82 protein-coding genes, 1 tRNA gene and 1 pseudogene are annotated in these 90,169 nt (G+C 67.8%); 57 read left to right on the forward strand and 27 right to left on the reverse strand.

The features are described from left to right. The first annotated feature begins 61 nt into the window (after positions 1-61). The 8 genes and pseudogenes from ACZ5ZX_RS02765 to ACZ5ZX_RS02800 all read left to right on the forward strand — a co-directional run. Positions 62-601, forward strand: coding sequence for a DUF2716 domain-containing protein (locus ACZ5ZX_RS02765; RefSeq protein WP_465500344.1), 540 nt, complete (start codon positions 62-64; stop codon positions 599-601). Between the two features lie 38 nt (positions 602-639). After that, a complete protein-coding gene (locus ACZ5ZX_RS02770) occupies positions 640-1,041 on the forward strand; it encodes an immunity 7 family protein (RefSeq protein WP_465500345.1) in 402 nt (133 codons plus the stop codon). 180 nt (positions 1,042-1,221) lie between these two features. Further along, the gene (locus ACZ5ZX_RS02775) at positions 1,222-5,355 is read left to right on the forward strand and encodes a LamG domain-containing protein (RefSeq protein WP_465500346.1); all 4,134 of its coding nucleotides are present in this window, start codon (positions 1,222-1,224) and stop codon (positions 5,353-5,355) included. A 55-nt stretch (positions 5,356-5,410) separates the two neighbouring features. Further along, positions 5,411-12,280: a TreTu family toxin gene (locus tag ACZ5ZX_RS02780; protein ID WP_465500347.1), complete on the forward strand. Its 6,870-nt coding sequence runs from the start codon at positions 5,411-5,413 to the stop codon at positions 12,278-12,280. Beyond that, positions 12,277-12,585, forward strand: coding sequence for a hypothetical protein (locus tag ACZ5ZX_RS02785; protein ID WP_465500348.1), 309 nt, complete (start codon positions 12,277-12,279; stop codon positions 12,583-12,585). Before ACZ5ZX_RS02780 ends, ACZ5ZX_RS02785 begins: the two co-directional genes overlap by 4 nt. A 123-nt stretch (positions 12,586-12,708) precedes the next feature. After that, positions 12,709-12,969 carry a DUF4262 domain-containing protein gene (locus ACZ5ZX_RS02790; protein ID WP_465500349.1) on the forward strand — a complete coding sequence of 87 codons (261 nt, stop codon included), beginning with the start codon at positions 12,709-12,711 and terminating at the stop codon, positions 12,967-12,969. Between the two features lie 85 nt (positions 12,970-13,054). Continuing rightward, positions 13,055-13,261 (forward strand): hypothetical protein, encoded by a 207-nt coding sequence (locus ACZ5ZX_RS02795; RefSeq protein WP_465501019.1) that lies wholly within the window; start codon positions 13,055-13,057, stop codon positions 13,259-13,261. A gap of 74 nt (positions 13,262-13,335) precedes the next feature. After that, positions 13,336-13,626, forward strand: a pseudogene (locus ACZ5ZX_RS02800) (YiaA/YiaB family inner membrane protein); the annotation flags it as partial. On the opposite strand, the gene ACZ5ZX_RS02805 reads toward ACZ5ZX_RS02800, so the two are convergent. Both ACZ5ZX_RS02805 and ACZ5ZX_RS02810 read right to left on the reverse strand, forming a co-directional pair. Beyond that, positions 13,623-15,380, reverse strand: coding sequence for a hypothetical protein (locus ACZ5ZX_RS02805; protein ID WP_465500350.1), 1,758 nt, complete (start codon positions 15,378-15,380; stop codon positions 13,623-13,625). The pseudogene ACZ5ZX_RS02800 and the gene ACZ5ZX_RS02805 sit on opposite strands and share 4 nt — an antisense overlap. Positions 15,381-15,690: 310 nt before the next feature. Then, positions 15,691-15,763: transfer RNA gene (locus ACZ5ZX_RS02810), tRNA-Gly, on the reverse strand. Between the two features lie 197 nt (positions 15,764-15,960). Between ACZ5ZX_RS02810 and ACZ5ZX_RS02815 the strand changes: the two genes are divergently transcribed. The 13 genes from ACZ5ZX_RS02815 to ACZ5ZX_RS02875 all read left to right on the forward strand — a co-directional run bounded on the left by ACZ5ZX_RS02815 (position 15,961) and on the right by ACZ5ZX_RS02875 (position 29,649). Beyond that, positions 15,961-17,532, forward strand: a complete 1,572-nt coding sequence (locus ACZ5ZX_RS02815) for a sigma-70 family RNA polymerase sigma factor (RefSeq protein ID WP_465500351.1) — start codon at positions 15,961-15,963, stop codon at positions 17,530-17,532. A gap of 106 nt (positions 17,533-17,638) precedes the next feature. Further along, positions 17,639-18,079 carry a DUF983 domain-containing protein gene (locus ACZ5ZX_RS02820; protein WP_465500352.1) on the forward strand — a complete coding sequence of 147 codons (441 nt, stop codon included), beginning with the start codon at positions 17,639-17,641 and terminating at the stop codon, positions 18,077-18,079. A gap of 32 nt (positions 18,080-18,111) precedes the next feature. Then, positions 18,112-18,975, forward strand: a complete 864-nt coding sequence (locus ACZ5ZX_RS02825) for an Fpg/Nei family DNA glycosylase (protein WP_465459544.1) — start codon at positions 18,112-18,114, stop codon at positions 18,973-18,975. Between the two features lie 97 nt (positions 18,976-19,072). Beyond that, a complete protein-coding gene (locus tag ACZ5ZX_RS02830; protein ID WP_465500353.1) occupies positions 19,073-20,368 on the forward strand; it encodes a histidine kinase in 1,296 nt (431 codons plus the stop codon). A gap of 19 nt (positions 20,369-20,387) precedes the next feature. Then, complete coding sequence (locus ACZ5ZX_RS02835; RefSeq protein ID WP_465500354.1) at positions 20,388-21,233, forward strand: S49 family peptidase; 846 nt, start codon at positions 20,388-20,390, stop codon at positions 21,231-21,233. Between the two features lie 197 nt (positions 21,234-21,430). Next, positions 21,431-22,831 carry a carbohydrate-binding protein gene (locus ACZ5ZX_RS02840; RefSeq protein ID WP_465500355.1) on the forward strand — a complete coding sequence of 467 codons (1,401 nt, stop codon included), beginning with the start codon at positions 21,431-21,433 and terminating at the stop codon, positions 22,829-22,831. A gap of 144 nt (positions 22,832-22,975) precedes the next feature. Then, positions 22,976-23,809, forward strand: coding sequence for a LytR/AlgR family response regulator transcription factor (locus ACZ5ZX_RS02845; protein WP_465500356.1), 834 nt, complete (start codon positions 22,976-22,978; stop codon positions 23,807-23,809). Between the two features lie 9 nt (positions 23,810-23,818). Continuing rightward, on the forward strand, positions 23,819-24,343 hold the full coding sequence (locus ACZ5ZX_RS02850) for a hypothetical protein (RefSeq protein WP_465500357.1): 525 nt from the start codon (positions 23,819-23,821) through the stop codon (positions 24,341-24,343). 31 nt (positions 24,344-24,374) lie between these two features. Then, complete coding sequence (locus ACZ5ZX_RS02855) at positions 24,375-26,165, forward strand: sodium/solute symporter (protein ID WP_465500358.1); 1,791 nt, start codon at positions 24,375-24,377, stop codon at positions 26,163-26,165. Positions 26,166-26,304: 139 nt separating this feature from the next. Further along, positions 26,305-26,649, forward strand: a complete 345-nt coding sequence (locus ACZ5ZX_RS02860; RefSeq protein ID WP_465500359.1) for a DUF485 domain-containing protein — start codon at positions 26,305-26,307, stop codon at positions 26,647-26,649. Beyond that, complete coding sequence (locus ACZ5ZX_RS02865; RefSeq protein WP_465500360.1) at positions 26,646-28,277, forward strand: solute symporter family protein; 1,632 nt, start codon at positions 26,646-26,648, stop codon at positions 28,275-28,277. Before ACZ5ZX_RS02860 ends, ACZ5ZX_RS02865 begins: the two co-directional genes overlap by 4 nt. A 47-nt stretch (positions 28,278-28,324) precedes the next feature. After that, positions 28,325-28,675, forward strand: coding sequence for a rhodanese-like domain-containing protein (locus ACZ5ZX_RS02870; RefSeq protein ID WP_465500361.1), 351 nt, complete (start codon positions 28,325-28,327; stop codon positions 28,673-28,675). 35 nt (positions 28,676-28,710) lie between these two features. Then, positions 28,711-29,649, forward strand: coding sequence for a DUF4328 domain-containing protein (locus ACZ5ZX_RS02875; RefSeq protein WP_465501020.1), 939 nt, complete (start codon positions 28,711-28,713; stop codon positions 29,647-29,649). Between the two features lie 166 nt (positions 29,650-29,815). On the opposite strand, the gene ACZ5ZX_RS02880 is transcribed toward ACZ5ZX_RS02875, so the two are convergent. Both ACZ5ZX_RS02880 and ACZ5ZX_RS02885 read right to left on the reverse strand, forming a co-directional pair. After that, positions 29,816-30,985: a cytochrome P450 gene (locus tag ACZ5ZX_RS02880; protein WP_465500362.1), complete on the reverse strand. Its 1,170-nt coding sequence runs from the start codon at positions 30,983-30,985 to the stop codon at positions 29,816-29,818. Positions 30,986-31,040: 55 nt separating this feature from the next. Beyond that, positions 31,041-31,256, reverse strand: coding sequence for a hypothetical protein (locus ACZ5ZX_RS02885; RefSeq protein WP_465500363.1), 216 nt, complete (start codon positions 31,254-31,256; stop codon positions 31,041-31,043). Positions 31,257-31,618: 362 nt separating this feature from the next. On the opposite strand from ACZ5ZX_RS02885, the gene ACZ5ZX_RS02890 reads away from it, so the two are divergent. From ACZ5ZX_RS02890 to ACZ5ZX_RS02910, 5 genes are all read left to right on the forward strand, one after another. After that, a complete protein-coding gene (locus ACZ5ZX_RS02890) occupies positions 31,619-32,188 on the forward strand; it encodes a hypothetical protein (RefSeq protein ID WP_465500364.1) in 570 nt (189 codons plus the stop codon). 82 nt (positions 32,189-32,270) lie between these two features. Further along, complete coding sequence (locus ACZ5ZX_RS02895) at positions 32,271-33,155, forward strand: DUF5926 family protein (protein ID WP_465500365.1); 885 nt, start codon at positions 32,271-32,273, stop codon at positions 33,153-33,155. Between the two features lie 77 nt (positions 33,156-33,232). Then, a complete protein-coding gene (locus ACZ5ZX_RS02900) occupies positions 33,233-33,586 on the forward strand; it encodes a DUF952 domain-containing protein (RefSeq protein ID WP_465500366.1) in 354 nt (117 codons plus the stop codon). Positions 33,587-33,791: 205 nt separating this feature from the next. Then, entirely contained in the window at positions 33,792-34,304 is a 513-nt protein-coding gene (locus tag ACZ5ZX_RS02905; protein WP_465501021.1) for a SigE family RNA polymerase sigma factor, read from the forward strand. Positions 34,305-34,306: 2 nt separating this feature from the next. Then, the gene (locus ACZ5ZX_RS02910) at positions 34,307-35,140 is read left to right on the forward strand and encodes a hypothetical protein (protein ID WP_465500367.1); all 834 of its coding nucleotides are present in this window, start codon (positions 34,307-34,309) and stop codon (positions 35,138-35,140) included. A gap of 81 nt (positions 35,141-35,221) precedes the next feature. On the opposite strand, the gene ACZ5ZX_RS02915 is transcribed toward ACZ5ZX_RS02910, so the two are convergent. The 3 genes from ACZ5ZX_RS02915 to ACZ5ZX_RS02925 all read right to left on the reverse strand — a co-directional run bounded on the left by ACZ5ZX_RS02915 (position 35,222) and on the right by ACZ5ZX_RS02925 (position 37,952). Continuing rightward, positions 35,222-35,773 carry a ferritin gene (locus ACZ5ZX_RS02915; RefSeq protein ID WP_465500368.1) on the reverse strand — a complete coding sequence of 184 codons (552 nt, stop codon included), beginning with the start codon at positions 35,771-35,773 and terminating at the stop codon, positions 35,222-35,224. 156 nt (positions 35,774-35,929) lie between these two features. Further along, positions 35,930-37,141: an arginine deiminase gene (locus ACZ5ZX_RS02920; RefSeq protein ID WP_465500369.1), complete on the reverse strand. Its 1,212-nt coding sequence runs from the start codon at positions 37,139-37,141 to the stop codon at positions 35,930-35,932. A gap of 13 nt (positions 37,142-37,154) precedes the next feature. Then, a complete protein-coding gene (locus ACZ5ZX_RS02925) occupies positions 37,155-37,952 on the reverse strand; it encodes a CPBP family intramembrane glutamic endopeptidase (RefSeq protein WP_465500370.1) in 798 nt (265 codons plus the stop codon). A 147-nt stretch (positions 37,953-38,099) separates the two neighbouring features. Between ACZ5ZX_RS02925 and ACZ5ZX_RS02930 the strand changes: the two genes are divergently transcribed. After that, complete coding sequence (locus ACZ5ZX_RS02930) at positions 38,100-38,561, forward strand: PPOX class F420-dependent oxidoreductase (RefSeq protein ID WP_465500371.1); 462 nt, start codon at positions 38,100-38,102, stop codon at positions 38,559-38,561. Here the strand turns inward: ACZ5ZX_RS02930 and ACZ5ZX_RS02935 are convergent. After that, the gene (locus ACZ5ZX_RS02935) at positions 38,558-39,349 is read right to left on the reverse strand and encodes a DUF2470 domain-containing protein (protein WP_465500372.1); all 792 of its coding nucleotides are present in this window, start codon (positions 39,347-39,349) and stop codon (positions 38,558-38,560) included. The two genes, ACZ5ZX_RS02930 and ACZ5ZX_RS02935, sit on opposite strands and share 4 nt — an antisense overlap. A 95-nt stretch (positions 39,350-39,444) precedes the next feature. Here ACZ5ZX_RS02935 and ACZ5ZX_RS02940 point away from each other — a divergent pair, with 95 nt between their 5' ends. Further along, positions 39,445-40,452, forward strand: coding sequence for a hypothetical protein (locus tag ACZ5ZX_RS02940; protein ID WP_465500373.1), 1,008 nt, complete (start codon positions 39,445-39,447; stop codon positions 40,450-40,452). A 34-nt stretch (positions 40,453-40,486) separates the two neighbouring features. Here the strand turns inward: ACZ5ZX_RS02940 and ACZ5ZX_RS02945 are convergent, their stop codons facing one another. From ACZ5ZX_RS02945 to ACZ5ZX_RS02955, 3 genes are all read right to left on the reverse strand, one after another. Then, a complete protein-coding gene (locus ACZ5ZX_RS02945; protein ID WP_465500374.1) occupies positions 40,487-41,227 on the reverse strand; it encodes a hypothetical protein in 741 nt (246 codons plus the stop codon). 11 nt (positions 41,228-41,238) lie between these two features. Next, on the reverse strand, positions 41,239-43,056 hold the full coding sequence (locus ACZ5ZX_RS02950) for a substrate-binding and vWA domain-containing protein (protein ID WP_465500375.1): 1,818 nt from the start codon (positions 43,054-43,056) through the stop codon (positions 41,239-41,241). Positions 43,057-43,175: 119 nt separating this feature from the next. Further along, positions 43,176-44,348: a homogentisate 1,2-dioxygenase gene (locus ACZ5ZX_RS02955; protein WP_465500376.1), complete on the reverse strand. Its 1,173-nt coding sequence runs from the start codon at positions 44,346-44,348 to the stop codon at positions 43,176-43,178. Between the two features lie 85 nt (positions 44,349-44,433). Between ACZ5ZX_RS02955 and ACZ5ZX_RS02960 the strand changes: the two genes are divergently transcribed. Together ACZ5ZX_RS02960 and ACZ5ZX_RS02965 are read left to right on the forward strand one after the other, a co-directional pair. Beyond that, positions 44,434-45,288 (forward strand): hypothetical protein, encoded by an 855-nt coding sequence (locus ACZ5ZX_RS02960; RefSeq protein ID WP_074038226.1) that lies wholly within the window; start codon positions 44,434-44,436, stop codon positions 45,286-45,288. Beyond that, on the forward strand, positions 45,285-45,923 hold the full coding sequence (locus ACZ5ZX_RS02965; RefSeq protein WP_465500377.1) for an IclR family transcriptional regulator: 639 nt from the start codon (positions 45,285-45,287) through the stop codon (positions 45,921-45,923). Before ACZ5ZX_RS02960 ends, ACZ5ZX_RS02965 begins: the two co-directional genes overlap by 4 nt. Positions 45,924-45,927: 4 nt before the next feature. Here ACZ5ZX_RS02965 and ACZ5ZX_RS02970 read toward each other — a convergent pair whose 3' ends face one another. Further along, positions 45,928-46,599: a DUF998 domain-containing protein gene (locus tag ACZ5ZX_RS02970; protein WP_465500378.1), complete on the reverse strand. Its 672-nt coding sequence runs from the start codon at positions 46,597-46,599 to the stop codon at positions 45,928-45,930. Positions 46,600-46,687: 88 nt separating this feature from the next. After that, positions 46,688-47,275: a TMEM165/GDT1 family protein gene (locus ACZ5ZX_RS02975; protein ID WP_465501022.1), complete on the reverse strand. Its 588-nt coding sequence runs from the start codon at positions 47,273-47,275 to the stop codon at positions 46,688-46,690. A gap of 185 nt (positions 47,276-47,460) precedes the next feature. On the opposite strand from ACZ5ZX_RS02975, the gene ACZ5ZX_RS02980 reads away from it, so the two are divergent. From ACZ5ZX_RS02980 to ACZ5ZX_RS03030, 11 genes are all read left to right on the forward strand, one after another. Then, positions 47,461-48,414 (forward strand): S41 family peptidase, encoded by a 954-nt coding sequence (locus tag ACZ5ZX_RS02980; RefSeq protein ID WP_465500379.1) that lies wholly within the window; start codon positions 47,461-47,463, stop codon positions 48,412-48,414. Between the two features lie 81 nt (positions 48,415-48,495). Next, on the forward strand, positions 48,496-50,007 hold the full coding sequence (locus tag ACZ5ZX_RS02985) for a cytochrome ubiquinol oxidase subunit I (RefSeq protein ID WP_465500380.1): 1,512 nt from the start codon (positions 48,496-48,498) through the stop codon (positions 50,005-50,007). A gap of 399 nt (positions 50,008-50,406) precedes the next feature. Next, the gene (gene cydB, locus ACZ5ZX_RS02990; RefSeq protein ID WP_465500381.1) at positions 50,407-51,414 is read left to right on the forward strand and encodes a cytochrome d ubiquinol oxidase subunit II; all 1,008 of its coding nucleotides are present in this window, start codon (positions 50,407-50,409) and stop codon (positions 51,412-51,414) included. After that, on the forward strand, positions 51,411-54,662 hold the full coding sequence (gene cydD / locus ACZ5ZX_RS02995; RefSeq protein ID WP_465500382.1) for a thiol reductant ABC exporter subunit CydD: 3,252 nt from the start codon (positions 51,411-51,413) through the stop codon (positions 54,660-54,662). Before cydB ends, cydD begins: the two co-directional genes overlap by 4 nt. Positions 54,663-54,676: 14 nt before the next feature. Beyond that, positions 54,677-55,813: a GAF domain-containing sensor histidine kinase gene (locus tag ACZ5ZX_RS03000; RefSeq protein WP_465500383.1), complete on the forward strand. Its 1,137-nt coding sequence runs from the start codon at positions 54,677-54,679 to the stop codon at positions 55,811-55,813. A 143-nt stretch (positions 55,814-55,956) separates the two neighbouring features. Next, positions 55,957-56,586, forward strand: a complete 630-nt coding sequence (locus tag ACZ5ZX_RS03005) for an excalibur calcium-binding domain-containing protein (protein WP_465500384.1) — start codon at positions 55,957-55,959, stop codon at positions 56,584-56,586. Next, positions 56,583-57,218, forward strand: coding sequence for a class F sortase (locus ACZ5ZX_RS03010; RefSeq protein WP_465500385.1), 636 nt, complete (start codon positions 56,583-56,585; stop codon positions 57,216-57,218). The genes ACZ5ZX_RS03005 and ACZ5ZX_RS03010 overlap by 4 nt, the downstream gene beginning before the upstream one ends. 9 nt (positions 57,219-57,227) lie before the next feature. Continuing rightward, a complete protein-coding gene (locus ACZ5ZX_RS03015) occupies positions 57,228-57,494 on the forward strand; it encodes a histidine phosphatase family protein (RefSeq protein ID WP_465500386.1) in 267 nt (88 codons plus the stop codon). Then, positions 57,488-57,655 (forward strand): hypothetical protein, encoded by a 168-nt coding sequence (locus tag ACZ5ZX_RS03020; protein WP_465500387.1) that lies wholly within the window; start codon positions 57,488-57,490, stop codon positions 57,653-57,655. Before ACZ5ZX_RS03015 ends, ACZ5ZX_RS03020 begins: the two co-directional genes overlap by 7 nt. 42 nt (positions 57,656-57,697) lie before the next feature. Further along, positions 57,698-58,963, forward strand: a complete 1,266-nt coding sequence (locus ACZ5ZX_RS03025; RefSeq protein ID WP_465500388.1) for an HAD family hydrolase — start codon at positions 57,698-57,700, stop codon at positions 58,961-58,963. 73 nt (positions 58,964-59,036) lie between these two features. Continuing rightward, positions 59,037-61,235, forward strand: a complete 2,199-nt coding sequence (locus ACZ5ZX_RS03030) for an AAA family ATPase (RefSeq protein ID WP_465500389.1) — start codon at positions 59,037-59,039, stop codon at positions 61,233-61,235. On the opposite strand, the gene ACZ5ZX_RS03035 is transcribed toward ACZ5ZX_RS03030, so the two are convergent. The 5 genes from ACZ5ZX_RS03035 to ACZ5ZX_RS03055 all read right to left on the reverse strand — a co-directional run bounded on the left by ACZ5ZX_RS03035 (position 61,195) and on the right by ACZ5ZX_RS03055 (position 67,534). Continuing rightward, entirely contained in the window at positions 61,195-62,841 is a 1,647-nt protein-coding gene (locus ACZ5ZX_RS03035) for a hypothetical protein (RefSeq protein WP_465500390.1), read from the reverse strand. The two genes, ACZ5ZX_RS03030 and ACZ5ZX_RS03035, sit on opposite strands and share 41 nt — an antisense overlap. Next, positions 62,841-63,467, reverse strand: coding sequence for a response regulator (locus ACZ5ZX_RS03040; protein ID WP_016330621.1), 627 nt, complete (start codon positions 63,465-63,467; stop codon positions 62,841-62,843). The genes ACZ5ZX_RS03035 and ACZ5ZX_RS03040 overlap by 1 nt, the downstream gene beginning before the upstream one ends. 9 nt (positions 63,468-63,476) lie before the next feature. Continuing rightward, entirely contained in the window at positions 63,477-64,616 is a 1,140-nt protein-coding gene (locus ACZ5ZX_RS03045) for a hypothetical protein (RefSeq protein WP_465500391.1), read from the reverse strand. A 9-nt stretch (positions 64,617-64,625) separates the two neighbouring features. Next, the gene (locus ACZ5ZX_RS03050) at positions 64,626-67,127 is read right to left on the reverse strand and encodes a M14 family zinc carboxypeptidase (RefSeq protein WP_465500392.1); all 2,502 of its coding nucleotides are present in this window, start codon (positions 67,125-67,127) and stop codon (positions 64,626-64,628) included. Positions 67,128-67,216: 89 nt separating this feature from the next. Further along, on the reverse strand, positions 67,217-67,534 hold the full coding sequence (locus ACZ5ZX_RS03055; RefSeq protein ID WP_061980383.1) for a nucleotide pyrophosphohydrolase: 318 nt from the start codon (positions 67,532-67,534) through the stop codon (positions 67,217-67,219). Positions 67,535-67,685: 151 nt separating this feature from the next. Between ACZ5ZX_RS03055 and ACZ5ZX_RS03060 the strand changes: the two genes are divergently transcribed. From ACZ5ZX_RS03060 to ACZ5ZX_RS03080, 5 genes are all read left to right on the forward strand, one after another. Beyond that, entirely contained in the window at positions 67,686-68,588 is a 903-nt protein-coding gene (locus tag ACZ5ZX_RS03060; protein WP_465500393.1) for a nitrate- and nitrite sensing domain-containing protein, read from the forward strand. Beyond that, the gene (locus ACZ5ZX_RS03065; protein ID WP_465500394.1) at positions 68,585-69,898 is read left to right on the forward strand and encodes a DUF6880 family protein; all 1,314 of its coding nucleotides are present in this window, start codon (positions 68,585-68,587) and stop codon (positions 69,896-69,898) included. Before ACZ5ZX_RS03060 ends, ACZ5ZX_RS03065 begins: the two co-directional genes overlap by 4 nt. A gap of 197 nt (positions 69,899-70,095) precedes the next feature. After that, complete coding sequence (locus ACZ5ZX_RS03070) at positions 70,096-71,652, forward strand: DUF1841 family protein (protein ID WP_465500395.1); 1,557 nt, start codon at positions 70,096-70,098, stop codon at positions 71,650-71,652. 70 nt (positions 71,653-71,722) lie between these two features. Continuing rightward, on the forward strand, positions 71,723-72,022 hold the full coding sequence (locus ACZ5ZX_RS03075; protein WP_465500396.1) for a type II toxin-antitoxin system Phd/YefM family antitoxin: 300 nt from the start codon (positions 71,723-71,725) through the stop codon (positions 72,020-72,022). Next, the gene (locus ACZ5ZX_RS03080) at positions 72,019-72,435 is read left to right on the forward strand and encodes a PIN domain-containing protein (protein ID WP_465500397.1); all 417 of its coding nucleotides are present in this window, start codon (positions 72,019-72,021) and stop codon (positions 72,433-72,435) included. Before ACZ5ZX_RS03075 ends, ACZ5ZX_RS03080 begins: the two co-directional genes overlap by 4 nt. Positions 72,436-72,469: 34 nt before the next feature. On the opposite strand, the gene ACZ5ZX_RS03085 is transcribed toward ACZ5ZX_RS03080, so the two are convergent. The 3 genes from ACZ5ZX_RS03085 to ACZ5ZX_RS03095 all read right to left on the reverse strand — a co-directional run bounded on the left by ACZ5ZX_RS03085 (position 72,470) and on the right by ACZ5ZX_RS03095 (position 74,720). Further along, the gene (locus tag ACZ5ZX_RS03085; RefSeq protein ID WP_465501064.1) at positions 72,470-72,643 is read right to left on the reverse strand and encodes a hypothetical protein; all 174 of its coding nucleotides are present in this window, start codon (positions 72,641-72,643) and stop codon (positions 72,470-72,472) included. A 346-nt stretch (positions 72,644-72,989) separates the two neighbouring features. Continuing rightward, on the reverse strand, positions 72,990-73,922 hold the full coding sequence (gene coaA, locus ACZ5ZX_RS03090; protein ID WP_465500398.1) for a type I pantothenate kinase: 933 nt from the start codon (positions 73,920-73,922) through the stop codon (positions 72,990-72,992). Between the two features lie 156 nt (positions 73,923-74,078). After that, entirely contained in the window at positions 74,079-74,720 is a 642-nt protein-coding gene (locus ACZ5ZX_RS03095; protein ID WP_465500399.1) for a macro domain-containing protein, read from the reverse strand. A 97-nt stretch (positions 74,721-74,817) separates the two neighbouring features. Here ACZ5ZX_RS03095 and pheA point away from each other — a divergent pair, with 97 nt between their 5' ends. From pheA to ACZ5ZX_RS03110, 3 genes are all read left to right on the forward strand, one after another. After that, the gene (gene pheA, locus ACZ5ZX_RS03100; RefSeq protein WP_465500400.1) at positions 74,818-75,726 is read left to right on the forward strand and encodes a prephenate dehydratase; all 909 of its coding nucleotides are present in this window, start codon (positions 74,818-74,820) and stop codon (positions 75,724-75,726) included. Then, a complete protein-coding gene (locus ACZ5ZX_RS03105) occupies positions 75,723-76,343 on the forward strand; it encodes a histidine phosphatase family protein (protein WP_465500401.1) in 621 nt (206 codons plus the stop codon). The genes pheA and ACZ5ZX_RS03105 overlap by 4 nt, the downstream gene beginning before the upstream one ends. 160 nt (positions 76,344-76,503) lie before the next feature. Then, positions 76,504-77,157: a DUF4232 domain-containing protein gene (locus tag ACZ5ZX_RS03110; protein WP_465500402.1), complete on the forward strand. Its 654-nt coding sequence runs from the start codon at positions 76,504-76,506 to the stop codon at positions 77,155-77,157. Positions 77,158-77,161: 4 nt separating this feature from the next. Here the strand turns inward: ACZ5ZX_RS03110 and ACZ5ZX_RS03115 are convergent, their stop codons facing one another. From ACZ5ZX_RS03115 to ACZ5ZX_RS03130, 4 genes are all read right to left on the reverse strand, one after another. Continuing rightward, positions 77,162-77,599, reverse strand: a complete 438-nt coding sequence (locus ACZ5ZX_RS03115; RefSeq protein ID WP_465500403.1) for a hypothetical protein — start codon at positions 77,597-77,599, stop codon at positions 77,162-77,164. Positions 77,600-77,659: 60 nt separating this feature from the next. Further along, entirely contained in the window at positions 77,660-78,931 is a 1,272-nt protein-coding gene (locus ACZ5ZX_RS03120) for an MFS transporter (protein ID WP_465500404.1), read from the reverse strand. Positions 78,932-79,145: 214 nt separating this feature from the next. Beyond that, on the reverse strand, positions 79,146-79,496 hold the full coding sequence (locus tag ACZ5ZX_RS03125; RefSeq protein ID WP_061980372.1) for a metallopeptidase family protein: 351 nt from the start codon (positions 79,494-79,496) through the stop codon (positions 79,146-79,148). A gap of 4 nt (positions 79,497-79,500) precedes the next feature. Beyond that, complete coding sequence (locus ACZ5ZX_RS03130; protein ID WP_465500405.1) at positions 79,501-80,505, reverse strand: septum formation family protein; 1,005 nt, start codon at positions 80,503-80,505, stop codon at positions 79,501-79,503. Between the two features lie 94 nt (positions 80,506-80,599). Here ACZ5ZX_RS03130 and ACZ5ZX_RS03135 point away from each other — a divergent pair, with 94 nt between their 5' ends. The 4 genes from ACZ5ZX_RS03135 to ACZ5ZX_RS03150 are packed head-to-tail and all read left to right on the forward strand — an operon-like array spanning position 80,600 to position 83,847. Beyond that, the gene (locus ACZ5ZX_RS03135) at positions 80,600-81,208 is read left to right on the forward strand and encodes a hypothetical protein (RefSeq protein ID WP_465500406.1); all 609 of its coding nucleotides are present in this window, start codon (positions 80,600-80,602) and stop codon (positions 81,206-81,208) included. Then, complete coding sequence (locus ACZ5ZX_RS03140; protein ID WP_465500407.1) at positions 81,209-82,375, forward strand: glutathionylspermidine synthase family protein; 1,167 nt, start codon at positions 81,209-81,211, stop codon at positions 82,373-82,375. A gap of 58 nt (positions 82,376-82,433) precedes the next feature. Continuing rightward, positions 82,434-82,886 (forward strand): DUF350 domain-containing protein, encoded by a 453-nt coding sequence (locus ACZ5ZX_RS03145; RefSeq protein ID WP_061980368.1) that lies wholly within the window; start codon positions 82,434-82,436, stop codon positions 82,884-82,886. A 55-nt stretch (positions 82,887-82,941) separates the two neighbouring features. Further along, positions 82,942-83,847 carry a haloalkane dehalogenase gene (locus ACZ5ZX_RS03150; RefSeq protein WP_465500408.1) on the forward strand — a complete coding sequence of 302 codons (906 nt, stop codon included), beginning with the start codon at positions 82,942-82,944 and terminating at the stop codon, positions 83,845-83,847. A gap of 87 nt (positions 83,848-83,934) precedes the next feature. Here the strand turns inward: ACZ5ZX_RS03150 and ACZ5ZX_RS03155 are convergent, their stop codons facing one another. Further along, positions 83,935-85,218: an aspartate aminotransferase family protein gene (locus ACZ5ZX_RS03155; protein ID WP_465500409.1), complete on the reverse strand. Its 1,284-nt coding sequence runs from the start codon at positions 85,216-85,218 to the stop codon at positions 83,935-83,937. Positions 85,219-85,374: 156 nt separating this feature from the next. On the opposite strand from ACZ5ZX_RS03155, the gene serS reads away from it, so the two are divergent. Further along, entirely contained in the window at positions 85,375-86,643 is a 1,269-nt protein-coding gene (gene serS / locus ACZ5ZX_RS03160) for a serine--tRNA ligase (RefSeq protein ID WP_465500410.1), read from the forward strand. 26 nt (positions 86,644-86,669) lie between these two features. Next, positions 86,670-87,674: a DUF3558 family protein gene (locus ACZ5ZX_RS03165; RefSeq protein WP_465500411.1), complete on the forward strand. Its 1,005-nt coding sequence runs from the start codon at positions 86,670-86,672 to the stop codon at positions 87,672-87,674. Here ACZ5ZX_RS03165 and lhgO read toward each other — a convergent pair. Beyond that, complete coding sequence (lhgO, locus tag ACZ5ZX_RS03170; protein ID WP_465500412.1) at positions 87,671-88,855, reverse strand: L-2-hydroxyglutarate oxidase; 1,185 nt, start codon at positions 88,853-88,855, stop codon at positions 87,671-87,673. The two genes, ACZ5ZX_RS03165 and lhgO, sit on opposite strands and share 4 nt — an antisense overlap. 80 nt (positions 88,856-88,935) lie before the next feature. Here lhgO and ACZ5ZX_RS03175 point away from each other — a divergent pair, with 80 nt between their 5' ends. Beyond that, positions 88,936-89,532, forward strand: coding sequence for a TetR/AcrR family transcriptional regulator (locus tag ACZ5ZX_RS03175; RefSeq protein ID WP_465500413.1), 597 nt, complete (start codon positions 88,936-88,938; stop codon positions 89,530-89,532). Further along, complete coding sequence (locus tag ACZ5ZX_RS03180) at positions 89,529-90,020, forward strand: nuclear transport factor 2 family protein (RefSeq protein ID WP_465500414.1); 492 nt, start codon at positions 89,529-89,531, stop codon at positions 90,018-90,020. The genes ACZ5ZX_RS03175 and ACZ5ZX_RS03180 overlap by 4 nt, the downstream gene beginning before the upstream one ends. The last annotated feature ends 149 nt before the right edge of the window (positions 90,021-90,169 follow it).

Raw genomic sequence — 90,169 nt, forward strand, 5'->3', positions numbered from 1 at the left:
ACTTGGGTCCCGAACACGAAGCTTTCCCAGTCTTAATCGGCCGAACCACCGAGGGTCGCTCGTGAACAACGCTTGGGAAGCCATCTCCAGGGTCGCAGATGAGCCCGCTTGGTACTGGGTCTACGACAAGCTCGCGTTCTGGCCGAGCACCTACTCGCACGCCTGGCCGGGTTTCCGTGAACCCGCCCCTTCCGTCGCGTGGGACCTCGCACCCGGCGGGCTCGACAGGTCGTCCGCCGAGTTCCGGCTCGGCCCGTACGCCGTCGAGCAGAACGACGTCGCCCGCGTCGCGCTCTCGGCGTTGAAGGAGTGCGTCGCCGAGGACGAGTGGGTGTGGGTACTGCACTGGCAGCATCAGTCGTACCGCTTCTACCCGCATCGCCACGCCGCCCTCGACCCGTGGCCGGTCCCGGTGTTCCCGCGCACGGACTACCACCTGTTCCTGGCGAACGACTTCCGCTTCGGCACGCTCGGGCATCCGTGGGAGCGCACACTGTGCGTCTACGGCGAGAAGCTCGTGCCCGCCTTCGAACGGCACGGCGAGCGAGTCTTCAAGAACGCGCTCCGGCGCAACGGGTCGCCGGTCGCGATGGCGGGCTGACCACCGTCCGGTGGGCGGACCTGCCTAAACTCAGGCCGGTGTTCGAATATCACGGGTGGGTGACCATCCAAGCGAGCCCTTCCGGCGACGATGACGCGGCGCTGCTCGAACGGATCGTCGAGCGGGTGCACCGCGCCGTCCGCGACTTCGACGACGGCGACCTGGTGGACCTCCGCTGGTCCGCCGGAGCACCGGTGCTGCACCTGGGCGGCATGGACAAGCACGGCACCACGATCGGACCCGAGCTGGTGGACCTGTTCACCCGCGTCGGCGACCTCGCGCCCGGCTCGTACGGCCTCCTGCACGTCTGGGACGACCAAGACCCCGAGCACGACAACGAATTCAAGGTGTACCGGATGGCCCGCGGCCTGGTCACCGAACGCGGCGACGACCACCTGTCCCCGGTCGCGCCGACGGTGCTGGACGGCTACGAGATCTGAGCCGCCTGCCTGCGGTTTCGTCGATGATCGAATTAGGCTGTTCGGCTGCTTCCCCCACTCGTCCGAATAGGACAGAGTTCTTTGGGGCGCGGGTGGCACATCCCCGCGGAACGAGGGGGAATCGCCGTGAGATCGTCGTGCCTGAGACCGCGTCTCGGTGTCGTCGTGGTGGTGTTGGCCGTGGCTTTCGGGGTATTCCCGGCCACGGCTTTCGCATATCCGGGGGATGCTGCGATCCCGGCGCCGCCGGTGTTGCCGAATTCCGCTCCGGACACCGCAACGGCGACGAAATTCGCCAAACAGGGCCAGAAGAAGGTCCGGGTCGATGACCTGACCTCCGAGCGTTCGGAAACCTTCGCGAACCCGGACGGCTCCATGACGTTGACCCAGAACACCCGCCCGGTTCGGGTTCCTCGTGACGGTGGCTGGGTTCCCGCGGACTCCACCCTGAGCCCTGCGGCGAACGGCGCGCTGTCGCCGAAGGCCGCGATGGCCGACATCTCGCTTTCCGCAGGTCGGCGCGGGGACGTCCAGACCGCGGGAGCCACACCTCTGCTGCAATTGAGCGCCTTGGGCACCTCGGTCGGGCTCGATTGGCCGGGTGTCCTACCCCAGCCGGTCGTTTCGGGCGCCACCGCCACCTATCCCGAGGTGCTTCCCGGCGTCGACCTCAAGGTCGAGGTGGACGTGGACAAGGTCCACGAGGTCGTCGTGATCAAGACGCCGGAGGCGGCGAAGAATCCGGCCATCGCGAAGATCAAGCTGGGCGTGCCGGTGAAGAACGGCAAGCTCACGAAGGACGCGGACGGTGCTCTGCGGGTCAAGGACCCCAAGGGGGCCGACGTCTTCCTGGCCAAGGCGCCTTCGATGTGGGACTCGTCGGGAGTCGAACCCGATGTGACGGATTTCGTCCGCGGTCCCGCGACCGGCGGTCGTCAAGCCAAGGTGCAGACTGAGATCTCGGGTAAGTCGCTGCTCCTCACACCCGACGCGGACCTGCTGGTGAACGCCGCGTACCCGGTCTATGTCGATCCCACCTGGCAGACGAACTACTGCTCCAACTGCGGTCGCAACCACTACCTGGTCCAGCACGCCTGCGGCTCTTCCAAGACGCCGGGTGAGGCGGTCTGGGACTCGTCCGACCAGCTCAAGGCCGGGTACATCTACGACTCCAGGTCGAACTGCGCGGGAAACCTCGTCACCGCCCGCTCCTTCGTGGAAATGAACCTCGGGGGCCTGGCCGGGAAGGAGATCTACACCGCGCAACTGAACTTGGCCGTGACCAACCCGAGCAACTGCGACGGCTCGAACCACGTGGTGCTGACCAATCCGATCGTCCCTGGACTGAAGTTCGGGAGTGGCCCGGCACTGGGCAACTGGCTCGGAAGCGTGAGCGGCTGCCCGACCAACGTCGGCTTCGACGTCACCTGGGTCATCGACAGTCTCGTGAAAGCTGGTGGGCCGACCTTCACCTTCGGCATAGTCTCGCCCGACGAGAACGACCAGAAAACCTGGAAGCGGTATTCCCCCCAGGTCGGGTTCTCGGTCACCTACAACTCACGTCCGAACTCGCCGGCCAATCTCGCCATCGTCAACGGGACTTCGACTTATCCCTGTGGGCCGCCCGCCCCGGGCATGCCGTGGGTCCGTCCGGTGCTCGGACGTACCAGCACCGGCTACGTCGTCAAGGCGAACGTCCAGGATCCGGACGGTGGCATGCTGTACGCCGGTTTCCGCGTTTACAAGGGTTGGGTCAGCTCCGGAAACTACGCCTGGGACCAGCGTGAAGCAGGTGTCGACAACGTCCTGAGCGACTCGAACATCGCCAATCGCAACGCACAGGCCACCTTGTTCAAGGATTCCATGCCCGCGGACGGGATCTACTCCTTCGACGCGCACGTCACCGATGGTCGCGAAACCAGCTGGGCAGGCGCTTGCGAAGTCGAAGTCCAGCTCTCCGCTCCCGCCGCGCCGTCGGTGTCATCCCAGACGTATCCCAGTGGTACCTACGGCGGTGGTCCTGGACGGGCGGGTGACTTCACCTTCACGGTCTCCAACTCTCCGACCTCGGTCGGAAGCTATGTGTGGAAGCTCGACAACACCGCACCGCCCACCTGCAACGGAACCGAGTCCGGAACCGTGAAGCCCGCCGCCTACAACGGGCCCGCCACCGTCGCCATCGCTCCGCAGACGAAGGGGACGCATGTCCTGAGCGTCTGGTCGTGCAACCGCGCGAAGACGCCGTCGACCAGGGTCGACTACAACTTCAGCGTCCGCGACGTGACGGCTCCTCTCGCGTCCTGGCAGTTCGAAGGGAACGGTGCTTCGCAGGCGACCGGTCTGCGCTACGTCGGTGAAGGCAAGGGAGCCTTCACCGAGGGGAAGATCGGAGAAGGCGCGGCACTGTCCGGCCAGGCAGGCGACTACTTCGCGACGGGCGCGCGTGTGGTCGACCCGACGAAGTCCTTCTCGGCTTCCGCGTGGGTGAATCCGACCGGACTGAACAGCAGGCGGGTGGTGCTGTCGCAGGACGGCACTCAAAGCAGCGGTTTCGCCTTGCAGTATCACGAATCCGGCAAGTGGGCGTTCAGCATCGCCGACTCGGCACAGAGTTCCGCCTTCTCCACGGCTGCTCCGGCGGAAGGAGCGTGGACTCACTTGACCGGCGTGTACGACGCCGTCGCGAAAACGGCCACGCTCTACGTCAACGGGCAAGCTCAGGCCACTGTCGCCGCCACCGGTTCCGGTGGCGCGGGGCCGTTGGTCGTGGGCGGTGGGAAGGCAGGCGGTGGGCGGACCTATCTGTACTCGGGGAAACTCGACGAGATCGCGATGTTCGACCGGGCACTGACCGCGACGGAAGTCGGTTCGCTGCACGGCAACAACGGCGTCCCGACCGGCCTGGCGGCCATCCGTGAATACGCATTCGAGAGCAACACGGTGGACGCGACGGGAAACGACGGCGCGCTCACCTTCGCTCCTGGGTCGGGGTTCGCGACCGGCTACAGCGATTCCGCCGGGCAATCCGCGACCGAGAGCAAGGTCGGACAGTCCTCCGGACAGGCTTTCGTGAGCGATGGAAACGGTTACGGCCGAACGAAGACACCGGTGATCGACACCGCGCAAAGCTTCACGGTTTCGGCGTGGGTGAAGCTGGCCGATACCAACGGCTATTACGCTGTGGCCGGGCAAGACGGTGTCCATTCCAGTGGCTTCCAGCTTCGCTATTCCAAGGATGCGAACCGGTGGATCATGGGCCTTCCGTCCGCGGACATCGACGGTGACGGCTATCGGTGGGCGGCTTCCACCAGCACCCCGCAGGTGGGCGTCTGGACGCATCTGACCGGCGTCTACGACTCTTCCACGGCCAAAGTGCTGCTCTATGTGAACGGTGTCCTTGAAGGGCAAACGGCCATCCCGGCGGGGACCACGTGGACAGCGACAGGCGGTTTCGCGGTCGGTCAGGTGCGGTGGAACAGCCAGCCGTCGACCTTCTTCAAGGGAAGTATCGACCAGGTGCAAGTCTGGGATCGCGCTCTTCCTGCCGCGGAAACCGCCGGTCTCGCCAACACCGCCGTGCTCCGGGCGAACTACCAGCTCGACGGCAACATCGCCGACGGAGTCACCGGCGCGGCCGGCGTCGTCTCGGGCGGTGCGGCCATGGTGAGTGACAACGGCGTCAACGTCGCGAAGTTCGACAAGTCCGGGACCGGGCAGATCGCGGCACAGCGGCCGGAGAGTTTCCGTGGCGACCGCAGTTTCACCGTTGAGGCATGGGTGAGGCACCGATGGACCGCCGAGGACGCCGCCGCGGCGAAACAGGCGAACCCCGCCAACACGACCGGCGTCGACGAAGTGGGTCGGGCCGCGGTCGGTATGGACTCCGCGCAGTTCCCGCCTTTCATGCTCGGTTATCGAGGAATCAAAGATCAGGCAGGCAACTGGCAAGGTCGCTGGAGCTGGATGATGGGTTCGTCGACCGCCACTCCGACGAATCCGTTCGCATGGTTCGCGGTTTCCGACAGTAACGCGGCCGACGGGGTGTGGACTCATCTGACCGGCACGTACGACGCGACGACAGGCACCTCTTGCCTGTACGCCTCCACGGACGAATTCCAGTTCTCACCGGTCTGTCTGACCAATGTGGCCGGGTGGAACGGTGCCAGCCCGCTCGAAGGCCTGCTCCTCGGCCGAGGTGCGTGGAGTGGCAACAAATCCGATTACTGGTACGGCGACGTTCGCGGAGTCCGCGTCTACACCGGTGTGCTGGACGCGCAACGGGTCGCCGCGGACATGATTCTCGACCACCCCTGATTCTCCTTCTCCGGTTCGGCAGACGCTCCATCTGAAACCTTGGGCAGGCTTCGTCATGCGTAGAGACACCCGCTGGACCCACATCGGCCGTTTTTCCCGTGCCACAGCGGTGATCGTGTCCGCGATCATGCTCGCGTCCGGTGGCGCGGCGATCGCGCTCGAAAGCAAGGGGAGCGCACCGAGCTGGTCGCTCGGTCCCGGCCAGAAGGACCAGAGCGTTCCGGTGACGCCGCTCGTCGCCCCGCCGTCGCCGCCGCCGGTGTTGCCCGACGCGAAGGTGACCCCGCCGGTTTGGCCAGGAGCGACGGACGCTGAGGTCGAACTGCTGGCCGGTGCACGCGACGGCCGCCAGCCACAGGGACTCGGCGTCCAGAACGCCGCGAACGGCACCCCGGTGAAGGTCGGCTGGGCGCGGGCGAAGGACGTCGCAGCCAAGAAGGCGGGGCCCGCCCCAAAGGTTCGAGTCCGTGTCGCGGACCAGAAGATCAGCGACGCGCTCGGACTCCGCGGCGTGGTGCTCTCCGTGACCGACACGGGTGCGGGCGCCGAGCCGGTGAATGTCGCGGTGGACTACAGGGCGTTCGGGAGCGCCTACGGCGGCGGCTGGGCCGATCGGCTGCAGTTGGTGGAAATGCCGGGTTGTGCCCTGGTGACGCCGTCGAAGGCCGAGTGCCGGACGAAGACCCCAATGCCGGGGACGGTGAACGACAGCAAGACGCGGCAGGTCTCGGCGGATGTCGCGCTGGCCGGAGCCGCGCCTCGGGTCTTCGCTGTGACGGCAGCCGCGAGCGGCTCTGCCGGAAACGTTTCCGCTCAGCCGTTGCCGGCGGCGGGGTCGTGGTCGAGTGGCGGATCGTCCGGAAGCTTCTCCTACAACTATCCGTTCGCGGTCCCGTCTGCTCCGAGCGGTGCGTCACCGAGCCTCGGGCTCTCGTACTCGTCCAGTGGCGTCGATGGGCTGACCTCGGCGACCAACAACCAGGCGTCCTGGGTCGGCGATGGATGGGACTTCACGCCGGGTGGCTACGTCGTCCGCAACTACCTGCCGTGCAGCGAGGACCTCGGTGGCAACAACGGACAGACCAAGACCGGTGACCAGTGCTGGGGCATCGACAACGCGACCCTGGTCCTCGGTGGCAAGTCGACGGAACTGATCAAACTCGCCGGAACGAATCAATGGCGGCCGAAGAACGACGACGGCTCCAAGATCGAATTGCTCACCGGTGCCGCCAACAACGCCCAGGACGGCCAGCACTGGAAGGTCACCACCGGCGACGGAACCCAGTACTTCCTGGGACTCAACCGCCCGCCCGGTTGGGTTGGCGGCAAAGCCGAGACCCAGTCCACGTGGACGGTCCCGGTATTCGGCAACAACGACGGTGAAGCCTGCTACAAACCGAACAACTTCGCCGGCTCGTCCTGCCGGCAGCCCTGGCGCTGGAACCTCGACTACGTGGTGGATCCCCACGGGAACGCCAGCACGTACTACTACCAGCCGGAGGTCAACTACTACGGGCTCAATCAGAACGTCGCGACCGCCGGAACCGAATACACGGCGGGCGGGTATCCCCTGCGGATCGAGTACGGCCTTCGGTTGAAGGACGGCAGTGTCTACGGTTCCGCACCCACGAATCAGGTCGTCTTCGAAACCGCGGAGCGCTGCCTCCCGTCCGGAGCGATCACCTGTGATCCCTCGCAATTGACTTCGACGACGGCGTCGTCCTGGCCGGATGTCCCGTTCGAGCAGATCTGCGCCAAGGACAAGCCCTGTGACTACGGCTCGCCCGCCTTCTTCACCCGCAAGCGGCTGACCACGGTCCGGACGCAGTACAACAACGCGGGCACCCAGACCGACGTCGACGTCTGGAACCTGGCCCACACCTTCCCCGGAACCGGGGACGCCTCGCCGTCCGCGCTGTGGCTCTCCTCGGTCACCCACACAGGGAAGGGCGGTGGCGGAAGCATCACGCTCCCCGCCACCACCTTCGGCGGATTCATGTTCGCGAACCGGGTCGACACGGCCAACGATCAGTACTCCCCGATCACCCGCTACCGGGTCAACGAGATCAGGACCGAAACCGGTGGGCGGATCGGTGTCGCCTACTCGGGCCCCGATTGTGTCGCGGGGACACGCATGCCGGCGTCACCCGAGACCGACACGATGCGGTGCTACGCGTCGTTCTGGAGTCCTCCGGCGGCGAAGGACCCAGTTCTCGACTGGTTCCACAAATACGTCGTCACGGACATTTCCGAGGAAGACTTGACCGCCGGTGGAGTCGCGGTCAAGACGCACTACGACTACCTCGGTGACGCGGCCTGGCACTACGACGAGGGTCAGTTCACGCCGAAAGAGCGGAAGACCTGGAGTCAATGGCGTGGCTACGGCGTCGTGCGGACGTCCATCGGCCACCCGTCCGCCACGCAGACGGTGACGGAGTCGTTGTACCTGAGAGGGATGGACGGCGACCACCTGCCGAACGGCGGAAAACGCTCGGTCTCCGTCGAAGACTCCGAAAAGGGAACGATCGTCGATCAGGATCCCTTGCAAGGGTTCCTCCGCGAGTCCAGGACCTATCTCCCGGGTACGGCGACGGTGGACAACTCGGCCATCAACGATCCTTGGGTCCGTGGTCCGACGGCGACGAGCGCGGATGGCCTGCTCAAGGCGCATTCGGTGGACACCGCGACCGTGCGCGGCCGCACCCTGCTCTCCGACGGCAAGACGTATCGCCGCAACCAGGTGAACAAGAAGTTCAACGACAACGGTCTCGTCATCGAGCAGGAGGACCGTGGTGACACCGGCGTCGCCACGGACGACACCTGTACCAAGACGACCTATGCCCCGAACACCGCGACCGGGATGTTCGACAAGTCGAGCGAAGTCGTGATGTTCGCCGGGCTCTGTTCCGCTACGGCGACGGCGTCCACGGTCATCACCAATGTCCAGGTCTCCTACGACAAACAGGCCTTCGGCACGCCGCCGACCGCGGGCGACATCACGCGCACCGACACGCTGAGCGCCTGGGACGCCACAGGCAAGAAGTTCGTGACGACGGCGACGAACGAGTACGACGCCTACGGCCGCGAGACGTTGTCGACCGACGTGTCCGGCGCGGTGACGAAGACCGCGTACACGCACAGCGCCGGAGGACAGGTCACCGAAATCGCCGTGACGAACCCCCTCGGCTGGGTCTCGACGACCACCAAGGAACCGGCGCGGGGAAACCCGGTGTTCTCGGTCGACGTGAACAAGGTCCGCACGGACATCACCTACGACGCGTTGGGGCGCAAGACAGCGGTCTGGAATCCAGGGCGCAGCAAGCTCGACGGTGACAAGGCGACGGCGACCTTCGAATACACCGACGCGGCGACGTCACCGGCCGCCATCCCGACCACCGTGGCGACGAAAGCCCTGCAGGACAACGGCGAGTACACGACGTCGTACGCGATTTACGACGGTCTCGGACGAACGAGGCAGGCGCAGTCCGCGGCGTCCGGTGGCGGACGGATCATCAGCGACACCGTCTACGACTCGCGCGGGCTTCCGTTCAAGACGAACAACGGCTACTTCAACAGTGCTTCCGGCCCTGTCCCGAAGCTGGTGACCGTCGCGGACAACACGGTGCTGAACCAGACCGTGACGGAGTACGACAGCCGTGCCCGTGTGACGGCGTCGATCCTGATGTCGAAGGGCGTCAAGCAGTGGCAGACGTCGACCATCTACGGCGGCGACCGGGTCACGACCATTCCGCCGCGGGGCGCGTCGCCGCAGACCGTGGTGACCGACGTACACGGGCAGACCGTCCAGCGGCTGCTCTACACGAACGGTTACACACCGGGAGCGGCGAATCCGGCCGACGCGACGAACTACACCTACAACGCCGCCGGTGCCATGACGTCGATGAGCGACGCCGCCGGAAATGTCTGGTCGACCGGCTACGACCTGCGCGGCCGCAAGGTCTGGCAGGCCGATCCGGACGCGGGACGGTCGACCTACACCTACGACGACAGCGGACAACTGACCTCGTCCACCGATTCGCGCGGCAAGGCCACCTTCTATACCTACGACAAACTCGGACGTAAGACGCAGACCAACGCGGATTCGCCCACCGGCACCAAATTGGCGAGCTGGACCTATGACACCGTTCCCAACGGCATCGGTTTGCCCGCTTCGTCGACCAGGTGGGCAGGCACGGACGCGTACGTCACTCGTGTCGCGGCGTATGACAGGTACGGCAGGCCGACCAAGAACGCCGTCGATGTTCCGGCTGTCGAAAAGGGCTTGGCCGGTACGTATGAGTTCAGTACCTCGTACACGGCTACGGGTGCAGTCGCATCGACGGTGAGTCCGAAGGCCGGAAATCTGCCGCTGGAACACGTTCGGCATACCTACAACGAGCTAGGGCTGCCGTCCACGACGTATGCGATCGATTCCGCGGGCACGACCACGAACCTGATCTCGAAGACCGACTACACCTCGTTCAACGAGATGTCGCGGATGCAGTTCGACGGGGAGAAGTCCACCGCGAACGTCGGCGTGACCCAGACCTACGACGAGGTCACCCGGCGCCCGCAGACGACCACCGTCAACCGGGCCACTCAGATCGGATCGCAGCTGACCAACCGGACCTACGGTTACGACCCGGCCGGCAACGTCACGAAGATCTCGGACACCCCGTCAGGTGCTGCTGCCGACACCCAGTGCTTCGAGTACGACTACCAACGACGGCTGACCGAGGCTTGGACCCCGTCTTCAGCCGACTGCGCGACGGCCAAGTCGGCGTCCGCGCTCGGCGGTGCCGCGCCGTATTGGAAGTCGTACACCTTCGACAAGACCGGGAACCGCACGAAGGAGGTCGACCACAAGCCGACCGGCGACGTCACGAGCACGTCCACCTATCCGGCGGCCGGGCCCAGCGCGGTCAAGCCGCACGCCCTGCAGAAGGTGGACACGAGCGGCCCGAACGGGACCTCGACCAGCGGTTACACCTACGACGAAGCCGGCTCGATGCTGACGCGGAACGTCGGTGGCGACACCCAGACGTTCAGTTACGATCACGAGGGAAGAACCGCGGGCGTCGCAACGCCTACAGGTGAAAGCAAGTACATCTACGACGCCGATGGCAACCGGCTCGTCACGCGCGCTCCGACCGGCACCACACTGGCGATCGGCGACCTCGAGCTGGTCATCACCACCGGTACGACCGGTGTGACCGCGACCCGTTTCTATCAGCACGGCGGGGTCCAGGTCGCAGTGCGAGTCGGTGGCTCCGCCCTGAAGTGGATGCTCGGTGATCTTCACGGGACCAACGGTCTGGCCATCTCCGCGGGAACGCTCACACCCACTCAGCGGTACATGGACCCCTTCGGCAATCCACGCGGTCCGGCGCCGTCCACCTGGCCGGACAAACACGGTTTTGTCGGCGGCTACCAGGACGCGACCGGCCTGACGCACCTCGGTGCACGCGAATACGACCCGGCGCTCGGCCGGTTCACCAAGACCGACCCGGTGCTGGATCCGGCGGTCCCGCAACTGTGGAACCCGTACTCCTACGCGAACAACTCGCCGGTGACCATGACGGACCCGTCCGGCATGTCGGCCTGTTTCCACATGGGTGAAGACGGCCTGTTCTGCCACGAGGGCACCGAACAGGCGGCCAAGTGCACGGGTAGTTGCACCGTGATGGCCAGCTCTCCGTCGTCACCGCAGGGCAAGAAGTACGCGGCCGAGCAGCGGGAGAAAGCAAAACGGGGCTACAACGAGAAGTCCTACAAAGAGGCGCAGGTCGTCGTGAAGAAGTCCAAATGGGACGTCTTCATAGACGCGGCCGGTGAGCTGATCAAGAGCCTCATCGGCTGGGACGACATCATGGGCTGTATCGAGGGATCGGTCGGCTCGTGCATCAGCACCCTCCTCAACTTCATCCCCTGGGGCAAGATCCTGAAGGTCGGCGAGATCGTCGCGAGCTTCTGGAAGGGCGCGCGGGCGCTGGCGACCTTCGGTCGTGAGGTGGAGAAGGCCCAGAAGGTCATCGCCGACACCGAGCGCATCCTCGCCGATGCCGAGATGGCGGCTAACGCGGTCCAAGTTGTGGTCGCCGTCAGCGAAGGCGAGGGCGTCGTCGGTGCCGCGGCCGCGGCCATGGGCGGTGCCGCCGCGGCTAGCGACTCGGGCTGCAACAGCTTCGTGCCCGGTACGCGGGTCCTGATGTCCGACGGCACGACAAAGCCGATCGAAGAGGTGAAGCTCGACGACCAGGTGCAGGCCACGGATCCGGAGACCGGTGAAACCACGGCACGGAAGATCGTGGCCACGATCATCGGTGAAGGGCAGAAGCGTCTGGTCGAGATCAGCATTGCTGGTGAGGCACCGATCGTCGCCACCGATGGTCACCCGTTCTGGGCCCCAGACCTGCGGAAGTGGATCCCCGCCAGTGAGCTGAGGGTCGGCAGCTGGCTGCAGACCAGTTCCGGCACCTGGGTACAGGTCACAGCGGTCCGGGCATGGGACGCCCAGGCTAGCGTTCATAACCTCACCATCGACACAGACCACACCTACTATGTGGTGGCTGACACCACTACAGCTCTCACCCATAATAAGTCTTGCACCGTGGGCCGATGGATGTCGGAGAAGGAATATGGAGCGATGAGCGCCACAGGAAAGGTTCAAGCTGGAAGTAGAGGGGATTCGACGTACGTGGCGAGTCCAGCAAATGCCGATGCCTTCCGGAAACAAGCTCCTGTTGGCTCAGTTTATGCCGAGTTCGATGTGCCGTGTTCATGTCTGAAACCGGCTGGCGAGCCCGGGTGGGCACAAATCCCAGGTCCGAAACATCCCATCTTCTCAAGGCTTAACGCGAAGCGCGGTCTCCCAGCTCCCGCGATGCCTGCTTTCGGAAACCTCAGGATTGTGGACCGGAAATGAAAGAATCCATTGCTCATGCATTTAAATCGAAAGTAGCTGGTGTGCGGCATGGGTGCGACGAGCTGGGGCTAGTGATCGAAGTATTCGACGCCTTGGATAATGTAGAAAAAGCATCCTTTGGCGTGTATTTCGAGAAGGGTAGCAAGGGCTTTTATATAACAGTCTGGGATTCTGGTGAAGTGCAGAGGTCGAGTATCAACTACAGTACGGATTCTCTGCCGCGCGAGGCATATTTTCGCGATGTGGACCTAGTCTGGCTGGATGTAGAACTTCAGAATCTGCTTGACTGGCTACATGCCAGTTGAGGGAGCCTGCAAATCATTTGTTTCTTCGTTGGGCAAGTGGCGTTAAGTATGACTTGCTGGACCGGGAATCCTGACGGTCGAACAAGTGGTGAATTGCGTGAACCATGATGAGTCGTGTGAACTATGTGGTACCGGTCGAATGGGTGTCCTGGCTGGAGTTCACAAGCAGTGGCTGTAATATCTGACGTCAGAAATTACGGCTATCACAAGGTTGGAGTCTTCTCGGAAGAACTCGATGAGCCAGACTTCAGCTACACGGTCGGGCTGGAGCATGTTTGTGGGCACCCAGAGGTTTTGGTGTTCGGCCTGGATTTGGAAGCAGAATTTGCGATAATAGACGACCTGGTCGAATTGGTAAATCCTGGGTTTAAGTTTGGAGAATGACTCGAAGCGACTCGGTGTCGGAGGGTTCCGAGGTTTATTTCGCTTGCTGAAGAGGAGATTGTATTCGGAATACGTGCAGTAGGCTATCAATTTTTACAAGACAGAGAAATTCTCGGCGGTAATGACGTACTGGCCGGATAGCAAGGGACGCTTTCCGTGGGATAGTGGGGCATCGTGTTATCTGTTGGAGCGTCAGTCGGCCTTGTGTCTGTTGTCGGCGATGATTAGCTCACCGATGGGACGAGTGTCTTCTGGCGCTTGTTACGAGGGTTCAAGGCGAGAAGGCGTATAGGTTGCGAAGCATTTGCGAATACGCTCGCTTCGGGTTTGCCTTGTTGACATAGCCAATCCCGCCCTCAGCCGGCATCGAAAACCTCCGCAGCGCCTCCCACCACGGTCGCCTTCCTCGTCCAGGCCGCCCTCTCGTTCGGTCTCGCGCTGGTCGCGGTCGTCGTCGGCATCTGGTACCTGCCGGCCGACGGCTGGGTCCGCGGCTTCCTCGCCCTCGGCATGCTGTTCCTGACGACGTCGGCGTTCACTCTCGCCAAGTGCATCCGTGACCGGCAGGACGAGAACTCAGTCGTCAGCAGGGTCGACCAAGCCCGTGTCGACAAGCTTCTGGCCGAACACGACCCCTTCAAAGCGCCCGCGCTCTAACCCTTCCCGGCGTCCTTGATCGTCGTGATGCGGTGATACGTGCCGTCGCGATAGGCGAGAACGATGGGATCCTTCACCTCGGGGGCCGCGACGGCCTGCCAGCCGGAGCGGCCGGTGCCGTTCATGAACTGCGAGATGTCGTCGCGCGGGAGGCCGACCGTGCCCCCGCCGACGACCTTGCCCGCGCCGTCGGTGATGAGAATGCACTGGGCCCGTTCGCCGCCGATGAGTGCCCATCCGTTGATCTGCTTGTCACCGGTGACGGGCGCGGTGTCGACGGCACCGGCGGTGTCCTTGGTGCCGTAGCCGGGGCCCTTGAGCTCGACGGCCTTGGCGAGGTCGACGGTCGTTCCGAGTTCCGGTCCGCCCGCGCCGCAGCCCAGGGTGAAGTCGGGGGTGAACGGGTAGATGCCCATCGTCCGCTCCTGCTCGAGGAAGTCGGGGTAGGCGTACATTTTGCTCATCACACCGCCCGCGTTCACCTGCATTGCCACGCCAAGGACGGGTTGGTACGCGTACCGGTAGCGGGTCGCGCCCGCGGCGGTGTTCCCGATCGCGTAGACGCAGAGGGCCATGACGAGCGCCAGAGGGATCGCCTTGAGTCGCAGTGCCCGCGGTCCGCGGGTCACCAGCAGCACGAGTACCGCGCAGACACCGAGCAGCCCGATTCCGACGTAGCGGGACGACATGCCTTCGGTGGCGTTGTAGCCGCCTCGGCTGACGCCGATCATCGCGCCGTTCAACGTCACTTGGGCGGCGAGGCCGAACCAGCCCGCGACGGCCGCGACCGGTGCCGGACCGTCGAGGGTTCCGGTGAAGTTCTCGGTTTTGGTCGCGAGCCGCTGCTTCACGGCTGTCGCGGCGAGGACACCGAAGAGGCCGACGGTCAGCGCGCCCGCGAGGAACGCGACATCCGGTGACTTGGTGGACCAGGACTGGCCGATGGTGCTGGTCATGGCGCCGAGATAGGTGTCGGCGCCGACGACGTTCGGCTTCTGGTAGCTCGGCGGCCATGGCGCGATGCGCCAGAGCACGAAGACGACGAGCCCGAGGCCGAGTGGCAGCGCGGCCTTGACCCGGCTCTCGCCGCGGAGCCAGAGGACGAGCGCGAGGACGATCCAGACCGGGAACGCCACACCGTGCCCGAGGCTGCCCATGAAGGCGAAGAGAAAAGCCGGGATGAGCTTGCCGTGGTGCGCGAAGGCGATCGCGATGACGGCGGGCGCGAGGCCGAGGAGCCACTGGACGCCCATCATGCCGTCGCCGAAGTACTCGACAGTGCCTGCGGAGAACACCAGGCCGGAGAGTCCGGCGACGACACCGGCTCGGCGCAGGCCAGTGAGCGTGCGGGGCAGCATGCTCCACAGTGCGGCGAACATGCCGGCGGCGAGGATGACGCTGAGGAAGCCGAGTGGTGGCTGGGTTCCGGCGAACAGCTTCGCGTCCAGCCAGAAGACGAGGCCGACCAGCACGATCGGGTGCTCGTGGTAGAGGTGAAACAGCTGGGCGACGTCGAGGTTGCCATTCTTGTCGGCGACGAGGCCGAGGACGACCCAGTAATCCGCGTGGTTGATCTTGGGGGCGCGGACGACCTCGGCGATCGACAGCACGATCGGTACGGCGGTCAGTGCCCACAGGGCCCAATAGGGGAGGTGATCGAGCAGTCCGCGCTTCGCGGGCTTGCCCGGTTCAGGCGTTTTCCGCTCGGCTTCCATCGTCGCGACGGGGCCGCCGTCGCGCGCGTTCTCACTCATCCGTGCTTCCCCACCCTCGAAGATCCGGTCCACAAAGTACCGAACTCCCAGGTAGACGCCTTCGTTGGCGTCCCAACATATGCAGAGATACGAATTACTACGGTCGTGTGACTCTGCTCACCGAACCTGTAGCACGTAGTAACCAAAAAGAAGTAGCGAGAACCGCTGAAACCTTAACGATCACGCGCCCAATACCCACCCGCAAGGGTGAGTTACAGGAACCGCGGGGGTCCGGGGGGCTCGGCCCCCCGGGAATTATGGCGAGCAGGCCATGGTCCAGGCTTGCCTGGACACAGCACTCCCACCTGCGAGCGGATGACGGGATTCGAACCCGCGACCCTCACCTTGGCAAGGTGATGCGCTACCAGCTGCGCTACATCCGCATGTCACTTCGCGCTTCAACACTCGTTTGAAGCAGTGGAACAACCATACACCGACCGTCTGTAGCCGTTTGCACCCACCCCGGCAGGTGCTTCGGTGTCACACCTGGCGTACAAGGGGTGACGACGGCTGCATACCTCCGTATGGTGTCCCCATTCGACCGAATGGTGAGTCCTTCGGGGAGGAGGTGCCTGGCCGGATGACCGAGCAGGGCACGGTGCCGCTTCAGGCGGCCTCGGAATCCGACGAGCAGGCATTGCTCCAGCGGCTCCGTGATGGGGAGGACGCCGCCTTCGGGGAGCTTTTCGAACTTCACGCCGCCGCGGTGCGGCGGTTGGCCCGCAGTCTCGCCTCCGATCGGTCGGAGGCGGAGGACATCACGGCCGAGACCTTCTTCCGGGTGCTTCAGGCGCTGCGCCGGGGCGCGGGGCCACGCGACTACGTCCGGGCGTATCTGCTGACGGTGGCTCGCCGGGTCTCGTGGGAGTGGCACGGCGCGCGCCGTGACGTGCCGGTGAGCGACGACGAGCTGTCGTTCCGGGCAGGCGCGGGGGCGGATACGAACGCCCGTACGGCCGAGCATTCGCTGATCACGACGGCTTTCACGAGTTTGCCCGAGCGCTGGCGTTCGGTGTTGTGGCAGACCGAGGTCGAGGGCGAGCAGCCTTCGATGGTCGCGCCGCATTTCGGACTGAGCGCGAACGCGACGGCGGCGTTGGCCCGCCGGGCGCGGCAGGGGTTGCGGGCGGCGTATCTGCAGGCCCACCTGTCGGTGAACCGCGGGCCGGATTCGTGCCGGGCGGTGGTGGAGAAGCTCGGCGGGTTCACCGCGGGCAGTGTCACCGGCGCCGAGGCGCGCCGGATCAAGACCCATCTGATCGGGTGCCAGTCCTGCCGGGCCACGCACGACGAGCTGCGTGACGTCTGCTCTTCGCTGCGGGCGCACGCCGGTGTGGTGGCGCTGCTGGTGCCGGGGGCCGCCGGTCTTTACGCGAGCGGGTCGTCCGGGGCGTTGTCCGGATTCGCCGCTTCGGTGAAGGGGCTTCTTCTCGGGTCGAAGGTGAAGGTCGGCATGGCGGTGGCGTCGACGGCCGCCGCGGGCGCGGTCGGGATCGTCGCCGGCCCGGCCGTGTTCGGTACCGATGTCACTCACACCATCGGGTTGTCCGGGGGTGGGCTGCCGGAGCTCGCACTGTTGCCGCCGGCGCAGGTCGCTCCGCCCGGTCAGCACCAGCCAGTGCAGATTCCGCCGCAGCGGATCGCTGAAGACCAGCTTCACGGCAAGGGTTCCGGGCCGGTTCAGACCGGCAGGGGGCCGAACGCCGAACTCGGTGCGGCGGACGTGCCGACGTTGCCCGGGGCGGGTGACACCTCGCGGAAGGAACTCGGCGGCGGTGGCGACGTCGCGCAGCCCCCGGCCGCGCGGTATCCGTTGCCGGAGGAGACCGCGCCTCGGAACGAAGAGGTCCCGGAAAGCGGTTCGAACCAGACCACCTCGAAGCGGGACGACATCCCGCCGCCCGGCGAATCGCCCGACCCCACCGAGGAGTCGTTGAGCCCGACGACGACGCCACGGGACTCCACGGAGTCTTCGGATCCGAATACGCCGGAGTCGACCACTGACCCGGAAGGGTCCACTTCGCCGACTTCCGGCACCCCCGAGAGCTCGACCGAGAAGCCGTCCGGCGAGCCGTCGGAGGACGAGGAGAGCCCGGTGAAGCCGACTTCCCACTATCCGGAACCGGGCGTCGACTACCCGACGTGCCCGTAACGCCGGAGAGGGACGGATAGCCTTCGAACTCTCGCGAATCCTCCCGCGATCACGGTACGGTGGAGGTCGCTCACGACGAGCGAGCGGCCGCGCGGGAGGCGACTGAATGAACCGGCTGGTGCACGGCGAGGACGGCCGTGACTGGGTGGTCCGAGCCCAGATGGAATGGCGTGCTCCCGCGACTGCGGACGATTTCGAGCACGATGTGGCAGGCAGCTACGGCCCGGGTATCGCGATGATCGTCGTGACCGCGCTGCTGGCGATCGTGCTCATCATGTGGACACCTGCGGATGTGATGATCCCGTCCTGGGTACCGCTGGCGCTGTTGCTGGTCGCCTTGTTCTTCCCGCTGCGGTGGATCCTGCGCCGCCCGTGGACCGTGGTCGCCGAGACCGAGGGTGATCTGGCAGGCGACCGGCCGTCCGAACGCTGGGTGGGCACCATCCGGGGCATGTTCACCGTGCGCGGTGAGGTCTCGAAGATCACCAAGACCATCCAGCGGCACTCGCTGCCGGATTTCGACGGCCCGCTGCACCCGGTGGAGTAGTCGCGACGACCTGAACGCGCGAGACTGGGGTCATGCCCGAGTTACCCGAGGTCGAAGCGCTCGCCCACCACCTGCGTGAACACGCGGTGGGCAAGACGATCTTCCGTGTCGACGTGTCGTCCCTCAGCGTGCTGAAGACGGCGACACCGCCTTGGACCGAGTTGCACGGCCGTGAGGTCACCGGGGCCGGCCGGTTCGGCAAGCATCTCGACCTCGTCGCCGGGGACCTCCATCTGGTCGTCCACCTGGCGAGGGCGGGCTGGCTGCGCTGGTCCGACGCGTTGTCGCCGACGCCGCTGAAACCCGGCAAGGGGCCGATCTCGCTGCGGGTCCACCTCGACGCGGCCGCGGGGCCGGGCTTCGACCTCACCGAGGCCGGTACGAAGAAGGGACTCGCTGTCTGGATCGTGCGCGATCCGGAGAAGGAGGTCGCCAGCATCGCGCGGCTCGGGCCGGACGCGTTGTCGCTGGACCGGACGGGACTCGAGAAGCTGTTCGCGGGACGCACCGAACGGCTGAAGACGGCGCTGACCGACCAGTCGCTGATCGCCGGGATCGGCAACGCCTACTCCGACGAGATCATGCACATGGCGAAGCTTTCCCCTTACGCCACAACGGGAAAGCTGTCCGAAGGGGCGCTTGACGGGCTCTCGGAGGCGATCCGCGAAGTGCTGACCAGCGCCGTGACGCGTTCGGTCGGCCAGTCCGCCGCCCGGCTCAAGGGCGAGAAACGCTCCGGGCTGCGGGTGCACGCGCGGACGGGGCTGCCGTGTCCGGTCTGCGGCGACACGATCCGCGAGATCTCGTTCGCGGACAAGTCGTTCCAGTACTGCCCGACCTGCCAGACCGGCGGGAAGCCGCTCGCCGACCGGCGGATGTCGCGCCTGCTCAAGTGACTCCCCGGCCTTGGGTAGGGTCGGCCCCACCCTCAGTTGTCACAACTCAACGGAAAGTGGGGAGCAGGCCTTGCACCCGGTTGGTCGAGCGCAGAGCATGGACGCCGTGTCCGGGCTCGATATCGCGCAGATCATCCCTTGGGGGGTGGCACTGCTGCTCGCGATCCTCGTGGTCGTCCTGCTGATCAAGCTGCGGCGTCCCGCGAGCATCGTGGAGAACGCGGTGCTGCAGGCCGTCCACCGGATGTCGAAGGCCACGCCGGATCTCCGCGAGGGGCTCGACGAGCAGGTCGCCGACAAGATCACCAGCCAGCTGCTGGAGATGCTCGACTGCGTCGCTGTCGGCATCACCGACAGCGAAGGCACGCTGTTGTCGTGGGATGGCGAGGCCAACGACCACTACGTCGACCTGGTCGACGCCATCGGCAACGCGATCCGCAAGCACCGCCGCGAGGTCGTCGCGCACGACAAGATGCCGTGCAACCACCGCGGCACCTGCCGGATGCGGACGGCGGTGATCGTGCCGCTGATCGTCGAAGGCGAGACCGAGGCCGCGTTGATCGTCGTCGGGCGCACGCGCGGCCGGCTGGTGCAGATGGCCGACGCGGTGGCGCAGTTCGTCTGCACCCAGTTCGAGCTGGCGCGTCTCGACGAATCGAAGAACCAGCTCCAGCAGGCGGAGATCAAGGCGCTGCGCGCGCAGATCTCACCGCATTTCGTCTACAACGCGCTCAACACGATCTCGTCGCTGATCCGGACGGACCCGGAGGAAGCGCGAGAGCTGCTTCAGGACTTCGCCGACTTCACGCGCTACTCGTTCAGGACGTCAGGCATGTTCACTTCGCTCGCAGAGGAACTGCGCAACATCGACCGGTACCTGACCATCGAGAACGCCCGTTTCGGCGGACGGCTCGAGGTGCGGATGAAGATCGCGCCCGAGGTGCTTTCGGTGGTCGTGCCGTTCCTGATCATCCAGCCGCTGGTGGAGAACGCCGTCAAACACGGTCTCGCGTCGAAGCCGTCGGGCGGCTGCGTCACGGTGATCGCCGAGGACTACGGCGCCGAAGCACTGATCAGCGTCGAGGACGACGGCATCGGCATGGAGCCCGCCAAACTCGCGGACCTCCGCAGCCAGCACCGTACGGGCGCGCACGTCGGCCTCGGCAACATCAACCAGCGGATGCAGCAGGTGTTCGGCCGCGACTACGCGCTCATGGTGGAGACCGCGCCCGGCGCCGGGATGAAGGTGACCCTGCGGGTGCCGAAGTTCATGCCCGGTGTCCGGCCGAACCTGCCGGACTTCTCCGCCGACAGCGCTGCGGTCCCGCCGCAGGGCGGTCCGAACGAGGCCAGTGGAGTGAGCGGTTCGCGCAGCGGCGTGCTGCCGTCGTGAACGTCGGTAACCTGGCGGTATGAGCGTTGCGGACAAGCTGACCTCCCGTCTCCCGATGATCGGCGAACGGGGTGATCGCAAGGACGTCGTCGCCGTGGTGAAGCTGCACGGGGTGATCACGCCGACCCCGTCGCCGCTGGCCAGGGGCTCGATCAACCTCGCGGCCGTCGAATCGGCGCTGACCCGCGCGTTCGCGCACGATCGGCTGAAGGCCGTCGCGTTGCAGATCAACTCGCCGGGTGGCGCGCCGACGCAGTCGGGCCTGGTCGCGGAGCGGATCCGCCAGCTCGCCGACGAGAAGAACGTGCCCGTCCTCGCCTTCGCCGAGGACGTCGCCGCGTCCGGCGGATACTGGCTGGCCTGCGCCGCCGACGAGATCTACGCGCACCGGACGTCCATGGTGGGCTCCATCGGCGTGGTCAGCGGCGGGTTCGGGTTCACCGGCCTGCTGGAGCGGTTCGGCATCGAGCGGCGGCTGCACACGGCGGGCGCGAACAAGTCCCGGCTCGACCCGTTCAGCCCGGAGAAACCGGAAGACGTCGAGTGGCTGAAGAAGATGCACGGCCAGCTCCACGAACTGTTCGTCGACTGGGTCACCGAGCGTCGCGGAGACCGGCTTTCCGGCTCCGAGGACCTGTTCACCGGTGACGTCTGGCTGGGCGCCCGCGCGGTCGAACTCGGTCTCATCGACGGTGTCGGCAGCCTGCGCCAGGTGATCACCGAGCGGTACCCGGACGCCGAGATCTCGGTCGCCGAACCGAAGAAGGCGTTGCTGGCGAGGCTCGGCATCGGCGCTCCGGCGGCGGCGAGCGCGTTGCTGGACGCTGTTCAGCACAAGGCCGCTTGGAGCCGCTTCGGCCTCTGACCCAGTGTTATGAACGGGACTTTCATTGCAAAATTTGCAATGAAAGTCCCGTTCATAACGTCGGGGGCCGGGTGACCGCGCGAACGGATTCACCCGAACAGTGGTAGGCGCCACTGGTGCAGACCAGGTGTCATATCGGACATACCGCTTTGTTGTGATCGGCAACAAAACCTCGACAAAGGTGACGAGGAGGTCCGATGTCCGTTACGTCTCCCCACCGGAGCCGCTGGAAGATCGCGCTCGGCTCGGTGCTCGGCGCGGCACTGATCGCAGTCCCGCTCACGCTCCCCGCCGCGGCCGCCGTCCCGCCGCCGCCCTCGGGCTGGACCACCGTTTTCGCCGACGACTTCACCGGCGCCGCCGGCTCCCTCCCATCGAGTGCGAACTGGATCATCGACACCGGTCACGGCTATCCCGGTGGCCCCGGCAACTGGGGCACCGGCGAGATCCAGAACTACACCACGAACCCCGCCAACCTCGCTCAGGACGGCTCCGGCAACCTGCGGATCACACCGCTGCGCGACGGCGCGGGCAACTGGACCTCGGCGCGGATCGAAACGCAGCGCACGAACTTCAAACCGCCGTCCGGCGGGGCGTTGCGCATCGAAGGCCGCATCCAGATGCCGAACGTCACCGGTGCCGCGGCGCTCGGCTACTGGCCCGCGTTCTGGGCGCTCGGTTCGCCGTATCGCGGCAACTACTGGAACTGGCCCGCCATCGGCGAGTTCGACATCATGGAGAACGTCAACGGGATCAACACGGTCTGGGGCGTACTGCACTGCGGCGTCAACCCCGGCGGCCCGTGCAAGGAGACCGACGGCCTCGTCGGCAGCCGGACCTGTCCCGGCGCGAGCTGCCAGAGCGCGTTCCACACCTACACCTTCGAATGGGACACCTCCGTCAGCCCCAACGTGTTCCGCTGGCTCGTGGACGGACAGCAGTTCCACTCGGTCAGCCAGAACCAGGTCGACGCCACCACGTGGGCCAATATGACGAACCACGCCGGTTACTTCGTGCTGCTGAACGTCGCGATCGGCGGCGCCTTCCCGAACAACAACTCCGGCACCACGACCCCGGGGCCGGGGATCGTGCCAGGGCATCCGATGGTCGTCGACTACATCACCGTCCTGACCCGCGGCGGCGGCACGACACCCACTTCGACGACAACGACGAGTAATCCCGGTGGCGGCAGCGCGTACAGCACGATCCAGGCGGAGTCCTACAGCCAGGCCGCCGGTCTCGCCAAGCAGGCCACGTCCGACACCGGCGGCGGCCAGAACATCGGCCCGGCGGGAAACGGTGACTGGGCGCGGTATCCGGGCATCGACTTCGGGACGCAGACGGCCAGGCAGTTCCAGGCGCGGGTCGCGTCCGGCGCGACGGGTGGCGTGAGCGGCCTGGTCGAGGTCCGGCTCGACAGTCCTGCCAATGCGCCCGTCGGCAGCTTCGCCGTCGCCGGCACCGGCGGCTGGCAGAGCTGGCGGACCGTACCGGCGAACATCAGCGGGATCACCGGGAAACACGACGTCTACCTGACCTTCGCCAGCGGTCAGCCCGCCGATTTCGTGAGCGTCAACTGGTTCACCTTCACCCCGTGAAGGAAGAGACGTGGCACGGCTAGGCGGTTCGTGCCACCGGAAAGATGACGGCACCGGCCACCCCAGGCGCGGGGGTGGGCGGTGCCGTCCTTTTCGTTCGACTTTCGGGCAGCGGGCTGGACACGGAACCCGGTAGTGGGCATTATGCGACTCACTGTGAGTGCTCACGATGACACCCGGAAGCTCATTGTCCTTGCGGTGGACGATGAGCCCAAAGGGCTAGACGAACTCGTTCACTGTCTCCGGAACAGCCCGCACGTCGCCCTGGTCTTCCCGGCGATCGATGCTTCGGAGGCGCTGCGCCTGCTGTCCACCGACGACCCGAGGCTCGGCGATCGCAAGGCGCGTGGCCTGCCGATCGTGGACGCGGTGTTCGCCGACATCGACATGCCCGGCCTGTCCGGGATGGAGATGTCCCGCGTGTTCGCCGCGCTGCGCCCGTCTCCGGCGCTGGTCTTCGTGACAGGGCACGCCGAAGAGGCGGTCAACGCCTTCGACCTCGGCGCGCTCGATTACGTGCTCAAGCCGTACCAGCAGGATCGTCTCGACCGTGCGATCACGCGCGTGATGGAAAAACTCGCCGCCAACGCCGCGCCGCCGCCCGGTGCCACCGGCCTCGGGCAGGTCAAGAACGACGACGAGGTCATCCCCGTCGAACTCGCCGGTACGACCAAGCTGATCCCGCGGTCCTCGGTCCGCTGGGTGGAAGCACAGGGTGACTACGCCCGGTTGTTCACCACCGACGGCAGCCACCTGGTCCGCATCCCGCTCGCGCAGCTCGAAGAGCGCTGGGAGAAGGCGGGTTTCGTCCGGATCCACCGGTCGTTCCTGGTCTCGCTGCCGCTGATCACCGAGTTGCGCATGGGGCAGGGCGGCTACCAGGTCGTCATCGGCAACGAAGAAAAGGTGCTGCCGGTGAGCCGCCGCCACACCCGCGCGCTCAAGGACCGGCTCGTCGGCGCCAACCGGTCGACGTAGCCGCGGGACATGACCGACGACTTCTATCGCCGGGTCAACGGTGTCCGCGAACCGGACCCGACCCTCGGCAAGGGCAGGCACAAGAAACCGGCGCAGCCCGAAGGCGCCGCCGTCGAGCCGGTGCCCGGAGCCCCGTCCGGTCCCAAGCACGAACAGGCGAAGCCCGAACACCACGCGAAACCCAAGCGGCAGCGGGTGATCCTCGCTGATCCGCGGCAGGCGACGAGCACCCTGCGGGCCAGGGTCGAACTCGAAGAGCAGACCAGCTGGGGAAAACTCCTGGTCAAGGATCTGGTGAAGATCCAGTTGCGGACGGCCGCCCTGCTGGCGCTGCTGGTGATGGTCACGCTGTGTTCGCTGCCGGTGCTGTTCTACCTGGTCCCGTCCTTCGGCAGGGTGACCGTCCTCGGTATTCCCGTGCCCTGGCTGATCCTCGGCGTGGCACCGTTTCCGTTCCTGTTCGGCATCGGGCTCTGGTACAACCGGCTCGCCGAACGCCATGAACGCGACTTCGTTGACATGATCGAGAACTGATTGCGGAGCGGCACATGCGAGGATTCGTGCCGTGGCGCTGAATCCGTGGGCTGTGGCCGGCATCGTGCTGGTCGCGGTGCTGACCTTCTACCTGGGGCATCGCTCCTCCAGGTCGGCCGTCAGCACGCACGACTTCCTCGTCGCCCGCCGGACCGTGCGCTCCCGGCGCAACGCCGCCGCGATCTCCGGTGAGTACCTCTCCGCCGCGTCGTTCATGGGCGTGGCGGGCATCGTGCTCAAGGACGGCGCCGACGCGTTGTGGTTCCCGATCGGTTTCACCGCGGGCTATCTGGCGCTGATGCTGTTCGTCGCCGCGCCGCTGCGCCGGTCCGGCGCCTACACGCTGCCGGACTTCGTCGAGATGCGGCTGGGTTCGACCATGTTGCGCCGGGTTTCGACGGCGTTCGTGGTGTTCATCGGGATCCTCTACATGGTCCCGCAGTTGCAGGGCGCCGGGCTGACCCTGGCGACGATCCTGCCCGTGCCCGCGTGGGCTGGCGCGATCCTGGTGACCTGTGTCGTCATGTTCAACGTGATCGCGGGCGGGATGCGTGCCATCACCGTCGTCCAGGCCTTCCAGTACTGGCTGAAACTGTTCTCCATCGCGCTGCCGGCGTTCATCCTGTGCATCGTGTTCCTCAGCTCCGGCGGGCCGGGCAGTGCCCGTCCGCTCGGGCAGCCCGCCCCGCCGACGTTCACCGAGAACACCACCGTCAAGGTGCAGACCGACGTCACGCTGAAGGTCACCTCGGTGACCGTGCTCGAGGCGTACGGCCAGGTGGAAGGCGCGCGGGCCAACGGGTTCGCGGTGTGGTCCCCGGAAGCCGGGCACAAGGTCGCCAAGGGCACGACCCTGAAGTTCACCGCCGGCACGCCGGTCCCGGTGGTCAGCGACGCGCCCGCGTCCAACGGCGACTGGCTCCGGCCGGGGTCGGGCAGCCTCACCGATCTGCTGCAGGTCTATTCGCTGATCCTCGCGACCTTCCTCGGGACCATGGGCCTGCCGCACGTCCTGGTCCGCTTCTACACCAACCCCGACGGCAAGGCCGCGCGCCGCACGACGGTGCACGTCCTGCTGCTGCTCGGGCTGTTCTACCTGTTCCCGACGCTGCTGGGCGCGCTGTCGCGGATGTACGTCCCGGAACTGCTGGTGACCGGGAAGACCGACGCCGCCGTTCTCCTGCTGCCGTCCGCGGTCCTGCCGGGGCTCTGGGGGCAGATACTGGGCGCGGTGACGGCGGCGGGCGCGTTCGCCGCGTTCCTGTCCAGTTCATCCGGTCTGCTGGTGAGCATCGCCGGGGTAGTGTCCACCGACGTACTGCCCGGCCGGGTCCGTGATTTCCGGGTGGCGACCGCGATCGTGGCGATCATCCCGTTCGCGCTGGCGGTGCTGCTGCCGTCGGAAGACCTGTCGCTTTCGGTCGGGATGTCGTTCGCGCTGGCCGCGTCCACGTTCAGCCCGCTGCTGCTGCTCGGGGTCTGGTGGCGGAAACTCAGCTGGCCCGGCGCACTGGCCGGGATGCTCGTCGGCGGCGGCCTGGTGCTGGCCGCGCTGGTGGCCAACGTCGTCAGCAAGTACACCGGCGGCTGGGCGCCGTGGTTCTTGAACCAGCCCGCGCTGATCACCGTGCCGTCGGCGTTCCTGACCACCTATGTGGTGAGCCGGGCGACCGGATACGGGCGGCCGGACGACGTCCACGGCGTGATGCTGCGCCTGCACGCGCCCGATCCGCTCGGTTTCATGCGCGATCGCGCGGTCGCCCGGTTCGGGCAGGCCGAGGAGAAGACGCGGACCACGGGCAAGGGCCGACACCGGAAGTAATTCACCCGTTCGTGCGGCACCCCTCTACTCAGAGTCGTACCGTTCACTCAAATGGATTGCTCCTTTCACGCCCTATAAGGGGCATGATCTTCCGTGACAACGAAATCACCGAATGGTTGCGGCAGGTGGGAGGTCCGACGTGAGCGACCCCGATCAAGACCTCGGGTCAGAACCGGAATCCGACTGGGAAAAGGTGCAGGCGAGTCCGGAATTCACCGAGCTGCGACGACGCCTGCGGGTATTCGTTTTCCCGGTCTCGGCGCTGTTCCTGGTCTGGTATCTGCTTTACGTGCTGCTCGCCGACTACGCGGCCGGCTTCATGAGCACCAAGCTCTTCGGCAACGTCAACGTCGGTCTCGTCTTCGGCCTCTTGCAGTTCGTGTCCACCTTCGTGATCACCGGCCTTTATGTCCGGTACGCCAACCGCAAACTCGATCCGCTCGCCGACAAGATCCGGCATGAGGTCGAGAGGGCAGGCCGATGAGCACCCTGGCCGCGGGTGTCCAGGGCAGCGACCCGGCGCTCAACATCACCATTTTCGCGGTGTTCGTCGCGATCACACTGGTGATCGTTTTCCGGGCGAGCCGGAATACGAAGACCGCGTCCGACTACTACGCCGCGGGACGCGCGTTCACCGGTCCGCAGAACGGGATCGCCATCTCGGGTGACTACCTTTCGGCGGCGTCCTTCCTGGGTATCGCCGGTGCGATCGCGATCAACGGGTACGACGGTTTCCTCTACTCGATCGGTTTTCTCGTCGCGTGGCTGATCGCGTTGCTGCTGGTCGCGGAACTGCTGCGCAACACCGGCAAGTTCACCATGGGCGACGTGCTGGCCTTCCGGATGAAGCAGCGCCCGGTCCGCGCGGCGGCCGCCATCTCCACGCTCGCCGTCTCGTTCTTCTATCTGCTCGCGCAGATGGCGGGGGCGGGCGGTCTGGTGAACCTGCTGCTCGGCATCGAAGGGAGCCTCGGCCAGGACCTGGTGATCGCCGTCGTCGGCGTGATCATGATCCTGTACGTGCTGATCGGCGGGATGAAGGGCACCACCTGGGTCCAGATCATCAAGGCCGTCCTGCTGATCGCCGGCGCCTTCGCGATGACGTTGTGGGTGCTCGGCAAGTACGGCTTCAACCTCTCCAGCCTGTTCCAGGCCGCCGTCGACAAGGGCGGCAAGGCCGGTGAAGCGCTGCTCGGCCCCGGCAAGCAGTACGGGAAGACCGGCACGACCAAACTGGACTTCCTGTCGCTGGGCATCGCGCTGGTGCTGGGCACCGCCGGTCTGCCACACGTCCTGATGCGCTTCTACACGGTGCCGACGGCGAAGGACGCGCGCCGTTCGGTGGTCTGGGCGATCGCGCTGATCGGCATCTTCTACCTGTTCACCCTCGTGCTCGGCTATGGCGCGGGCGCGCTGGTCGGCCCGGACGTGATCGCGAAGGCGCCCGGGACGACCAACTCGGCGGCGCCGCTGCTGGCGCTCGAACTGGGTGGTCCGGTGCTGCTCGGGTTCATCGCGGCGGTGGCGTTCGCGACGATCCTCGCGGTGGTCGCGGGCCTGACGATCACGGCGTCGGCGTCGTTCGCGCACGACGTCTACGCCAACGTGATCAAGAAGGGGAAGACCGACCCTGACAGCGAGGTCCGCGTCGCGCGGATCACCGCACTGGTGATCGGGGCCGTGGCCATCGTCGGCGGGATCCTCGCGAAGAACCAGAACGTGGCGTTCTTGGTGGCGCTCGCGTTCGCGGTGGCGGCGTCGGCGAACCTGCCGACGATCCTGTACTCGCTGTTCTGGAAACGCTTCAACACCCAGGGCGCGCTGTGGAGCATCTACGGCGGTCTCGCGGTCTGTGTCCTGCTGATCGTCTTCTCACCCGCGGTCTCGGGTAAGCCTGTGGACCCGAAGACCGGCAAGAGCGCCTCCATGATCCAGGGCGTCGACTTCCACTGGTTCCCGCTCGACAACCCCGGCCTCGTCTCGATCCCGGTCGCGTTCTTCCTCGGCTGGCTCGGCACGGTCCTGTCCAAGGAACACAACCAGAAGAAGTACGCCGAGATGGAGGTCCGCTCCCTCACCGGCGCCGGGGCGGAAAAGGCCGTCAAGCACTGAGTCCTTCTTCACGCGCGCGCAACGGGGCGGGATGGGAGGATGGCAGGGTGGTGAGCCCTGCTGACATCCCGACCGTCGCCGTCCGTGATCTGCCCAAGGACGGTGTCGCGCTGCTCGACGTCCGTGAGGACGACGAGTGGGCCGCCGGGCACGCCCCGGGGGCCAAGCACATCCCGATGGGTGAACTGCCCTCGCGCGTCGGCGAACTCGACGAGCTGCCCGACGACCAGCCGGTTTACGTGATCTGCCGCAGTGGCGGCCGGTCCGCCCGCGCCGCCGCGTGGCTCAACGCGAGCGGCTGGGACGCGGTGAACGTCGCCGGCGGGATGGGCTCCTGGCAGCAGGAGGGACGCCCGATGGTCGGCGACCATCCCGGCGTCGAACCCGAAGTGCTGTAACCGTGCAGCCAGGCCACTATCCGCCGAGGACACCGGTGCCGCCGGTGCGTCCGGCGCCGACGCACCAGGCGCGGCACCAGCCCCCGCGGCATCGCCTCCGTTGGGTCGCTTCGCCGCCTCCCGGTGCTTGGCCGCAGAGGCGCAAACCGGTGGCCGAGCGCTACTCCGGGCCGCCGTCCTACCCGGTCCCGCCTCGGTGGGGCTTCCCGAACCTGGTCTGGCGCCGTCCGACCGCGGTCCCCGGCACGGCGTCCGGCGGGATCACCGCCCTCGAACGGCTCCGGGTCATCAAGCGCAGCCTCCTGCCGGTGCTCTGGACCTTCGCCGCACTGGCGCTCGCCGCGTCGGCCGCCGAGATCTGGCGCTATGTCCTGCTCGTGCAGAGCCGCGACTCGGCGTTGTCGACCTCCGTCGTCACGGTTTCCGACAGCTTCGTGATCACCACCGGTCTGCTCACCACGATCCTTTCGCTGCTGCCGTCCGGGCTCACCGTGTGGTGGCTGCTCGTGGCCCGCCAAGCCGCCGCGGACGCCTCCGGCGAGACGCCGCCGAGAAGGCAGTGGCAGGTGCTGACGTTCGTCCTGGCGCCGGTGGTGAACCTGATCATGGTGCTGCCGATCGTCGCCGAACTCGAACACACCGTCCTGCGCCGGGCTCGGGAAGCGCGGCCGAAGCCGTCGCGGCTCGTGTTCGTCTGGTGGGGTGCCTGGGTGGTCAACTGGGTGCTGCTCGGGCTCGTCATCGTCTGGCGGTTCCGCGATGGCGTCCAGGCGCTGGCGGACGGGGTCATGCTGGTCGCGCTGACCGATCTGGCCGCGGCGGGACTGGCCGTGGTGACGGCGCTGCTCGTGAAGCGGATGTCCGGTCTTCTGTCGCCTGTGGAGGAGAAGCAGCTTCGCCTGCTTCGCGTGCTGAAGGTGGACGGGGCTCCGGATCCGGACCGGCGTGAGCGTCCGGCCTCTTCAGTGCGCTGACGCAACTTCTCCACTCGCGGTTCCAGCTGATCAACATCACGCACTACGACAGCCGGGAAGCCTGGGAAGCGGCAGGGAAGAACCAGGCGTTCCGCGCTTCGACCGATCGCGCCGCGGAGGTGGCCACGCCCAACGCCGCCCTCTACGAGGTCGTCGTCGAATACCCCTAGCCCGTGGTGACCGGTAGCGAGCGCAGGCCGCGGATCACGAACTCCGGCCGCCGTTCGGGCTGCTCGGCCAGTTCCAATCCCGGCAGCTTCGTGGTCAGCGAGTGCAGCGTGGCCGCGATCTCCACCCGTGCGAGCGGGGCGCCGACGCAGTAATGGATGCCCATGCCGAAGCCGAGATGCGCGTTCGGTGTGCGGCCGATGTCGAGGGTGTCCGGCCGGTCGAACACCTGCGGATCCCGGGCAGCGGCGCCCAGTAGCGCGCCGATCTTCTCGCCCTCGGCCACCCGGAATCCGGCGATCTCGACGTCGGTGGTCGCCGTCCGCTCGAACAACTGGAGTGGCGCGTCGAAGCGGATCAGCTCTTCGACGCACGGGTCGAGCAGCTCCGGGGACGCCACCAGCCGCTCCCACTGGTCGCGGTGGGTCAGCAGCGCGTTGACCCCGTTCCCGATGACGTTCACCGTCGCCTCGTGCCCGGCCATCAGCAGCAGGACCGCGGTCGCGACCAGTTCGTCCTCGGTGAGTTCGCCGCGCAGCAGATCACTGACGATGTCGTCGCCAGGGGAACTCGCGCGCTGCTTCGCGATGTCGCGCAGGTACTCGACGAACTCCGCCGCGGCGGCTTCGGCGGCGTCGCGCTTCTCTTCGGCGAGGCCGTATTCGTACATCTTCACGACGTGGTTCGACCACGTGACCATGCGCGGCCCGTCGCCGACCGGGACGCCGAGGAGTTCCGCGATGACCGCGACCGGCAGCGGCTGCGCGAGATGCGCCAGCAGATCGGCCGAACCGGTTTCGGCGATCTCGGCGGCGAGCCTGTCGACCATGCCGTCCGCGAGTTCGGCGACCATCGGCCGTAGCCGCTGGACGTGCCCGCGCCCGAACGCGCCCGCGATCACCCGGCGCAACCGGGTGTGGGCGGGCGGCTCGTTCTCCAGCAGCGAGTTGCGGTGCAGCAGGTTGAACGACGCGAACCGCTCCACCGGCAGCGCGTCCTGCCAGATCCGGCCGAGCCCGCGATGCCGCAGGACGGCGGCCGAAGCGGCGTGCGACACCGCCACGGCGATGCCGAGCCCCTCGTGACGGTGCACCTCGCGGGTTTCGCGCAACGCGGCGAAGGCGGGATACGGATCGGCGAGGAAGGCGGGATCGCGAAGGTCGAACACGACCCGACTGTAACCGCGCCACGCCGGGGCCGACCGTCCCGGCGCGGCGCTGGAATCACAGATGCAGCCAGAGCCCCAGGTGCAGGCCCAGACCGTGGTGGTGATGGTGATGGTGGTGGTGGCCGACGCACAGCAGCAGGCAGTGGCGGGCCTGATCGCCTTCCTCGGTCCGCGGCGCGGCCGAGGCCGTACCCATCGCGGGCCCGGCCAGCATCAGCCCGAGTGCCACGGGGAACGCGGCCAGCGCTGCCCGGCGCTTGGAGGTGCTCATCTGTGATCCCTTCTCCGCACGACGACGCCGGTCGGCGTCCTGACCGAGTATTCGGTGCGGGACGGGCAAAACGGCAGGCTGATCACCCGTGATTAGATCGTCCGGATGATGACAACCGTTTTCAGTCACGTTTCCGTGATACCCGAACGGCCGCTGAAACCGGCCTATCCGGTCGACTTCGGGGACGACGGGTGTCCTGCGCGATCTATTCGTTACCAACCCCACTGAACCTGGCCGCGGCCTCGGCGTCTCTAGGGGTGTCGGAACGCGGAAGCGCGGGACGGCAAGGGGATTCCGTGGCCTTCGAGCCCGGAAGTCGTTTCTGTCTGGGGTAATTCAGCAAAAAGAACCGGGGTATTTCCATGCGTATTCGTCATGCCTTTTTCGCCGGTCTGACCGCGGCAGCTCTCGCGTTGCTGCCCGCGACCGCGTTCGCCACCGAAGCACCGGTCGAGGCACCCGAGAAGCCGAAGGGCACCAAGTTCTGGGTGTCACCGAAGACCGTCGAGGCCGGCGGGAAGGTGACCGCGCAGGGCCGTTGCGTCACTCCGCACGGCTTCTCGATCATCGCCCCCGACGGGTTCGAGCAGGTCTCGGACAAGTCGGTCAAACGCGACGGCGGCACCGACGTGAAGGTGACCTACCAGGTCCAGCCCAGCGTGAAGCCTGGTGAGCACCTCTTCGTCATGCTGTGCGACACCGTCGAGCCCGCGGCGACGGTGAAGGTCGTCCCGGCCGCCAAGAAGGAGCCGGTCAAGAAGGAGGCGGCCAAGCAGGTCTCGAAGGTTCCCGCCGGTGCTCCGCAGACCGGTGGCGGGCCGGTCGAGGAGCCGGCTCCCGCCGGTTGGCTGATCGCCGGGATGGCCGGAGCCGGGGTGGCCGGCGCGGGTGGGGCCTTGATGCTCCGCCGTCGTCCGGCCTCGCGGTCCTGATCGCACGCGGGAAGGGCGGGGGTCTTACGAGCCCTCCGCCCTTCCCGCGATAGCGTTCCCACCGAGCTTTGAGGAGGCTGACGTGGGCAAGGGTTCGCGCAAGAAGGGTCCCAAGACGACCTCGGACCGCAAGCCGAAGGTGCGCGACGTCTTCGTCGGCCAGCCCTTCGAGGGTCTCGCGGCGGAGACCGAGCTGATCGCGCTGCGCGAGTTCGTGCCCTCGGCGACGGCGTCGCTCAAGCTGGCGGGCTCCGACGAGAAGGTCACCCTCGGCACGGTGCTGCCGATGGCGGCGGCCGCGTTCGTCCGCTCCGACGGCGAGCGCTACGTCGGGATGCAGGTGCAGACCCGGTCTTCGGACATCAGCCGCGACCTCGGCCGCGCGCTCCAGTGGGTACTGGACGCCAAGGAGGGTGACGTCCTGTCCGTGCCGGACACCACGACGCCGCCCACCGCCGACGAGAAGGCCCGTCTGCAGGACCTGCTCGACACGGGCGTCGAACTCGACGTCACGCTCTACAACGACTTCGCCTGGTGGCTGCCCGAGGACGCCGACGCCAGCGGCGACGTGGCGTTGTCCCTCGAGCGCGCCAACGCGGCGATCATGCCGACCGAACGCCTCGGCGCGGGTGCGTACTGGGTGCTCGCCGGCGAGAAGGCGCATCTGCGCTGGGTCCGCCCCGAGCCGGAGAACCTGCTGCTGCAAGCGCTTGCGCGGCTGTCCGCGGCCGGTGAACTGAACCTCGGCGAGGGCTCCCGCTACGCCGGTTCGTTCCGCGCGCACGGACTGCTCGTCCCGGTGTGGGACCTCGACCCCGAGGCCCACGCGCGCGAATGGGCCGACGCGAAGGACCAGCTCGGCGTCCGGCTCGAAGCCGCGCTGAAGTCCCTCGACACCGAGCCGCTCAACGCCACCGAGCGCCGCTCGCGCGACGGCCTGATCGGCCGCCAGCTCACCATCCGCTGACCCCTCGCGTTTTCGTCCTCTGGCTGCGGTAGTCGCGATCACCGCGTCCAGAGGACGAAATGCGTCAGGATGGTCGCGTGATCCTTCATATCTGCGCGCGGGACGACTGGGCGGCGGTGCCGGAAGGCGGCGTCTACATCGCTCCGTCCCTCGACTCCGACGGCTTCATCCACTGCTCGGACCCGGGAACCGCGCATATCCCCGCCAACGCCGTCTTCCCCGGCCGCACCGATCTCGTGCTGCTGGAGATCGACCCGGCGCTCGTCGGCGCGCCCGTCGTCTGGGAGGACGGCGACCCGCCGCATCCGGCCGGGATCCAGTTCCCGCACGTGTACGGACCGATCCCGCGTAACGCTGTGGTGGCCGTACACGAATTCCCTGTTCGGGGGGACGGTTCGTTCAGAATTCCCGACTCCTTGTCGAGACGTTGAGGCGGGCAACTCCTCATCCGTATGGGCGTCTCTCGAACTAGTTCGCGGTAAGAGACAACCTGCGGGGGCGGCCATGCGTGTCGGGAGAGGTGAGCCGGCTGATCCTGGCCGAGTGACCCCGGGAGGAGGCGATACGGTGACCGCTGCCGCGACGGTCATCTCGGGGACGGATGTCTGGGTGTCCGGCGAGACCCGAGGGAGGGACGTGCCGGGTGAGCTCACCGACTTCGGCGACTTCGTGCGGGCGAGCCTGCCGGGTCTGCTGAGGTACGGTCACGCCCTCACCGGGAATCCGCACGACGCCGCCGACCTGGTCCAGACGGTGCTGGAGAAGATCGGCTCCCGCTGGTCCTACGTCCAGCACAAGACCGGCGATCCGATGGCCTACATCCGCCGTTCGATGGCCAACGCGCATGTCAGCCGGTGGCGCCGGACCAAACGGGAGAACCTGGTCGCCGACCTGCCGGACACGCAGCCGTACAGCCAGTCCGACCCGTTCGAGCACGAGCCGCTGTGGCAGGCGTTACGGGCGCTGCCGCCGAGGCAACGAGCGGTGATGGTGCTGCGTTATTACGAGGGACTGTCCGAAGCGGAGATCGCGGACTCGCTCGGCATCAGCCAGGGCACCGTGAAGAGCCAGGCGAGCAAGGCGATCACGTCGTTGCGGACGAAGCTGGCGTTGATCGAGCCCAAGGGTGAAGGGAGGGAAGCGGGATGAACATGTCCGAGGAGGATGTGCAGCAGAAGCTGCGCGACCTGTTCTCAGACGAGCGGCTGGGCGCGTCGTCCACGCTGAATCCCGAAACGATCGTGGCGGGCGCCAAGCGTCGTCGCCGCCGCCGTCAGGTGATGCAGACGACGACCGGGATGGCCGCCGCGGTCGTCATGCTGGGTGGCGGGCTCACGGTCTTCACGATCCACGACACGGACAACGGCGCGGCCTTCCCCGGTGATCAGCTCAGCTTGGGGGCGTCTTCGCCGAGCCTGATGCCGCCGGGGCCGGCGAGCCCGGCACCACCGGTGTCCTCGTCGGCGCCGCCGACGAGCCAGGTGTCCACGCCGCCGCCGTCGACGGCCCCCGATGGGCCCGCGAAGCCGCCGAAGACCACCGCGGCCACGAAGCCGCCCGCGCAGGGCAAGGTGACCACGGGCGCGCTGCTGACCGCCACCGGCTTCGGCAAGCTCCGGCTCGGGATGAGCGAGTCCGAGGCCGAGGCCGCCGTCGGGCCGCTTCGGACGAAGGAGGTCCGGGGAGCCTGCACGTACGGCTACGCGGAAGGATCCGCCGTTCCGGGGCCGACGTCCGTTTCGCTGACCGAACGCGACGGGATCACCGTCATCAACCCGGCAGGCACGGTGCACACGCCGGAGGGGATCGGGGTCGGCTCGACCGAGGCGGAGATCCTCGCGGCCTATCCCGGCAGCACGAAAGACGGCGCCGCCTACGTCGCGCCCGCCGGCGCGGTGAGCGCGTACCGCATCTTCGTGTCCAAAGACGGATCCGCCGTCAGCATCCTGCTGACCAGCCTCGACCAGGGCTGCCAGTTCAGCTGAGCCGTCCCGGACGCGGAAAACCCGGGCCGCTCCAAGGGGGAGGGCCCGGGTTTTCCGTGTGGTGGGAGAGCGGTCAGTGCGTCAGAGCGCCCCGCCCGCGACCGGGGGCATCCCCGAGTCGGCTCCGCTGTCACCGATGGACTCGCGGTGCAGGTGGTTCTCCACCTCGAACAGGTTGCCGTCGGCGCGTTTGACGATGTTGAGCAGCGTGGACATCTGGGAGATCTCTTCGACCTGCTCCTTGAGGAACCACTGCGTGAACTGCTCGCCGATGAAGTCTTCTTCGTCGCGGGCGGCCTTGGCCAGCTGCTGGATGTCGGTCGCCACGTCCTTCTCCTGCTGCAGCGCGAGCTCGATGAGCTCGGTGACGTCGGAGAAGGTGTTGCGCACGTCGCCGGTGCCGGGGATCTCCACGTGGTGGTCGGTGTCCAGCATGTACTGGACCAGCGCCATCGCGTGGTTGCGCTCCTCGACGGACTGCTTGTAGAAGTGCTTCGCGAGCTGCGGCAGGTCCTCGGCGTCGAACCAGACCGCCAGCGCGATGTACTGCTGGGAGGCGTTGAACTCGTTGTGGATCTGCGCCTGCAGCAGTTCATAGAACTTCGAGCGCGGTTGCTTCTTGATGAGGGCCATGCATTCGACAATACGTGATCCGCTATTCGATTTCCACTTTTACCTGGTGATCTACCCCCTATTAGGTTAGTATTCCCAATACTAGGTCCACCTCAATTAAGTAAGCCTTCCCTAATCAATGGAAATCAATTAGGGAAGGCTTACTTAATTTCTGTTTCAGATGCTTTCGCGTCGGATCGGGCACGACATGCAGCGCGGCCCGCCGCGGCCGGAGCCCAGTTCGGAGCCGGTGATGGCCAGTACCTCGATGCCCGCATCCTCAAGCCTGGCATTGGTTTCCACGTTGCGTTCGTAGCCGACGACGACGCCGGGGGCGAGCGCGAGCGTGTTGTTCCCGTCGTCCCATTGCTCGCGTTCCGCGGTGACCGGATCGAGTCCGGTGTCGATGACGCGAAGCCGGTCGATTCCCATCGCTTCGGCGGCCGCGGTGAGGAATGGTGCCGGTCCTTCCACCTTCATGGAACCGTCGTCGGTCGGCCGCATGGTGAACGCGGTGAGCGAATCGCGGGAAAGCGGATACATGACGACGGCGTCGGCGGCGACCATCGTGCAGACGGTGTCCAGATGCATGGTCGCGCGGGTCTGCTGGATCGGGACGGCCAGCACGGTATGCGCGATCCCGTCGGCGAACACCGACCGCGCCAGCGATTCCGCGCCGGCCGCGGTGGTCCGCTCGCCGACCCCGATCGCCAGGACGCCCGGCGAGAGCAGCATGACGTCGCCGCCCTCGATCGGCGCCGAATGCGCGCCGTACGCGCGCGACGCGTGGCGGAACCACGGGTGATAGGCGTAGATCAGGTCCAGTACCGCGGTCTCGCGGACACGGGCGGGCATGGTGAGCGAGGACACCGCGACGCGGTCGCCGATCCACGCCGACGAGTCACGGGTGAACAGCAGGTTCGGCAGCGGATCGACGGCGAAGTCGTTCGGGTGGTTCATAAGCCGGACCAGCGAGACCCCCTCGGCGGCGGGCAGTTCTTCGAAGGTCATCCCGGCCATCAGTACTTCGGCGAGCACCTCGGGGGAGACGCTCGACAGATGGGAACGCAGCGAATCGGCCAGGTCGACGCCGAGCCGTCGCTCGTCGACCGCCGCGTGCACGCCGGCGGCGTGGGCACGGGTGTCGCCGAGCGCCGTGCGCAGCGCGTCGGCCAGCAGCAGTACCTCGACACCGCGGCCGCGGAGCACCTCGGCGAACGCGTCGTGTTCCTCCTGCGCGCGGTCCACCCAGGGGATGGAATCGAACAGGAGCTGGTCGTTGTTGCGAGGCGTGAGCCTTTTGAGCTCGTTGCCGGGCCTGTGCAGCAGCACCGCACGCAGGGGGCCGACTTCGCTGTCAACTCGGGGTGGAGTCGTCTCGTCAATCACCGGTTCACAGTAGCTAGGGAAGCCAGGAAACTCGCCCCTTGAGCAGCGCGTATCCGACGAACGAAACGAAGTCGAGCGCGGTGTGCGCGGCGATCAGCGGCCACAGCCGGTTCGTCTTCTGCCACAGCCTGCCGAACACCAGGCCCATCACGACGTTGCCGACGAAACCGCCGAAGCCCTGATACAGGTGATAAGAGCCGCGAAGGACCGAGGACGCGACCAGTGCGGTGTTCTCGCGCAGCCCGAGCTGCCGCAGCCGGGTCAGCAGGTAAGCGACGACGAGTACCTCTTCGGCGAACGCGTTCCCGAACGCCGACAACGTCAACGTGATCGGTCGCCACCACGTCTCGCCCAAAGTGGACGGTTGCACCGAGAGGCTGAACCCGAGGCTGTAGGACAGGAAGTACAGCCCCAGCCCCGGGATCCCGATCGCCGCGGCGAGCAGGAGGCCGGTGGCGATGTCACGGCCGGGGCGCTGCCGGTCCAGCCCGATTTGCGCGAGTTTCATCCCGCCACGCCACAACAGGTACAGCCCGAGCGCGCCCCAGCCGACCAGCTGGCCCGCGCTCAGCAGTTGCTTGAGCAGATCGACCAGGCTCAGCGTCGCCTGGGGGACGTTGAGCTGGGCCTGCTGCTGCGCCAGCGGAACCGGCTGCAGCAGCGAGTCCACAAGGGACAGCAGGCTGCGCAGCCCGGACAGGCCGAGGGTGATTCCGAAGACGACGACCAGTTCGATGACGATCGCGCGGCGGCGCGCCGGATCTTCCACGAATTCCGGCAGCGCCGGGCGTTCGGGACGCAGCCAGCTCATCCGCCGCACGCTACCTTGCCGCCTTTCGAGAGCTGAAGGACGCTTTCGCCGCATGACATGCGGTAAAGGGAGCCTTCGCCGCATGACATGCGGGCATGGTTCCCTTCAGCCCCGGCCGGGTGATCGTCGGCACGCTACCGTCGAGTCATGCCAAGGAGCATCGCGACCAACGAAACCGTCGACCGTGCCGCGCTCGTCGACTTCCTGACCACCCGCCACCGCGCCATCCTGATGACCACCAAGGCCGACGGCGGCCCGCAGCTCTCGCCGGTGACCTGCGGCGTCGACGGCGAAGGCCGCCTCGTCATCTCCACGTATCCGAAGCGCGCGAAGGTCGTCAACATCCGACGTGAGCCGAAGGTGTCCGCCTGTGTCCTCTCCGACGAGTGGAACGACCGGTGGGTACAGCTGAACGGCACCGCCGAAGTCCTCGACCTCCCCGACTCGGTCGAGCCGCTGGTCGACTACTTCCGCGCGATCTCGGGGGAGCATCCCGACTGGGACGAGTACCGCGAAGCGATGGTGAAGCAGGGTAAGAGCATCATCCGCGTCACCATCGAATCCTGGGGTCCGATCGCCAAGGGCGGCTTCCCGGCGGAACTGGCCTAACCCTCCGAAAAGAACGGGCAGCCGATCAGGCGGCGGATCTCGGCCGCGAGCTGCGGCGGCCCGTCGACCGGACGCGAGAACGCGAGCCGGACGTCGTGGTCGCCGGATTCGGCCTCGACCCGCAGCCGCAGCCCGTAGCGGTCCAGCCCGAGCGGCCGGATCCGCCCGCCGCGCAGTGCGGTGGGGACATGCTTGGCGAGCTGCTGGACGACGTCCGCGTGATCGGTCTCCAGATGCCGCAGCCAGCCCGCCTCGTAGTCGTGGAACGGATCCGGCGGCGCGGCGCTGAACATATGCGGCCGGAGCGAGTGGGTGCCCTCGGCGTCCGCGAGCACCAGGGACGCCGGGGTCAGCCTCAGCAGCGTCAGGCCGTGTCCGACGTCGAGCAGGCGCTCGTCCGGCCGGGTTTCGGCGATGGTGACCGCGCGGGCGCGGGCGGAGACCTCGGAGAGCGGGCGGAGCCAGCCGGTGATCCACAGCAGCCCGCGGACGGGTTCGCGGAGGTCGACCGGGGCCTGGTCGGTCAGCTCCACCATCACCGCGAGCTCGCCGCGCTGGGCCTCGTGCGAGCGTTTCACCAGGTGGTGCTCGTCCGGCAGCAGGATGCTGACGCTGCCGCTCGTGTGCACGTGGTGCAGGACGGGGATGGCGCGGCCGTACTGTCCTGGCTGGTCACGCTGTTCGGCGGTCGGGGTCAGCGTCGCCGGTCCGTTGCGGGTGGCGATCGTCTTCGCTCGTTCCGCGGGGTTCGGCGCCGGCGGGCGGCGAATGGACGTGGGTGTGGTCACGGCTCACCTCCTAAGTTAGGTGAGCCTAACCTGATTTACGCGTCGAACGGAAGTAGTCTCGATCACGTTCCCGCTCACCCGTATACGTTGACCAGGTGGAAGACCGAAGAATCGGGGTGCTCGAACCACCCGAAGGGATTCCGGCGAAGAACATGCCGATCCTGGTGAACACGCTCGACCGTTCGGCCGCCACCGCGGGCACGCTGGCCTTCACCACCGGACTGCTCGTCGTGCTGGGTGCCGTCCTGCTGATCAAGGGCCGGTTCGGGATCGCCGTGCCGGTCTTCCTTCTCGTCTACATGGCACCCGTTACCGTCTACTACGGCTTACTCGCGGTCGCCGGATCCTTGTCGATGCGGAAGCTCGTCCACAACCCGTTCCGCCTGGTGAACGGGCTCGACGGCGCCGTCGTCGCCGGTGCGAAGGTGAGCGTGCCGCTCGACGGACGCTGGCTGGTCGTACAGCTGCCTGCCCCGCTTCGCGCACAACTCGCGGCACAGCGAAGGCTGTGGGTGCTGGGCCGGTTCGTCATGCTTCCCGGCGTCATCGCCGCCCGGCGCGGCTCGTTCCGCGACGCTCCGCCGAAGGGCTCGACGCCGTTGGGCGCGGAGCCGGTCTCGCCGGGACGGATGCTTTCGCTGCAACGACGGCTACTGGCGTCGTACTACCTCATCGCCGCAGCGCTCGCCCTGGTGGCGGCTGCCTTCTCGGTCTGGGTGGCCATCGATTTCCCGGTCCGGCGCAGCGTCCTCGTGCTGGACGCGCAGGTCTTCGCGGGTCTCTGCTTGCTGGCGACGATCGGCCTCGCCATCGCGGCGCTCGTGCTGTCCAGGCCGATGCCCGAACCACGATGGACCGAGCTGTTCGTGGTGTCGGGACCGGCGTCGGCCAACCTCTTCGGCATGGTCACCGTGAAGGGCCGGACGGTCTTGCCGGACGGCCGCGAGGTTTCGGTGCGGGCGGGCGGTTCCGATCCCTCGCTCGCCGCCAACATCGCCGCCACCGGACAGCTCTGGGTACTCGGCGTGCCGGTGGCCGGGAAGACCGCGAAGGCCGGAGTTCCCGGTCACGCGGTTTTCGGGCCGGTCAAGTTCGGGCGGTGACGAACGTGAGTGGACGACCACCCCGACCGATGGTTCAGCTGAGGGAACGCCGCGTCGCCTCCTCGGTCTCCACGACACCTCGCCGGATCCCTTCCAGCTGATCGCTCAGCTCGCCGATCGTGGTGGTGTCGAGTAGCGAATCACCGGTGGCGGCCGACAATTCGGCCGCCCTGGCGACGAGGCCGTCGAGGCCGAGCGCGCCGGATCGCAGCTGTGCCAGCAGTTTCCGCTGCGCGCTCGAAAGCCGGGCATGGACGTCTTCCTGTGCCTGCACGGCTTCGAGCGACTGGAGCAGGTCGCCGCGGATGTCGTCGTCGGCGGTCTTCAGTTCCTTCCGCAGCCTGGCCTTCTCGGCGGCGACCGCGGACGCGTCCACCCGCGCGAGCGCCTTTCCGGTGGCGGACGTACGGCCGGCCAGGCGCCGGAGGGTGTCGACGGTCTCCCGCACCACCGGTTCCATGTCGGCGACCCGGTCGGCGAGCGGGCCGGTGTCCAGCGAAGCGGAGATCGACTCGAACCCGGTCGCCGCTGCTTCGGCGCGCCGAAGCCATTCCGCTTCGGGAGAGCCCGGTTCGACGTCGGCGGGCACCCGCTCCTCGGGCTCCGGCGCGGGATTCGCGCGGGAGGCGGCGGCGATCCCGGCACGGGCGGCGAGCACGGTCACGCCGACGCCGAGCGCGGCGACCACCGGCAGTTGCACCGCCCAGGCCGCACCCGCCGACGTCGCCGCGAGGAGCAGGCCCCACGGTTCGGCTAGCTCACGGACGAAGCGCATGACCGAGGATCTCAGAAATTCGAGATCACGGCGGTGAAGACCTGGTCGATCGAGTCCGGTTTGGACGAGTCGTATCCCACGCCCTGCGTCGTCTCGGCGATCTCCTTGAGGATGCCGAAGTCCGCGTCCGCGCCGTAGGCGATGGTGAACATCCGCACCGCCTCCCCACCGCCCTCGGTCCGCAACCGCCCGACGAGGTTGGGCAGATCGATCCCGCCCGGATCCTCGTTCCGGCCGTCGGTCAGCACGACGACGGCGTTGATCGCGTTCGGATCCAGCCGCTGCTTCATGAACTCGTAGGCCGCGAGCGACGAATCGTAGAGCCCGGTCCCGTTCTGCGGGGTCAACCCGTTCAGCCGCGACGCCAGCTCCTGCCTGCCCGGCTCACCGCCGATCGGGGTCACCGGCCGCAGCTCCATGTAGTCCTTGTCGCCGTCCAGCCGTGTCGAGAACATCCACAACCCGACCTTGTCCGCGTCGCTGAACTGCGGCAACGACGTCACGGCCGCTTGTTTCGCGAGATCCATCTTGTTCTTGCCCGTCCCGCTGACGCCGTCGCCCATCGAACCGGAGACGTCGACGACCAGCAGCACGTTCGCCTTCTTCCGCAGGTCCTTCCAGGACTTGAGGACTTCGGCGAGCACCGGCGGGCTCGGCGGCCGGATCAGGTTGAGCTTCGCGTCCGGCTGGGCGCCGTTGTCCGAAGTGGTCTGCGAGCCGGGCTTGCCGTCGAACGTCCGGAAGCCGATGTCGCTGAACTTCTGCTGTGCCTCCGCGCCGCGAAGGTGCGCGAGGAAGTCCGCGGCGACCTGCTTGTGGATGTCGTCGGCCCAGTTCAGCACGGTGAACGGGTGATCGGAGTTGAGCGTGCCGTCACTCGGGTAGATCCCGACGAGCGGCACCTTCGGCGGCGCGTGCTGCCCGCGCTTCGCCGGATCGTTGGTCGGATTTCCCTGGTTGTAGCCGACGAGCGAGTTCTCCTCGACCGTCACCGCCGAGATGTACGACAACGCGGCGCCGCGATCGTCGGCCTTCTGCAGATTCGTCAGGAAGGTCAGCGTGTTGTCGCCGTAGTGGACGATGGCCTGCTCGACGTTCTGCACGAACGTCCGCGCCTCCGGCTTGGCGAGCGCGTTCGCGGTGAGGTCCGAAGAGGTGCCCGTCGCCGCGTAGTAGGCGCCGATCGTGGCGTTGAGCCCGGAGGTCGAGATGTTCGGGTTCGTCTTGCCCAGCCGGAACCGGCCCCATTCCGGATGTCCGTATTTCGCCCAGCCCTGCGGATCGGTGGCGAGCGCGGCGAGATCCTTCCAGCCGATGCCCTTGCCGGGCCAGCCGAGCGCTTCGGCCATCGGCTTCGGCATGGCGACGACCAGCGGCGCGTTCGCGACCGACTCCGGGTCGCCCTCGGGCACCAGCGCGGGATGGTCGGTGCCGGTGAGTTGCTGGCGCAGCAGGTTCACCCAGCCCGACGCGGCAGGCGTCCAGACGTCCGGGCGCGGTCCGTCCACCGCCTCGTTCCAGCCGCGGCCGAGGGCCTGCATCGCGGTGCCGGAGGACTTCGACTGCACGAGGACGTCGACGCAGTGACCGGCCACCGTACGGCCGCTGTAGCCCTTGGCGATCTCGGTGACCACGCCCGCCTTCTCCGGCGACGAGGACACCTGCAGCTTGACCGCGTCACCGGTCGCGCATTTCGCTTCCACCGGATCCTCGCCGGAGTCGCTGGTGAGCGCGCGCAGCCCGATGATCAACCCGATCGCGACCACCGCCGCGGCCACGAACGCCAGGACCTTGCGGCCGCCGCGTGACTGACCGGGATTCACGACCATGGAGAACCTCCAGCGGTGGGAACACCGATTATCCGGAGGTTTCGCCTTGCCGGGCTTGGCGTTGCCGAACCGTTGCGGCCATGGCGGTACTTATCCCGCCATGGCCGCGACGGGGAAAATCAGGCGCCGGGGCCCCGGCCGGACCAGGTCCACGCGTAACCGGGGTCCTCCGAAGCGTCGGCCGCCTCGCCGAGGTCCAGCGGCGCGAAGGTGTCCACCATGACCGCGGTCTCGTCGAAGAACTGGGCCCCGATCGACGCCTCCGCCGCGCCGGGCTGCGGCCCGTGGGTGAAGCCGGACGGGTGCAGCGAAAGCGAGCCGACCTCGATCCCGGAACCCTTGCGCGCCTCGTAGTTCCCACGGACGTAGAACATCAGCTCGTCGGAATCGACGTTCGCGTGGTTGTACGGCACCGGGATCGACTCGGGGTGGTAGTCGACCTTGCGCGGGCAGAACGAACAGACGACGAAGTTGGGGCCCTCGAAGGTCTGGTGCACGGGCGGCGGCTGGTGCACGCGACCGGTGATCGGCTCGAAGTCGTCGATGTTGAACACCCACGGGTACAGGCAGCCGTCCCAGCCGACGACGTCGAACGGGTGGGTCGCGTAGGTGTAGCGCGTCAGCCCGGCGCGGTGCCGCACGAGGACCTCGACATCGGTGCCCTCGGCCAGCATCGGTTCGGCCGGGCCGCGGATGTCGCGTTCGCAGTACGGGGAGTGCTCCAGGAACTGGCCCTTCGCCGACAGGTACCGCTTCGGCGGGCCGATGTGGCCGCGCGCCTCGATGGTCAGCAGCTTGACCCCGTCGTCGTGGGGGAGCACGCGGTAGGTGCACGACGTCGGGATGACGAGATAGTCACCGTCACCGACCTCCAGTGCGCCGTAGATCGTCTCGACGGTCGCGCTGCCGCCCTGCACGTAGAAGAGCTCATCGCCGGCGGCGTTGCGGTACAGCGGCGAAGGACGCGTCGCGTGGACGAAGCCGATGGTGACGTCGGCGTTGCCGAACAGCCGCCGCCGGTCGGTGACCGCGTCGGCGTCGCCGAACTTGAGGTCCTGTGTCTTGAAGGCGCGGGGTTTGAGCGGATGGTTCGGGCTGATCGGGCCGCGGTCGTCCTCGATCGCGACGGCGTCGACGATCGCGGTGGGCAGGCCGCGGTGGTACAGCAACGCGGAGTCCGCCGAGAACCCCTCGACACCCATCAGTTCCTCGGCGTACAAGCCGCCGTCGGGCTTGCGGAACGCGGTGTGGCGCTTGTGCGGGATCTCGCCTACCTGCCGGTAGTAAGGCATCGGATTCTCCCCGGAACGTGTCCGTTGTGCGAACGATTTTGTCCTTATGTCGTACGCTACTAGCGTGTCAGTCGTGTCAAGCGCTGTGGAACTCACGCCACCCGGCCCCCGAGGAATCCCTCCCCTGTTCGCGCGGCTCGTCGACGACTCGGCGTTGTTCCCGCCCGGCGAGGCGTCCATGCCCGAAGCGCTGCGTGCGCACTTCGCGTCGAGGTCCGGTGAACACTCCGGCGTCCTCGGTGTGTTCCTGTGCCAGGCGTCGAGGCTGCCCGAGCTCATCACCGAACTGATCAAGATCAAACCCAAGGAACCGCTGCCGCTGTCGCTGATCATCGACACCGGTCTCGGCGGTGTTCCCAAGGCGATTTCGATCGTCGAATCGCGCAGCGAGATCCTCGCGCTGCGGATGGTCGAGATGCCGGCGCCGTCGGACGTCGACGAAGTCTGGTTGGAGCGCGTCTCCGAGTTCGTGCCCGAAGACGTCATCCGCGTGGTCGAGCCGCGGCGCGGGGTCGGCTGGCTCGACGGCGTGCGGAAGGTGATCGAGCACGGCAGCTGGCCGAAGATCCGCTGCGGCGGCCAGGCAGGCGAAAACTTCCCCAGCGTCGACGAGGTCGCCGACTTCCTGTCGGTGGTCAGCGGCGAGACGGGGGCGTCGTTCAAGGCGACGAACAGCCTCCATCGCGCCGTCCGGCATACCGACGAAACCAGCGGTTTCACCCACCACGGGTTCCTGAACCTGATCGTGGCGTCCGCGCGGTGCCTTTCCGGCGGAGACGTGCGCGCCGCGCTCGAGTCGACCGACGGTGCCGCGCTGGCCGCCGAAGCCAAGGGCCTCTCGGACCCGGCCGCGAAGGCCGTTCGCGGGCTCTTCGCCTCCTACGCGGCGGCGTCGTTCGACGAGCCCGTCGCCGACCTCGGGGAACTCGGGCTCTTGTGACTCGCGAAGGGTCGCTGACCCTGGACAGAGGGCTGGCGCTGCTGCAGGCCGTGGCGGACGCCGGTGGTGAGGCGGCGACGATCTCCGAACTCGCCGTCGCCATCGGCGCGAGCCGTGCCGCCGTCTACCGGCTGCTGGTCCCGCTGTCCGAACGCGGCCTGGTGTGGCGTGACGGCAACAAGGTACGGCTGGGTGTCGGCCTGCTCCGGCTCGCCGGGCAGGTCCTCCCGCAGCTGCGCGAGGCCGCCAGGCCCGTGCTGCGCGAACTGGCGGAGAAGGTCGGCGCGACGGCGCATCTGTCGGTCGCGCAGGGCGACCAGGCGCAGGCCGTCGCCGTCGTCGAGCCCTCATGGACGAGCTTCCACGTCGCCTACCGTGTCGGCACGCGCCATCCGCTGTCGGCAGGCGCGGCGGGCAAGGCGATGACCCTGCGTCCCGGCGGCGAAGGCTGGGTGACCTCGACCGGTGAACTGGAGGCAGGCGCGTCCGGTGTCGCCGCGCCGGTGCGCGGGGTGCCGGGACTGCGCGCCAGCGTCGGCGTCGTCTCCCTGGAGCCGCTGGACGCCGGCGTGGTGGGTCCCGCGGTCGTCGCGGCGGCCGTCCGGCTGGCCGAGGTACTGAAGCAGCCCGAGTAGCCGCTCAGCGGTTGCTGAGCAGCGGGCGCACCATCGTCGCCAGCAGCGTGAGGTCGACCGCGAACAGGAGCCGCTCGAACAGGCCGAGCGTGACCTCTTGGTGCGAGGGTCCGGTGAGCATCGTCCAGACGAATCCGCCGAGCACGATCACCACGGCGGCGAAACTGGCCACCGAGAGCCGCCGGATCGTCGTGCGGCGCGGCTCCCATGGGCAGCGCGCCCGGCCTGGGCGGGTCAGCACCCAGGCGGCGGCGGGAAGCGCGAGGAACGCCGTCAGCGCGGCGTAGTTGTGGATCTGCCCGGCCAGCGAACGGGCCTGGCCCTCGGGGTCGACGGGGACGAGCGCGAGGACGAACAGCCCGGTGCACCAGACGCCGAGCAGGGCGAGGACGGACCGGTAACCGGTGCGATGCGCCTTCGCGATGCCGCCGAGCAACGCGAGCGAACCGAAGCCCAGCGCCAGGCACATCGCACCGAACAGCGGCGCCGCCGTCGAACCGGGCGAGAGATAGCCGTAGACGTACTCGGACAGGGTCTGCCAGATGGGGCTGACCTGGCTGGACAGCCGCAGGTGCAGGTCGATCGAGATGGCGACGGCGACGGCCATGCCGAAGATCGCGAGCCTGCCGTGCACCGGGGAGACGGCACGGGCCGCGAGGATCTTGGGCGAGGTCACGACCGGTTTCTCCAGGCACGTCGGGGCGGGTGTTCACCTTTTCGTTTCCGAAAGGTTACCCGGCGAACCTGTGAAAAACCCGTGCGCCTCAGAACGCGAGCTGGGCCAGCGCGAACAGTGAGAAGCCCGCGAAGACGAAACCCGCCACACGCTGGATGAGCTTCGGGCGGATGCGGCTGCGGACCTTGGCGCCGATGAAGACGGCGAGACCGGCGACGGCGACCAGTGCGACGAAGGAGCCGAGCGCGACCGCGAACGGGTTGCCGAAGCGGGCGGTGAGGCTGGCTGTCGCGAGCTGGGAGGCATCACCCCACTCGGCGGCGAACAGCACGCCGAACGACGTCAGCGCGGAGCGGAAGAAGGTCGCGGGGCTCGGCCCGGAACGCGACGCGTCCTCTCCGCCGTCCTTGCCGGGCTTGAACCCTTCGCGAAGGAGCATGTACGCGCCGATACCGAACATCGCGGCGACGATCGCGGTGACCAGTGCCTCCGGCAGCAAAGTGAGCACACTGCCGAACGTGGCGGCGATCGCGCATTGCACGGCGAACGCCGCGGTGACCCCGGCGAATACCGGCCATGCCCGGAAACGGGTGGTCAGAACCAGTGTGGCGACCAGTGTCTTGTCCGGCAGTTCCACGGCCAGTACCAGGCCAAAAGCGCTGATGAGCGCCAGTATCGAACTCGACATGGTGATTGCCACCCCTTTCACTGCAACGATAAAGGGGCGATTCAGGAAAGGGCAAGCTGATGGCTTTTCCGAATTGCACGGCATGTGCGAGCGAATTGTATTTCGCGGCAGGACGGAAAGGAGTTTTCGGCAAACCGAATTCTTTTTTCAGGCTCTGCTGGTAGCGTTCGATCATGGCTGGAAGAGCGCGTATCGACGAGGTGTGCAGGCGGCTACGGGAGCACTACGTCTTCCCCGACGTCGCCGAGAAGCTGGCCGTGTTCCTGCAGGCGAGGCTGGGTGACGGCGCGTACGCGGGGCTCGACGACCAGGCGTTCGCCGTCGCGGTGACGGAGGATCTGCAGTCGGTCAACGGGGACAAGCATCTGCGGCTACGGCATCACGTCGACCCGCTGCCGGAGGTGGACGGGGAGTCGTTCGACCCCGAGGACTACCGGCGTGAGGCGGAACTGAACGGTCACGGCATCGCGTCGGCGCGCCGGCTGGCCGGGAACGTCGGTTATCTGGAGACCAAGCTGTTCTACGGGGCGGACATCGCCGGTGAGTCGCTGGCCGCGGCGATGACGTTGCTCGCGAAGACCGACGCGCTGATCATCGACGTCCGGGAGAACCGGGGCGGCGACCCGATGGCGGTCGCGCTGCTGATCAGTTACCTGGTCGACGAGCCGACGCATTACAACAGCATCTATCTGCGCGACGGTGACGTGACCAACCAGTTCTGGACGCTGCCGTACGTACCGGGCCGCAAGTTCGGCGCGGGCAAGCCGGTGTGGGTGCTGACCGGGCCGACGACGTTCTCCGGCGCCGAGGACCTGAGCTACTCGTTGCAGCAACTGGGGCGGGCGAAGACGGTCGGCGCGGTGACCGGTGGCGGGGCGAACCCGCGCCGACAGTACAAAGTGGACACCCACCTGGATGTCACCGTCCCGGGTGGACGGGCCGTGAACCCGGTCACGGGGACCAATTGGGAAGGCGTCGGGGTCCGGCCCGACATCGCCGTGGACGTCGAGGCCGCTTTCGACACGGCATACGCGTTGGCGCTGGCCCACGTGCTGACGCTGGGGGATTCGGGGGTGCGTCGGCAGGTCGCCGACGAGGCGCGCCTCACGCTCGCGAGCTTCGGCTGAGCCTGCCGCGGGACCTACGTCCCGGAGAGATCGGGACCACTTGAACTGGCGGGCCCACCTCGGGTTGAGCAGGCTTGAGGCGTGGAGGTACTCGATCTCGCTCGGTGGCAGTTCGGCATAACCACCGTCTATCACTTCCTGATGGTCCCGCTGACCATCGGGCTTTCGGTACTGGTCGCCGGGATGCAGACGGCGTGGGTCCGGACAGGTGAGCGGCGCTATCTGAAGATGACCAAGTTCTGGGGGAAACTCCTGCTGGTCAACTTCGCGATGGGCGTGGTCACCGGGATCGTCCAGGAGTTCCAGTTCGGGATGAACTGGAGCGCGTACTCGCGGTTCGTCGGGGACGTTTTCGGCGCGCCGCTGGCGATGGAAGGGCTTGTCGCGTTCTTCGTCGAGTCGACCTTCCTCGGCCTGTGGATCTTCGGCTGGGACAAGCTCCCGAAGAAGGTCCATCTGGCGTGCGCCTGGGCGTATTCACTGGCGACCGTGGCTTCCGCGTACTTCATCCTGGCCGCGAACTCGTGGATGCAGCATCCGGTCGGCGTCGAGTTCGTCGACGGGAAGCCGACGATGAACTCGATCTGGGCGGTGCTGACGAACAACACCGCGCTGGCCGCGATCCCGCACACGATCGCGGGCGCCTTCTCGGTGGCGGCGGCGTTCCTGGTCGGGATCGCCGGCTGGCAGTTGTGGCGCAAGCGTTCGGAGGACGACGAGCACCGCGCGGTGTGGCGTTCCTCGGTGCGGCTCGGCGGGTGGGTCGGCGTGGTGGCGTTCGCGGTGCTGGCGATCACCGGTGACGTGCAGGGCAAGCTGATGTTCGAGCAGCAGCCGATGAAGATGGCGTCGGCGGAAGCGTTGTGCCACACGGAGAAACCGGCGAGTTTCTCGATTCTCGCGATCGGGGACGTCCGAGGCGCGAACTGTGAGGACGTCAAGACGTTCACCGTGCCGGCGTTGCTCTCGTTCTTGGCGCACAACGACTTCTCGACCGAGGTCAAGGGTGTGGAGAACCTGGTGACCGAATACCAGGCGAAGTACGGGACGAACTACCCGGACGACCCGCAGCTGGGCTCGCTCGCCGGCAAGCCGATCGACTACGTGCCCAATCTGCCGGTGACCTACTGGGGCTTCCGCGCGATGATCGGCTTCGGCGCGATTTCGGCGGGGATCGGGCTGCTCGCGCTGTGGCTGACCCGGCGGGGGCGGATCCCCGGGCAACGCTGGTTCCCGTGGCTCGTGCTCGGCGGGATCGCGACGCCGTTCATCGGCAACAGCGCCGGCTGGATCTTCACCGAGATGGGTCGTCAGCCGTTCGTGGTGGTGCCGAACCCGACCGGGGTCGACGGCGTGTGGATGTTCACCGCCAACGCGGTCTCGAAGTTGTCCACAGGCGAGGTGTGGACGTCTTTGATCGCTTTGACGACCGTCTACGCCGTGCTCGGCGTTGTCGAGGTCTTCCTGATCCGCAAGTACGTGCGCGGCGGTGTCGACGCCGTCATGCCACCCAAGAAAACATCGTCTACCAGCAAGAACGGCGACTCCGAAGGCGGTGACAGCGATGACGAAGCACTCGCCTTCGCCTACTGATCGCCTCTTTACCTCACCTACCCAGCCCCCCGCCCTTCCCGGGGGACGGCCCCGCACCCAGCGTATCGGGAGTATCGCTCAGGTGGGTTACCCACAGGCGATCTGTGGACAACTTGCCCGGTTGTGGATAACTCAGGGCGACGGGGGTTGGAGGGGCCGGTTCGGTCGGCGGCTCGTGGTACGGGCCGGGCATGGTGCGGGACAGCGTGCGGGGCGGCGGGCTGACGGGGCCCTTCGCCGCATCTCATGCAGCGAAGGCTCCTTTCACCGCGTCGCACGCGGGGAAAGCGTCCTTCAGCTCCCCCAAGTGACCCAAGCGGCCCAAGCGACCCAAGCGACCCAAGTCACCGAAGAAGCAACCGAAGCGCTCGGAGTGAACGAAGCGAGCAGGAGCACCCGATGACCCTCGAAACGATCTGGTTCTGCGTCATCGCCCTCTTCTGGCTCGGCTACCTCTTCCTCGAAGGTTTCGACTTCGGCGTCGGCATGCTCATGCCGGTCCTCGCGAAGGACAACACCGAGCGCCGCGTCATGGTCAACACGATCGGCCCGGTCTGGGACGGCAACGAGGTCTGGCTGATCGTCGCCGGCGGCGCGATGTTCGCCGCGTTCCCCGGCTGGTACGCGTCGCTGTTCTCGGCCGCGTACCTGCCGCTCCTGGTCGTCCTGCTCGCGCTCATCGGCCGCGGGGTCGCGTTCGAATACCGCGGCAAGGTCGACTCCGACCGCTGGCGCCGCAACTGGGACCGCGTGATCGGGCTCGGCTCGTGGATCCCGCCGTTCGGCGTCGGGCTGCTGCTCGCGACCACCGTCCTCGGCCTCCCGCTCGACGCCGACGGCGACCGGGTGGGCGGCGCGTTCGCCGCCATCCGCCTCGAAACGCTGCTCGGCGCGCTCGCGGTCGTCGGATTCTCACTGGTCCACGGCGCCGCGTTCCTCGCGCTCAAAACCGAAGGCGACCTCCGCCACCGGGCGCGGAACCTGGCCACCCGCCTCCTGCCGGTCGCGCTGTTGCCGCTGCTCGCGTTCCTCGTCCTCGTTCAGTTGCGCTCGGGCGACCTGTGGACGCTGCTCCTGATCGGCGTCGCGGTCCTCGCCGCGGTCCTCGCCTGGTTCAGGATCCGCATGGGCCGCGAAGGACAGGCTTTCGCCGCCCTGGGCGGGGTCATCGCCGCCTCGGCGGTCGCGATCTTCGTCGCGCTGTACCCGAACGTCCTTCCGTCCACTGTGGACCCGGCGAACACGCTGACCATCGCGGGCGAGGCATCGAGTCCGTACACCCTGACCGTGATGACCTGGGTCGCGCTGTTCGGTGCCCCCGCGGTGCTGATCTACCAGGGCTGGACGTACTGGGTGTTCCGCAAGCGCATCGGCACCAAGCACATTCCACCGGTGCACGCACCATGACCGAACTTCCCGGCCGCGACACCCTTTCCGCCAAGGAGTCCACAATGGACCCAGCGCGACCGGGGAAGGGTCCGCTCGGCGCGCTCGCCCCGCTTTCGGCGGCGGCGCGCCGGGCGTTGATCCTCAGCGGATTCCTCTCTTTCGTCAACGCCGCTTTGCTGGTGGGGCAAGCGTTCCTGCTGGCCGACATTCTCGCCGCGGTGGTCCGCGGGGCACCGGGCGACCGCACCGCCGGGTTGGCCGTGCTGCTCGCGCTGGTCGCGGGGCGCGCGCTGACCGGCTGGGCGGTGCGGGTCGTCTCCGCCCGCGCGGCGGCCCGCGCGAAAGAGGAACTGCGCGCCAAAGCCCTCGACCACGCTCTGAAACTCGGCCCGGAATGGATCGCCCGCCGCGGCCACGGCGAGCTGACGTCGTTGACCACCAAGGGACTCGACGCGCTCGACGCCTACTTCACCCAGTACCTCCCGGCGCTGGTCACGGCGGCGATCGTGCCGCTCGCGGCCGGTGTCGCGATTCTGTTCACCGACTGGCCGTCGGCCGTGCTCGTCGCGATCACCGTGCCGCTGGTGCCGCTGTTCGCCATCCTGATCGGCAAGCACACCGCCGAACGCGTCGCCGACGCCGCCGATGCCGAACACCGGTTGTCGGGACATCTGCTGGAACTCGTCCGCGCGCTGCCGATCCTCAGCGCGTTCCGCCGCGCCGAGGCGCAGGCCGAGACGGTCCGGAAGATCTCCGAACGCCATCGCCGTACGACGCTGAAAACACTGAAGGTCGCGTTCGCGTCGGCGTTCGCGCTGGAACTGATCGCGACGCTTTCGGTCGCGCTGGTCGCGGTCGTCATCGGCGTCCGGCTGGTCGACGGGGAACTGCCGCTGGCCATCGGGCTCGGCGTCCTGATCCTCGCGCCGGAGTGCTACCAGCCGCTGCGCGCGGTCGGCGCCGCGTTCCACGCCAGCGAAGACGGCGTCGAGGCCGTGCGCCGCGTCGCGGACGTGCTCGCGGAACCCCTGCCGCCCAACGGTTCCGAGACGCCGGCCAAGGGCGAGGTCCACGTCGAAGGCCTGCGTGTCGCGCGGCGAGGTGGATTCGCGCCGGACGGCGAGAGCTTCGCGGTCCGGCCAGGAGAAGTCGTCTGGCTGCGTGCGCCCAGCGGGGGCGGCAAGTCGACGACGCTGTCCGCGTTGCTCGGCTTCGTGCAGGCACAGGATGGGACGATCACCGTCGGCGGCACCAGTCTCGCCGACGCCGATCTCGACCGCTGGCGCGAGAACGTGGCGTGGGTGCCGCAGTCGCCGGTGTTCGGCGGGGGCACGGTCCGCGACGAGGTCGGCGCGGACGACATCCTCGACGAACTCGGGCTGAGCGGCCTGGCCGAACGCCCGGTGGCGAAGCTGTCGCAAGGACAACGCCAGCGGGTCGCGGTGGCGCGGGCCTTGGCGCGGGTCCGGACGGGTGCGTGGCTGCTTCTGCTCGACGAGCCCACCGCCCACCTCGACGAGGTCAACGCCGGACTCGTCATGGCCGCCGTCGCCAAGGCCGTCGGCAACGGTGCCGCCGCGATCATCGCCGCGCACGAACGTACGTCCGGTGTCGACATGTCGACTACGCGAGTGGTCGACGTCGGCGCCGCGGACGAGGAGCCCGTGGTCCGGCCGCTCCCGTGGCGCGATCTGCTGCACCGCAGGTTCTTCGGCGGCGCCTTGCTCGGCGCGGCCGCTTTGCTCGCCGGAGTCGCGCTGGCCGCGCTTTCGGGCTGGCTGATCGCGAAGGCGTCCCAGCAGCCGCCGATCCTGACCCTGACGGTGATGATCGTCGGTGTGCGGACGTTCGGCCTCGGCCGCGCGGGACTGCGGTACCTCGAACGGCTGGTCACGCACGACGCCGCGTTCCGGATCGCCGGACGGCTGCGGGTCCGGCTGTGGGAGTCGCTGGTCCGCCTCGGACCCGCGCGTGCGCTTCGCGCCGGTGAGGAACAGCGGCGGCTGGTCGGAGACATCGACACGGTGCGTGACCTGCTTCCCCGCGTGATCACGCCGTTGGTCGTCGTCACCTTGGTGGTCGTGGGTGCCGTCGCGGTGCAGACCGCCGTGCTGCCCGAAGCCGGGCTCACCCTGGCCGCGGCCATGCTGGTGAGCGCGTTCGCGCCGCTGCTCGCGCTACGGGCGGAACGCCGCGCGACCAGTGCGCTGGCCGCCGGACGGCGTTCGGTGTCGGCGCAGGTGCTCGGCCTGTTCGAAGCGGCCGCCGAGTTGATCGCGTTCGGAGCCGACAAAGAGCGTCGTCGCCACATCGCCACGACCGACGCCGCGTTGACCGCCGAAGCGCGGCGACAGGCCTTCGGCGCCGGTGCGGCCGACGCCCTGATCATCCTGGCGACGGGGGCCGCCACCGTCGTGAGCACCGGATTCGCCCTCACCGCCGTCGCCGTCGGCGCGCTGGACCCGGTCCTCGCACCTGTAGTCGGCTTGGTCCCACTCGCGCTGGCGGAGGTGCTCTCCCTGCTTCCGCCCGCCGCGCAGCACTGGGACACCCTGCGCCAGGCCCGTCTTCGCCTCGCCGCGTGCAATGAAAGGTCCTTTCCTGGCAAATTTCGCAAGGAAAGAGCCTTTCCTGGCACCGGCGGGGTGCGGATCCGCGACGCCGACCTCGGCTGGCCCGGCACGGAGCACCCCGTCCTCACCGGGGTCGACCTCGACATCGCGCCCGGTACGCATGTGGCCGTCATCGGCCCCAGCGGCGCGGGCAAGTCGACGCTCGTCGCCGCCCTGCTCGGTTTCCTCAAGCCGGGCAAGGGCGAGGTCGCCACTCCCGAGAACGTCGTCTGGGCGCCGCAAGAACCGATGCTCGTCTCGACAACGGTCGCCGAGAACCTGCGCCTCGCCAATCCGGCGGCGTCCGAGTCCGACCTCCGGAAAGCCTTGTACCAGGCCGTTCTGGAGGACGTCGAGCTCACCACCATGTTGGACAGCGCGGGCGCCGGGCTCTCGGGCGGGCAGGCGCAGCGGCTCGCGCTCGCGCGCGCCATGCTCGGCGCCGACCGGGCCGACCTGGTCCTGCTCGACGAACCGACCGCGCATCTCGACGAACCCACCGCGCGCACCGTCCGCGAACGCCTGGCCGAAGCCCTGGCGGGAAAGACCGTCGTCCACGTCACGCACAACGCTGCCGAAGCGGACGGCGCCGATGTGGTGCTGGAGGTACGAGAGGGTCGCGTCACAGCGCGCGCACGGGCCGGAGCGGGCTAATGTCGATAGCGCTCATGGATCCCACACTTGCCGCGCGCGCACTGTCCGCCGCCACCGAGATCACCGGCACCGCCCTGTCCGGCGACGACCCGGGTGACGTGCTCGAGACGGTGGTCGCCCGCGCCGTCGAACTGGCCGAGGCCGACCTCGGTCTCGTCATGGTGCGCGCGGACGACGGCCAGGTGGTCGTCGAAGGCGCGCACGGAGCGACGACCCAAGGCCTGCGTGGCTTGGCCTTTCCCGCCGATTCCGCCGCCGGTCAGGTCGCTCGCGGCGGGAAACCGGTCGTCAGCGAGGATTTCACCGTCGATCCGCGGACGGCGCCGTTCGTGCCGCCGGAGCTGCGGGGTTTCGGTCCGTTCGCGGCGTCGCCGTTCGGTTCCGGCGGGCGCGTCCTGGGCGCGCTGACCGTGTACCGCCGCCACGGCGGGGCTCCGTTCTCCGACAGCACCGTCGAAGTCCTGACCGCTTTCGCGGCACAGGCGGGCGTCGTCCTCGCTCTGGCCGAGGGCGCCAACGCGCGTCACCGCGTGACGCTCTACCAGGAGCGCGAACGGATCGCGCGCGAACTGCACGACGTCATCGTGCAGCGGCTTTACGGCGCGGGCATGCAACTGGACCGCGTGCGCAAGAACATGCGGAAGCGGTTCGCGCAGGCCGATGGCGCGCGGCTGTCCGAGGCGATCGACCAGCTCGACCAGACCATCGAAGAGATCCGCGGCACCGTGCGCGCGTTGCGCAGCCCGGAACCCGCGAACGAAAAGGTGGTCGCCACCGATCTCGCCGAATCCGCGCGGGGTGAGGTGCGCATCGCGGGTGAGCTGCTCGGCTACCCGCCGACCCTCGAACTGTCGGGAGAACTGGCCGACATCCCCGCCGAACAGGCCGACCACATCCGCGCCGCCCTGCGCGAAGCACTGTCCAATGTGGTCAGACACTCCGGGGCGAGCGAGACCCGCGTGACGCTCAGCCGCGACGCCGAGGGCGTCAAACTCCGGGTGCGGGACAACGGGTCCGGTGTGCCGCAGGGCGTCGCCAAACGCGGTCTTCGGCATCTCGACGAGCGTGCGACGACTTCCGGCGGCCGGTTCTCGATCAATTCTTCGCCGAGCTTGGGCACTTTGGTGGCTTTCGACGTCCCCATCGATTGAGTTGTGGGATATTCACCGCATTTGTCGCTCGAACGAGTGACAATCAGCGGTTTCTGATTAATCCGTAACGATGGTGGCCGACGGGCGACTGTAGGTGTATCGAACGCGCTCGGAGCGCGAATTCCCCATCGAAAGGCCTCCTCATGTCCTCGGTTCGTCGCGCCATCGGCACGGCCGTGCTGCTCGCTGGATTCTCCTTGCTCGGCCCTGCTTCCGTCGCTTTCGCGCTGGCCGACGCGCCCGCGATCGCCGACTTGGACTGCGGCGACTTCCAGTTCCAGGAGGACGCGCAGGCGGTGCTCGAAAAAGATCTATCCGATCCGAACGGTCTCGATCGCGACAAGGACGGAATCGCGTGTGAAACGCTGCCGAAGCGCGGAAACGGGCCGACGAAAACGATCACACCGACCGTTCCGCCCATCGTCACGGAAACGAAACCGGCGCCCAGCAGTGCGAAATCCGCCGACAAGGATTGTGCCGATTTCCCCTCGCAGGCCGCGGCACAGGCCGAGCTCAAGAGGAACCCGAGTGACCCGTACAAGCTCGACGGCGACCACGACGGGTACGCCTGCGAGTCCCGCTTCGGCGAGCCTTCGAAATCCGGCCAGGTGAAGGTCAAGCCCGTGGGCGGCGTCGCGACCGGCGGCGGCGAGACCAGCGAAGTCAACGGTGGGCTTCTTGAAATCGCCGCGGTCGCGTTGACCGGCGGGGTCCTGCTGGCCGCGACGGCCGCGGGCGCGTCCCTCGTCCTCCGGCGGCGTGCCGAGCGATGACCCCGGTTTCTTCCTGGCGCCGATGGCCGTTTCCGCTGGTCATCGGCACCATCATCGGGGTGGTACTCGCGGCCGCGCTGACCGCTTGCGCCGGCCCCTCGGCAGGCAGGGTCGCGTCACCGGCGCAGCCGACCACCGTGTCTTCGGTGGCCTCCTCGGCCGTCGCGGTCGCCCCGCTCGGACCCGCGAAGCCGGTGACGCTCGAGATTCCGGCGATCGGCGTCCGCACCGGTGAGATCGTCGACCTCGGCCTGACCGGCGACGGCAGCCTGCAGGTACCGCGCGACGCGATCACCACCGGCTGGTTCACCGGCGGCCCGGCACCCGGCGAAATCGGGCCCGCCGTCCTCGCGGGGCACGTCGACTACAAGAAGGTCCCCGGGGTCTTCGTCCGGCTCAAGGAACTGAAGAGCGGTGACGAGGCCGTCGTTCGTCGCGCGGACGGGGTCACCGCGGTGTTCACCGTGTACGCCGTCGAGCGGCATCCGAAGGCCTCCTTTCCGACGGAGAGGGTCTACGGCGACACGCTCGGGCCGGAACTGCGCCTGATCACCTGTGGCGGGGACTTCGACTCCTCGACCGGCAACTACCTCGACAACGTGGTCGCCTACGCGAGACTGACGCGCACTTAGATTCGAGGGATGCGCACCGTCTACGTCGTCACGCATCCGCAAGCCACCCATCACGTCGATCGCCTGGTGGGCGGCTGGTACGACTCCGAACTCACTTCCGATGGCGAGCGTGCGGCCGTCGCCATCGCCGATTCACTGCGCGCCCGGGTGCCGGAAAAGGTCGAGCTGTACTCCTCGGATCTGCGGCGCACCGCGCGGGCGGCGGAGCTGATCGGGGAGCGTACGCGGCGATGGACTCGATCCTGGAAAGCCGTTGTGAGCACCAGATCGTGGTGACACACGGCGGCGCGCTCACCTTCGTCATCGCGGCGTGGATCCGGATGCCACTCGAAGCGGCCGGGTACGTCGACTTCCGAGGTTCACCCGGCAGTATCACGGTGCTCCGTGAAGACGACTGCTTTCACAACCGGCAGGTCGTGACTCTCGCCGGAAAATGACAAGATCTCCCCGGAAAGTCGATGAAGACGTGGGGAGATGACATGCCGAGGTTCCTGCGAGCCGTCGCCGTCGCCGCCGCTGTGGCGGCCGTTCCGGTGCTGGTGCCCGCCACGTCGGTGGCCGCGACCGAGTCACGCTGCCCGCAGCTGCGGCTGGCCGATCACTGGTACGGCGACAACGCGGCGAAGATCCAGAAGGTCATCGACGACCGCGGCCGCTGCGGCGGGAAGCACGGCGAGCGCCCGGTCGCGGTGTTCGACTGGGACAACACGGTCATCAAGAACGACATCTCCGATCAGACCGTCTTCTGGATGATCCGGCACGACAAGGTCCTGCAGCCGAGGAACAAGGACTGGCGCACGACCAGCCGGTACATGACCGAGGCCGGAGCGAACGCGCTCGGCAAGGCGTGCGGCACCGACACCCCGGCCGGGAAACCGCTGCCGACCAGCAAGAACATCGCCTGCGTGGACGAACTCCTTTCCGTGCGAAAGAACGCCAAGACGACCACCGGCGAAGAGGTCTTCGCCGGAAACAACCGGCGCTACATGGAGGCGGCCTACGCCTGGGTCGCGCAGATCAACGCGGGATACCGCCCGGACGAGGTCCGCGCGATCGCCCGGCAGGCCAGGGCCGCGGCGCTGCGGGCACCGGTCGGAGCGACCCAGAAGGTCGGTTCGAGCACGCAGGTCGCGTGGATCCGGTATTACCCGGAGATCAAGGACCTGATCGCGACGCTGACCAAAGCGGGCTTCTCGACGTGGGTCGTTTCCGCCTCGCCCAAGGAGTTCGCGGACGTCTGGGGATCGGCGGTCGGCATCCCGCCGAGCCGCACGCTCGGGATCTACTCCCAGACCACGGACGGCCGGATCAACGGGCACCTCGAAGGCTGCGGTGGGCACGCCGACGGCGCCGACGAGATCATGACCTACATCGACGGAAAGCGTTGCTTCATCAACGAACGGATCCTCGGGATCCGCGGCCCGAAAGCGATGGAAGTGGCACCGGAGGCCAAGCGGCAGGCAGTCGCCGGCGGCGACGCGACCACCGACGTCACGATGCTGCGCGACGCCACCGGAGTCCGCGTCACGCTCAACCGCAACAAGGACGAGCTCATGTGCCGCGCCTACGACAACGCGGACGGCAAATGGGCGGTGAACCCGATGTTCATCGAGCCCTTCCCGGCGTTGAACCGCACCTACCCGTGCTCGACGACGGCGTACGAGAACGCCGACGGCACCCGCGGCCCGGTGCTGCGCGACGACGGCACGGTCATCCCCGATCAGCGCGACACCGTGCACCCCTGAGCGTGTTCACGATGCGTGACGCTCGTACCTCCCGCTGCTACCGTGGCGTTCTTGGCTGAATGAGGGGGAGGCCGTGGTCGATCTTTTGCAGGTCGTCGTGGACGAAGCCGCGAAAGCGGCCGCGACCTCGGCGGTGGGGGCCGTTTCCACGGCGAGCCGGAACGTGGTGTCGCTGCTCAAGGAAAGGCTCGGCACGACCAAGTCCGGCAAGGACGCCTTGAGCCGCCGGGCACTCGCCGCCGCCCGCGCCGACAAGGAATGGGCGGATCGCCTGATCGAGGCGGTTTCCGTACTCCATGAGGAAAACGCCTCGACGGCGACGGCGGGTATCGAAAAGTTCCGCAACCACCTCGCCATCCTCGCCGATCCGCCGAGGACGGGGCTGAAGCTGATCGTCGGCGCGGCGGGTTCGGGAAAGACCGAACTCGCCCGCCAGCTCGCCGACCGGGTCCAGGAAGATTTCCCGTCAGGCCGGGTCGAAGTGTCACTCGCCCGCTATCGCGACGGCGACGAATTCGACGCCGCCGCGGTGAAACGGTATGTGCTCCGGGAATTCGGGATCCCCCACGGCGAGATCCCGGTCGACGACGAGCAGCTGGACCGGCAGTTCCTCGCGGTGCTGGTCACCAGGTCGTTCGTGGTCATCCTGGACGACGTCGAACTCGCCGCCGAGGTGGCCTTGTTCGCCAGATTCCGCACCAGCCTGGTGTTGGCGACGGCGTCGGTGTACAGCCGTGAACTCAAGACCTGCGACCCCGAGGCCATCGAGTTACGAGGGCTCGACGTCGAGGGTGCGCGCGAGCTGCTCGCGGACTACTGCGGCAAGGTCCGGCTGACGGACGAACCGGTCGAGACCGACCGGTTGATCGACCTCTGTGATCGGATGCCGCTCGCGCTCCGCGAGGTCGGTGTCACCCTCGCCGGTCGCGCCGGGGAAGCACGGCCGGTGGCGACGTTGCTCGACGAGTACCGCGATACGGGTGTGGTCGACGTCGAAGGAGTCATTCAGGATTCCTTGCGGCGCACGTTCGCCCGGCTTTCGGACGCGGCCGTCGAGGCCTGTGCCGTACTCGCCGAGCATCCCGGCGGCTTCTTCACCCGCGCCACCGCGGCGGCGATGACCGGCGACGCGAAGGTCATCGACGAACTGATCGCCGCGCAGCTGACCTACCGGGCCGGCGATTGGTACTCGCTCACGATCCTCGCGGGTCAGTACGCGCGCACGCTGCGAGCGGATCGGGACGCGGGCTTCGATCGGTTGCTCACCTATGTTCGCGACAAGGCGGTCGCGGCGGATTTCCGCGAGAATCCCCATCGTCTGCGCACCTACGTCGTTCCGTCGAAGCGGGATTGGGAGCTGCGGGTCGATCACCTCGACTGGCTGGAATGGCACCGGTCGCTGATCGGTGAGCTGGTGAAGCTCGCCTGCCTCCGCCGCCGCTACAAAGAGTCCTTGCAATTGGCCGGGGCCTTCGAGGCGCTGGTGAACAGGCGCGGCTACTGGCGCGAATTCATCGACATCAGTGACTGGGCTGTGAAGGCCGTCGAAGCGGACAAGGACGCGAAGCCCGCGCAGCTCGGGCGGGCACTGATGATGCGGGGCAAGGCTCGTTTCATGGCCCGTTGGTTCCCTGCCGCACTGGAGGATCTCGACAGGGCGGCGAAGATCCTGTCCGGTCCGTCGGCGGGGTTCGCGGAGAACAGATGGCGCAAGCTTCAGGCGTCGCTGGCGGAGTTCCGGGGACGTTTTCACGAAGAGCGCGCGGATCTGCTCGTCCACCGGAACGCCGGGGAAGCGGAGATCAAGCGGGAACTCGCGGAAGCCGAACGGCACCTCCGCCTGGCGTGTGCCCTCAGCACGGAACTCGCCGACGCCCCCGCCCTCGCCATTCACCCCCGGATGCTCGCGAACGTCCTGATCAAACTCGGCGAACCGGCCGAAGCGATCGCCGTCCTCGCCGCGATGACCGCCGCCGGACGCAACCACGCCCGGGTCGAGATGGTCTACGCCAACGCGTATCTGGCTCTCGGTGACCTCGCCGGGGCGCGAGCGCGATTCGGCTCCGCGTGGAATCAGCTGGCCGCCCAGAGGGCCACCCAATACGTCTGGGAACTCAGGGAACTCCAGGCGCGGCTCATGACCGCCGAGGGTGACCCCGGCGCGATCGAGGTCTGGGGACGGCTCGCCTACGACGCCACCCAGATCGGCCACCCGCGAGCCGACCGGTACTTCAGCGCACTCGAATCGTCACCGAGCGATCGCCGATCTTGACGATTTCGGTCGGGGACAACCGGCCGAGGTAAGCCAGCGAAGCGGCGATCAACGGGTCGATCGAGCGGTCGGTCAGTGTCAGCTCCCGTTGGCCACCGGCACGGGTACGGACAAGGCAAGTACTCCTGCCCACCGTCGCCGCGGCCACCGCCGCGTCCGGCCACTGGCGGAGAACTTCGTCCGACCACGAGGGAAAGCGTTCACTGTCGGACTCGTGGAGTCTGCTGTAGACGATCGACGCACTGGACAGTTGCCGCAGGGTCGCCCGGGTTTCGTGCGCCACCACGTGTTTGCCTGCCAGGTCGTGCCGTCGGCCGGTACTCGGGAACCGCACGATCCTCGTGGCGGGGCCGTCCTCGTCCGCGCCGACGACGAACGTGGCGACCTCCTGCGGTTCGACGTCGGGCACCTCGTGGGGTGGGAATGACGCTTCGATGGCAGGTTCGGGAAGATCCATCAGCCGGTACAACCGCGGCCGTAGCAGTCCGGCCGACAGGTCCGGGGCGCCGACGGCCTGTTTGACGATGGCGGCGTGGTCGCCGGGGCTGTGCCGGTGGATCGCGAGATCGATCTGTGGTCCCAGCGCGGCGTCCGGATCGAGTCGTGCGGTCTGCGCGGCGAGCGCTTCGATGGGCGAGCCGGGAACCATGGTCTCCCCGCCATCGCCGATCAGAAGCAACGGACGGTCCACCGCGGCGGCGTACAGCGCCAGCGAACCGAAATCCGAGAGCACACACGACGCCGCGGTGAGCGCGGCCTGCCAGCCGGCTTCGGGGGGAAGCACCCGAAGACCTGCTTGCCGTGCCTCGGAGAGCCACGCGTCGACCTGCCACGGGCTGTGGGCCGCGGTGATTCCCGGATGGAGCACGGCACAGCAGCGATATTCGTCGTACTCCAGTTCGGAGACCAGCCGCAGCGGGAGATCGGGCACGGTCCCCAGCAGGGAACCGGGTCCCCAGGTGGAGGCGATGACCACCAAGGTGTGGCCGGGATCCCCGAAGGCCGCGCGATAGGCGGGAGTGCGATGGATTCCTGCGCGCAGGCGGTCGTGGCACGGGTCGCCGACCACTACCGCGCGTCTCGCCGCCTCAGAGCCCGCTTCTCGCAGGTGGGCGCGCTGCTCGGGGTGGGAGAGCGCGACCATGGCGGGTACGACCCGGCCGTCGCGCACGAGCCGGGCCGGGTTCATCCCGGCGACCGTCCGGCTCCGCGGGTAGTACTTCTGAAACCCGATTCCGTGTGGCACCAGCACGATCGGCGCGTCGAAGAGGTGCAGGTCGTCGTTCTCGCTCGCCGCGATCACCAGATCGAAGCGGCTTTCGATGGCTTGCCGCCACGGAACCACCGAGGCGCGCAGCGTGGCGAGATACTCGGGCACACCGGCGCTGAAGATCGCCGTGCTGTCCGTGTCGTAGGTGAAGACCAGCTGGACCCGGCGATCGTTTTCGATCAACGACAGGATGTCCAGCAGCCTGGTCAGCGTCGTGACCGTGCGGACGACGACCAGGACCTTCCGCTCGACCCCGATCGTGAGCCACTGATCGAACGCGGGATCAACCGGGACCTTCGCCCAAAACGACGGGGGGGGGGTACCTTTTTCGCGCACTACCTGTCCCGGCGCGCGATCCACGCCGCGGCCTGCGTGCGGCGCTGCATGCCGAGCTTCGCGAGGACCGACGTCACGTAATTCTTCACCGTCTTCTCGGCGAGGAACAGGCGTTCCGCGATCTCGCGGTTGGACATGCCCTGCCCGATCAGGTCCAGTACCTCGCGCTCGCGTTCGGTGAGCGAGCCGAGTTCGTCCTCCGGCGGGTGCCGCAGCTTGTCCAGCACCCGCGCCGTCGACAGCGGGTCGAGCAGCGAACGGCCTGCCGCGACCTCGCGGACCGCGTTGACGACGTCCTGGCCGCGGACCTGTTTCAGCAGGTACCCCGCCGCACCGGCCATGATCGCGCCGACCATGGCCTCCTCGTCGTCGAACGCGGTCAGCATCAGGCACTGCGGCGGATTCGGTTTCGAACGCAGTTCGCGGCAGAGCGCGATGCCGTCGCCGTCACCGAGCCGCACGTCGACCACCGCGACGTCCGGCTCGACGTGCATCGCCACGGCGAGGGCTTCGTCGACCCCGCTCGCTTCGGCGACGACCTCGATGTCGGGCTCGTCGGTGAGGAGGTCGCGCAGACCCCGCCTCACCACCTCGTGGTCGTCGATGAGCAGCACCTGGATCGGCATACCCCCACGTTACTTCGTCGCCTTGACGACCATCCCTTCCACCAGCGGAGACGGCAGGCCTGCCCGCTCGCCAAGCCAGCGCACCCACGTCGGCAGCAAGGCCTGCGCGGCGGGGCGGACGGTGTCGTCCGGCCAGTCGCCGATCAGCGCGATGAGGTGGTCGAGCCGATCCGGTGAGACCGCGAACCAGGTGGCCGGGACGACCCCCTCCATCCATTCGGCGGCCAGTTCTTCGACCACCAGATCATCGGGTTCGTTGCCGAAGGTCTCGAGGTGCCAGGCGGTGAAGGGAACGCTCATCACCGTCGGGTCGATGTCAGTGATGTAGGAGCGGCTCGGCGGCAACCGCAGGCCGCGGTTCCTCAGCGCGGTGTCGAGGGCCAGGTATCGCCGCTCGGCGCGGTACCACTCGTCGAGGGTCGAGCGGGATTCGTCACCCAAGATGTCCAGCGAGCGATTGACGAGACCTTCCAGGCGGCCCGGATCCGTGATCGGCTCGGGCACCGCCGTCCCACCGAAACGCTTCCGCCATGCTTCGGCCGCCTGGTCGAGCGAGCCATGGACACCACCTCCCGCGAGGCGGGGAATCCACGACGTGTCGACTTCGAACACGTAGACCGTTGGCGCCGCGTCACCGGGATAGGAGAAGTGCGCGAGCACGCCGAGGCGTGTTCCGTAGACGTCCTGGAGCTCCCAGACGTCGCCGGTCGCCTTGACCTTGGCGGCCAGCCGAGGCCATTCGGGCAGGACTTCCGACCGCAACGCCTTCCGCAACCTGCTCACGCTCGCGCGGACGAACGACTCGAAGCCCGGTGGGGAGATCGCGCTCATCCCCTGCAGCAGCAGCCAAAGCTCCTGGCGTGGCTCGGCGTTCGCCGCCGCGAGCACGACGGCTTCGAAGAACAGATCGAAGTCCAGGCCGTCGTTATCGCCCTGCAGCGCCCGGTGCAGCTCGGCTCCGAGCAGCGAGGCCGTCGCCTGCTCGAGTTCGCGAGGGTTTCGCGTCTTCAGGAGAACGCCCGCCTCGTCGAGGACGTTCTCGATCGACTCCTCCATCCAACCCGGCAGCGCCGCTGGTTCCACGGCCTGCGGCTTCGCCGTCCTCGTGGTCTTCTTGTTCTTCGGCTTCCGGCCACGGGATACGGGCATACCCCCACGTTACTTCGCGGCGGCCCAGTAAATCGCCTTGGCCACCTGCGAGTACAAGCCCTTCGGGTGATCACGGAACAGCGGCTCGGTGCCGAACAGCACCACGTTCCCGCCGAGCGCCGAAGTGCCCGAGACGACGGCTGCCTGACCCGCCGCCTGCAGTGGCCCGCCGGTCCCGTCGTCCCGGGTCCGCCAATGGCCCGCGACCAGCGGATTCCCACTCGCGTAGCGCTGCTCGACCCGGACCGAAGAGCCGAGATCGGTGAACCAGAACGGCCCGTAGACGAACGAGTCCGGCAGCGCGTCCGCGCCGACCGGGCCGGTCCCATTGACGACCGAAACGACGCCGTTCCCGTCCTCCCAACCGGCCACCGGACGCGCTTCGAGAAGTCCCACGTCGGTGTTGAAGCGTGCGCCTGTCGCGCCGCGGGTGACGACGCCGCCGCGAGCGAGGAAGGCGCGTAGAGCCTCCTTCGCCGCCGGGTTGAGATCGGTGTAGCGCAGTCCCGAAGACACGAACAGCAGGTCGATCCGCGACCAGTCGAATCCGGCGTTGAGCACCGCCGCCGACACCGGCCGGACGTCGAAGCCCATGTCCCGCAACGCCTTCAGCTCATCCGGGCCGACGGCTCCCGCGATCGTCTTGCGGCCCAAGGGGGTCGCCGCACCGGTGGCCTCGGTGAACCGGACGCCGTAGCGGTCCGCCACCTCGGCGGCGGCCGGGCGCGCCGACGCGGGAACGACGATCGTGCCGTCGGCCGTGCGGCCCAGGGCGAGGCCCCGGTTCAGCAGGTCGTTGACGGCGCTGACGTCCTTGCCGTCCACGAGCTTCAGCGCGAGGTCACGGCCAGGAGCGGCGTCGATGCCGCCGGTGGGCGAAGCCGCGGCGACGTCGTGCGCCCGGACGTCGAGCCTGCCCTGACGGACGATGTCGACCGACGCGCCCCACAGCAGCCGGTGGCTCCAGCCGGAGATGTCGTACATCACCGGTACCTTCGCCGAGATGTCGCTGCCCTGCTCCAGCATCACGTTCGCCAGGCCGCGCTTCGGCTGGTGCATGTCCACCAGGTACGAACCGGCCGGATAGCGCCGCCCGGCCAGCGAGAACGGCCGATCGGCCTGTCGCACCCGGACGTCGTTGGCCACCAGGTGGTCGACGAGCCGGGAAGCGGCGACGGCCGAGCGCTGGTCCGCTCCAGCGGGGATGACGTACGCGCGCGGGAACTCCGTGCGGTAGCGGTCTTCCGGCCCGAATCCGGGCACGAAACCATCGGGGATCTCGCGCTGCGCCTCGCCGGCGCCACCGCGGCGGAACATCTCGATCTGGTTCGCGATCAGCTCACCGCGGTTGCGGTCGACGTAGTTCAGCGTGCTGCCGATGGTGGCCTCGACGACCTCGGTGTTGATCACCGCGCGCCGCTGGAGTTCCGCCACGGGCTGCGTTTCGTAGTCCGCGTTGTTGACCCGCATCGGGATCTCGATCGTGAACGACACCGCGCCGTGGTACATCGCGTACTGAGCGGTGTAGATCGGCGCCCAGCCGTCCCAGCTGCCGGGTTCGTAGTCGCGGAACGGGATCTCCGGCTTCGCCGTCTCCGGCCGCCCGAGTGCCTTGACGGCCTGCTCCATGCCGAGACCGTTGGCGTACCCGTGCTTGATGTAGAGGTCGAAGTCGTAGTTCTGGCCGTGCGGCGGCGTGGTCGGCTCGATGAGCGTGTTCTCGACGTAACCGTGTTCGTCCAGCATCATCAGCGGCTGCTTGCCGATGGCGATCCCGCGCATGGCCCGCACTTCCGGCTGCGAAGCGGTGACGAAGTCGCGATTGGGGTCGAAGCCCTGCGACGTCTGCCGCGTGCCGGCGACCCTGCCGTCCGGATTGGCCGTGACGTTGAAGTAGAAGCGGTTCCGTTTCAGCAGCTCAGCCGTCTTGGGATCGTTCGACGTCGCCAGCTTCTCGATGACGCGAAGCGCGCCGTCGGTCCCTTCCCATTCGTTGCCGTGGATGTTGTTGTTGATCCACACCGGAGCCTTGTAACCGTGACGCAGGAACGGGTCGCGGGCGGCACGGGCCGGATCGTTCTCGATGAGCGACCGCCAGGCGTCCTGCCGTCGCGTCTCGAAGGGGCTCTCCGGCGCGGTGAGCGTCACCAGGTAGAGGTCGCGGCCGAGGCCGGACTGCCCGGCGATCTCGACGGAGACCCGGTCGCTGCGCGCCTGCAAGGCGTTCAGCTTCGGGGCGATCGCGTGATACGGCGCGAGCCCGAGCTTGATCGACTTGTCGCCCGGGTTCTCCGGGTAGACCCGCAGGGTGGTCTTGCGCGGATAACCGGAATGGTCGCCCGCGACGTTCTCCCCGGCCGCGGCGCGCGCGGTGCTCATCGGCGGGTCGGTCGCGGCGACGTCGTTGCGGTCCGGCCCGTTGCCGGGGTCCCGATGCGTCGTCGTCGGCGGCGGCGCGGCGTACGCGGGCGCGGCGACCGCGCTCAGGGACAGCATCAGTGCCAGGACCACGGTGCGAGCCGAACGCGACAAGGGCCACCTCCAGAGACGTCGGCACAGTCTTTCGGCTCGCTAAAGACGTCACAAGACCCGAAAGGCGGCTAATCGGGCGCAGGGAAGCGATGCTCGTTCCGGTCGATCTTGGCGTTGGCCGCCTCGATCAGGTCGACGCCGAGACTGTTCGCCAGCTGGAGGAGATACAGCGTGACGTCGGCGATTTCGTCGACGACGTTGTGTGCCAGTTCAGGGTCGGAGCGCCACTTCTCGGACTCCTCCGGCGTGAGCCACTGGAACAGCGAGGTCAGTTCGCCGACCTCGCCGGACAGCGCCATGACCAGGTTCTTCGGGGTGTGGAACGGTTCCCAGGCCCGTGCCGCGGCGAAGTCGCGGAGGCGCTGGTTGAGGTCGTCGAGTGTCACGTGCTGTGCCTACCAGATCGTCACGGTGCGCTAACGGCCGTATGGCGGACGAGCGTTGACGTGCAATTTGCAACTTGCATAGCGTCGCTGCGCGTCGGGGAATCGATCCGGAAGGAAAGCCTTGACGTACCAGCGAAGCCTTCGCTCTCGCATGCTCTCCATCGCGTTCGTACCGAGCGCGGCCCTGGTGCTCGTCGCGCTGTTCATCGGCGGGTTTCTCGTCCACCAGGCCATCCAGGTCCGCGAAGACGCCGAAAGCGGAGCCGTCACCATGATCGACGCGAGCCGGATGATCGCGGCGCTGCAGCGAGACCGGGCGGTCGCGTTGAGGGCGCCGGGCAGCCGCTCCGCCACGTACACGGCGTACGCCGATCGCATCGACACCTCGCTTTCCTCCCTGCGCGAGATCGCGCGAGTCGCCCCTGACGCCGAGGTCGGTTACCAGCAGACGATCGCCGTCGAGCTGCTCACCGTCGTCGAAGGGATGGACCGCAGCGACTCGCTCGCGGTCGCCGGGATCGACGACGAGGGCAGGCGCGACTACGCCGCGGCCGTCGGTGCCTACCGGTCCAGGCTCGACGCCGTGGCCGGAATGTTGACGGAGAGTGGCCGTCAGGTCTACCGGAATCTGGTCGCCAGTGCGGACTGGAGCCGGTTCGGCGCGGTCGAGAACGCGCTGAGCGCCGCCACGCCGCCGCCCGTCGGACAGGACGCCTGGCGTGCCGCGGCCGGTGTCGTCGGCCGGTCCCTCGGCGACCTCGCCCTCCGGCAGATCGAGTACTCGGCGCAGCTCGCGATCGACGGCGGACGCCGGGTTTTGCGCGGTGCCCTCGCCGCGGCCGGGGCGATCTCGCTGCTCGCGTGGGTGGTGATGGCGATCGTGCTGCTGCTCGCCCGGCGGCTCCCGATCCCGATCATCCGTTGCCCCGCTCGGCTCGAAGCCGCCCTTCCGGAGTCTTTGAGCTGGTCACACCGTGTACACGATTACGCCGAAAAGAGCACGCTGTTGGCCCACACGCGTCGGCGAACCGGTCAGGCAGACTTGTCCGGGTGAGTTCCCCGACGGATCTGCGCCCCTACCTGCGCACCTTGGACGCGGAGACGCTGGCTGACCTGCTTCATGCCCATGCCGAGCGTGACCCTGTGTTACGGCAGACCCTGGAGAACCGTTTCGTCACCCAGGGGAGTGATCTCGCCGAGGCGCACCGCCTCCTCGACACCGCCGTGACGGCGGGGAACGTCGAGTACGCCGCGAAGGTGGGCTCGGTTCTCGACACGCTTCAGCGGCTCCTCGACGCCGGCAGCCGGGCCGATCTCGCCCCGCTCGCCCGCCGGACCGTGGACGACATCAGCGAGATGCTGGAGCAGATCGACGACGCCTCCGGCGAGGTCGCGGACCGGCTGGACCGGGCCGTCGAGCTGTACGCGCGGGCCTGTGTCGCACGCCCGCCGGATCCGGAGAGTCTGGCCGACTGGATTCTCGAAGTGGAGTTCGACGGGCCGGGCTGGCCGGCCATCGAGCTGGCCGATTTCGCTTCCGCGTTGGGAGACAGGGGAATCGCGCGGATCAAGTCCACTGTGGACAGTGTGCTCGCGGAGCAGCCGTCCGGCGCCAAACGCGAGACGGCCGAGCGGTTGCGCGAGGAACTGGCGGAGGTGTCCGGCGACGTCGACGCGCTCGTCGCGATCCTCGCCGCGAAGCCGCCGCGGGTCGACGTCAGTCTCAAGATCGTGCGCGTGCTGCGCGCGGCGGGGCGGCACAGCGAGGCCATCGCGCACGCGGCGCGGGCACTCACGCATGACAAGAAGGAAGAAGCGCCTCCGGCCGAAGAAGAGCCGGTTCCCTTGTCTCGCAAGGAATTCGACGAAAGTCCGACCAGTGCGACATATCTCGCGCTACGCGAGGAGGCGCTGGAAGCGGGGCGATGGGTCGCGCAGCGGAAGACCGCGCTGGCGCGGTTGCGCGAACTCGCCGCCGAGGGGACGGAGGCCGCCGACGAACTCGTGCGCGCGTTGCTCGGCGAGGATCGCGCGGACGAGGCCTGGCGGGCGGCGGTGCGTTTCGAAGCCTCTTTGCCGGTGCGTGTCGAACTCGCGGATTCGCGTTCCGTCGCCCATCCCGCCGAAACCATTCCCATCTACCGGGACCATGTCGAAGAATTGATCACGCACAAAGATCCGAACTCCTATCGCGAGGCCGCCCGGCAGCTGCGCAAACTCCGCACGGTGCACAAAAAGGCCGGTACAGCTGAAGAATTCAGCTCGTACCTCGCCACATTGGTGGAAATACACAAACGCAAGACGCGGCTGATCGCCGAGATCAAGGCGGCGAGAATCGCGATTCCGAAAACGGTGAAGGCGTAACCGGTTCCGTCGTCGCTCGTTATTCGAAGCGAACCGAGGAAACCCGGCGAAGAAGGTCGAGCCAACTGGCGGGGCCGTCGAAGTCGCGGTGGTCCTGAACCGGTGTCCACCCGCGTCCTCCCCGCGACCGGACCCCGCGTTTCGCGCCCGGGACCACCGCGACGAGCGGGTTCGGCGCCCCGTGAAAACATGTCGCCATGAGTCCGGTCAGTCGTGCCCGCAAGAAGGCAGCCCAGCCCTCCACTCCGAGTGTGACGGGCCTCTTCAAGGACGTCCTCCGGGACTTCTCGACCCTCGGTGCCGAGCCCGACGTGCTCGACGTCGAGCTGCTGACGTCCGAGGTGCTCGGCCAGTGGTGGGAGATCGAGCTCGAAGAGGATGAACAGCCACTGGGCTTGGAACTCATCGCCTTCGCCGAGCGGAAGATCACCCCCGCCGCGGCCGCGTTGCTCGCCGGCCTGCGGGTGTTCGCCGAGACCGAGGAGGAGCGCGAGGCGGCCGCCTCGGCGCTGAACACCGTGCTGGGCCGTGGGATCCCGGAGCCGGAGTGGGCGGCGGACCTGGCCGCGGTGACCGTCGGGGACTGCTGGCGGACCGGTGACGTCTTCGGTGACGAGTCCTCCCTGCTCTGCTTCTTCTCCCGCGGCGGCGTCGAGCACGGTCTGCTCGCGCTGGTCGACTTCACCGAGGGCGGCCGGATCCGCGACGTCGTCGTGGTCGACAAACCGCACGACGTGCTGGCCGACATGCGGCAGCAGGCCGCCGACGATCCGGAGCTGGTCACGTTGGAGCGGGTGCTGCCCGAGCGTGCCCACCAGCTGCTCGCGGACGGGCTGGCCGCGACGGACGTCGTCGAGGAGCCCGACGTCAGCGAGGACTACGCGCGGTTCCACGCGCTCGCGCTGGCCTGGATCCGGGCCCTTCCCGCTCCCGAGCCCTCGCCCGAGATCATCGAGTGGCCCGAGCGGGTTCGCGAAGAGGTCGTCGCCGACTTCATCGGCTCCGGGCTCGTGGAGGACACCGAGGCGACGCGGTTCTACGCACGCTTGCTCGTCGACTACGGCTGCGAGACCGAGCCGGGCAACCCGTTGCGGGTCGGGCCCGAGAAGCTCGCCCGGTTCCTGGAGTCCTTGCTGGACGGGGAGTTCGAGGTCGACGAGGCGTACGAGGACGCGCTGGAGCCCGCGCTGCTCGGCTGGGTCACCTGGGCCGCCGACCGCGCCGGTCTCCCCGAAGCCGCCCGTGTGGCGCTGTTGGAAAGCGCGACGGAGTTCCTGGAGGAGTTCTCGCAGGAGGAAGACTCCACCCTCGACGTCTACTTCGACGGTTCCGAGGGGATCGAAGACCCGGCGGAACTCGCGGAGGCCCTCCAGCGCCGGATGTTCGCCGTCCCGACGGTGTACACGGAGATCGGCGACGAGGAGCTGGAACTCGAGCCCGCCGACCCCGAACAGCGCCGTCTGCTGGTCATCGGCGAGCACCCCGAGTATCACGAGGCGCTGGCCGAGGAGACCTTCGACGGGGAGCCGAGGTTGCGGCTGGCGCTCAAGACCACGATCGTCGACCAGCTCTGGGCCGACGAGCCCGCCGAGGTCTGGCAGGCCGTGCGCCGGCTGAGTGAGAGCGGCCAGGAGCGCGACGAGATCTTCGACCGGCTGATCGACGCGCTGTCCGCCCAGCTGAGCGAGGCGGGCGAACACGAGATGGACTACGACATCGACGACTACCGGAAGGCGCTCGCCGACCTCGGCTGACGTCGCTTTTTCACCGGTCACGACCTCTCCCAGCCTTGCCATCCCCGCCAAATCCATCTAGTCTGTCTAGATGGAAGCAGCAACCTGGCAGGTGCAGGACGCCAAGCAGCGGCTGAGTGAGCTGCTGCGCCGGGCCTCGGCAGAGGGGCCCCAGTTCGTCACGAAACATGGAGAGGAGGTGGCCGTGGTGCTGGACATCGTGGACTACCGCAGGCTGGCCGGAGGCGGTGAAGCCGTCGATTTCAAACTCGTGCTCTCCGGCGAGCAGCACCATCCCGAATACGGGGAGGCACTGGCCGACGTGTTGGAGGAGGTCGCCGCCGAACGTGCGGAAGACCTGCCGAGAGATGCCGCGGAGGTGAGCGGGTGAGCTTTCTGCTGGACACGAACATCGTGTCCGAAGCCCGGCGCCGCACGAAGAACCCGGGTTTCGCCCGGTGGTGGGGCGGGGTGTCGTCGAGCAAGCTCTACTTGAGCGTGCTGACCGTCGGAGAGATCGAGAGGGGGATACACAAACTCAGGAATCGAGGAGATCGGGACCGGGAGCGGGCGGACGCCTTGGCCGACTGGCTGGCCGGGCTCACCGCGCAGTTCTCGGAACGGATCCTTCCGGTGACCACGGAAATCGCGGCTGAATGGGGCAGGCAGTACGCGCCGCGGAAAGTGCCGTCCATCGACGGGCTGATCGCCGCGACCGCCCGGGTCCACGAGCTGACCCTGGTCACCAGGAACCTGGCCGATATGGCCGGGCTCGGCGCGCAGGTGCACAACCCGTTCGACTGAGCTGTCTTTGACCGAACCGGGTCCTGGCCCGCCTTCAGCTCAGCGGTGCCGCCGGGGTCCCCTTGCTCTCCGTGACTTCCGGCTTCTTCCAGCGGCGGTCCCCGCGGGCGTCGTCGAAGTCCACGACGAAGGCGCCGGCGGCCATGGCCACCAGGAGCGCGAGACCGAGAATCGAGCCGACCCAGGTCAGGATGATCGAGAACATCATGACCCTCCTCCCTGCTCAAGGTCCGGTTAAAGACCTCTTGTTCCCCTGACACAAGGGTCACCTCGGGGGGCTGTAGCCGGTATCGGCCAACCGGTTACACGTACTGAGCGTGGATCGGCCGATCGGCCGAGGAAAACCGGCCACCGGTCGCGGCGTGCGACCGGACGGCGTCGAAGCCTCGCCGGTGGTGCGAAGGCTGCTGCTTGTGAGGGAACGGCCGGGATTCGCCCGGGTGATCGGCGGCCGGTGAAATGATCTTGGCCGTCGTCGTGAAACGCTCGCCGTGAGTAGAGATTCCGTGAGTATCCGGTTACCCAGCGTCCGTGCTCAGAGTTTGCTTCCGTTCTTAGAGTTTGCGCAGCCGGACCCGGTTGATCGCGTGATCGGCGTCCTTGCGGAGGACGAGGGTCGCGCGGGGCCGCGTCGGTTTGATGTTCTCCATCAGGTTCGGCTCGTTGATGGTGCGCCACAGGTGGCGTGCCTCGGCTCGTGCCTCGTCGTCCGGGAGACCGGCGAAGTGGTGGAAGTGTGACGCAGGGTCCGCGAAGGCCGTGTGCCGCAGTTTGAGGAAGCGCTCGATGTACCAGCGCTCGATGTCGGTCGTCGGCGCGTCCACGTAGATCGAGAAGTCGAACAGGTCGGAAACGGTGAGCCGAGGGCCGGGCTGGAGGACGTTGAGCCCTTCGAGGATCAGGATGTCGGGTCGCTGAACGACCTGTTCCTCGCCGGGAAGGATGTCGTAGGCGAGGTGCGAGTACACCGGCGCGCTGACCCGTTCCGCCCCGGACTTCACCTCGGTGACGAACCGCAGCAGGGCCCGGCGGTCGTAGCTCTCCGGGAAGCCCTTGCGGTGCATGATCCCGCGCCGGACCAGTTCCGCCCGCGGGTAAAGGAACCCGTCGGTGGTGACCAGGTCGACCCTGGGGTGATCCGGCCAGCGGGCGAGCAGGGTCCGCAGGATGCGCGCGGTGGTCGATTTGCCGACGGCGACGCTTCCGGCGATCCCGATGATGTACGGCACCTTGGTGCCCCGACTGTCTTCACCGAGAAAGGTGGTGGTGGCTTCGTACAACCGTTGCCGGGCGGCGACCTGGAGATTGATCAGCCGGGAGAGCGGCAGATAGACCTCGGCGACCTCGGCAAGGTCGACCTGCTCACCGAGACCACGCAGCCGCAGCAGTTCCGCGGCCGTCAGCGGCAGGGGAGTCGCCCTGCGCAGCTCGCGCCACTGCTCACGGTGCAGCTCCACGTAGGGACTGAGCTCACGGACCCGCGGCATCGCACACTCCTCGCCCGTCGCCTGCGCTGGCGCCGTACAAAACCGTGTTGACGAGTTCTCGGCGGGAAGCGTGCCTCGAACCGGATGAAGCCGCTTTAACGGTAGGGCTTACGGCTCATGAACGCGCTGCGATGTGATGTAGCCCGCGTCGGGGCGTTACCGTCCGTTACGGGTACGGGGAGGCGAAAAGACCTCGTCCCAGGCCGCGGCGACCTGCCGGGCGCAGGTGGCGGGTGCGACACCGCCCACACCGGTGCCGAGTCCGGGCATCGCGATCGTGTGCACCAGGTCACGGACCCGGCCTTGGTCGACGCTGCCGTCGCGCCACTGCCGGAACACGGCGCGGGCGGCCAGGTACGGGTGCACGGTGTCGCGGGGGAGGCGTTCGCCGGGTTCCCGCATCGTCGGAGCGCTGATCAGCCAGGCGGGCTCCGCCTCGCCGGTGGGCACGATCACCGTTTCCCCGATCGGGAGCTCCCCGCCGTGGTAGGCGAGTACGGCGCTGCGCACGTTCTGCTCGACTTCGGGGTAGGCACGGGCGTAGACGGCGTCGATGCCACCGCGCATCCAGCCGTAGGAGTTGGCGGGGCTGACGACGGCCTGCGCGACGACGTCGAGCACCGACCCGCGGTGCACGAAGACCCGTCCGTCCACAGTGTCCGCGACGGTGGTCCAGGCTTGCGCGAGCAGGTCATCGACGGCGCACAGCACCAGCTCGGGGGTGGGATGGTCCGGCAGGGGAGCATATGAGGAGCCGACATCCGCGTGGCCGGTGTGCGTGCCCGATTCGGCGGTCACGCCCTAAGCATGGCAAAAAAAGCCACCCGGCGTAACCGGTTCGCGTACCGGCTGTCCGAGTGAAAGTCGCCACTCGCGGCGTGCGTAATCTGGCGAGGTGTCACGGATCGCGTACTTCGGCCCACAGGGAACCTTCACCGAACAGGCCGCACGCCGGCTCGCCCCCGGCGAGGAGCTGATCCCGGCGGAAACCATTCCGGCGGCGCTGGCCGCGGTGCGCGCCGGCGAGGCCGACGCTGCCTGCGTCCCGATCGAGAACTCGGTGGAGGGCGCGGTCACCGCCACCCTCGACAGCCTGAGCGACGCCGAGCCACTCGTCGCGGTGGCGGAGGTGCTGCTGCCGGTCCACTTCAGCGTGCTGACCCGGCCCGGGACGACCGAGATCCGCACCGTGGCGAGTCATCCGCACGCCCTCGCGCAGGTCCGCCACTGGGTCGAGGCGAACCTCCCCGGCGCCCATCCGGTCGCGACGTCGTCCACCGCCGCCGCCGCGGTCGCGGTCGACGCGGGCGAGTTCGACGCCGCCGTCACCGCGCCGGTCGCCATCGAGCACTATCCGCTGGAGGTGCTGGCCACCGAGGTCGCCGACGTCCGCGACGCCAAGACCCGGTTCCTGCTGGTCCGTCCGCCCGGTGAACTGCCGTCGCCGACCGGCGCCGACCGCACCTCGATCGTCGCCGCCGCGACGAACCGCACCGGCGCGCTGGCGGAACTGCTCACCGAACTCGCCGTCCGCGGGATCAACCTGACCAAGCTGGACGCCCGCCCGACCAGGAACAACTTCGGCGAGTACCGCTTCTTCATCGACTTCGAAGGGCATGTGACCGAGCCCCGGATCGGCGACGCGCTGGCCGCGTTGCGCCGCCGGTGCCGCAACGTGCGGTTCCTCGGCTCCCACCCGCGGGCGGACGGCGGCGCGACCGAGGTCGAACCGGGTGCCGCCAATGAGGACTTCACCGATGCGATCGACTGGGTCGAGTCGGTCAGGAAGGGAGCGCAGGCGTGAAACTTCTCCTCGTCCGCCATGGCCAGACCGAGGGCAACGTCCGTGGTGCGCTCGACACCGCCTTGCCCGGCCCGCCGCTCACCGAACTGGGGCGCGAACAGGCCCGTGACCTCGCGACGCGGCTCGACGGCGAGCCGATCGTCGCGGTCTACGCCTCGCAGGCGGTCCGTGCTCAGGAGACGGCCGCGCCGGTGGCCGCCAAGCTCGGCCTCGACGTCCAGGTCATCGACGGCGTGCACGAGGTCGCCGCGGGTGACCTCGAAGGCAAGACCGACAAGGACTCGGTCGCGGTCTACATGAGCCTTGTGCGCCGGTGGACGCTCGGCGAACTCGACCCGCCGATTCCCGGCGGCGAGACCGGCGTGCAGGTGCGCGCCCGGCTGCTCGACGCGGTCGCCCGGCTGCGCGCCAAGCACGAGCAGGCCGACCCCGACGGAACGGTGGTCTTGGTGAGCCATGGCGGCGCGATCCGGCTCGGTGGCGAGTGGCTCGCCGGGAACGTCACCGCCGAGGTCGCCAACCAGGGCCTCGTCCCGAACACCGGCATCGTCGAACTCGTCGCTACCGATGGCGGCTGGCACTGCCTGACCTGGGCGGACATCCCTCTCGAACGCTGAACCGCCGCGCCTGCGGTAATCCTGTTTGCCTCCGCTCCCACCGGGGAATACACCCCACGAGATCAATTAACACCTTGTGGGGAATTAACCGGGGGAGCGCAACCCCGGCGCCGGACAAGACGTCTACTGATCGGTGGGTCACCCGGCTACAGGGAGGCGAATGACCATGGTTCGTTCGAAGATGATCTCCATCGGCGGTCTCATCGCGGGTACCGCCGGGCTCTTGCTGATCAGCGCGTGCGGTTCGGAAACCGCCCCGGTCGCGCAGAGCTCGTCCGCGACGCCGTCCAGTTCGGCACCGGACACCTCGGCCGCGCCCAGCGCGAGTCCGTCGAGCTCCGCACCGGCACCGCAGCCCGCACAGGGCGGGGACCCGGCGCCGAAGAACGACGGACTGTGCAAAGCGGGAGACGTGAAGCTCTCCGTCGTCGGCGGTGACGGAGCGGCGGGGACGGTCTACCGGAAGCTCGTCATCACCAACTCCAGCGGACACGCGTGCACCATCCAGGGTTTCCCCGGCATCTCCTACGTGACCGGCGCGGACGGCCACCAGGTCGGTGAGGCCGCGTTCCGCGACGGCGCCAAGGGCGAGCCGGTCAGGTTGAACACCGGCGAGAGCGCGTCTGCCGACGTCGGTTTCGTGAACGTCCGCAACTACGACGAGGCGGTCTGCAAGCCGACCGAGACCCGAGGACTGCGGGTGTACCTGCCGCAGGAGACGGCGTCGAACTTCGTGCCGGTACAGGGACTCGGCTGCGCCGGGAAGATCCCGGGCAACCAGCTGACCGTCAAGACGGTCCACAAGGGAGCATGACGACTCAGAGCTGGGTACAGAGCTGTTCGGCCTGCGCCAGATGCCGGTGGCCGGAGATCTGGTTGAAATGCAGGCTGAACACCATCCGGCTGACGCCGTCGATGTGCTCGGCCAGCGGCCGGTAGGTGTCGTTGGCGGCGGCCGCCGCGGCGGAGAGTTCGCGGGCGGCCGTCATCCGGTGCAGGATCTCGGGGGCCAGCACCGCCACGGGCCGCTCTCCTGGTGCCGAGCCGGTGGTGTCCGGGATCGTGCCGACTCTGGCCAATGCCTGGCAGGCGTCTTGAGCGTCTTCGAGCGCTCCCGCGTTGACCCCCGAGAGCGCCCACAGCATGCCGATCACGCCGGCGCCGATCACGAAACCGGCGACCGCGGTGAGCACTTGCGGGCGCCTGGAAGGTTCTGCTGTCCCCAAGCCGCCCTCCGGCACCAGTGTCTGCTGCATCGCGGACCTCCCTCACCAGCTGGCGGTGATGGGCCATTTCAGCACCAAAGGCCCCCGTTTTCACCGGTCTTGGTGGAGTACCCGCAAGGCCGTGGCCGATTCGTCATCGAAGGCGCCGGGGCGTAACGAGACGAACGCGAAACCGGCTACGCCGAACAGCAGAAGCCCGGACGTCAGGAACGTCCGGGCGGGGGAACCGAGTGCGTGCGTGAGGACGCCGCCGAGCAGAGCCCCCACCGGGATCGCACCCCAGACCACGGTGCGCCATACGCCGAGGACCCGGCCGAGCAGTTCGCCGGGGACGAGCGTGTGCCGCGCCGTCCCCAGCACGATGTTCACCGCGACCACGGCCGCCGCGAACAGGCCGAACAGTGCAGCTCCCGCCACCGGCGAACTCGTCAGGCCCATCCCCGCGAAAGCCACGCCGCAGCAGGCGGTGCCCCCGAGGAGGACCGCGCGACGGCTGGACGTCTTCACCAGCCGCGGGGCGAGGCCCGCGCCCACCAAACCCCCGATCCCGCCGACAAACGCGAAGAGCCCGAAGGTGGCTTCGCTGAGACGCAGGTACTCGATCGCGTACAGCACCAACTGTGCCTGCGCGAGTTCGCTGATCAGGCTGATCAGTCCGGCGACGATGACCAGGCGCAGCACCAGCCGGTGATGCTTCAGCCACCGAAAGCCCTCCGCCAGCTCGGCGCGGAAGTCGGCGGGCGCGCTCTCGGCGGCCGTAGCGGAAGGGCGAGCCCGGTAGCTCCCCGTGAGCCCGATCAGCACCGCCGCCGCGATCGCGAAGCCTGCCGAGTTGAGCAGGAAGGGGAACGTCGCGAAGAGCGCGAAGGTGGCGCTGCCGACCGGCCCGCCGAGGAAGGTCTGTCCGACGATCTCGCAGGCCTGGAGCTTGCTGTTCGCGCTGTCGAGCGATCCCTTGTCGACGACCGCCGGGATGAGCACGTTCGCGGCGCTGTCGGCGACCACCTCCGCGAAGCCGATGAGCAGGGCGGCGGCGTAGACCACCCAGATCGTCACCCCGCCGGCCGCGACCAGGGCGGCCATTCCGCCGACGACCACCGCGCGGGCGCCGTTCGCGAAGATCATCGCGCGACGGCGGTCGATCCGGTCCAGCAGCGCGCCCGCCGGGAGCGCGAACAGCAGCCACGGCAGGAACTGGGTCGCCGAAAGCCCGGCGATGAGCAGCGGGTCGCGGGTGAGGGTGACCGCGAGCAGCGGGAAGGCGACCTTGCCGATCCCGTCGCCGAGATTCGACGCCGCACTGGAGGTGAGCAACCAGCGCAAACGCCGGTCACCCCTGCTGCGCGCCGTCGACTCGGCCATCCACGCCTCCCCAGGCATTCGCCGGCGTCGGCCGACGACAACGTGCCGAAAAGTTTAGCGGGGTTGTCGCCCAAAGTGGCTGGCTTGTTACACCCAGTTAAGAATCCGAAGAACCTTTGGTGCTCGACGCACAAAAATCACCGACCACGCGGCCCTCGGCACGAAATCCGCCGGAAAGGAGCAAGGGACCTTTGCTATCGCCTGTGGTCGCGGTTCAGCCCCAGCCGAGTTCGTGCAGTCGCGCGTCGTCGATGCCGAAATGGTGGCCGACCTCGTGGACCACCGTGATCAGTACCTCTTCGACGACGTCCTCTTCGGTGTCGCACATCTGGAGCAGCGGTCGCCGGTAGATCGAGATCCGGTCCGGCAGTACTCCGCCGTACTCGTGGGTCCGCTCCGTCAGCGCGACACCGTGGTAGAGCCCGAGGATCGTGGGCGACTCCTCGTTGTACTCCTCCACGAGGACCACGACGTTGTCCATCGCGTCCGCGAATTCGGGCGGAAGCTCGTCCAGCGCCTCCGACACCAGTTCCTCGAACCGCTGCTGGGTCATCTCGACGGGCACGCGCTCACCCTCCGGTCTTCGGGGCCGAAGAAGACGACGGCGGGGTCGCCTGCCCGCCGTCGGACGGCGGGGCTTCGCCGTTACCGACCTTGACGCTCCCGGTGACCGGTGCGAGCCCCTTGTTGTCCGGCAGGACCGCCGCCGCCTTGCAGTTCACCAGCGTCGACCCGGCGTCCCAGCTCTCCTGCTCGCGAACGTCCCAGCTGAGGATGAGCTTCTTCGCCGCCAGATCCGCGTTGCCGGAGTAATCCTGCGCCGCCGTCGAGCATTCGGTGTCCAGCCAGGTGTTCTGCTGCTCTTGTGACGGGTAGCCGTCTTTGAACTTCGTCTTGAGGTCGAGCGTCGCGATGATCTCGTAGGAGTGCGGCTGCGCGCAGTCGATCGGATCGCCGAAGCTGTTGTTGAGCAGCGCGAGGCAGGTGCCCGCCTCCCACACCATGGACTGGTTCTGTTCCTTCGCCGGTCCGGTGGTCGGCTGCAGCTTGCCGCCGGGGCCCGCCCACTGCAGACCACACCGCAGCTGCCGGTCGCCGTCCTCCCATTGCGCGGGCGTCGGCCGGAGCAGGTTCATGCTCAGCCTGCCGTAGGGATCCAGCGAGCGGCCGAGGTACGGCTTGACGTCCACGGTGCACTTCGACCGGGAGATCTCCTGCCACTGGTTCAGGTTCGGGCTCGGCACGCCGGCCGGGTACTGCGCGCCGATGTCGACGACGCTGGTGACCTCGAACAGGTGGGACTCCGTGCACGGCACGCGCCGCGCGTCGGTGGCGTCCGGGTTGTTCCAGGTCAGACAGGTGCCAGGGGGAGATTGGAACGCTTCGGCCGCGGCGGGCGACAGCTTGGGGGCACCGCCACCCACGCCACCTTCCGGGCCGACATTCCACGAGAACGCCACACTCAGCGAAAGGGCGATGATCGCGCCCACGAACACACCGGCCATGACGAGCCGGGTGCTGAGGGTGCTCAGCGCGTTTCGCGGATCACGGAACCGCTCGGCCTGTTGAGACATCCACTCCATGATGCCCGCGCCGCACGTAAGGTGCGCGTACCGGGTGGTTAGTGTTGGACACGGGTTCGTGCTGGCGGGCGATTACGGAGCTTCGATGACGCAGGATGACAACCGAGGGGGACAGCCTCCCCAAGAGCCGCCGAAGCGCGGCTCGATGCGGTTCCAGGACGAGACGACGCAGGCGCGGCAGCCGTCGCTGGCCGAGCAGCGCGCGCGACAGCAGGCACTGGCGGAGCAGGAACGCCAGGAGGCGCTCGCTGCCGAAGCCGCTCGCGCCGCCGAGAAGAAGTCGTCGACCAAGAAGAAGATCCTGATCGGCACCGGGGTGACCGTCGGGCTGGTCGGCCTGGTCGCGACGTTCTACACCGTCGCGAAGCCGGAGAACGTCACGGCCGTCTGCACCACCAAGGACGAGATCGTCGACAACGACAACAACTGCGACGAGAACTACGTGCGGTCGCACGGTGGGCACGTCAGCGGCGGATTCTTCTTCATCCCGATCCCGGGCGGCGGCGGATACAACAGCTACCGCTACAACTACGGCGGCAGCGGCACGATCGGGCAGCGCGTGTCCGGCGGCTCGTACACCGCGCCGTCGAACGCGAACGTCAGCACCAAATCGGGCAAGACCGTCCAGCGCGGCGGTTTCGGCATCAGCGGCAAGAGCGGCTCCGGCGGCAGCGGAAAGAGCGGGGGCTCGTAGGTGTACCGGGATTCCAAGCCGCCCCGGCGGGACTGGCAGAACATCGTCGAGGAGCAGGGCCTGGTCTTCGGCACGCCCGCCCGTGACGGCACCGGCAAGTCCAGGCCGTACTGGGACGAGTCGGTCCACTACGTCTTCGAGATGGACGAGATCCTGTCCGTCGAGGCGGACGTGGAACTGCTGCACTCGATGTGCCTCGAAGCCGTCGACAACGTGGTGACCACCGAGCAGTACCACCGCTTCGGCATCCCCGAGTGGGTCTGGCCGCATATCGCCGAGTCGTGGAAGCGGCAGGATCCGCACGTCTACGGCCGGTTCGACCTGCGCTACGACGGCAAGAGCCCGGCGAAACTGCTCGAGTACAACGCCGACACCCCGACCTCGCTGCTCGAGGCCGCGGTCCTGCAGTGGCACTGGAAGACCGCGGTCTTCCCGGAGGACGACCAGTGGAACTCGATCCACGAGAAGCTGGTCGAGCGCTGGGGCGAACTCGCCGACAAGCTGCCCTCCAACGAACTGCACTTCACCTGGTCGTCCGCGGATCCCTCCGGTGAGGACCACGTGACGACGGCGTACCTGCAGGAGACCGCGGCCGAGGCCGGACTCGACACCGTCGGGTTGTCGATCGAGGAGATCGGCTGGGATCCGGTGCTCAAGCGGTTCGTCGACCTCGAAGAGGCGCAGATGGCGACCGTGGTGAAGCTCTACCCGTGGGAATGGGTGGTCGACGAGGAGTTCGGCCGCTTCGCCGTCGAGACCATGCCGCGCACGCTGTGGGTCGAGCCGCTGTGGAAGATGATCCTCTCCAACAAGACGCTGCTCGCGATCCTGTGGGAGAACTACCCGGGGCATCCGAACCTGCTGCCCGCCTTCGCCGACGACCCCGGCCTGCTGACCGAATACGTCCGCAAGCCGAAACTCGGTCGCGAGGGCGCGAACGTGCAGATCGTCGCCACCGGGTACGAGACGCAGACCGACGGCGTCTACGGTGCCGAAGGCTACGTCTACCAGGCGTTCGACCCGCTCCCGGAGTTCCAGGGCTACCGGCCGGCGCTCGGTGCGTGGATCGTCGGCGACCAGGCGGCCGGCCTCGGCATCCGCGAGACGGCAGGACTGGTCACGGACGACGGCGCGGCGTTCGTCCCGCACCGCATCGTCGAGTCGTGATAGAAGCAACCGCACAAACCTGACATTCCTGACCAGCTCGTACTTCTGGGAGAACCCTGTGACCACCACCCTTGCGCTGTCCGACACGTTCGGCTCCGACCTCGTGCGAGGGATCGGCGCGATCCTGTTGTACGGCGTCGTCGGCCTGCTGCTGATGTTCGCCGGGTTCTGGGCGATCGACTGGACCACGCCCGGCAAGCTGTCCCAGCTGGTCTCACGCGGCCTGCCGAACGCGGTGATCGTCACCGCTTCGGGTCTGCTGTCGATGGCGTTCATCGTCGTCGTGGCGATCGCGAACTCCGCCAGCGACCTGACCGAGGGCCTCATCACGTCGCTCGTCTACGGCCTGCTCGGCATCGTGGTGCAGGTGCTGGCCGTCCGGCTGCTGGAGTGGGCGACGCGGATCGACGTCCGCTCGACCATCGAAAGCGAGAAGTTCGCCCCGGTCAGCGTCGTGGTCGCCGCCGCGCACCTCGCCCTCGGCCTCGTCGTGGCCGTCGGTATTTCGTAAATCCTTGTCGCACTGAAAACGGCATAGGCGCACGATTCCCACTACCGTGGGAGCCGTGCGCCTTTTGAGGACACCGGACGACCGGTTCTCGGACCTGCCCGACTTCGACTTCGAACCGCGCTACGCGGAACTCGTCGACCTTCACGGCGGCGTGATCAGAGTGGGTTACGTGGAGGCCGGACCCGAGAACGGTCCGCCTGTGCTGCTGTTGCACGGCGAGCCCACCTGGTCCTACCTCTATCGCAAGGTCATCCCGGTGCTCGCCGACGCCGGGTTGCGCGCCATCGCGCCCGACCTGGTCGGCTTCGGCCGCTCCGACAAACCCGGCGACATGGTCGACCACACCTATCAGCGGCACGTCGAGTGGATGCGCGCGTTCGCCTTCGACGTCCTCGATCTGACCGAGGTCACGCTGGTCGGCCAGGACTGGGGCGGCCTGATCGGCCTGCGGCTGGTCGCCGAGAACCCCGACCGCTTCTCCCGGGTCGTCGCCGCCAACACCGGCCTCCCCACCGGCGACACCGACATGCCGGAGATCTGGCACAAGTTCCGCGAGACCGTCGAGAACGCGCAGGTCCTCGACGTCGGCCGATTCGTGCAGGCGGGCTGCCAGACCAAGCTGCCGCCCGAGGTCCGCGCCGCCTACGACGCGCCGTTCCCGAACGAGATGTACAAGGCCGCGCCGCGTGCGATGCCGTCGCTGGTGCCGACCACCCCGGACGACCCGGCCTCGGCCGCCAACCGGGCCGCGCTGAAGGTGCTCGCCGAGCTGGACAAGCCGTTCCTGGTGTCGTTCTCCGACGGCGACCCGATCACCGCGCCGTGGGGCCTCGAACTGCGCGGCTCGATGCGCGGGGCCCGCGAACTGGAGCATCCGACGATCACCGGCGCCGGTCACTTCCTGCAGGAGGACGCCGGTGGACGGCTGGGCGAGGTCATCGCGCGCTTCGTGAAGTCCTGACGCGCGCTAGGAAAGGCTCTTTCCTTGCAAAATTTGCAAGGAAAGAGCCTTTCATTGCATCGGGCAGGGCTCAGGAGAGGGCGTGGGTCAGGACACCGCGGCCAGTGCGTCGGTGATGATCCCCAGCCCCTCAGCGGCCTCCTCGGCGGTGAGCGTCATCGGCGGCGCGATCCGCAGCACGTTGCCATGCAGCCCGCCCTTGCCGATCAGCAGCCCCCGTGCCTTGGTCTCTTCCATCATCCGCGCCGCGGCCTGCGGATTCGGCTCCATACCACCCGGCTTGACCAGTTCCACGCCGATCATCAGGCCCTTGCCGCGCACGTCCCCGATCAGCGGGTTCCCCGCCGCGCGCAGACCGGCGAGCAGTTCATTGCCTCGCGCCAGCGCGTTGGCCTGGAGGTCGTGGTCGGCGATGTGGTCGAGCACCGCGGCCGCGCCGGCCATCGCGACCGGGTTGCCGCCGAAGGTCGAGATCGAGTTCGCGGTCAGGCAGTCGACGAGGTCGCCGCGCGCCACGAGACCGCCGATCGCGAGCCCGTTGCCGAGTCCCTTCGCGAAGGTCATCGCGTCGGGGACGACGTCGTGCGCCTGGATCCCCCAGTAGTGTTCCCCGGTCCGTCCCCAGCCGGTCTGGACCTCGTCGGAGATGAACAGGATCCCGTACTGGTCGAGGACCTCCTTCATCGCTTTGAACAGGCCGTCCGGCGGTGAGCTGAAGCCGCCGACGCCCTGGATCGGCTCGGCGATCATGCAGGCGACATCACCGGAGGTGCCCGTCTCCAGCACGTCGACGAGGTCCGCGACGCAAGCGTCGATGTACTCCGTGTCCGAAAGCGCCCGGAACGGGCTGCGGTATCGGTAGCCACCGTGGACGTAGCTCACCTTCACCGGGCTGAGCGACGACGCCGACCAGCCGCGGTTCCCCGTGATCCCGACCGTCGCGAACGACCGCCCGTGGTACGAGTTCCGCATCGCCAGCACCTGGTTGCTGCGCCGGAACTGGGTGGCGAGCATCAGCGCGGTGTCGTTGGCCTCGGTCCCGGAGTTGGTGAAGAACACCTTCGCGTCCGGGATGCCGGAGAGCTTCGCGATGCGCTCGGCCAGTTCGACCTGTGAGCGGATCAGGTACAGCGTCGAGGTGTGCAGGATCCCGGTGTCGAGTTGCTTGCGCACGGCGTCGCTGATCGCCGAGACGTCGTAGCCCATCGAGTTCGTCAGGATGCCCGCGAAGAAGTCGAGATAGCTGCGTCCGGTCGAGTCGATGACCCGGCGGTCCTGCGCGTGCACGATCTCGATCGGCTCGTCGTAGTAGAGCGCCAGCCACGACGGGAGTACCGCCTTGTGCCGCGCCAGCAGGTCCGCATCGGTCATCGGGTTTCTCCGTCCGCAGCAGGGAGATCTCAGTATGGGGACGGCCCGAAACGGGCGACAACGATCAGACTGTCGGGTTATCCGCAGCGGCCCGCACAGTGTGTACGGGCAAACTGCCTCGAAGTGCTCGAAGTCCTAGGACTAATCTCTGGACTCGTGATTGACCCCAGGACTCTGCGCGATGACCCGGACGTCGTGCGCGCTTCTCAGCGCGCCCGTGGCGAGGACGAAGGAGTGGTCGACAAGCTGCTCTCCCTCGACTCCCGCCGCCGGTCTTCGATCGCCGCCGCCGACAAGCTGCGTGCCGAGCAGAAGTCGCTGGGCAAGCTCATCCCGAAGGCGCAGGGTGACGAGCGGGCCGAACTGCTCGCCAAGGCGAAGGACCTCGCCGCCCAGGTCAAGACCGCCGAGGTCGAGCAGACCGAGGCGTCGGAGGAGTTCGACCAGCTGCACCGCCTGGTGCCGAACCTGGTCCACCCGGACGCTCCCGAAGGCGGCGAGGACGACTACGTCGTGCTCAAGCACGTCGGCGAGCCGAAGAAGTTCGACTTCACGCCGAAGGACCACCTCGAACTCTGCGAGGGCCTCGGCGCGCTCGACATGGAGCGCGGCGCGAAGGTCTCGGGTTCGCGGTTCTACTTCCTGACCGGCATCGGCGCCCAGCTGCAGCTCGGTCTGCTGAACATGGCCGTCGCGCAGGCGACGGCGAACGGCTTCACGCCGATGATCACGCCGACCCTGGTGCGGCCGGAGATCATGGCGGGCACCGGCTTCCTCGGCGCGCACTCGTCGGAGGTCTACCGGCTGCGCGACGACGACCTGTACCTCGTCGGCACCTCCGAGGTCCCGCTCGCCGGCTACCACGCCGACGAGATCCTCGACCTGGGCAACGGCCCGAAGCGCTACGCGGGCTGGTCGTCCTGCTACCGCCGCGAGGCCGGATCGTACGGCAAGGACACCCGCGGCATCATCCGCGTCCACCAGTTCGACAAGGTCGAGATGTTCGTCTACACGCGTCCCGAGGACGCCGAAGCCGAGCACGCTCGCCTCCTGGACTGGGAAGAGCAGATGCTCGCCAAGATCGAGGTCCCCTACCGGGTGATCGACACCGCCACCGGCGACCTCGGCACCTCCGCGTACCGGAAGTTCGACTGCGAGGCATGGGTGCCTTCGCAGGAGACCTATCGCGAGCTGACCTCGACGTCGAACTGCACGACGTTCCAGGCCCGCCGCCTCGGCATCCGTTACCGCGACGACGACGGCCGTCCGCAGACCGTCGCCACGCTGAACGGCACGCTCGCCACCACCCGATGGATCGTCGCGATCCTGGAGAACCACCAGCTCGAAGACGGTTCGGTCCGGGTGCCGGAAGCGCTGCGTCCCTTCCTCGGTGGAACCGAGGTGCTCACGCCGGCATCGAAGTAGGGTGCGAGCCGATGAGGAGGGGACGCATGCGGTTTCGGAATTCGCTCGCGATCGGGCTGGTGGTGCTGGCGGTCGGTGGTTGCACGTCGACGGTCGGCGGTACGGCCGCGCCGGTGCCAGGGCAGGGGCCGGTGATCACGAAGGCCGAGCCGTGCGCACTGCTGACGCAGGAGCACGCGACGGCGCTGGGTGTCCAGTACCCCGGTGAGGAACGCGCCGCCAAACCCGAACAGAAGGTCCCCGCCGTCTGCCGGTTCCGGAAACTGGAGGACGTGCGCAAGGCGTCGAACCTCGAGTTGTCGTTGAGCAAGGACCTGTCCTTGAACGACTACATGAGCGGCGCGCAGCCCGGGGAGAAGTTCGGGATCGGCGGGTTCACCTGGACGCGGTACGCCACCATCCTCGGCCCGTCCTACTGCTCGCTGACCACGGAGCTCACCCCGGACTCCTTCGTGGAGATCGCCAGCGAGAGCCCCGACCACACCGAGGGCAACGCGTGCGACCTGGCCAAGGCGGCGGCCCCGGCCGTGGCGTCGAAGCTGCCAGGTGGGCAGCAGAACCCGCAGATCACCGCGCCACCCGGGCAGAAGCCGGCCGAGCCGGGCGGGCCGCTCGTGACCACCGACCCGTGCGCCATGCTCAAACCCGAACAGACCGCGCAGCTGCGCCTCGGACCCACGGGTGAGCCGATGAAGTCCAGCTCCAACCCGAACCAGCTCGGCTGTGAGTGGGCCGACACGGATGGCGACCAGGGCGAGAAGGCGTTCGACCTCTGGTTCTACACGGCGACGCCGATGGACGAGGCTCCGTCGTTGATCACGCAGGGTGAACCGCAGGACTTCGACTCGGGTGACCGCAAGTGGAAGCTCTACACCGAGCCGGGCAGCAAGCTGTGCGCGGCAGGTCTCGCGATCACCCCGACGTCGACGGTGGCGATCATCGCCGGAAACCTCGACGATCCCGCGAAGGCGTGCGACGTGGTCAAGGCCGCCGTTCCGATGCTGAACGGGAACCTGCCGCCCTCGTCCTAGTCCGACACCTCGTCGGCGATGTACTTGGCGATCTCCAGCGCGCTGGTCGCCGCCGGTGACGGCGCGTTGAGGACGTGCACCTGGTTCCGCGCGGTCTCGATCAGGAAGTCGTCGACGAGCGCGCCGTCCGGGCGCAGTGCCTGCGCGCGGACACCGGAGCCGTGCCGCACGATGTCGTCCTCGGTGACGGCGGGTACGAGCCGCGCGAGGCTTTCGGCGAAGCGGCGGCGGGAGAACGAGCGGCGGACCTCGTCGAGTCCGGTCGGGTAGGCGTACTTGCGCGCGAGCCGCCAGACGCCGGGGAAGCGGGCGACCTCGGCGACGTCCTTCGCGGAGATGTCGCGCCAGGTGTAGCCCTCGCGGCGCAGCGCGAGCACGGCGTTGGGGCCGGCGTGCACGCTGCCGTCGAGCATGCGGGTCAGGTGCACGCCGAGGAACGGCAGCGACGCGTCCGGGACCGGGTAGATCAGGCCGCGTACGAGGTGGCGGCGTTCGGGCTTCAGTTCGTAGTACTCGCCGCGGAAGGGCACGATCCGCGCGCTCGGGGTGAGCCCGGCGAGCCGCGCGACGCGGTCCGCGTGCAGGCCCGCGCAGTTGACGAGCGCGTCGGCTCGGATCACGTCGTCGCCGGTCGCCACCTCGACCCCGCCGTCGCGGGCCGGACGGATGCCCAGCGCGGGCGTGCCGAGGCGCAGGTCGGCGTCGGACTCGTCGAGCAGGCGCACCAGCGCGGTGCAGACGGCGGGGAAGTCGATGATGCCGGTGGACTCCACCCGCAGCGCGGCGACGCACGACACCTCGGGTTCGTACTCGCGGGCCTCGCTCGGGGTGATCAGCTTGGCCGGGACGCCGTTGGCTTCGGCCCGTTCGGCGAGCACCTTCAGCGCCGGAAGCTCGGCCTCGGAGGTCGCGACGACCAGTTTGCCGCACACCTCCACCGGCACCCCGTACTGCCGCGCGAAGTCCACAATGGACCGATTACCGGCGGTGGACATCCTCGCCTTGAAGGAACCCGGCTTGTAGTAGAGCCCCGCGTGCACGACGTTGGAGTTGTGCCCGGTCTGGTGGGCCGCCCAGCGGTCCTCCTTTTCGAGCACCGTGACGTCCAGGCCTCGTTTGGTCAGTTCCCAGGCCACGGCGAGACCGACGATCCCGCCCCCGATGACTACGACTGTGCGCACGATCGACCAGGCTACCCGGAGGCTAACCTGACAGCCGTCAGGTTAGGTGGTAGCGTACCTGACCGATGTCAGGTAAGCGGTTGAGCAAGGACGAACGCCGGGCGCGGATCCTCGCCGCGGCGGCGCGGGTGTTCGCCGCGTCCGGTTACGCTCGCGCCGGGATGCGGGAGGTCGCGACGGAGGCCGGGATCAGTACTCCCGTGCTGTATGACCACTTCCCGTCCAAGGCGAAGCTGTACGCCGGGCTGCTGGAGTCCGAAGTGGACAGTCTGCTGGCCGGCTGGGCGGAGCTGCCACCGTCGGGCACCGCCGAGGAACTGCTGCGCGGCCGGGTCGAGGCGATCTTCGCGTGGATGGAGACGAACGAACGCGGCTGGCGGATGATCTTCGCCGAGACGCCGTCCGACGAGGGTGTCGCCGAGGTGCACCGGCGCGGGCAGGCCAGGGCCACCGGGCAGCTGACCGAGGTGTTCGCGCAGGTCCCCGGCCTGGCGTTGACCGCGGACCTGCCGCGCGAACGCGCGAACGAGGTACTCGCCGAAGCGGCGAAAAGCGCACTGAACGCCATCGCCACCTGGTGGTGGAGCAACCGCGACATCCCGCGGGAGCAAGTCGTCGCGATCACGGCCGATCTGCTGTGGCGCGGTCTGGGAGCCCTGATCCAGGAGGAAACATGAGCATCGAAACCATCGAGCGATACCGCCGGGCTCTCGAGACACGAGACGTCGAACTCGGGCTGAGCGCCTACGCGCCGGACGCGGTGGTGCGGTCGCCGCTGACCAGCCGGGTCCGGTTCACCGGGCACGCGGAACTCAGGCCGTTGCTGGAAGTCGCCTTCTCATATCTGCGTGACGTCCGGTTCGGCACCGACACCGGTGACGCGTCGACGCGCGTGGTCGTCTACACCGCGCGCATCGGTGACGAAGAGATCGAAGAGGCGGCGGTGCTGAAACTCGACGAGGACGGGCTCATCGCCGAAGCGACGTTGTTCGTGCGGCCGTTGCCCGGCCTCGTCGCGCTCATGGACGCCTTCGGTCCCGACATCGCGCGCCGCAACGGCCGCACCTTCGCGGCCCGGCTGCTGAGCGTGGCCACCAAACCGTTGCTGGCCATGGTGCGGTCGGGCGACCGCCACGCCGTCCCCTTGGCAGGCCCCCGCCCCTGACCGCGTTCAGAGGACTATTGATCCGTAAGGCGAACCTGGCGTAATCGGCTCGCTGCCTGGTGGCAGGCGAGGACCTCCCCGTTGAGGCGGTTCCGCGTTGGGGGTCGTGAGTGGCGATTCGGGTTAGAACCCTCATCGCCACTCACGAC

It is taken from the genome of Amycolatopsis sp. NPDC033938, from assembly GCF_055575975.1.

What these genes read in the sequence shown, in the direction of transcription:
- ACZ5ZX_RS03070 (WP_465500395.1), top strand. Translation starts at nt 70,096, where the DNA reads ATGAGTCCGGTCAGTCGTGCCCGCAAGAAGGCAGCCCAGCCCTCCACT.
- ACZ5ZX_RS02850 (WP_465500357.1), top strand. Translation starts at nt 23,819, where the DNA reads ATGACCGACGACTTCTATCGCCGGGTCAACGGTGTCCGCGAACCGGAC.
- ACZ5ZX_RS03060 (WP_465500393.1), top strand. Translation starts at nt 67,686, where the DNA reads ATGCTCTCCATCGCGTTCGTACCGAGCGCGGCCCTGGTGCTCGTCGCG.
- ACZ5ZX_RS02825 (WP_465459544.1), top strand. Translation starts at nt 18,112, where the DNA reads ATGCCCGAGTTACCCGAGGTCGAAGCGCTCGCCCACCACCTGCGTGAA.
- ACZ5ZX_RS03120 (WP_465500404.1), bottom strand. Translation starts at nt 78,931, where the DNA reads ATGGCCGAGTCGACGGCGCGCAGCAGGGGTGACCGGCGTTTGCGCTGG.
- cydB (WP_465500381.1), top strand. Translation starts at nt 50,407, where the DNA reads ATGACCCTCGAAACGATCTGGTTCTGCGTCATCGCCCTCTTCTGGCTC.
- ACZ5ZX_RS02980 (WP_465500379.1), top strand. Translation starts at nt 47,461, where the DNA reads ATGGCTGGAAGAGCGCGTATCGACGAGGTGTGCAGGCGGCTACGGGAG.
- ACZ5ZX_RS02955 (WP_465500376.1), bottom strand. Translation starts at nt 44,348, where the DNA reads ATGCCTTACTACCGGCAGGTAGGCGAGATCCCGCACAAGCGCCACACC.
- ACZ5ZX_RS03000 (WP_465500383.1), top strand. Translation starts at nt 54,677, where the DNA reads ATGGATCCCACACTTGCCGCGCGCGCACTGTCCGCCGCCACCGAGATC.
- ACZ5ZX_RS02890 (WP_465500364.1), top strand. Translation starts at nt 31,619, where the DNA reads ATGCGTATTCGTCATGCCTTTTTCGCCGGTCTGACCGCGGCAGCTCTC.
- ACZ5ZX_RS03010 (WP_465500385.1), top strand. Translation starts at nt 56,583, where the DNA reads ATGACCCCGGTTTCTTCCTGGCGCCGATGGCCGTTTCCGCTGGTCATC.
- ACZ5ZX_RS02915 (WP_465500368.1), bottom strand. Translation starts at nt 35,773, where the DNA reads ATGGCCCTCATCAAGAAGCAACCGCGCTCGAAGTTCTATGAACTGCTG.
- cydD (WP_465500382.1), top strand. Translation starts at nt 51,411, where the DNA reads ATGACCGAACTTCCCGGCCGCGACACCCTTTCCGCCAAGGAGTCCACA.
- ACZ5ZX_RS03025 (WP_465500388.1), top strand. Translation starts at nt 57,698, where the DNA reads ATGCCGAGGTTCCTGCGAGCCGTCGCCGTCGCCGCCGCTGTGGCGGCC.
- ACZ5ZX_RS02780 (WP_465500347.1), top strand. Translation starts at nt 5,411, where the DNA reads ATGCGTAGAGACACCCGCTGGACCCACATCGGCCGTTTTTCCCGTGCC.
- ACZ5ZX_RS03180 (WP_465500414.1), top strand. Translation starts at nt 89,529, where the DNA reads ATGAGCATCGAAACCATCGAGCGATACCGCCGGGCTCTCGAGACACGA.
- ACZ5ZX_RS02845 (WP_465500356.1), top strand. Translation starts at nt 22,976, where the DNA reads ATGCGACTCACTGTGAGTGCTCACGATGACACCCGGAAGCTCATTGTC.
- ACZ5ZX_RS02815 (WP_465500351.1), top strand. Translation starts at nt 15,961, where the DNA reads ATGACCGAGCAGGGCACGGTGCCGCTTCAGGCGGCCTCGGAATCCGAC.
- ACZ5ZX_RS02910 (WP_465500367.1), top strand. Translation starts at nt 34,307, where the DNA reads ATGTCCGAGGAGGATGTGCAGCAGAAGCTGCGCGACCTGTTCTCAGAC.
- ACZ5ZX_RS03155 (WP_465500409.1), bottom strand. Translation starts at nt 85,218, where the DNA reads ATGACCGATGCGGACCTGCTGGCGCGGCACAAGGCGGTACTCCCGTCG.
- ACZ5ZX_RS02885 (WP_465500363.1), bottom strand. Translation starts at nt 31,256, where the DNA reads ATGAGCACCTCCAAGCGCCGGGCAGCGCTGGCCGCGTTCCCCGTGGCA.
- ACZ5ZX_RS02925 (WP_465500370.1), bottom strand. Translation starts at nt 37,952, where the DNA reads ATGAGCTGGCTGCGTCCCGAACGCCCGGCGCTGCCGGAATTCGTGGAA.
- ACZ5ZX_RS02945 (WP_465500374.1), bottom strand. Translation starts at nt 41,227, where the DNA reads ATGCGCTTCGTCCGTGAGCTAGCCGAACCGTGGGGCCTGCTCCTCGCG.
- ACZ5ZX_RS02785 (WP_465500348.1), top strand. Translation starts at nt 12,277, where the DNA reads ATGAAAGAATCCATTGCTCATGCATTTAAATCGAAAGTAGCTGGTGTG.
- ACZ5ZX_RS03115 (WP_465500403.1), bottom strand. Translation starts at nt 77,599, where the DNA reads ATGCAGCAGACACTGGTGCCGGAGGGCGGCTTGGGGACAGCAGAACCT.
- ACZ5ZX_RS03085 (WP_465501064.1), bottom strand. Translation starts at nt 72,643, where the DNA reads ATGATGTTCTCGATCATCCTGACCTGGGTCGGCTCGATTCTCGGTCTC.
- ACZ5ZX_RS03005 (WP_465500384.1), top strand. Translation starts at nt 55,957, where the DNA reads ATGTCCTCGGTTCGTCGCGCCATCGGCACGGCCGTGCTGCTCGCTGGA.
- ACZ5ZX_RS03040 (WP_016330621.1), bottom strand. Translation starts at nt 63,467, where the DNA reads ATGCCGATCCAGGTGCTGCTCATCGACGACCACGAGGTGGTGAGGCGG.
- ACZ5ZX_RS03075 (WP_465500396.1), top strand. Translation starts at nt 71,723, where the DNA reads ATGGAAGCAGCAACCTGGCAGGTGCAGGACGCCAAGCAGCGGCTGAGT.
- ACZ5ZX_RS02840 (WP_465500355.1), top strand. Translation starts at nt 21,431, where the DNA reads ATGTCCGTTACGTCTCCCCACCGGAGCCGCTGGAAGATCGCGCTCGGC.
- ACZ5ZX_RS02805 (WP_465500350.1), bottom strand. Translation starts at nt 15,380, where the DNA reads ATGAGTGAGAACGCGCGCGACGGCGGCCCCGTCGCGACGATGGAAGCC.
- ACZ5ZX_RS03015 (WP_465500386.1), top strand. Translation starts at nt 57,228, where the DNA reads ATGCGCACCGTCTACGTCGTCACGCATCCGCAAGCCACCCATCACGTC.
- ACZ5ZX_RS03135 (WP_465500406.1), top strand. Translation starts at nt 80,600, where the DNA reads ATGACGCAGGATGACAACCGAGGGGGACAGCCTCCCCAAGAGCCGCCG.
- ACZ5ZX_RS02790 (WP_465500349.1), top strand. Translation starts at nt 12,709, where the DNA reads ATGTGGTACCGGTCGAATGGGTGTCCTGGCTGGAGTTCACAAGCAGTG.
- ACZ5ZX_RS03110 (WP_465500402.1), top strand. Translation starts at nt 76,504, where the DNA reads ATGACCATGGTTCGTTCGAAGATGATCTCCATCGGCGGTCTCATCGCG.
- ACZ5ZX_RS02820 (WP_465500352.1), top strand. Translation starts at nt 17,639, where the DNA reads ATGAACCGGCTGGTGCACGGCGAGGACGGCCGTGACTGGGTGGTCCGA.
- ACZ5ZX_RS02830 (WP_465500353.1), top strand. Translation starts at nt 19,073, where the DNA reads ATGGACGCCGTGTCCGGGCTCGATATCGCGCAGATCATCCCTTGGGGG.
- ACZ5ZX_RS03165 (WP_465500411.1), top strand. Translation starts at nt 86,670, where the DNA reads ATGCGGTTTCGGAATTCGCTCGCGATCGGGCTGGTGGTGCTGGCGGTC.
- ACZ5ZX_RS02835 (WP_465500354.1), top strand. Translation starts at nt 20,388, where the DNA reads ATGAGCGTTGCGGACAAGCTGACCTCCCGTCTCCCGATGATCGGCGAA.
- ACZ5ZX_RS02950 (WP_465500375.1), bottom strand. Translation starts at nt 43,056, where the DNA reads ATGGTCGTGAATCCCGGTCAGTCACGCGGCGGCCGCAAGGTCCTGGCG.
- ACZ5ZX_RS02865 (WP_465500360.1), top strand. Translation starts at nt 26,646, where the DNA reads ATGAGCACCCTGGCCGCGGGTGTCCAGGGCAGCGACCCGGCGCTCAAC.
- ACZ5ZX_RS02930 (WP_465500371.1), top strand. Translation starts at nt 38,100, where the DNA reads ATGCCAAGGAGCATCGCGACCAACGAAACCGTCGACCGTGCCGCGCTC.
- ACZ5ZX_RS03045 (WP_465500391.1), bottom strand. Translation starts at nt 64,616, where the DNA reads ATGCCCGTATCCCGTGGCCGGAAGCCGAAGAACAAGAAGACCACGAGG.
- coaA (WP_465500398.1), bottom strand. Translation starts at nt 73,922, where the DNA reads ATGCCGCGGGTCCGTGAGCTCAGTCCCTACGTGGAGCTGCACCGTGAG.
- ACZ5ZX_RS03130 (WP_465500405.1), bottom strand. Translation starts at nt 80,505, where the DNA reads ATGTCTCAACAGGCCGAGCGGTTCCGTGATCCGCGAAACGCGCTGAGC.